105 protein-coding genes, 2 tRNA genes, 1 pseudogene and 1 riboswitch (2 of these 109 only partly in view) are annotated in these 113496 nt (G+C 71.4%); of the genes and pseudogenes, 71 read left to right on the forward strand and 37 right to left on the reverse strand.

The window, feature by feature from the left end; genetic code table 11:
- From gatA to ORG17_RS04600, 4 genes are all read left to right on the forward strand, one after another.
- On the forward strand, positions 1-1165 hold the 3' portion of the coding sequence (gene gatA / locus ORG17_RS04585; protein ID WP_027464607.1) for an Asp-tRNA(Asn)/Glu-tRNA(Gln) amidotransferase subunit GatA. The gene continues 383 nt to the left of window position 1, outside the view; the window shows 1165 of its 1548 coding nt (coding positions 384-1548); its start codon lies off the left edge, out of view; it ends in the stop codon at positions 1163-1165.
- A complete protein-coding gene (gene gatB, locus ORG17_RS04590) occupies positions 1165-2670 on the forward strand; it encodes an Asp-tRNA(Asn)/Glu-tRNA(Gln) amidotransferase subunit GatB (RefSeq protein WP_035807593.1) in 1506 nt (501 codons plus the stop codon). Before gatA ends, gatB begins: the two co-directional genes overlap by 1 nt.
- A gap of 110 nt (positions 2671-2780) precedes the next feature.
- Complete coding sequence (locus ORG17_RS04595) at positions 2781-3968, forward strand: type III polyketide synthase (protein WP_214528015.1); 1188 nt, start codon at positions 2781-2783, stop codon at positions 3966-3968.
- Positions 3965-4687: a methyltransferase domain-containing protein gene (locus ORG17_RS04600; RefSeq protein WP_214528016.1), complete on the forward strand. Its 723-nt coding sequence runs from the start codon at positions 3965-3967 to the stop codon at positions 4685-4687. Before ORG17_RS04595 ends, ORG17_RS04600 begins: the two co-directional genes overlap by 4 nt.
- A 178-nt stretch (positions 4688-4865) precedes the next feature.
- Here the strand turns inward: ORG17_RS04600 and ORG17_RS04605 are convergent, their stop codons facing one another.
- On the reverse strand, positions 4866-5915 hold the full coding sequence (locus ORG17_RS04605) for a zinc-dependent alcohol dehydrogenase family protein (protein ID WP_214528017.1): 1050 nt from the start codon (positions 5913-5915) through the stop codon (positions 4866-4868).
- Between the two features lie 80 nt (positions 5916-5995).
- Here ORG17_RS04605 and ORG17_RS04610 point away from each other — a divergent pair, with 80 nt between their 5' ends.
- Together ORG17_RS04610 and ORG17_RS04615 are read left to right on the forward strand one after the other, a co-directional pair.
- On the forward strand, positions 5996-6940 hold the full coding sequence (locus tag ORG17_RS04610; RefSeq protein WP_071246568.1) for a DUF3097 domain-containing protein: 945 nt from the start codon (positions 5996-5998) through the stop codon (positions 6938-6940).
- A 70-nt stretch (positions 6941-7010) separates the two neighbouring features.
- Positions 7011-7664: a hypothetical protein gene (locus ORG17_RS04615; RefSeq protein WP_017886998.1), complete on the forward strand. Its 654-nt coding sequence runs from the start codon at positions 7011-7013 to the stop codon at positions 7662-7664.
- A gap of 308 nt (positions 7665-7972) precedes the next feature.
- On the opposite strand, the gene ORG17_RS04620 is transcribed toward ORG17_RS04615, so the two are convergent.
- Together ORG17_RS04620 and ORG17_RS04625 are read right to left on the reverse strand one after the other, a co-directional pair.
- A complete protein-coding gene (locus ORG17_RS04620; RefSeq protein ID WP_027464613.1) occupies positions 7973-8986 on the reverse strand; it encodes a LacI family DNA-binding transcriptional regulator in 1014 nt (337 codons plus the stop codon).
- The gene (locus ORG17_RS04625) at positions 8983-9405 is read right to left on the reverse strand and encodes a DUF3054 domain-containing protein (protein ID WP_214528018.1); all 423 of its coding nucleotides are present in this window, start codon (positions 9403-9405) and stop codon (positions 8983-8985) included. Before ORG17_RS04625 ends, ORG17_RS04620 begins: the two co-directional genes overlap by 4 nt.
- A 263-nt stretch (positions 9406-9668) precedes the next feature.
- On the opposite strand from ORG17_RS04625, the gene ORG17_RS04630 reads away from it, so the two are divergent.
- From ORG17_RS04630 to ORG17_RS04670, 9 genes are all read left to right on the forward strand, one after another.
- Positions 9669-10481, forward strand: coding sequence for a hypothetical protein (locus tag ORG17_RS04630; RefSeq protein WP_146247918.1), 813 nt, complete (start codon positions 9669-9671; stop codon positions 10479-10481).
- A gap of 478 nt (positions 10482-10959) precedes the next feature.
- On the forward strand, positions 10960-12114 hold the full coding sequence (locus ORG17_RS04635; RefSeq protein ID WP_214528066.1) for an extracellular solute-binding protein: 1155 nt from the start codon (positions 10960-10962) through the stop codon (positions 12112-12114).
- Positions 12111-13145: an ABC transporter permease gene (locus ORG17_RS18275; protein ID WP_083404318.1), complete on the forward strand. Its 1035-nt coding sequence runs from the start codon at positions 12111-12113 to the stop codon at positions 13143-13145. The genes ORG17_RS04635 and ORG17_RS18275 overlap by 4 nt, the downstream gene beginning before the upstream one ends.
- A complete protein-coding gene (locus ORG17_RS04645; protein ID WP_017886992.1) occupies positions 13142-13954 on the forward strand; it encodes an ABC transporter permease in 813 nt (270 codons plus the stop codon). The genes ORG17_RS18275 and ORG17_RS04645 overlap by 4 nt, the downstream gene beginning before the upstream one ends.
- Positions 13951-15057: an ABC transporter ATP-binding protein gene (locus ORG17_RS04650; protein WP_214528065.1), complete on the forward strand. Its 1107-nt coding sequence runs from the start codon at positions 13951-13953 to the stop codon at positions 15055-15057. The genes ORG17_RS04645 and ORG17_RS04650 overlap by 4 nt, the downstream gene beginning before the upstream one ends.
- An 89-nt stretch (positions 15058-15146) precedes the next feature.
- On the forward strand, positions 15147-16667 hold the full coding sequence (locus tag ORG17_RS04655; RefSeq protein WP_051596513.1) for an inositol monophosphatase family protein: 1521 nt from the start codon (positions 15147-15149) through the stop codon (positions 16665-16667).
- Between the two features lie 161 nt (positions 16668-16828).
- Positions 16829-17620 carry a hypothetical protein gene (locus ORG17_RS04660; RefSeq protein ID WP_071246581.1) on the forward strand — a complete coding sequence of 264 codons (792 nt, stop codon included), beginning with the start codon at positions 16829-16831 and terminating at the stop codon, positions 17618-17620.
- Between the two features lie 59 nt (positions 17621-17679).
- Positions 17680-18681 (forward strand): ATP-binding cassette domain-containing protein, encoded by a 1002-nt coding sequence (locus tag ORG17_RS04665; RefSeq protein ID WP_214528064.1) that lies wholly within the window; start codon positions 17680-17682, stop codon positions 18679-18681.
- Positions 18678-19526 carry an ABC transporter permease gene (locus ORG17_RS04670; RefSeq protein ID WP_051596514.1) on the forward strand — a complete coding sequence of 283 codons (849 nt, stop codon included), beginning with the start codon at positions 18678-18680 and terminating at the stop codon, positions 19524-19526. Before ORG17_RS04665 ends, ORG17_RS04670 begins: the two co-directional genes overlap by 4 nt.
- Positions 19527-19550: 24 nt before the next feature.
- On the opposite strand, the gene ORG17_RS04675 is transcribed toward ORG17_RS04670, so the two are convergent.
- Together ORG17_RS04675 and ORG17_RS04680 are read right to left on the reverse strand one after the other, a co-directional pair.
- On the reverse strand, positions 19551-20213 hold the full coding sequence (locus ORG17_RS04675) for a LuxR C-terminal-related transcriptional regulator (protein WP_071246586.1): 663 nt from the start codon (positions 20211-20213) through the stop codon (positions 19551-19553).
- Positions 20210-21445 carry an ATP-binding protein gene (locus tag ORG17_RS04680; RefSeq protein WP_214528063.1) on the reverse strand — a complete coding sequence of 412 codons (1236 nt, stop codon included), beginning with the start codon at positions 21443-21445 and terminating at the stop codon, positions 20210-20212. The genes ORG17_RS04675 and ORG17_RS04680 overlap by 4 nt, the downstream gene beginning before the upstream one ends.
- Positions 21446-21559: 114 nt before the next feature.
- On the opposite strand from ORG17_RS04680, the gene ORG17_RS04685 reads away from it, so the two are divergent.
- From ORG17_RS04685 to ORG17_RS04705, 5 genes and pseudogenes are all read left to right on the forward strand, one after another.
- Complete coding sequence (locus tag ORG17_RS04685; RefSeq protein WP_214528062.1) at positions 21560-22954, forward strand: PspC domain-containing protein; 1395 nt, start codon at positions 21560-21562, stop codon at positions 22952-22954.
- A gap of 11 nt (positions 22955-22965) precedes the next feature.
- Positions 22966-23289 carry a hypothetical protein gene (locus ORG17_RS04690; RefSeq protein WP_214528061.1) on the forward strand — a complete coding sequence of 108 codons (324 nt, stop codon included), beginning with the start codon at positions 22966-22968 and terminating at the stop codon, positions 23287-23289.
- 154 nt (positions 23290-23443) lie between these two features.
- Positions 23444-25345, forward strand: a complete 1902-nt coding sequence (locus tag ORG17_RS04695; RefSeq protein ID WP_231495623.1) for an APC family permease — start codon at positions 23444-23446, stop codon at positions 25343-25345.
- A pseudogene (locus ORG17_RS18485) lies at positions 25342-25722 on the forward strand (EamA/RhaT family transporter); the annotation flags it as partial. The gene ORG17_RS04695 and the pseudogene ORG17_RS18485, both read left to right, overlap by 4 nt.
- A 229-nt stretch (positions 25723-25951) precedes the next feature.
- Positions 25952-26350, forward strand: coding sequence for a DMT family transporter (locus ORG17_RS04705; protein WP_214528060.1), 399 nt, complete (start codon positions 25952-25954; stop codon positions 26348-26350).
- Between the two features lie 96 nt (positions 26351-26446).
- On the opposite strand, the gene ORG17_RS04710 is transcribed toward ORG17_RS04705, so the two are convergent.
- Positions 26447-28129, reverse strand: coding sequence for a long-chain-fatty-acid--CoA ligase (locus ORG17_RS04710; protein WP_071246596.1), 1683 nt, complete (start codon positions 28127-28129; stop codon positions 26447-26449).
- 95 nt (positions 28130-28224) lie between these two features.
- On the opposite strand from ORG17_RS04710, the gene ORG17_RS04715 reads away from it, so the two are divergent.
- Entirely contained in the window at positions 28225-29151 is a 927-nt protein-coding gene (locus tag ORG17_RS04715; RefSeq protein ID WP_214528059.1) for an oxygenase MpaB family protein, read from the forward strand.
- A gap of 81 nt (positions 29152-29232) precedes the next feature.
- On the opposite strand, the gene ORG17_RS04720 is transcribed toward ORG17_RS04715, so the two are convergent.
- The 4 genes from ORG17_RS04720 to ORG17_RS04735 form a co-directional block, all read right to left on the reverse strand.
- On the reverse strand, positions 29233-30222 hold the full coding sequence (locus tag ORG17_RS04720) for an aldo/keto reductase (protein WP_214528058.1): 990 nt from the start codon (positions 30220-30222) through the stop codon (positions 29233-29235).
- On the reverse strand, positions 30219-30785 hold the full coding sequence (locus tag ORG17_RS04725; protein ID WP_027464629.1) for a TIGR03086 family metal-binding protein: 567 nt from the start codon (positions 30783-30785) through the stop codon (positions 30219-30221). Before ORG17_RS04725 ends, ORG17_RS04720 begins: the two co-directional genes overlap by 4 nt.
- Positions 30786-31485: 700 nt before the next feature.
- The gene (locus ORG17_RS04730) at positions 31486-32046 is read right to left on the reverse strand and encodes a YceI family protein (RefSeq protein WP_214528057.1); all 561 of its coding nucleotides are present in this window, start codon (positions 32044-32046) and stop codon (positions 31486-31488) included.
- Between the two features lie 109 nt (positions 32047-32155).
- The gene (locus ORG17_RS04735) at positions 32156-33064 is read right to left on the reverse strand and encodes a hypothetical protein (RefSeq protein ID WP_214528056.1); all 909 of its coding nucleotides are present in this window, start codon (positions 33062-33064) and stop codon (positions 32156-32158) included.
- 416 nt (positions 33065-33480) lie between these two features.
- Between ORG17_RS04735 and ORG17_RS04740 the strand changes: the two genes are divergently transcribed.
- From ORG17_RS04740 to ORG17_RS04775, 8 genes are all read left to right on the forward strand, one after another.
- The gene (locus ORG17_RS04740) at positions 33481-34485 is read left to right on the forward strand and encodes an aldo/keto reductase family protein (protein ID WP_027464631.1); all 1005 of its coding nucleotides are present in this window, start codon (positions 33481-33483) and stop codon (positions 34483-34485) included.
- Positions 34486-34701: 216 nt separating this feature from the next.
- Positions 34702-35199 (forward strand): GtrA family protein, encoded by a 498-nt coding sequence (locus tag ORG17_RS04745; protein ID WP_231495612.1) that lies wholly within the window; start codon positions 34702-34704, stop codon positions 35197-35199.
- Complete coding sequence (locus tag ORG17_RS04750) at positions 35196-36701, forward strand: glycosyltransferase (protein ID WP_214522729.1); 1506 nt, start codon at positions 35196-35198, stop codon at positions 36699-36701. Before ORG17_RS04745 ends, ORG17_RS04750 begins: the two co-directional genes overlap by 4 nt.
- The gene (locus tag ORG17_RS04755) at positions 36698-38686 is read left to right on the forward strand and encodes an ArnT family glycosyltransferase (RefSeq protein ID WP_301630787.1); all 1989 of its coding nucleotides are present in this window, start codon (positions 36698-36700) and stop codon (positions 38684-38686) included. The genes ORG17_RS04750 and ORG17_RS04755 overlap by 4 nt, the downstream gene beginning before the upstream one ends.
- A gap of 432 nt (positions 38687-39118) precedes the next feature.
- Positions 39119-39817, forward strand: a complete 699-nt coding sequence (locus tag ORG17_RS04760; RefSeq protein ID WP_284731149.1) for a DUF4397 domain-containing protein — start codon at positions 39119-39121, stop codon at positions 39815-39817.
- A gap of 99 nt (positions 39818-39916) precedes the next feature.
- On the forward strand, positions 39917-41071 hold the full coding sequence (locus tag ORG17_RS04765; RefSeq protein ID WP_173035692.1) for a glycosyl hydrolase family 8: 1155 nt from the start codon (positions 39917-39919) through the stop codon (positions 41069-41071).
- Positions 41068-41778, forward strand: a complete 711-nt coding sequence (locus ORG17_RS04770) for a class F sortase (RefSeq protein WP_214528068.1) — start codon at positions 41068-41070, stop codon at positions 41776-41778. Before ORG17_RS04765 ends, ORG17_RS04770 begins: the two co-directional genes overlap by 4 nt.
- A 45-nt stretch (positions 41779-41823) precedes the next feature.
- Complete coding sequence (locus tag ORG17_RS04775) at positions 41824-42618, forward strand: polyprenol monophosphomannose synthase (RefSeq protein ID WP_035807608.1); 795 nt, start codon at positions 41824-41826, stop codon at positions 42616-42618.
- Between the two features lie 105 nt (positions 42619-42723).
- Here the strand turns inward: ORG17_RS04775 and treZ are convergent, their stop codons facing one another.
- Genes treZ through glgX form a run of 3 tightly spaced genes read right to left on the reverse strand, consistent with a single transcriptional unit; the run spans position 42724 to position 49204 of the window.
- Entirely contained in the window at positions 42724-44478 is a 1755-nt protein-coding gene (gene treZ / locus ORG17_RS04780) for a malto-oligosyltrehalose trehalohydrolase (protein WP_214528069.1), read from the reverse strand.
- Positions 44475-46976: a malto-oligosyltrehalose synthase gene (gene treY, locus ORG17_RS04785; protein WP_214528070.1), complete on the reverse strand. Its 2502-nt coding sequence runs from the start codon at positions 46974-46976 to the stop codon at positions 44475-44477. The genes treZ and treY overlap by 4 nt, the downstream gene beginning before the upstream one ends.
- Entirely contained in the window at positions 46973-49204 is a 2232-nt protein-coding gene (glgX, locus tag ORG17_RS04790; protein ID WP_214528071.1) for a glycogen debranching protein GlgX, read from the reverse strand. The genes treY and glgX overlap by 4 nt, the downstream gene beginning before the upstream one ends.
- 128 nt (positions 49205-49332) lie before the next feature.
- On the opposite strand from glgX, the gene ORG17_RS04795 reads away from it, so the two are divergent.
- The 4 genes from ORG17_RS04795 (at position 49333) to ORG17_RS04815 (ending at position 53747) form a co-directional block, all read left to right on the forward strand.
- Complete coding sequence (locus tag ORG17_RS04795) at positions 49333-49653, forward strand: hypothetical protein (RefSeq protein WP_027464636.1); 321 nt, start codon at positions 49333-49335, stop codon at positions 49651-49653.
- Between the two features lie 82 nt (positions 49654-49735).
- Positions 49736-49847, forward strand: a riboswitch (TPP riboswitch).
- Positions 49842-50480 (forward strand): ECF transporter S component, encoded by a 639-nt coding sequence (locus ORG17_RS04800; RefSeq protein WP_027464637.1) that lies wholly within the window; start codon positions 49842-49844, stop codon positions 50478-50480. Its footprint overlaps the riboswitch before it by 6 nt.
- A gap of 2 nt (positions 50481-50482) precedes the next feature.
- On the forward strand, positions 50483-53170 hold the full coding sequence (locus ORG17_RS18285; protein WP_214528072.1) for an ATP-binding cassette domain-containing protein: 2688 nt from the start codon (positions 50483-50485) through the stop codon (positions 53168-53170).
- Complete coding sequence (locus ORG17_RS04815; protein WP_231495613.1) at positions 53163-53747, forward strand: nucleoside/nucleotide kinase family protein; 585 nt, start codon at positions 53163-53165, stop codon at positions 53745-53747. Before ORG17_RS18285 ends, ORG17_RS04815 begins: the two co-directional genes overlap by 8 nt.
- A 56-nt stretch (positions 53748-53803) precedes the next feature.
- Here the strand turns inward: ORG17_RS04815 and ORG17_RS04820 are convergent, their stop codons facing one another.
- Positions 53804-55189: an MFS transporter gene (locus ORG17_RS04820; protein ID WP_214528073.1), complete on the reverse strand. Its 1386-nt coding sequence runs from the start codon at positions 55187-55189 to the stop codon at positions 53804-53806.
- 102 nt (positions 55190-55291) lie between these two features.
- Here ORG17_RS04820 and ORG17_RS04825 point away from each other — a divergent pair, with 102 nt between their 5' ends.
- Both ORG17_RS04825 and ORG17_RS04830 read left to right on the forward strand, forming a co-directional pair.
- The gene (locus ORG17_RS04825; RefSeq protein WP_214528074.1) at positions 55292-56743 is read left to right on the forward strand and encodes an LLM class flavin-dependent oxidoreductase; all 1452 of its coding nucleotides are present in this window, start codon (positions 55292-55294) and stop codon (positions 56741-56743) included.
- Positions 56740-58005 (forward strand): acyl-CoA dehydrogenase family protein, encoded by a 1266-nt coding sequence (locus ORG17_RS04830; protein WP_301565276.1) that lies wholly within the window; start codon positions 56740-56742, stop codon positions 58003-58005. Before ORG17_RS04825 ends, ORG17_RS04830 begins: the two co-directional genes overlap by 4 nt.
- A 136-nt stretch (positions 58006-58141) precedes the next feature.
- Here ORG17_RS04830 and ORG17_RS04835 read toward each other — a convergent pair whose 3' ends face one another.
- From ORG17_RS04835 to ORG17_RS04855, 5 genes are all read right to left on the reverse strand, one after another.
- Positions 58142-58486, reverse strand: coding sequence for a metallopeptidase family protein (locus ORG17_RS04835; RefSeq protein WP_035807616.1), 345 nt, complete (start codon positions 58484-58486; stop codon positions 58142-58144).
- A gap of 180 nt (positions 58487-58666) precedes the next feature.
- Positions 58667-58742, reverse strand: a tRNA-His gene (locus ORG17_RS04840).
- Between the two features lie 75 nt (positions 58743-58817).
- On the reverse strand, positions 58818-59456 hold the full coding sequence (gene orn, locus ORG17_RS04845; RefSeq protein WP_111091505.1) for an oligoribonuclease: 639 nt from the start codon (positions 59454-59456) through the stop codon (positions 58818-58820).
- Positions 59457-60304: 848 nt separating this feature from the next.
- Entirely contained in the window at positions 60305-61546 is a 1242-nt protein-coding gene (locus ORG17_RS04850; protein ID WP_214527853.1) for an MFS transporter, read from the reverse strand.
- On the reverse strand, positions 61543-61992 hold the full coding sequence (locus ORG17_RS04855; protein WP_027464646.1) for a MarR family winged helix-turn-helix transcriptional regulator: 450 nt from the start codon (positions 61990-61992) through the stop codon (positions 61543-61545). Before ORG17_RS04855 ends, ORG17_RS04850 begins: the two co-directional genes overlap by 4 nt.
- 114 nt (positions 61993-62106) lie before the next feature.
- Between ORG17_RS04855 and ORG17_RS04860 the strand changes: the two genes are divergently transcribed.
- Positions 62107-62397, forward strand: a complete 291-nt coding sequence (locus ORG17_RS04860; RefSeq protein ID WP_027464647.1) for a hypothetical protein — start codon at positions 62107-62109, stop codon at positions 62395-62397.
- 29 nt (positions 62398-62426) lie between these two features.
- Positions 62427-62687: a thioredoxin family protein gene (locus ORG17_RS04865; RefSeq protein ID WP_027464648.1), complete on the forward strand. Its 261-nt coding sequence runs from the start codon at positions 62427-62429 to the stop codon at positions 62685-62687.
- Here the strand turns inward: ORG17_RS04865 and ORG17_RS04870 are convergent.
- The 3 genes from ORG17_RS04870 to ORG17_RS04880 form a co-directional block, all read right to left on the reverse strand.
- Positions 62631-64235 carry a DUF6716 putative glycosyltransferase gene (locus ORG17_RS04870; protein WP_214527852.1) on the reverse strand — a complete coding sequence of 535 codons (1605 nt, stop codon included), beginning with the start codon at positions 64233-64235 and terminating at the stop codon, positions 62631-62633. The genes ORG17_RS04865 and ORG17_RS04870 overlap by 57 nt on opposite strands.
- Positions 64236-64302: 67 nt before the next feature.
- On the reverse strand, positions 64303-65175 hold the full coding sequence (locus ORG17_RS04875; RefSeq protein WP_017886049.1) for an N-acetylneuraminate synthase family protein: 873 nt from the start codon (positions 65173-65175) through the stop codon (positions 64303-64305).
- Positions 65172-65933: an acylneuraminate cytidylyltransferase family protein gene (locus tag ORG17_RS04880; protein WP_214527851.1), complete on the reverse strand. Its 762-nt coding sequence runs from the start codon at positions 65931-65933 to the stop codon at positions 65172-65174. Before ORG17_RS04880 ends, ORG17_RS04875 begins: the two co-directional genes overlap by 4 nt.
- 152 nt (positions 65934-66085) lie before the next feature.
- Between ORG17_RS04880 and ORG17_RS04885 the strand changes: the two genes are divergently transcribed.
- Positions 66086-66158, forward strand: a tRNA-Arg gene (locus ORG17_RS04885).
- 100 nt (positions 66159-66258) lie between these two features.
- Here ORG17_RS04885 and ORG17_RS04890 read toward each other — a convergent pair.
- Together ORG17_RS04890 and ORG17_RS04895 are read right to left on the reverse strand one after the other, a co-directional pair.
- Positions 66259-67524, reverse strand: a complete 1266-nt coding sequence (locus ORG17_RS04890) for a hypothetical protein (protein ID WP_214527850.1) — start codon at positions 67522-67524, stop codon at positions 66259-66261.
- An 89-nt stretch (positions 67525-67613) separates the two neighbouring features.
- Complete coding sequence (locus tag ORG17_RS04895) at positions 67614-67880, reverse strand: hypothetical protein (RefSeq protein ID WP_214527849.1); 267 nt, start codon at positions 67878-67880, stop codon at positions 67614-67616.
- 150 nt (positions 67881-68030) lie between these two features.
- Between ORG17_RS04895 and msrA the strand changes: the two genes are divergently transcribed.
- The 3 genes from msrA (at position 68031) to ORG17_RS04910 (ending at position 69542) form a co-directional block, all read left to right on the forward strand.
- Positions 68031-68558, forward strand: a complete 528-nt coding sequence (gene msrA, locus ORG17_RS04900; RefSeq protein ID WP_214527848.1) for a peptide-methionine (S)-S-oxide reductase MsrA — start codon at positions 68031-68033, stop codon at positions 68556-68558.
- A 37-nt stretch (positions 68559-68595) separates the two neighbouring features.
- Positions 68596-68799 carry a hypothetical protein gene (locus ORG17_RS04905; RefSeq protein ID WP_071246637.1) on the forward strand — a complete coding sequence of 68 codons (204 nt, stop codon included), beginning with the start codon at positions 68596-68598 and terminating at the stop codon, positions 68797-68799.
- A gap of 119 nt (positions 68800-68918) precedes the next feature.
- On the forward strand, positions 68919-69542 hold the full coding sequence (locus ORG17_RS04910; protein ID WP_214527847.1) for a single-stranded DNA-binding protein: 624 nt from the start codon (positions 68919-68921) through the stop codon (positions 69540-69542).
- Between the two features lie 29 nt (positions 69543-69571).
- On the opposite strand, the gene ORG17_RS04915 is transcribed toward ORG17_RS04910, so the two are convergent.
- Positions 69572-70294 carry a hypothetical protein gene (locus tag ORG17_RS04915; RefSeq protein ID WP_071246641.1) on the reverse strand — a complete coding sequence of 241 codons (723 nt, stop codon included), beginning with the start codon at positions 70292-70294 and terminating at the stop codon, positions 69572-69574.
- Between the two features lie 135 nt (positions 70295-70429).
- Here ORG17_RS04915 and ettA point away from each other — a divergent pair, with 135 nt between their 5' ends.
- Together ettA and ORG17_RS04925 are read left to right on the forward strand one after the other, a co-directional pair.
- Positions 70430-72115, forward strand: coding sequence for an energy-dependent translational throttle protein EttA (ettA, locus tag ORG17_RS04920; RefSeq protein ID WP_027464653.1), 1686 nt, complete (start codon positions 70430-70432; stop codon positions 72113-72115).
- 32 nt (positions 72116-72147) lie between these two features.
- Positions 72148-72600, forward strand: a complete 453-nt coding sequence (locus tag ORG17_RS04925) for an acyl-CoA thioesterase (RefSeq protein WP_035807619.1) — start codon at positions 72148-72150, stop codon at positions 72598-72600.
- On the opposite strand, the gene ORG17_RS04930 is transcribed toward ORG17_RS04925, so the two are convergent.
- Positions 72587-73450, reverse strand: coding sequence for an acyl-CoA thioesterase (locus ORG17_RS04930; RefSeq protein ID WP_083404324.1), 864 nt, complete (start codon positions 73448-73450; stop codon positions 72587-72589). The two genes, ORG17_RS04925 and ORG17_RS04930, sit on opposite strands and share 14 nt — an antisense overlap.
- Positions 73451-73541: 91 nt before the next feature.
- On the opposite strand from ORG17_RS04930, the gene ORG17_RS04935 reads away from it, so the two are divergent.
- Both ORG17_RS04935 and ORG17_RS04940 read left to right on the forward strand, forming a co-directional pair.
- Positions 73542-74243 carry a hypothetical protein gene (locus ORG17_RS04935; RefSeq protein ID WP_111057864.1) on the forward strand — a complete coding sequence of 234 codons (702 nt, stop codon included), beginning with the start codon at positions 73542-73544 and terminating at the stop codon, positions 74241-74243.
- A gap of 52 nt (positions 74244-74295) precedes the next feature.
- Positions 74296-75138 (forward strand): NAD-dependent epimerase/dehydratase family protein, encoded by an 843-nt coding sequence (locus tag ORG17_RS04940; protein WP_214527846.1) that lies wholly within the window; start codon positions 74296-74298, stop codon positions 75136-75138.
- Positions 75139-75278: 140 nt separating this feature from the next.
- On the opposite strand, the gene ORG17_RS04945 is transcribed toward ORG17_RS04940, so the two are convergent.
- The 3 genes from ORG17_RS04945 to pepN all read right to left on the reverse strand — a co-directional run bounded on the left by ORG17_RS04945 (position 75279) and on the right by pepN (position 79519).
- Positions 75279-75740: a globin gene (locus tag ORG17_RS04945; protein WP_250892574.1), complete on the reverse strand. Its 462-nt coding sequence runs from the start codon at positions 75738-75740 to the stop codon at positions 75279-75281.
- Positions 75741-75796: 56 nt separating this feature from the next.
- Positions 75797-76864, reverse strand: coding sequence for a mechanosensitive ion channel family protein (locus tag ORG17_RS04950; protein WP_214527845.1), 1068 nt, complete (start codon positions 76862-76864; stop codon positions 75797-75799).
- Positions 76865-76939: 75 nt separating this feature from the next.
- The gene (pepN, locus tag ORG17_RS04955) at positions 76940-79519 is read right to left on the reverse strand and encodes an aminopeptidase N (RefSeq protein WP_138802812.1); all 2580 of its coding nucleotides are present in this window, start codon (positions 79517-79519) and stop codon (positions 76940-76942) included.
- Positions 79520-79639: 120 nt separating this feature from the next.
- On the opposite strand from pepN, the gene ORG17_RS04960 reads away from it, so the two are divergent.
- The 5 genes from ORG17_RS04960 (at position 79640) to ORG17_RS04980 (ending at position 83408) form a co-directional block, all read left to right on the forward strand.
- Positions 79640-80293 (forward strand): mycothiol-dependent nitroreductase Rv2466c family protein, encoded by a 654-nt coding sequence (locus tag ORG17_RS04960; RefSeq protein WP_301565277.1) that lies wholly within the window; start codon positions 79640-79642, stop codon positions 80291-80293.
- A gap of 80 nt (positions 80294-80373) precedes the next feature.
- Positions 80374-80697, forward strand: coding sequence for a hypothetical protein (locus tag ORG17_RS04965; RefSeq protein ID WP_176708385.1), 324 nt, complete (start codon positions 80374-80376; stop codon positions 80695-80697).
- Positions 80694-81911 carry a hypothetical protein gene (locus tag ORG17_RS04970; RefSeq protein WP_214527844.1) on the forward strand — a complete coding sequence of 406 codons (1218 nt, stop codon included), beginning with the start codon at positions 80694-80696 and terminating at the stop codon, positions 81909-81911. The genes ORG17_RS04965 and ORG17_RS04970 overlap by 4 nt, the downstream gene beginning before the upstream one ends.
- Entirely contained in the window at positions 81908-82366 is a 459-nt protein-coding gene (locus tag ORG17_RS04975; RefSeq protein WP_111057871.1) for a hypothetical protein, read from the forward strand. Before ORG17_RS04970 ends, ORG17_RS04975 begins: the two co-directional genes overlap by 4 nt.
- A complete protein-coding gene (locus tag ORG17_RS04980; protein WP_214527843.1) occupies positions 82359-83408 on the forward strand; it encodes a hypothetical protein in 1050 nt (349 codons plus the stop codon). Before ORG17_RS04975 ends, ORG17_RS04980 begins: the two co-directional genes overlap by 8 nt.
- 10 nt (positions 83409-83418) lie before the next feature.
- On the opposite strand, the gene ORG17_RS04985 is transcribed toward ORG17_RS04980, so the two are convergent.
- The gene (locus ORG17_RS04985) at positions 83419-83937 is read right to left on the reverse strand and encodes a GNAT family N-acetyltransferase (RefSeq protein WP_214527842.1); all 519 of its coding nucleotides are present in this window, start codon (positions 83935-83937) and stop codon (positions 83419-83421) included.
- On the opposite strand from ORG17_RS04985, the gene ORG17_RS04990 reads away from it, so the two are divergent.
- Genes ORG17_RS04990 through ORG17_RS05000 form a run of 3 tightly spaced genes read left to right on the forward strand, consistent with a single transcriptional unit; the run spans position 83936 to position 86078 of the window.
- Positions 83936-84577, forward strand: coding sequence for a helix-turn-helix domain-containing protein (locus ORG17_RS04990; RefSeq protein WP_214527841.1), 642 nt, complete (start codon positions 83936-83938; stop codon positions 84575-84577). The two genes, ORG17_RS04985 and ORG17_RS04990, sit on opposite strands and share 2 nt — an antisense overlap.
- A gap of 46 nt (positions 84578-84623) precedes the next feature.
- On the forward strand, positions 84624-85112 hold the full coding sequence (locus ORG17_RS04995) for a ribose-5-phosphate isomerase (RefSeq protein ID WP_027464669.1): 489 nt from the start codon (positions 84624-84626) through the stop codon (positions 85110-85112).
- Between the two features lie 36 nt (positions 85113-85148).
- The gene (locus ORG17_RS05000; RefSeq protein WP_214527840.1) at positions 85149-86078 is read left to right on the forward strand and encodes an Fpg/Nei family DNA glycosylase; all 930 of its coding nucleotides are present in this window, start codon (positions 85149-85151) and stop codon (positions 86076-86078) included.
- Between the two features lie 36 nt (positions 86079-86114).
- Here the strand turns inward: ORG17_RS05000 and ORG17_RS05005 are convergent, their stop codons facing one another.
- Positions 86115-87584, reverse strand: coding sequence for an amidohydrolase (locus ORG17_RS05005; RefSeq protein WP_214527839.1), 1470 nt, complete (start codon positions 87582-87584; stop codon positions 86115-86117).
- Positions 87581-88240, reverse strand: coding sequence for an FMN-binding negative transcriptional regulator (locus ORG17_RS05010; protein WP_214527838.1), 660 nt, complete (start codon positions 88238-88240; stop codon positions 87581-87583). Before ORG17_RS05010 ends, ORG17_RS05005 begins: the two co-directional genes overlap by 4 nt.
- Before the next feature lie 179 nt (positions 88241-88419).
- On the opposite strand from ORG17_RS05010, the gene ORG17_RS05015 reads away from it, so the two are divergent.
- From ORG17_RS05015 to ORG17_RS05045, 7 genes are all read left to right on the forward strand, one after another.
- Positions 88420-90006 carry a peptide ABC transporter substrate-binding protein gene (locus tag ORG17_RS05015; RefSeq protein WP_250892567.1) on the forward strand — a complete coding sequence of 529 codons (1587 nt, stop codon included), beginning with the start codon at positions 88420-88422 and terminating at the stop codon, positions 90004-90006.
- A gap of 8 nt (positions 90007-90014) precedes the next feature.
- Entirely contained in the window at positions 90015-91409 is a 1395-nt protein-coding gene (locus ORG17_RS05020; RefSeq protein WP_214527837.1) for a M14 family zinc carboxypeptidase, read from the forward strand.
- Positions 91409-92350 (forward strand): ABC transporter permease, encoded by a 942-nt coding sequence (locus ORG17_RS05025; RefSeq protein ID WP_027464675.1) that lies wholly within the window; start codon positions 91409-91411, stop codon positions 92348-92350. Before ORG17_RS05020 ends, ORG17_RS05025 begins: the two co-directional genes overlap by 1 nt.
- A complete protein-coding gene (locus ORG17_RS05030) occupies positions 92347-93231 on the forward strand; it encodes an ABC transporter permease (protein ID WP_214527836.1) in 885 nt (294 codons plus the stop codon). The genes ORG17_RS05025 and ORG17_RS05030 overlap by 4 nt, the downstream gene beginning before the upstream one ends.
- Before the next feature lie 81 nt (positions 93232-93312).
- Positions 93313-94722 carry a beta-lactamase family protein gene (locus ORG17_RS05035; protein WP_301565278.1) on the forward strand — a complete coding sequence of 470 codons (1410 nt, stop codon included), beginning with the start codon at positions 93313-93315 and terminating at the stop codon, positions 94720-94722.
- Complete coding sequence (locus ORG17_RS05040; RefSeq protein WP_231495614.1) at positions 94719-95252, forward strand: GbsR/MarR family transcriptional regulator; 534 nt, start codon at positions 94719-94721, stop codon at positions 95250-95252. The genes ORG17_RS05035 and ORG17_RS05040 overlap by 4 nt, the downstream gene beginning before the upstream one ends.
- Positions 95249-96910, forward strand: a complete 1662-nt coding sequence (locus tag ORG17_RS05045; RefSeq protein ID WP_214527835.1) for a dipeptide ABC transporter ATP-binding protein — start codon at positions 95249-95251, stop codon at positions 96908-96910. The genes ORG17_RS05040 and ORG17_RS05045 overlap by 4 nt, the downstream gene beginning before the upstream one ends.
- A gap of 18 nt (positions 96911-96928) precedes the next feature.
- Here the strand turns inward: ORG17_RS05045 and ORG17_RS05050 are convergent, their stop codons facing one another.
- The gene (locus tag ORG17_RS05050; RefSeq protein ID WP_214527834.1) at positions 96929-97510 is read right to left on the reverse strand and encodes a hypothetical protein; all 582 of its coding nucleotides are present in this window, start codon (positions 97508-97510) and stop codon (positions 96929-96931) included.
- A gap of 146 nt (positions 97511-97656) precedes the next feature.
- Here ORG17_RS05050 and ORG17_RS05055 point away from each other — a divergent pair, with 146 nt between their 5' ends.
- Positions 97657-97986: a hypothetical protein gene (locus tag ORG17_RS05055; protein ID WP_035807629.1), complete on the forward strand. Its 330-nt coding sequence runs from the start codon at positions 97657-97659 to the stop codon at positions 97984-97986.
- Positions 97987-98087: 101 nt separating this feature from the next.
- Positions 98088-98240, forward strand: coding sequence for a hypothetical protein (locus ORG17_RS05060; RefSeq protein ID WP_163343414.1), 153 nt, complete (start codon positions 98088-98090; stop codon positions 98238-98240).
- 68 nt (positions 98241-98308) lie between these two features.
- Here the strand turns inward: ORG17_RS05060 and ORG17_RS05065 are convergent, their stop codons facing one another.
- From ORG17_RS05065 to ORG17_RS05075, 3 genes are read right to left on the reverse strand one after another with little or no spacing between them, the layout of a single operon-like run.
- Complete coding sequence (locus tag ORG17_RS05065) at positions 98309-99166, reverse strand: EamA family transporter (protein ID WP_214527833.1); 858 nt, start codon at positions 99164-99166, stop codon at positions 98309-98311.
- A 30-nt stretch (positions 99167-99196) separates the two neighbouring features.
- A complete protein-coding gene (locus tag ORG17_RS05070; protein WP_027464682.1) occupies positions 99197-99859 on the reverse strand; it encodes a response regulator transcription factor in 663 nt (220 codons plus the stop codon).
- A gap of 39 nt (positions 99860-99898) precedes the next feature.
- Positions 99899-101467, reverse strand: a complete 1569-nt coding sequence (locus ORG17_RS05075; RefSeq protein WP_214527832.1) for a sensor histidine kinase — start codon at positions 101465-101467, stop codon at positions 99899-99901.
- A gap of 132 nt (positions 101468-101599) precedes the next feature.
- Between ORG17_RS05075 and ORG17_RS05080 the strand changes: the two genes are divergently transcribed.
- Entirely contained in the window at positions 101600-102430 is an 831-nt protein-coding gene (locus ORG17_RS05080) for a helix-turn-helix domain-containing protein (protein WP_214527831.1), read from the forward strand.
- Between the two features lie 240 nt (positions 102431-102670).
- On the opposite strand, the gene ORG17_RS05085 is transcribed toward ORG17_RS05080, so the two are convergent.
- Complete coding sequence (locus ORG17_RS05085) at positions 102671-103702, reverse strand: LacI family DNA-binding transcriptional regulator (protein ID WP_138802824.1); 1032 nt, start codon at positions 103700-103702, stop codon at positions 102671-102673.
- A 118-nt stretch (positions 103703-103820) separates the two neighbouring features.
- Between ORG17_RS05085 and ORG17_RS05090 the strand changes: the two genes are divergently transcribed.
- The 8 genes from ORG17_RS05090 to ORG17_RS05125 all read left to right on the forward strand — a co-directional run.
- On the forward strand, positions 103821-105095 hold the full coding sequence (locus ORG17_RS05090) for an ABC transporter substrate-binding protein (RefSeq protein ID WP_214527830.1): 1275 nt from the start codon (positions 103821-103823) through the stop codon (positions 105093-105095).
- 33 nt (positions 105096-105128) lie between these two features.
- Positions 105129-106007: a carbohydrate ABC transporter permease gene (locus ORG17_RS05095; protein WP_017886011.1), complete on the forward strand. Its 879-nt coding sequence runs from the start codon at positions 105129-105131 to the stop codon at positions 106005-106007.
- The gene (locus ORG17_RS05100) at positions 106004-106981 is read left to right on the forward strand and encodes a carbohydrate ABC transporter permease (RefSeq protein WP_214527829.1); all 978 of its coding nucleotides are present in this window, start codon (positions 106004-106006) and stop codon (positions 106979-106981) included. Before ORG17_RS05095 ends, ORG17_RS05100 begins: the two co-directional genes overlap by 4 nt.
- A complete protein-coding gene (locus ORG17_RS05105; protein WP_214586029.1) occupies positions 106981-108378 on the forward strand; it encodes a glycoside hydrolase 5 family protein in 1398 nt (465 codons plus the stop codon). The genes ORG17_RS05100 and ORG17_RS05105 overlap by 1 nt, the downstream gene beginning before the upstream one ends.
- Positions 108379-108392: 14 nt before the next feature.
- Positions 108393-111419, forward strand: coding sequence for an alpha-mannosidase (locus tag ORG17_RS05110; protein ID WP_214527905.1), 3027 nt, complete (start codon positions 108393-108395; stop codon positions 111417-111419).
- 40 nt (positions 111420-111459) lie between these two features.
- Positions 111460-112425, forward strand: coding sequence for an endo-beta-N-acetylglucosaminidase H (locus ORG17_RS05115; RefSeq protein ID WP_214527904.1), 966 nt, complete (start codon positions 111460-111462; stop codon positions 112423-112425).
- 171 nt (positions 112426-112596) lie between these two features.
- Entirely contained in the window at positions 112597-112887 is a 291-nt protein-coding gene (locus ORG17_RS05120; protein WP_214527903.1) for a DUF1905 domain-containing protein, read from the forward strand.
- Between the two features lie 349 nt (positions 112888-113236).
- Positions 113237-113496, forward strand: partial view of a hypothetical protein gene (locus ORG17_RS05125; protein WP_214527902.1) — the 5' portion only. It continues 73 nt past the right edge of the window; 260 of the gene's 333 nt are visible here — the first part of the coding sequence; it begins with the start codon at positions 113237-113239; its stop codon lies beyond the right edge, outside the window.

The raw sequence follows: 113496 nt of genomic DNA on the forward strand, positions 1-113496 counted from the left end.
CGCGATGGGCTCGACCACCGAGTTCTCGGCGTACGGTCCGACCCGCAACCCGTGGGACCTCGACCGGATCCCCGGCGGGTCCGGCGGTGGCTCGGCCGCCGCGGTCGCCGCGCACGAAGCACCCTTCGCCCTCGGTTCGGACACGGGTGGCTCCATCCGCCAGCCCGGTGCCGTGACGGGCACGGTCGGCGTGAAGCCGACCTACGGCGGGGTGAGCCGCTACGGCGCGATCGCGCTGGCGTCCAGCCTCGACCAGATCGGCCCGGTGTCCCGCACCGTCCTCGACGCCGCGCTCCTGCACGACGTCATCGGTGGGCACGACCCGAAGGACTCCACGTCCATCCCGGACGCTTGGCCCTCAATGGCCGCCGCCGCACGCGAAGGGCTGCAGGCGGACACGCTCCGCGGCCTGCGCGTCGGCGTGGTGAAGGAACTCGCCGGGGGCGACGGGTTCCAGGCCGGTGTCACCCAGCGCTTCCAGGAGACGGTCGCGCTGCTCGAGTCGGCCGGTGCGGTCGTCGTCGAGATCGACGCCCCGTCGTTCGCGTACGCGATCAGTGCGTACTACCTGATCCTCCCGGCCGAGGCGTCGTCGAACCTCGCCAAGTTCGACTCGGTGCGCTTCGGCCTCCGGGTCACGCCCGAGAACGGCGCCACCGTCGAGGACGTCATGGCCGCCACGCGTGAAGCCGGCTTCGGACCCGAGGTCAAGCGGCGCATCATCCTCGGCACCTACGCCCTGAGCGCCGGCTACTACGACGCCTACTACGGCTCGGCGCAGAAGGTCCGCACGCTCGTGCAGCGGGACTTCCAGGCCGCGTTCGAGCAGGTCGACCTGCTCGTCAGCCCGTCGGCGCCGACGACCGCGTTCCCGATCGGTGAGCGCATCGACGACCCGCTGGCGATGTACCTCAACGACCTCACCACGATCCCGGCGAACCTCGCCGGTGTCCCCGGGATGAGCATCCCGAACGGCCTCGCGCCCGAGGACGGCCTGCCCGTCGGCGTGCAGCTGATGGCGCCCCAGCGTGAGGACGCCCGGCTGTACCGCTACGGTGCCGCCCTCGAACGTCTGCTCGAACAGCAGTGGGGCGCGCCGCTCATCGCGTCCGTCCCGGACCTCGACCAGAGTCAGCAGTCCGCTGCGCAGGAAGGTGTGATCTGATGGCGCAGAAGGACGCGCTGATGGACTTCGACGAGGCGCTCGAGCGCTACGAGCCGGTGCTCGGCTTCGAGGTCCACGTCGAACTCGCGACGAAGACCAAGATGTTCTCGGACGCCCCGAACTTCTTCGGCGGCGAGCCCAACACGAACGTCACCCCGGTCGACCTCGGGCTGCCCGGGTCGCTGCCGGTCGTGAACGCACAGGCCGTGCGGTACTCGATCCAGCTCGGGCTCGCGCTCGGCTGCTCGATCGCCGAGTCCTCGCGGTTCGCCCGGAAGAACTACTTCTACCCGGACAACCCGAAGAACTACCAGGTCTCGCAGTACGACGAGCCCATCGCCTACGAGGGCGAGGTCGAGGTCGAGCTCGCCGACGGCACGATCTACAACATCCCGATCGAGCGCGCCCACATGGAAGAGGACGCTGGCAAGCTGACGCACGTCGGTGGTGCCACCGGCCGCATCCAGGGCGCCGAGTACTCGCTCGTCGACTACAACCGTGCCGGCGTGCCCCTGGTCGAGATCGTCACGAAGCCGATCTTCGGCGCCGAGCACCGTGCCCCCGAGCTCGGAGCAGCCTACGTGCAGGTCATCCGCGACCTCGTCCGGGCGCTCGGTGTCTCCGAGGCCCGCATGGAGCGCGGCAACCTGCGGTGCGACGCGAACATCTCGCTGCGCCCCCGCGGGCAGGAGAAGCTCGGCACCCGCACCGAGACCAAGAACGTCAACTCGTTCCGCGCCGTCGAGCGTGCGATCCGCTACGAGATCCAGCGTCAGGCCGCGATCCTCGCCGCCGGTGGCACGATCACGCAGGAGACCCGCCACTGGCACGAGGACACCGGCCGCACGTCGGCAGGTCGCCCCAAGTCGGACGCCGACGACTACCGGTACTTCCCGGAGCCCGACCTGCTGCCCGTCGTGCCGGATCCCGCCGTCATCGCGGAGCTCCGTGCCTCGCTGCCCGAGGCCCCCGTCGCACGCCGCCGTCGCCTGAAGGGTGACTGGGGCTTCGCCGACCTGGAGTTCCAGGACGTCGTCAACGGTGGCCTGCTCGACGAGGTCGAGGGCACCGTCGCCGCCGGCGCCGCACCCCAGGCCGCCCGCAAGTGGTGGACCGGTGAGATCAGCCGCGTCGCCAACGCGCAGGACGCAGCCCCCGGTGACCTGGTGTCGCCGAAGCACGTCGCCGAGGTCATCGCGCTCGTCGAGTCCGGCGACCTGACCGACCGTCTGGCGCGCCAGGTGCTCGAGGGCGTCATCGCGGGCGAGGGCTCGCCGGCGCAGGTCGTCGAGGCCCGCGGGCTCAAGGTCGTCTCGGACGACTCCGCCCTGACGGCCGCGGTCGACGAAGCACTCGCGGCGCAGCCCGACGTGCTGGCGAAGATCCAGGACGGCAAGGTCCAGGCAGCCGGCGCGATCATCGGTGCGGTCATGAAGGCCATGAAGGGCCAGGCCGACGCCGCCCGCGTGCGGGAACTCGTGCTGGAGCGCGCACAGCAGTCGTAGGCAGTCCCACCACGCAAGGGCACGGCACCGGTCGGTGCCGTGCCCTTCGTGCGTCCCGGTCGCCGTGCGCATCCTGGGGACGCGTCAGCGATCCGGTGACAGGATGAGTCGTGTCCGCAACGATCCGCGCCATCGGAACCGCCGTCCCCGAGACGACCCTCGACCAGCCCCGGGTGCGTGACCTGTTCTCCGCCCAACCCGACCTCGGGCGGCTCGGCAAACGGCTCGTCCCCGCCGCGTTCGACGGGTCGGCGGTCGACCAGCGGCACACCGTCCTCGAGGAACTCGACTCCGCACGTGCCGGTGGTGCGTTCCGTGACGACGACGGCACCCTGCGCTCGCCGTCCACCGGCGCACGCAACGACCGGTACCGCGAACTCGCACCGCCGCTGTTCGTCGCCGCCGCCCGCGACGCCGTGGAACGTGCCGGCATCGCGCCGGCGTCCGTCACGCACCTGGTGACCGTGTCGTGCACCGGGTTCACGCAGCCCGGACCCGACATCGACGTCGTCGAGCAGCTCGGGCTCCCCGGGGGCGTCTTCCGGCACCACATCGGTTTCATGGGGTGCTGCGCCGCGTTCCCCGCGCTCCGGATCGCCGCGGCGTTCGTCGACCAGGACCCGGACGCCGTCGTGCTCGTGGTCTGCGGCGAACTCTGCACCCTGCACGTCCGCGCCTCGAACGACCCCGACCAGATCGTCGCCAACAGCGTCTTCGGCGACGGTGCGGCCGCCGCGGTGGTCGCCCGCGATGGAGCCGGTCTGCGCTTCGACGACTTCACGACGGCCGTGGTGCCGGAAGGGGCGTCCGAGATGGCGTGGAACATCGGGGACGAGGGCTTCGAGATGGTCCTGTCCACCGCTGTGCCGAAGCTCGTCGGTCTGCACGTCCCGAGCGCCGTGCAACCGCTGCTCGCCGGCGGGCCCGCCTCGGACGTGCCGGTGTGGGCGGTCCACCCGGGCGGCCGGGCCATCCTCGACCGCACCCAGGAGTCGCTCGGTCTGCCGGGCAGTGCGATGGAGTCGAGTCGGCGGGTGCTGCGCGAACACGGGAACATGTCGAGCGCCACCGTGCTCTTCGTGCTGCGGGACGCCGCCGATGCCGGCCTCGAGGACGGCAGCGCCGTCGTCGCGCTCGCGTTCGGCCCCGGCCTCACCGTCGAGAGCGCACGGCTCACCGCGGTGCGGACCGAGGCGTCGCCCGCGGCAGAACCCGCGAAGTCGCCCGCGGCGGAACCCGCGGCAGCACCCACTGTCGCACCGGCCCGCGTGCCCGTCGCGACTACGGGCGCGGCGTGAGCCGTCAGGGCGGCGGCACCACGGGCCTCCCGGCCGTCGACCTGCGCACCCGCGCGCTCAGCCTGACCGAACTGATGGACGACCCGAACTGTGACCCCCGTGCGCTCGCACGCACCTTCCGGCGCTTCGCCGTCGTGAACGCGCTCGTGAGCGGTTGGCGTGCGGCCTGGCGCTCGCACGTCGTGCCGGCCCTGCCCGCCAGCGGCCGTGGCCGGGTGCTCGACCTGGGGTGCGGCGGCGGCGACCTGGCCCGCTCGCTGGTGCGCTGGGCGGCGAGCGACGGCTTCGACCTCGAGGTCGTCGGGGTCGACCCGGATGAACGCGCCATCGCCGCGGCACGGCGGTCGTCCCCGACCGGTGTGACGTTCCGGCAGCAGTCGAGCGGTGACCTCGTCGCGGCTGGTGAGCGGTTCGACGTCGTCGTGTCGAACCACGTGCTGCACCACCTGGGTGACGAGGAGCGGCGGGGGTTCCTGGCCGACTCCGAACTGCTCGCGAGCGGTCGCAGCCTGCACTCGGACATCCGGCGGTCGCCGGCGGCCTACCGGGCCTACGCGCTGGCGTCACCGCTCGTGGCGGCGGGGACGTTCATCCGGGTCGACGGCCTGCGGTCGATCCGCCGGAGCTTCACCGTGCCCGAACTCCGCGACGTGCTGCCCGGCGGGTGGCGGGCCGAGGCGGCTGCGCCGCACCGGGTGCTGGCGATCCGCGACGCGTGAGCGGGCGGGGCCGCGGGGCGCGGGCCGCGGGCCGCGGGCCGCGGGGCGCGGGCCACGGGCCGCGGGCCGCGGGGCCACGTTTCGGGCTCAGCGACAGTTCACGGGCGTGCCCGCGCGTGAACTGTCGCTGAGCCCGAACGACCGGCCGGCGGCCCCGCGCGACGCGCGACGCGCGCCGCTACGGGCGCAGCAGCACCTTGATGGCCCGGCGCTCGTCCATCGCGCGGTAGGCCTCGGCGGCCTCGTCGAGCGGCAGCTCCAGGTCGAAGACGCGACCGGGTTCGATCGCACCGGACAGCACGTCGGGCAGCAGCTCGGGGATGTACTTCCGGGCCGGGGCCATGCCGCCCGCGATGGCGATGTTCGTGTCGAACAGGTAGCGCGTGCCGATCGTCGGCACCCCGTGCGGGACCCCGACGAAGCCGACGTTGCCACCGGGGCGCACCGAGTGCAGCGCCTGGTCCATGCTCTCCTCGGTGCCGACGGCCTCGACGGCGCAGTCGGCCAGGTCGCCGCCCAGGAGCTCCCGGACGGCGTCGACGCCCTCGGCGCCACGGGCGGCCACGATGTCGGTCGCGCCGAACTCGCGGGCGAGCGCCTGGCGGTCCGCGTGCCGGCTCATCGCGATGATGCGGTCCGCGCCGAGCCGCTTCGAGGCGAGGACGGCGGACAGGCCGACCGCGCCGTCGCCGACCACGACGACGGTCTTGCCGGGGCCGACCGCTGCCGACACGGCGGCGTGGTGCCCCGTCGAGAAGACGTCGGACAGGGTGAGCAGCGACGGCACCAGGGCCGGGTCGACCGGGCCGGGGACGACGACGAGCGTGGCGTCGGCGTCCGGGATCCGCACGTACTCGGCCTGTGCGCCACCGACGGGGTCGCCGTAGGCGTCCGTGCTGCCGAAGCCGGACAGGTGGTCGCAGCCGGTGGTCATGCCGTTGCGGCAGGCCTGGCAGGTGCCGTCGTTCATGGTGAAGGGGGAGATGACGAAGTCGCCCTCGTGCAGGCCGGTGACGTCGTCACCGACGGCGACGACCTCGCCGACGAGCTCGTGGCCGATCGGCCGCGGCTGCTTCGTCTCGGTGACGCCGCGGTAGGGCCAGAGGTCCGAGCCGCAGACACAGGCCGCGAGGACCTTGACGACGACGTCCTTGCCGGACAGGAGCCCGGGTCGGTCGCGCTCCTCGACGCGGATGTCGTTCGGGGCGTGGATGATCGCTGCGCGCACGGGCGGGCCTTCCGTCGAGATGATGGGGAACCGGCGCGGTCGACGTCGTCCGGGCCGTCGTCGACAGTACCCTCGTGCGGGTGGACGACGACCGGTACGGCGGCGATGTGCTCTCGGGGGACTGGCGCTCGCGCGGGGTGAAGAAGGTGCGGCAGGTGCCGCTCGAACGGGACATGGTGCTCGAGGACCCGGACTCCGGGTGGGCCGGTGCCGTGGTGGGGCTCGAGGCGGGCAACATCGCGCTCGAGGACTGGAAGGGCCGCACGCGCTCCTTCCCCTTCACCGGGCAGTTCCTGCTCGAGGGTGAGCTGGTGACGCTGGGGCGGCCGTCGGCGCCGGTCGGCCGGTCTGCCGCAGCCGCTGCCGGCTCGCCGGGTTCGCTGGGTTCCGTTCATTCGGACTGGAGGCCCGGGGGCGCGCCCGCCGTGCGGCAGGCGTCCGACGGTGGTCGGCTCCGCACCGCGTCCGGATCGTTCGCCGTGGAGTCGCAGCGTGCTCGGGTGGCGCTCCCCAGCCGCATCATGGTCGAGGGCAAGCACGACGCGGAACTCGTCGAGAAGGTCTGGGGCGCCGACCTGCGCGTCGAGGGCGTCGTGGTCGAGGAACTCTCCGGCGTCGACAACCTGGCCGCCGTGCTCGACGAGTTCCAGCCGACGCGGGAGCGCCGGGTCGGGGTTCTGGTCGACCACCTGGTGCCCGGGTCGAAGGAGTCCCGCTTCGCCGACGCCGTGATGCGTGGCAGGTGGGGAGCGCACGTGCTCGTCGTCGGGCACCCGTTCGTCGACGTCTGGCAGTCGGTCAAGCCGGCGCGGGTCGGGCTGCGGGCGTGGCCGACGATCCCGCGCTCGATCGAGTGGAAGGCGGGCATCTGCCAGGCGCTCGGCTGGCCGCACGCCGAGCAGGCCGACATCGCTCGGGCATGGCAGCGGATCCTCGGGCAGGTGCGCACCTTCGCCGACCTCGAGCCGGAGCTGCTCGGCCGTGTCGAGGAGCTGATCGACTTCGTGACGGAACCACAGGCCTGAGAACCGGTGGATTGCCCGACCGGCGCGGTGCGCCGGGGGTGATCCGTGCCTCCAGGCCTACTGTTGAGGGATGGACGGCATCGACGGTCGCGTGCGGGGCGCGGTCGACCTGTGGCTGCGCTGGCTGCCGCGTTGGCAGATCGGTACCGCCCGCCCGCGCACGCGCATCTGCCGGAAGTGCACCGGGTCCCCGATCGCCGCGGCCGCGGGGTTCGGACCCGACGTGCCGCACGCCGTCCAGCACGCCCTGATCGGGCGGATCTCGACGATCGTCGAGGACGCCGTCGACGACTACACGGCGAAGAACCTGCCGCTGCTGCAGCGTGAACTCGAGCGGGCGGCGGCTCGGAAGCGGCACGCGGGGTACCAGCCGGCCGAGGGGTTGTCGCCGGAGTTCCAGGGCCTGGACGTGGACCCCGAGCCGTCGCCGGGGTCGCCGTTCCTGTTCACGCTCGGCGAGCTCGCCGGCACCGGTGCGGGGGAGCAGACGCCGCGCGAGCCGTTGTCCGACGAGGCGAAGGCTGCGCTCCGGCACGAGATCGCGCTGTCCGACGAGTGTGCACGGTCGACCGGTACCGCGGTGTGCCTGGCGCTCATCGACCACCGGCCGCGGATCGCCGAGGCCGTCGAACGGCTCGTGGAGCCGCAGATCGAGGCGCTGGTGTCGGACATGTTCCGCGGGTTCGACGGGCCGGAGGACGGCCCGCGCAGCGGGTTGTTCTAGGCGCGGGCGTGGGCGCGCGGGTGCGGTGCGCGGGTGCGCGGCTGCCGTGGGTCGAAGCCGCACGGTGCTGTTTGTGTCGGCCGGTGCGAGGTTGTCCGCTCGGTGCACGCTTGTAGAGCCGCACCGAGCCATCGCGGTGGTAGCGCTTGACGAACCTCGCACCGTGCGTGTTTCCCGAGCCTCGCCCCGCATCACGAATCGTGCACGGTCTGAGCGACCTCGCACCGTGCGCGAGGCCCGGAGCCTGCACGGGTTGAGTCGACGCGCACCGTGCGAGGTCGGCGAGTCGGCGAGTCGGCGGGTCGGCGTCAGCGGGGGAGCAGGGTGCGGCCGGGGATCACGGTGCCGCGCAGTGAGCGGTGCTCGACCGGGCGCGTGGGGTCGTCGATGCGGCCGATGACCAGGTCGATGGCCTCGCGGCCGATGCGCTCGATCGGTTGTTCGAGTGTCGTGAAGCCGATCCAGTCGCTCGCCAGCGGGTAGACGCCGTCGAACCCGGTGACGGAGAGATCGCGCGGGACCTCGACACCGCGGCGGGCCAGCGCCTCGCACACGTCGAGCATGAGCCGGTCGGTCGGGCACATCACCGCGGTCACGCCCGACTCCTGCACGGCGTCCACCAGGTCGGCGGCGAGGTCGTCGGGTGGCCGCACGAAGCTCGCGTCGATGTCGATCACCCGGACGCCACGTGCTCGGAGCCGCTCGAGCATCGCCGAGGATCGCGCGTGCTGCGTGATCGCGTTGTCGAGCGGGACGGTGAACACCACGGCCGTGGTGTGGCCGGCATCGGCGACGGCATCCGCGATGGAAGCCCCACCGTCGACCTCGTCGCAGTAGACGCTCGAGAGCGCCGGGTGCAGCTCGGGCCGACCCGCGACGACGGTGGCGATGCGGGGCGCGAACTCGGCGATGTCGGCGGACGGCATCAGGCCACTGCACACGACGAGGCCGTCGACGCGCATCGACACCAGTGCGGCGAGGGCGGACTTCTCGTCCTCGACCCGACCGACGCCCGTCGTGGTGACGACGCGGTAGCCGAGCTCCGATGCGCGGCGCTCCATCACGGCGTGCAGTGCGGTGTAGACCATGGACGAGGCGTCCCGGACGAGCATCCCGATCGTGTTCGTGCGCCCGCTGACCAGTCCGCGAGCCATCGCGTTCGCGACGTACCCGAGCTCGGCTGCCGCTCGTTCGACGCGTTCGCGGGTCTCGTCCGAGAACCGGCCTGTGCCGGAGAGCACGCGGCTCACCGCCGACTTCGAGACCCCCGCACGTGCGGCGACGTCGAGGATCGTCGGCTGGGAACCGCGGCTGCCGTTCACGCTTCGGACGCTGCGGCGTCCCGTCGCGACCGCGACGCGGTGAACCGGAGCACGCCGCGGGCGATCGCGCGCCAGCCGAGCAGGAACACCCCGAGCACGATCGTCGCGACGATGACGAACGAGATCGGCAGCGGGTTGCCGTCGACGTCACCCTGGCCGGTGGCGACGCGGATGGCCAGACCGACGAAGACCGTGAGGATCCAGACCACGATGCCGGTCGGCCAGAAGCGCAGCGGTCGAGCCCAGGCCCCGCTCGTCACGTACCCGATCGCCCAACCGGTCAGGAACGGGTACGCGGTGGTCCAGAGCGCCAGCGCCGTGTTGGCCTCACCGTGCGACGAGCGCCCGATGAGTGCGAAGACGACGATGAGGACGACGTCGATGACGGCTGCGAGCCAACCCCAGGTGCGTGCGTTCACCCGCTCATTCTCGCAGGCCCCCGACTGCTCGCTCATTCCTCCACAAGGTGTTCGGCGGGGCTGGCCCTCCACAGCACGCCCACGCGGTGCTGCTCCGTAGGCGGAGGATCCGGAGCATCACCAGTATGTCGATGAACCTCAAGCTCGCACCGGTCCCCGAAGTCCTCACGTTCCGAACGTCCGCTCAGCGCCCCGACGAGTCCGATGTCATCAGACGTCGGGCGGCTGCGGGGGAGCTCACACGGGTAGCACGCGGACTGTACGTGGAGTCTGCGGGATGGGCCGCACTCCGCCCCAGCGAGCAGCACCACGTCCGGCTGCGCTCGTTCGCTGACCGGATCCGCCCCGGAGACCTGATCTCACACGTCTCCGCTGCCGTCGTCTTCGGTGTGCCCCTGCTCACCCCACCACCGACACGGATCCACGTGACCTCACGCGGTGCCGACCGGCGCACCACGAACGCGACCTTCGTGGTGCACGCCGACCTCGATGCTGAACGGAACGAGCGTCCGGTCGCCACGCCCGACGGGTTGCTGTTGTGCGGACTCGATCGGCTGGCGACCGACCTCGCACTCACACTGCCGTTCACCGACGCGGTCGTGTCCCTCGATGCGCTCCTCCGTCGCGAGGTCGAGCGCGAAGACGTCCGGTCGGCGATCGAGCGGCGTGGGCAGAAAGGACGACGTCGCGCTCTCCGGGCGATCGGGTTCGCCGATGCCGCATCGGACTCACCGGGGGAGTCGTACGCACGAGCGCGGTTCGACCAGTTCGGGACACGACCGCCGGTCCTCCAGCACCGCTTCCGAGCGCTCGGCGAGCCGGACATCGTCGTGGACTTCTGGTTCCCGGATGCCGGGGTCGTGGTCGAGTTCGACGGAGCCGTGAAGTACCGGAGCAGTGCGTACCTGCGGGGACGGACGCCGGAGGAAGCGCTGTTCGACGAGAAGGTCCGGGAAGACCGGCTCCGCGCGTTCCCCGAGGTGCGAACCGTGGTGCGGCTCACCTGGTCGGACCTGCGCAACGAGTGGGTCCTCCGCGCGAAGCTCCGCCAGGCCGGAGTCCGTATGTCGCGCTGAGGGGTGTAAGTAGCGCACCGTGCGAGATTGTTCGGCCTCTTGCCGGTGCGCACGGTGCGCGGTTCGTCGCCCATCGCGGACCTGGCTGCTCGGTGCGGGGTCGTCGACAGCGAACCGGGCCGCGCACCGTGCATCGTTCGCCGGTCGGGGGCGAGCAGCCCGCTCGGTGCAGGGTTGTAGCCGGGCACGAAGCCGTCAACCTCGCACGGGTCGGCGGAACTCGCACCGTGCGCCGTCACCGCATCCGACGCGCAGCACCGCGCCCGCGCCCGCGCCCCGCACGCCTGCACCCGGAGTTCACCCGGCGGCGACGCCGGAGGCACCCGGAGTTCACCCGGCAGCACCACACTCGACCCCGGCGCGGGAACGTTCCCACACGACCCGCCCGGACGACCCCGCACACCCGCACGACCCCGCACGACCCCGCACACCCCCACCCCGCACGACCCCACCGCACCACGGAACAGGGAGAACCCACGTGAAGACCCGAGTCCTCGCCGGCCTCGCCATCGCGGCAGCCGCGACCGTCGCACTCTCCGGCTGCGTCCAGAGCGCCAACGCCTCGGACGCCTCCGACACCGACGGCACCACCGACCTCACCGTGTTCATCAGCGGCGACACCAACGTCCAGGACCTCTGGGACAAGTCGCTCATCCCCGCCTTCGAGAAGGCGAACTCGAAGATCCACGTCAGCACGAGCATCGACCTGCACGGCGAGCACGACGCCCAGACCCAGGCGAACCTCGCCACCGCGGTCAAGGCCGGCAAGTCCGTCGCGTACGACCTCGTCGACGCCGGCTTCGTCACCACCGCCGGCAAGGCCGGGCTGATGGCGAAGGTCGGCGACAGCACGATTCCGAACCTCAAGGACGTCCCGGACGCCACGAAGCAGCAGGGCGGCGACAGCGCCATCCCGTACCGCGCTTCGAGCGTGCTGCTGGCGTACGACGCGAAGAAGGTCACGGACCCGCCGAAGACCCTCGACGACCTGCTCGCCTGGATCAAGGCCAACCCGGGCGAGTTCGCCTACAACTCCCCGTCGTCCGGCGGTTCGGGTGGCTCGTTCGTGGCCACGGTGCTCGCGAAGTACCTGACGCCCGCCGAGCAGGAGACGATGCAGACGAAGTACGACAAGTCGCTCGAGTCGAAGTGGGTCAAGGGCTTCGCGGCCCTGAAGGACCTCGGCCCGTCGACGTACCAGAAGGGCGTCTACCCGAACGGCAACGACCAGGTCGTGCAGCTGCTCGGCAGTGGCCAGATCGCGATGGCCCCGGTCTGGAGCGACCAGTTCATCACCTCGCAGAAGACCGGCATCATCCCGAAGACCGTCAAGGCCGTGCAGATCGACGACCCGTCGTTCACCGGCAGCGCGAGCTTCCTCGGCATCCCCAAGACCGAGCCGAAGGCCAAGAAGGCGGCGGCCGAGAAGCTCGCCGACTTCGTGCTCAGCGCGAAGGGGCAGCAGCTCGTCGCGAGCGCCGTCTCCGGCTACCCGGTGATCCCGCTCGACAGCCTGCCGGCGTCGGTCGCCGAGCAGTTCGCCGACGCGAACCCCTCGCAGCTCCGCCTCGGGTTCCAGAGCGACTTCGCCGCGGACATGAACGCGGCGTGGGACGCGAAGGTCCCGCAGTGACCCAGACCGTCCAGGACGGCCCGGCAACCGGCCGGGAGGCCCGTGGCGACTCCGCCACGGGCCTCCCGCCCGTCCCGCCCCACGCCCAGGGCCCGGCGCACCCCGCCATCGGGCGCACGGCGCAGGAGCGGCTGGCCCGCCGCCGGCGGTGGCAGGGCCTCGCCCTCGTCGCCGCCCCGGTGCTGGTCGTCGTCCTGTTCGTCGGCGTCCCGGTGGTGAACGCCGCCCTGTTCAGCCTCGGGTTCACCGGTGGCCTGAACCAGGCGCTCGCCGACATCGGCGGCGACACCGTGCGCGGTTTCTCGTTCGCGGTCTACGCCACCCTGCTCGGCAACGCCACGTTCCTGCGTGACCTGGTCGCGACGCTCGGCGTCACCGCACTGTCGACCGGCCTGACCGTGGGGCTCGCCGTCGTCGTCGCGGTGATCCTGCGACTCCGCGGAGGCTTCCTCGGCAAGACCCTCAGTGTCCTGGCCGTGGTACCGATCTTCGTGCCGGTGGTCATCGCGAGCTGGTCCATCCTGACGTTCACCGACGCGCAGGGGTTCCTCCGGAGCCTCGGTGCCCAGTTCGGCCTCGACGTCCCGGTGTGGGGCTACACCCTCGTCGCCGTGGTGTTCGGCAGCGTCTGGACCAGCCTGCCGTTCGCGGTGCTCATGATCGCCGGGGCGCTGCAGGGCACACCGGACGCCCTGGTCGAGGCCGCGAAGGACGCCGGGGCGAGCACCTGGCGCGTCGTCTGGCAGGTGCTCCTGCCGATGGCCGCGACCCCGCTCGTCATCGCGACGACGTTCACCGTGATCGGGGTCCTCGGTTCGTTCACCGTGCCGTACTTCACCGGTCCGAACGCCCCGACGATGCTCGGCGTCGACATCTCGAAGTACTTCCAGGCCTACAACCGTCCACAGCAGTCGACGGCGATGGCGTTCATCGTGTTCGCGTTCGCCGCGGCCGCGAGCATCTTCTACCTCCGCTCGACGGTCCGCTCGAACGCGGGCGAGCTCGACAAGAAGCAGCAGGAGCAGCAGTGATCAAGCGTCTGACCGGCAACGCCCTCGTCTGGGCGACCGCGATCGTGCTGGCCGTGTTCATCCTCGGGCCGCTCGTCTGGCTGGCCGCCCGTGCCTTCGCCACGACGTGGACCTACCCGAACCTGCTGCCCGACGGCTGGACCCTGCAATGGTGGGGCACCGTGTTCGAGGACCGCAGCCTGGCCGTCGCGGTGCAGAACTCGCTCGTCCTCGCCCCGCTCACGGTCCTCATCGCCGCGGTGGTCTGCCTGCCCGCCGCGTGGGCGATCAGCCGCATCGAGTTCCCGGGGCGGCGGCTCGTGCTCGTCGGACTGTTCGCCACGAACGCGTTCCCGAAGATGGGCCTCTTCGTCACGATGTCGGCGATGTTCACCGCGCTGAACCTCATGAACACGGTCACCGGCATCCTGATCGTCCACGTCCTGGGCTGCGTCGTGTTCATGACGTGGTTGCCCGCCGCAGCCTTCTCGGCAGTGCCGCGGTCCCTCGAGGAAGCCGCCCGCGATGCCGGGGCGAGCCGCTGGCGCACCTTCTGGAAGGTGACGTTCCCGATCGCCTGGCCCGGGATCCTCGTCGCGATGGTGATGTCGTTCCTGGCGTCCTTCGACGAGGCGCAGGGCACGTACCTGGTCGGCGCCCCGACGTACATGACGATGCCGACGGCGATGTACTCGCTCGTCCTGAACTCCCCGCGCCAGGTCTCGGCGGTGTTCGCGATCGCGTTGAGCATCCCGTCCGTGGTCCTGCTGCTGCTCGCCCGGAAGCACATCATGGGCGGCCGCCTGGCGGACGGCTTCCAGATCCGATGACCCACACCAGCACGAAAGGCGACCAGATGACGGACAAGGCGCTCGTCGCAGAACGCGCACCGGGCCTCCAGGCCGACGGCAGCACGGCGGACCGGACCCGCTCCGGCGGACTCACCATCCGCGGACTGCGCAAGACGCTCGGCGGACGCGACGTCGTCGCCGGCATCGACCTCGACGTCGCGAAGGGCGAGCTCGTCTCGCTCCTCGGCCCGTCCGGCTGCGGCAAGACCACGACGCTCCGCATGGTGGCGGGGTTCCTGCCCGCCGACGGCGGCGTCGTGACCATGGGGGACCGCGACGTCACGTCGCTCGGCCCGGAGCGCCGGCCGAGCGCGATGGTGTTCCAGAACTACGCGCTCTGGCCGCACATGACGGTGACGCAGAACGTCGCGTTCCCGCTGCGGACCCGACGGGTGCCGAAGCAGCGGGTCGCCGAGCGGGTGCGCGACGCGCTCGAGCTCGTCGGCCTGAGCCACCACGCCGGCTCGAAGCCGACCGCGATCTCGGGCGGCGAGCAGCAGCGCGTCGCCCTGGCCCGCGCCATCGTGCAGGAGCCGGACGTCCTGCTCCTCGACGAGCCGCTGTCGAACCTCGACGCGAAGCTCCGCGTGAGCGTCCGCGACGAGATCCGCCGCATCCAGCAGCGACTCGGCATCACGACCGTGATCGTCACGCACGACCAGGACGAAGCGCTCAGTATCTCCGACCGGATCGCCGTCATGCACGACGGCCGCATCGAGCAGATCGCGACACCGACCGAGCTCTACGCCCGCCCCGCCACGAGCTTCGTCGCGTCGTTCATCGGGTCGACGAGCGTCGTCACCGGCCGGTTCCTCGCCGGCACCTCGGTCGGCCCGACGGCGGCCGACACGGTGCTGGTCCGCCCCGAGCAGGTCGTGCTCACCGACGACTCGCCGATCCGTGCGACGGTCGCGCGGGTGCTCATGCGCGGGCACTTCGCCGAGGTCGTGCTCAGCACCGACGGCGCGGAGCTCCGCGCCTACGTCACCGGGCCGCCGCCGGCGGTCGGCACCGAGACCGGGGTGCGCCTGGGCGAGGTGCTCGTCCACCGCGACGGCGTGCTGCTCGAGGTCGCCCGATGAGCGCGGGGGCTTCGACGTCCACGGCTTCGGCTGCGGCTGCGCCTGCGGTCGATCGTGTGGTCTCGACCAGCGCGGACGCCAGGCCCGGCGTGCGTCCGCCACGCCTCGTCGCCCACCGCGGTGCGCCGCGCGTCCGGCGCGAGAACACGCTGCCCGCCATCGCGGTCGCCGAGGCGCTCGGCGCCGAGGTGATCGAGGTCGACGTCCGTCGCACCGCCGACGGCGTCGCCGTCCTGCTGCACGACGAGACCCTCGGCCGGATGTGGGGCGATGCCCGCCGGGTGTCCGACGTCGACTGGTGCGACGTCGCCCGGCTCGGCAACGGCCTCGACCGGATCCCGCGGCTCGACGGTGCGCTCGAACGGCTCGACGGCTGCCGGTCGACCCTGCTCGTCGACCTGACCGACGCCGAGGACGCCCTGGTCGCCGCCCGCACCGTCGCGGGCTTCACCGGCTCCACCGCGGTGGCCTGGTGCGGGGCACCGGCGGCGATGGCGGCCGTCCGCTCCGTGCTGCCCGACGCCGACGTCTGGCTGGCGTGGGAGTCGCTCGATCCGCCCGTCGCCGCGGACCTCGAGGCGCTCGAGCCGTCGACGCTCAACCTCGACGTCGCGTTCCTCACCCCGCGCACCGTCGAGGTCGCACACGCCCTGGGCCTGCGCGTCGCCGTCTGGACCATCGACGACGTCGAGCCCGCCATCTGGGCAGCCCGGCTCGGTGTCGACTCGATCACCACGAACGACGTCGGGTCCATCGGGGCAGCCCTGTCGGCGGCCGAGCGCGACGGCTGGCCCGAGCGCGACCGCGAGCCCACCGAGACCGAGGTCGCCTCGCGCGCCCAGGCCCTGGCCCACCGCATCGCCCACGAGGTCATCGCGTACACGCGCGAACACCCGGTCAGCGAGGTCCACACCAAGGCGAACCCCGCCGACCTGGTCACCGACGTCGACCGCCTGGTGGAGCAGCACGTCCGCTCCCGCGTGCGGATGGTGTTCCCGACGCACGGGTTCACCGGCGAGGAGTACGGCGAGGCCCCCGGCGATCGGCACCGCTGGTTCCTGGACCCCGTCGACGGCACCACCAACCTGGCGAACGGCGTGCCCTGGACGTCGATGTCGCTCTGCCTGACCCGTGGCGGCCGCCCGCTCGTCGGCGTCGTCGCGGACCCCTGGCGCGGCGAGGTGCTCGAGGCCCGACGCGGCCGCGGCGCCACCCTGCGCGACCGCCAGCTCCGACTCGACGACACACCCCGGCCGCTCGCCGGCGCCGTCGTCGGCACCGAGCTCGACGGACACCGCCCGTGGCCGGGGTTCGGGGCGTTCCTCGACGCCCTGGCCGACCGGTCGTGCACGCTCCGGGTCCAGGGATCGGGCACGTTGACGATCGCCCAGGTCGCGGCGGGGCGCGGGATCGGCGGCTGCGTCTCGGCGTTCAACCCGGTCGACCACGGCGCCGCGGTGCTGCTCGTGCACGAGGCCGGGGGCGTCGTGCTGACGCCGTCCGGCCCCGTGGAGGGCTTCCCGCCCGTGGGGGAGCCGTTCCTCGTGGCGCACCCGGGGGCCGCGGACGAGCTGCACGCGGTGTGGACGGCGGCGCTCGCCGCGGGGTGAGCTGCGGCGCACGGTGCGGACTGGAGGCACGGTGCCAGCCCGGCACGCGCCTCCCGGCCGACTCTGAGCGGGCGCTCAGTCATCGGACGCCGGGGGTTCGTAGTGTTGCAGTCCACGACGGGTCCGACCGGACCCGCCGTGCACCCGAAGGAGCATCGACCATGGGATTCCTCGACCGCCTGCTCGGACGTCCGGAGCGTGACCGATCCGCGGACGCACAGCAGAACCAGTGGGGGCAGCCGCCGCAGCAGCAGGGCTACCGGTACGGCCAGCAGTCCTACCAGCAGCCGGCACCGTCCGCACCGCAGGGCGGCCAGTACGGCGTCCCGCAGTGGGGCGGTGCACCGACGCAGCAGCAGGGCGCGACGACCGACGACGAACGTGCGGTCGAGCGCTACCGCTACTTGCTCCGCACGGCCCCGCCGGAGCGCATCGAGGAGGTCCACGCCGAGGCCTTCGCAAAGCTGACCGACGAGCAGCGCCGCATGGTCTACGACGAGTTCACCCGGACCGCGCCTCCCGGTGAGGCGCCCCGTGGCGACGACCCGCGCTCGCTCGCCCAGTCGGCGACCCGCTCCGAGATCCGCCAGCCGGGCTTCATGGAGCGCTCGCTCGGCGGCGTCGGCGGTGGCGGCGGACGCTTCGGCGGCCAGCGCGGGGGCCCGTCGTTCGGCAGCATGATCGGCGCCTCGATCCTCGGGACGGTGGCCGGCTACGTCATCGGTTCGGCGATCATGAGCGCGTTCCTGCCCGACCCCGGTTCGTTCGATGGCGGTACCGACGCTGCGGGTGACGGTGGTTCGGAGGACACTGGTGCTGAATCCGGCGATGCCGGGGCGTCCGACGGCGGCGCATCCGACGGCGGCGGCTTCGACAATGCGGGCTGGGGCGACAGCGGATCCGACTTCGGCGGTGGCTTCAGCGACTTCGGTGGTGGTGACTTCGACGTCTGAGTGACGTCCGTCGCTCCACCGGACCCCCGGGTACCCACCGTGTCCGACGAAGGAGCGACATGGCCATCATCGAAGCCTCCGGGCTGACCAAGACCTACAGGTCGAAGTCCGGGCCGGTGCACGCGCTGGCCGGACTCGACCTGTCGGTGCCGCAGGGCACCGTGAAGGCGCTGCTCGGGCCGAACGGCGCGGGCAAGACCACGGTGGTGAAGGTGCTCACCACCCTCATCACGCCCGACTCGGGGACCGCGACGATCGACGGCATCGACGTGATCGCCGACCCGCAGGCCACCCGGCGGTCCATCGGGGTGTCCGGGCAGTACGCGGCGGTCGACGAGAACCTGACCGGGTTCGAGAACCTCGAGATGATCGGGCGGCTCTACCACCTGGGCCGCAGGACAGCGCGCGATCGTGCCCGGGAGCTCATCGACGTCTTCGACCTGTCCGAGGCTGGCGACCGTCCGGTGAAGGGCTTCTCCGGCGGCATGCGGCGACGCATCGACCTCGCCGGGGCGCTGGTGATGAACCCGCGCGTGCTGTTCCTCGACGAGCCGACGACGGGACTCGACCCCCGCAGCCGCCTGGCGCTCTGGGGCATCATCGAGGACCTCGTGGCCGAGGGGGCGACGGTGCTCCTCACCACCCAGTACCTGGAGGAAGCCGACCGGCTCGCCGACGACATCGCGGTCATCGACGACGGGGCGGTCATCGCCGAGGGCACCGCGGACCAGCTCAAGGCGCAGGTCGGCGGCCACCGGGTGGTCGTCACCCTGGTCGACGAGACCGACGGCGACGCGGCGACCACGGTGCTCCGCCGCTACGGGGTCGGCGAGGTCGAGACCTCGGGCGACGGCCGCACCCGTGCGATCGCGGTGGAGGCCGGTCCGGCAGCCCTGCAGCGCGTGCTCGCCGACCTGGGCGCGGCCGGCATCGAACTCCACGACGCCGGCATGCGACGCCCGACCCTCGACGACGTCTTCCTCCGCCTGACCGGGCACGCCGCGACGGACGACGACGCCGACGAACCCGCGGCCAGCAAGCAGAAGGAGACGGCACGATGACCACCACGTCCCTCGCGCCGGGCCGGCAGCTGCCCGTCGTCGTCACCTCGCCGCTCGCCGTCTGGGTCGAGGACGGCTGGACCGTCACCAAACGGAACCTCATCAAGCTCAAGCGGTCCCCGGACATGCTCGTGTTCGCCGTGCTGCAGCCGATCATGTTCGTGCTGCTGTTCAGCCAGGTGTACGGCGGCGCCATCCAGGTCCAGGGGACCGACTACACGCAGTTCCTGATGGCGGGGATCTTCGCGCAGACCGTGGTGTTCGGTGCGACGTTCTCCGGATCGGCGATGGCGCAGGACCTGAAGGAAGGGCTGATCGACCGGTTCCGGACGCTGCCGATGTCGGCGTCCGCGGTACTGGTCGGGCGCACCAACTCCGACCTCGTCCTCAACTCGATCTCGATGGCGATCATGATGCTCACCGGCCTGGCGGTCGGGTGGCGGGTGAACTCGTCGCCGCTCGAGTTCCTGGCAGGCATCGCCCTGCTGCTGCTGTTCAGCTACGCATTCAGCTGGGTCATGGCGCTGCTCGGCATGAGCGTCAAGACGCCCGAGGTCATCAACAACGCCTCGTTCATGATCCTGTTCCCGCTGACGTTCATCTCGAACGCGTTCGTGCCGAGCGACACCCTGCCGCTGGTGCTGCGCGTGTTCGCGGAGTGGAACCCGGTGTCGTCGCTCGTGCAGGCCGCGCGGGAGCTGTTCGGCAACGTCGGGTCCGCGCCGGTGCCGGACATCTGGACGATGCAGCACCCCGTGCTGACGGTGCTGATCGGCATCGCCGTGATGCTCGTGGTCTTCGTCCCGTGGGCGGTGAACAAGTACACCCGCATCAGCGCGAAGTGAGGCCGGTCCGGCCGGCGTGGACGCTCAGAGCAGCTTGCGCTGCAGCGCCCACGCGGTCAGCTCGTGCCGGTTCGACAGCTGGAGCTTCCGCAGGACCTTCGACACGTGTGTCTCGACGGTCTTCACCGAGATGAACAGCTCCGTCGCGACCTCCTTGTAGGCGTACCCGCGCGCGATGAGCCGCATGACCTCCTGCTCGCGGGCGGACAGGCGGTCCAGCTCGGCGTCGTGCTGCGCCGTCTCGCCGCTGACCGCTCCGAAGGCGTCGAGCACGAAGCCGGCCAGGCGCGGCGAGAAGACCGCGTCACCGTCCGCCACGCGGGCCACGGCCTCGGCGACCTCGGCACTCGACGAGCTCTTCGTGATGTACCCGCGGGCGCCGGCCCGGATGACCCGCACCACGTCGTCGGCGGCGTCCGACACGCTCAACGCGAGGAACCGGGTGTCCGGGTTCCCCGGTGCGGACCGCGTGATGACCTCGGCACCGCCGCCGCCGGCGCCGCCCGGCAGGTGCACGTCGAGCAGGACGACGCGCGGGCGCGTGGCCGCGACGAGCGTCACGGCTTCGTCGACGGTCGCCGCCTCACCCACGACCTGGAGGCCCGGTGGCAGCCCGGCGCGCACGCCGGCTCGGAAGATGGAGTGGTCGTCGACGATCGCGACCGTCAACGGGGCGGGCTCGGTCATGCGTGCTCCTCGTCCTGGGCCGCGGGTGCGAGCGGCAGGGTCAGCCGGACCTCGGTGCCGGTGCGGCCCGGCCCCGGCGCGATGGTCGCGTGGCCGCCGAGGCGCTGCATCCGGCCGATGATCGACTCGCGGACGCCGTACCGGCCCTCGGGCACCGCGTCGACGTCGAAGCCCGGGCCGCGGTCGCGGATGCTGAGCTCGACCCGCTCACCGGCGGTCTCGGCGTACACGCTCACGGTCCCACCGGCGTGCCGGGCGGCGTTGAGCATCGCCTCGCGGGCGGCGGCGACGAGCCCGTCCGGCAGGTCGCTGCGGGCGGGTCCGACCGCGATGACCTCGATGCGGGCGGGGTACTCGGCCTCGATGTCCACGGCAGCGTCCCGCAGCTGCGTGCCGAGGTCGCGCGCCGGTTCCGCCTGCTCGGTGAAGAGCCAGGACCGCAGCTCGCGCTCCTGCGCCCGCGCCAACCGCGCCGCGTCCGAACCCGGCTCGGCCTTCTGCTGGATGAGGGCGAGGGTCTGCAGCACCGAGTCGTGCAGGTGCGCCGCGAACTCGGCCCGCTCGAGGTCGCGGACGCGGGCAGCGCGTTCCTCGGCGAGGTCGCGGACGAGCCGCACCACCCACGGGGCGACCACGACGGCGACCCCGACCAGGACGGCGACCGCGGCGGTGAGCACGGTCCAGACGTTGGGGCGGCTGCTCGTCGTGAAGAACAGCAGGATGCCGAGCACGACGAGCACCAGGGCTCCGAGCGCGCGGACGACCAGGGCGGAGGACCCGGCGGTGCGGACGTTGCGGAGCGCGTCGAACTGCCGCCAGGCGAGTGCGGTGCCGGTGACGACCACGACGCCGGGCACGACGACCTCGAGGGGGACCGCCGCGCCCATCCGTGCCGCGACGACGGCGCCGGCGGCCGCGAGCAGGGCCACGCCGAGCAGGATCTCGACGACCGGGGCATGCCGGGCAGACGCGGTGGGCTCGTCCTGGTCGACGTCGGTGGCAGGGGTCAGCACGGACTTGAGCGGCGCGCTTCCGGCGGCTGCCCCGGCGGCTGCGCTCGGCACGGTCGCCCAGAGCCAGGCGTAGAGCAGCAGCCCGGCGCCGCCGCAGACCACCAGGACCGCGGTGGCGAGCCGGACGGCCCCGACCGGCAGCCCGGTGTGCGCCGCGAACCCGCTGCAGACCCCGCCGACGACCCTGGGGGTCGGGCGCGTCATCGTCGCGGTGGCCATGGGGCAATCCTGGCACCCGGACGGCGGTCCCTGCAGGGTCCGGGGCCGGGATCAGGGACCGGTCAGGGGGAACCCCGATGGTGTCGGCGCAGCACTGCCGGGATGCTGGTGGCCATGACCGATCACCAGCACGACTCCGCTCCCGGCACCGCCGCCGGCAGCGCCGACTCGACGACCCGGTTCTTCGACTCGGTCCGCGGCCTCGGCATCGCGCGCACCGACGACCGCTGGCTCGCCGGCGTGTGCGGTGCCGTCGCCCGCCGCACCGGGCTCGACCCGCTCGTGGTCCGCGGCGTGACGATCGTCGTCGCGCTGCTGGGCGGACCGGTCTTCCTTGCCTACGCCGTCGGTTGGGCGCTGCTGCCCGACACCGCCGGACGCATCCACGTCGAACGGATGATCCGCGGGGTCCTCGACCCGGCGCTCATCGCGATCGGCGCGCTCGTGGCACTGACGTTCGTGCCCGCGGCCCGGGGTCTCTGGTGGCAGGGGGTCCCGGACGCCTGGGGGATGCCCGGCTGGCTCGAGGCGACCCTGGCCACCGCGTGGAGCATCGTGCTCGTCGGCGGGATCGTGTGGCTCATCGTGGTCCTGGCCCGACGCGGGGTGGACGGTGATCGGACAGCGGGCACCGGCACCGGCACCGACCCGGCCGCCGCACCGCGGGGCGACTTCTGGACCAGCCCCGAGGAGCCGCGCCCGGCCCGGAACGCGTGGACCGCGGAGGCGACCGGAGCGTCGGACGCGGGTCGGGCCTCCTGGCAGTGGGGTGCACCGGTGAGCCCCGAGGACCGGCGACGGCAGCACGAGGAGCGGCTGCGCGCCGAACGCGAGCGGACGGCCGAACGGCGGGCGGAGCGGGCCGAGCGACGCCCCGGGGCGGCGTACGTCGCCGTGTCCCTCGGACTCGCACTCGTCGTCGGAGCCGGGGTCGCGTTCTGGGCGCAGCAGGCCGGGTGGTCCGTCCCGGTCCTCGGGATCGCCGCGGCGCTCGCGGTGCTGGCGATCGCCACGATCGTCGCGGGGATCCGCGGCCGTGACGACGACGTGCTCGGACTGTTCTCGACGGTCGCCGCGGTGGCCCTCGTGGTCACCGGGGTCCTGCCCGCCGGCACCCGGGTCTCGCTGATCGGCGGCACCACGTGGCAGGTCGAACGCGCCGCCTCCGGGACCGAACGGGACTTCGCGATGCTGGCGGGCGGTCCGACGCTGGACCTCCGCGGACTCGAGGCGTCGGCGGTCGGGGGTGACGTGAGCCTCTGGCTGGGCGCCGGCGGAGCCGAGGTGCTGCTGCCGACCGACCTGCCGGTGCGGGTCGAGGTGAGCGGTGTCGGCTACGGGATCGACACCGGCGGGGGCGACGACGACGGCACCGGTGGGGTGCTCCGGACCACCACGCTCGAGAACCGTGCGGCACGCACGGCCGACGCGGACGAGACGACGACGGTGCACCTGTGGATCCTCGGCGGTGGCGTCGAGGTGCCGCGGGCGATCACGGTCGGCGAGTGAGGAACGGGACGATGACGACGGACAGCACGACCAACGACAACCCGACGAACGACAACACGACGAACGACGGTGCCACGAACGACGCGGCGGCTGCACCGGTGGCCTCCCCGGTGGCCCCGGACGGGCCCGCCTGCCGGCCCCGACGCGGTGGTGCACGCTTCGGCACGATCCTCTGGGGCGTGCTGCTCCTGGTGTTCGCCGGAGCGATGGCCGTGAGTGCGCTGCCGATGTTCTCAGTGGACACCACGACCCTGCTGTTGGCCGCCTGCATCGCCGCCGGTGTGCTGCTGGTCGTGGCGGGGATCGTGGCGGCCCTGTCCCGCACACGGCGCTAGTCGGACCGCCCCGTGCACCGGGCTGTCCAGGTGTGCACGGGGGTCACCCGGACGGCTTAGCATCAACCACGTGACCGCGACAGACGCCGAGCGGGCCGCCCAGCGCGACGCCACCGAGCAGCCCCTCGACCGCAGCACCCGCCTGCGCCGGTGGATGCTGCACGGGGCCGACCAGGGCGCCTCGCACCAGGGCCCGCACCAGGTCGAGGTCGAGAAGACCCACCCGTGGTGGCGGGTCATGTGCCTGACCGGCGTCGACTACTTCTCCACCCTCGGGTACCAGCCCGCCATCGCCGCGCTCGCCGCGGGGCTGCTGTCGCCGATCGCGACGATCGTCCTCGTGCTCGTCACGCTGTTCGGGGCGCTGCCGGTCTACCGCCGGATCGCCCACGACAGCTTCCGGGGCGCCGGGTCGATCATGATGCTCGAGAAGCTCCTGCCGTGGTGGGCGGGCAAGCTCCTCGTGCTGGTGTTGCTCGGGTTCGCCGTGACCGACTTCATGATCACGATGACCCTGTCGGCGGCCGACGCCACGGCGCACATCGCCGAGAACCCGTACACGCCGCACTGGTTCACCGAGATCCCGGTGCCGCTCACCCTGGCGCTGCTGCTCCTGCTCGGCATCGTGTTCCTGCGCGGGTTCAAGGAGGCCATCGGCATCGCGGTCGGGCTCGTCGCGGTGTTCCTCGCCCTGAACGCCGTCGTCATCATCGTCGCCCTCTGGCACGTGTTCGAGAACCCGATGGTGGCGAGCGACTGGTGGTCCGGGCTGACGGCACAGCACAGCAACCCGCTCGTGATGGTCGGCATCGCCCTGATCGTGTTCCCGAAGCTCGCGCTCGGGCTCTCCGGCTTCGAGACCGGCGTCGCGGTGATGCCGCAGGTCCGCGGTGACGCCAGCGACGACACCAGCGATCGACCCGAGGGCCGGATCCGCGGCACCAAGCGACTGCTGACCGTCGCGGCGCTCATCATGAGCTCGTTCCTCATCACGTCGTCGATCGTGACGACGTTCCTCATCCCGCAGCGCGAGTTCCAGCCGGGCGGCGGTGCGAACGGACGCGCCCTGGCGTACCTGGCGCACGAGTACATGGGCGGGGTGTTCGGGTCGATCTACGACTTCTCGACCGTCGCCATCCTGTGGTTCGCCGGTGCGAGCGCGATGGCGGGGCTCCTCAACCTGGTGCCGCGGTTCCTGCCCCGCTACGGCATGGCACCGCAGTGGGCGCGTGCGGTGCGTCCCCTCGTGATCATCTTCACGCTCATCGCGTTCGTCATCACGATCATCTTCCAGGCCGACGTCGACGCCCAGGGTGGCGCCTACGCCACCGGCGTGCTGGTGCTCATCACGAGCGCAGCGGTCGCGGTGACGCTGTCCGCGCGCCGCAAGCAGCAGCGCAAGCGCACCATCGCGTTCGGCGTGATCTCGGTCGTGTTCGTCTACACCACGGTCGCCAACGTCATCGAGCGGCCCGACGGCGTGCGGATCGCGGCGATCTTCATCATCGCGATCGTCGTGGTGTCGCTCATCTCGCGCGTGCGGCGATCGTTCGAGCTCCGGGCGTCGTCGATCGAGCTCGACGCGACCGCCCGGCAGTTCGTCGAGGCCGACGCCGACCAGTTCAGTTCGGTCTGCATCATCGCGAACGAGCCCGGTGCCGGCACGGCCGAGGCGTACCGGGCGAAGGGGCGCGAGGAACGCCGCGACTCGGGCATCCCGGCCCGCGTGCCGACGATGTTCCTCGAGGTCCTGCCCGCCGACTCGTCCGACTTCGAAGAGGACCTGGTGGTCGAAGGCCACGTCATCCACGGGTTCCGCGTGCTCAAGGTCCGCTCCGGCAACGTCCCGAACACCATCGCGTCGACGCTCCTCGCCATCCGGGACCTCGCCGGGGTGGTGCCGAGCATCTACTTCGAGTGGAACGAGGGCAGCCCGATCCGCAACGCCCTGCGCTTCGTGTTCACCGGCGCCGGTGACGTCGCCCCCGTCACGCGCGAGGTCCTGCGCGAAGCGGAACCCGAGGTCAACCGACGGCCCAGCGTCCACGTCTCGTGAGTCACGGACCGGGCGCGGGGCGTGCCTCCAGGCCCGTCGGCGGCCTGGCGGCGATCGCGGTCGCCGCGGCGGTCTGGGGCACCACCGGGACCGCGACGCACTTCGCGCCCGGTGTGCCGGCGTTCGTGTTCGGTGCGGTCACCTTCGGGCTCGGCGGCCTCGTGCTCGCCGCGACCGCGGGCCGGGGCACGCTGCGTGCCGTCACGCAGGGCCGGACCCGCGGCTGGGCACTGCTCGGGGCCGCATCGCTCGTGGTCTACGCGGTCGCGTTCTACGCGGCCCTCGCCGACGCCGGGGTCGCGCTCGGCACGACCCTGGCCATCGGGTCGTCGCCCGTCTTCGCCGGCCTGGTCGAGTGGGTCGCCGACCGCAGACGCGTCACCCGCCGGTGGGTCCTCGCCACCCTGGTGAGCGTGGTCGGCATGGTCGTCGTCACCCTCGCGCGCTCCGAGCACGACGGCGGCGGGCGGTCACTCGCGGTCGGCGTCGGCAGCGCCCTGGTCGCCGGTCTGACGTACGCGCTGTACTCGTGGGCGGTGGCGCGGGGGATGCACGCCGCGACGAGCCGGATGCCGATCGCCGTCGTCCCGAGCGGAGTCCGACAGCATGCGTGTCGGCGGGGACGTCGGGGTGGCGGCCGCACGGGCCGCCCGCGGACCGAACGAACGCGGGCTCGTCGGCGCGGTGTTCGGGGTGGCCGCGGTGCCGCTCGTCGTGCTCGCCGTGGTGGCGGGCGGGCCGTTCCTGACCGACGCCGGCAACTGGCCGGTGTTCCTGTACCTGGCGCTGGTGCCGACGGTCATCGGACACTCGCTGTACGCGCTCGGGCTCCGCACGGTGACCGCGTCGGTCGCGACGCTGCTGTCCCTGCTCGAGCCCGTCGTGGCCGCGGTGCTGGCGGTGCTCGTGGTGGGGGAGCGCCTGGGGACCGGCGGATGGGCCGGGATCGTGCTGGTGGTGGCCGGGCTGTCCGTGCTGACGCTGCCCGGGCGGCGGGCCCGCTGACCAGCGGCGGCGGGCCCGTTGACCAGCGGCGGCGCGCCCGTTGACCAGCAGCGGCGCCCCCGCGTCAGTCGGACCGGCCCGACCCGGGGCCGCCGGTCAGCCGTCCAGGATCTGGTCCCGAACCTTCCGCCGCAGCACCTTGCCGATCATCGAGCGCGGCAGGTCCTCGACCACGACGACCCGGCGCGGCACCTTGTACGCCGCCAGGTGCTCGCGCGACCAGGCCCGGAGCGCGGCCCCGTCGAACGTCGCGGGGTCCTTCGGCACGACCGCGGCGACGACCTGCTCGTTGCCGCCCTGCGTGATGCCGACGACCGCGACCTCCTTGACGCTGGGGTGCTTCAGCAGAGTGTCCTCGACCTCGGACGGCGACACGTTGAAGCCGCCGGTGATGATGAGTTCCTTGAGGCGGTCGACGATCCGGACGTACCCGTCGGCGTCGATGGCCACGATGTCGCCGGTGCGGAACCAGCCGTCGGGCGTGAAGACCTCGTCGGTGGCCTCGGCCTTGCCCCAGTAGCCGCGGAACACCTGCGGGCCACGGACCTGCAGTTCGCCGGGCTCGTCGATGCCGAGCACCTTCGTGTCGTCGTCGGGGTCGACCACGCGCGCCTCGGTGGAGGACAGCGGCAGGCCGATCGATCCGAGTCGACGCTCGGGGGAGACCGGGTTGGCCATCAGGACCGGGGAGCACTCGGACAGGCCGTAGCCCTCGACCAGGTAGCCGTCGGTCCGGGCCTCCCACGGTTCGACGATGTCCTGCGACAGCGGCATGGCGCCCGAGATGCCGATCTCGATGCCCTTCAGCGACACCTTCGCCGAGTCAGCCGCGTGCTGCAGCCGGGCGTAGATCGGCGGCACGGCCGGCAGGAACGTCGGCGGGTGGCGCTTGATCGCCGTCAGGACCAGGGCGGGGTCGAACGCGGGGAAGAGCACGAGCCGCGAGGCCATGCTCATCGCGAAGGTCAGGCAGAGCGTCAGGCCGTAGGCGTGGAACATCGGCAGCACCGCGTACACGACGTTGTCGCCGCGGCGGATCTGCGGCACCCACGCCCGGGCCTGCGCGGCGTTCGCCAGCAGGTTCCGGTGGCTCAGCACTGCGCCCTTCGGCGTCCCGGTGGTGCCGGACGTGTACTGGATCAGCGCGACGTCGTCGGTCGCCGGTCGCGGGTGCCGCTTCGACAGCTTCCGGGTGTCGGCGAGGTCGTCCCACTTGACCGTGCCGCGCACCTTCGCCGTCAGCTTCGCGCGGGACTCGCGGGCCTTCGCGACCGGCAGCGCCAGGGCGAGCCGGGTGCTCCGGGGCATGGCCCGGGTGATGTCGACCGAGACGATCGCGTCGAGGTGCACGTCGGCCGGGAAGTCCTGCAGCGTCGCGACGGACTTGTCCCACGCGATGGCGACCTTGGCGCCGTGGTCCTCGAACTGGTGGCGGAGTTCCCGCGGCGTGTACAGCGGGTTGTGCTCGACCACGATCGCGCCGAGCCGGAGCACCGCGTAGAACGCCACGATGTGCTGCGGGCAGTTCGGCAGGACGATGGCGACGCGGTCACCCGCGCCCACGCCGAGCTTCCGCAGGCCGTTCGCCGCGCGGAGGATCTGCTCCTCGAGGTCGGCGTAGCTCGTGGTGCGCTTGAAGAACTCGAGGGCGACCTGCCTCGGGAACTTCCGGGCCGACTGCTCGACCAGGTCGTACAGGGAACCACTCTGTTCCTCGATGTCGTGCGGGACCCCCGGGGCGTACGAGGCAAGCCAGGGACGAGGCGTGTCGATGCTCACCCGACCCAACCTAGTGGGCCACCCCCGTGCACGCTGGGAGGGCCACTTTGCGCGATGGCACCCCCACGCCCAGGTGACGGACGGAACATGACGACATGTCCACTGTCTCCGACGTCTTCCGGTCCCGCCTCAACCAGACGTTCACGGGTGGTTCGACCGGCACGGAAGCCTGGATGGACGACCTGGAACACGGCACCGACGCGGGCTTCTTCGGTCCGGGCTCCGCCACGTGGGCGGTGCACGGCGGGAGCCACGGCATCGTCGCCGGCGTGCGGGCACTGCTCGTCCAGGCGCTGCACCCCGGCGCGCTCGCCGGCGTCGCCGACCACTCCCGGTACCGCGAGGACCCGTTCGGTCGCCTGGCGGGCACCAGCCGGTGGATCGCCACCGTCACGTACGGCGACCGGCAGACCGCCCGCAGCGGCAGCGACTGGGTGCTCCGGCTGCACGAGCGGGTCCGTGGGCAGTACGTCGACGCGCACGGCACCACCCGTCCCTACGCGGCCAACGACCCGGACCTGGCACGCTGGGTGCACCTCGCCTTCACCGACGCGTTCCTCCGCGCCGCCCAGCGCTGGGGCGGCCCGATCCCCGGAGGCGCGGACGCCTACGTGCGCGAGTGGGCCGAGGCCGGACGGCTCATGCGCATCGTCGACCCGCCCGATTCCGAGGCGGAGCTCCGTGCCCAGATGAACGGGTACCTCGACCGTGGCGAACTCCTGGTCGACTCGCGCACCCGAGACGTCGTCCGGTTCATCAAGGACCCGCCGCTGTCCCGCCTGCTGCGACCCGGCTACCGCGCCGTCTTCCAGGGAGCGGTGTCCACACTCGACCCGCGGCACCGCTCACTCCTCGGCCTCCGTGCGCCGATCGTCGGCCCGGTGGAGCTGCCGGTGGTCCGCACCACGAAGCTCGTGCTCGACGGGATCGGTGCGGTGCTCGACGACCAGACCGGGTCCGAACGAGCCGCGCGGCGGCGCATCGCGCGCCTGCAGCGCGCTGACGGCAGCGCGGTCGCCTGACCACGGCCGTCACCGCGACCACCTGACGGACGGGAGGCACGGTGCCAGCTGGCACCGTGCCTCCCGTCCGCTCGTGGGGCGTCAGAAACCCGACGGCACCCGGGGCGTGTACGCGGACTCGAGTCGCGTGACCTCGTCGTCGGTGAGCGTCAGCGACGCTGCGGCTACCGCGTCGTCGATGTGGTGCTCCTTCGTCGCGCCGACGATGGGCGCGGAGACCGCGGGCTTGCCGGCGACCCAGGCCAGGGCGACCTGCGCCATCGGGACGCCCCGCTCCGTGGCGATGGCCTCGACCGCGTCGACGATCGCGCGGTTGGCGTCCTCGTCCTGCTTGTAGAGGGTCTTGCCGAACTCGTCGGTCTGCGCGCGCGAGCCCGAACCGGAGGCGTCCCAGGGGCGGGTGACGCGGCCGCGGGCGAGGGGGCTCCACGGGATCACGCCGACGCCGGTGTGCTCGCAGAAGGGGAGCATCTCGCGCTCCTCCTCGCGTTCGAGCAGGTTGTACTGGTCCTGCATGCTCACGAACTTCGTCCAGCCGTGGCGCTCGGCGGTGTGCTGCATCTCGGCGAACTGCCACGTCCACATGCTGCTCGCGCCGATGTAGCGCGCCTTGCCGGCCTTCACGACGTCGTGGAGGGCCTCCATGGTCTCCTCGATCGGCGTCACCGGGTCGAAGCGGTGGATCTGGTACAGGTCGACGTAGTCCGTGCCGAGCCGGGTCAGGGAGGCGTCGATCTCGTGCATGATCGCCGCGCGGGACAGCCCGGCGCCGTTCCGGCCGGGACGCATCCGGTTGAAGACCTTCGTGAAGACCTGGACGTCCTCGCGCGGAGCCAGCTCGGCGAGGAGCGTGCCGGTGATCTCCTCGCTGCTGCCGTCCGAGTAGACGTTCGCGGTGTCGAAGGTCGTGATGCCGGCCTCGAACGCGCGGCGGACGAACGGGCGAGCCTCGTCGATGCCGACGCTCCAGGCGTGCGAGCCCCGGTCCGGGTCGCCGTACGACATCATGCCGAGGACGACGCTGCTGATCTCGAGCCCCGAGTTGCCGAGGCGTTTCGTGTCGGTGGTCATGCCGTCACTCTGGCATCGCGGCCTGTGACCGCGAGCAGGCGGACCTGGAGCGGGGAGTCCTCGGTGACGTCGACCGGGGGTGCGTACAGACCGGTCGCGGCCAGGTCCTCGATCTGCGGCTCGAAGTACTCCCACACGGCGCGGACGAGCTCGTCGGGCAGGGACTCCTCGGTGCCGGTCGCCCGGGCGAGGTCCCACGTGTGGATCGTGATGTCGCTCGTCTGCTCGGTGAGGTACTGCGCGGCGGGCACGACGTCGGTGCTGAGGTGCACGGGGGTGTCCTGCGGGGCGTTCCGCCAGGCGTCGGTGGCCGCGGTGGCGAACCGGTGCCACTCGGCCACCAGGTCGTCGCCGATCGGCTCGAGGTCGGCCTGGGCCTGGGCGTAGTCGCACCCGGTCAGGAGCTTCGGGATCCAGCGCTGCTCGTCGACGACGTGGGCGACGAGGTCGCGGGTGGTCCACTCGGAGTCGGGGGTCGGGGCGTCCCAGTCGGTGACGGCGGCGACGCGGCGGCCGAACTCGGCTGCCGCGAGGGCCTGCATCGCGATCCAGTCGGTGGCCATGGTGGTGCTCCTGTTCGTCGTGCGGGCGTGTGCGCTTGGTGCAACTCGGGGTCCGGAGTGTGGATTCCCCTCGCTGTTGTCGTACGTGCCAACGTTACGCGGGGGCGGCGCTCGGCCGTCGCTCGTCCGCTCGTCCCCGCTGGCGCCCTTGCTCTGCCTCTGCGTCTGCGTCTGCCTCGCGCTTGGTGCCCCTCCGCGAGCCCCTGCGCTCGAGCCCCTGCGCGCGAGCCCCTGTGCGCGAGCGGGCGAAATGCCGCACTTCGTCCCCGCCGTGTCCCGGGTATTCCGCCCGTTCGGCCGCGCTTCCGATCTCCGCCGGGGTCGCTCGCACCCGGCGCTCGGGTCCTTGCGCGAGCGGGCGAATGTCAGGCGCGCCACGGGGGGCCGGCATGGTGTTTCGCCCGCTCGTGGGCGTGGGCGTGGGCGTGGGCGTGGGCGTGGACGTGGACGTGGGCGTTGGCGTGGGCGTGGATGTGGGCGTGATTGCTGGGATCGGCCTCGACTTCGGTGCCCGGCATCGGCGAGCGGGTGGAATGCCCGACGAGCCAGGACGAAGCTCCGGGGTATTTCGCCCGCTCGTGGTCGGGGGACCCGAGCGGGCAACGAAGAACGCCCCGACTCCGTGCGGAGTCGGGGCGTTCTTCTCGGGTTCGGGGAGTGACGCTCGGTGCCCTCAGTTGGGCATTGCGTCAGAGGTGGCTCAGGCCGCCTGGAGGACGAACTGGACGTCGAGGTTGATCGTGACGTCGTTGCCCAGGGTGAAGCCGCCGGCCTCGAGCGCCGCGTTCCAGTTCACACCGAACTCGGTGCGGTCGATCTTCGTGGTCGCCTCGGCGCCGAACTTGACCTGGCCGTAGCCGTCCGTGGTGAAGCCGCCGAGCTCGGCCTTCAGGACGACCGGCTTGGTGACGCCGCGCAGGGTCAGGTCACCCGCGATGTGCAGGTCGTCGCCCTTCACCTCGATGCTCGTGGAACGGAAGGTCAGCTGCGGGTGCTCTTCGGTGAGGAAGAAGTCGCTCGTCTTGAGGTGCTGGTCGCGCTGCTCCTGGCCGGTGTTGATCGACGCGACGTCGATGTTGGCCTCGACGGTCGACTCGAGCGGGTTCTCGGCGGTGACGACGGTGGCGTCGAACGTCTCGAACTTGCCCTTGACCTTGCTGATGGCGAGGTGGCGGACCGAGAAGGTGACCTCGGAGTGGGTGGGGTCGATCTTCCAGATGCCGGTCTTGTAGCCGGGAACGGTGTCAGCGGTGAGCGTCATGGTGGTCCTTCTTCCGAACGAGAGTCTGCGGTGCGACGCGTTCCATGCGCCTGCATCGAGTTGATACTACGACAGTGTGCACCGTTTTGGTTGAAGCGTCAACCATTGTTCACCCAAGTGTCGCAAACCGCGTGTCGTGAGCTCCTCTGGCACCGACCTCGAGCAGCCGCCTGACGCGTTGCACGAAACGCTCGACCCCGTGATCGAGGTCGTCTGCTGTTGCTCTGACGAGCCACCAGTCGACGTCCTTCAGATGCTCGCCGCGCGTGAGGTCCTTTCGGAAGCTGGCTGGATCGGTGCGGTGCAGATCGCTCTCGTACTCGATCGCGACCCTGGCATCGGGGTAGGCGAGGTCCACACATGCGATCCACTGCCCGTCGACGACGACATCGTGGTTGAGCGCCGGTTCCGGGAGTCCGCGGCGGATGAGTGCCAGCCGTGTCCGGGTCTCTCCGGGGGACCGAGATCCCCTCCGGATCTCATCGAGCGCGAGGCGGAGCTTCACGATCCCGCGGATGCCACGTCGTCGTCGGACGGCCTGCGCGAGTTCATCGAGCGTCGTCCAGCCGAGCCACCCCACGAGTGCATCGCCCGCGACGATGAGTTCGTCGAGCGTCAGCATCGAGCCCAGCGCGACGAACGTGTCGGCCGGAGTGGTCAGTGGCACTCCTCGTGCGATCGTCGCGCGGACTGATCCGTACCGAGCCCGGTGGCCGACCGTGCCGCGAACCCGGAGCGCTTGATCGGTCCCGATCGTCGTGACGTGCAACCGCTGGTCGCGTTCGAGACGTCTGGGCAGCGGGACGCCGATGATCGCTGCGGCGGTGACGTGGCTGAACACCTGATCGGGGCGGAGCCGAGGAGCGAGCGCTCTCGCACGTTCATCCACGGACACCGGTGGGAACGCTGATCGGATGCCGTGGAACGGTCGGATGAGATCGCGAGCGTCGAGTCGGCCACGCGAAACGCCTCGGTGCAGCGCATCGCGTACTCGGAACGAAGCGTCGCGGAGTGCCATCGGGAGTCGCCGTCTTGCGGTCATCTCCACAGCGTGACGGCGAGCCGGTCTTGCGGACGTGAGTCGGGCCTCCTTTGTGGATGGCTGGCCCGCTTTCACCGCTGTGGAGGGATGGTTGCTTCCGCCAGCGGGCGAAACACCGTGCCGGCTGCCTGACTGCACGGCGGTGTTTCGCCCGTTCGCGCGGCCCGCTCGCCGACAGCTCTGGACCCGCTGTTCCGGACCCGCTGCACGGAAGCCGATGCCGGGGTCGCCCGAGGCGAGCAGGCGAGCGGGCGACATGTCCGGGTGTGCCGTCGGCGGCACTCTGGCATTTCGCCCGCTCGCGCGCCCCGCCCCGCGCCCCCGCCCACCCGGCCCCGACAGGCACTCGCGGGACCCCTCACGTGCGCGCTCACTCCAGTAGCGTCGGGACCATGGAATTCAGGTACCTGGGCAACTCCGGACTCAAGATCTCCGAGATCACCTACGGCAACTGGCTGACGCACGGCTCGCAGGTCGAGAACGACGTCGCCACCCAGTGCGTGCGGGCAGCGCTCGACGCCGGCATCACCACGTTCGACACCGCGGACACGTACGCCAACACCGCCGCCGAGACCGTCCTCGGCGAGGCGCTCAAGGGCGAGCGGCGCCAGTCCCTCGAGGTCTTCACGAAGGTCTACTGGCCGACCGGCCCGAAGGGGCACAACGACGTCGGCCTCAGCCGCAAGCACATCATGGAGTCGATCAACGGCTCGCTCGAGCGACTGCAGACCGACTACGTCGACCTCTACCAGGCACACCGCTACGACTACGAGACCCCCCTCGAAGAGACGATGCAGGCCTTCGCCGACGTCGTCCGCCAGGGCAAGGCGCTCTACATCGGCGTCAGCGAGTGGTCCGCCGAGCAGATCCGCGCCGGTGCCGCACTCGCCAAGGAGCTCGGCTTCCAGCTCATCTCGAACCAGCCGCAGTACTCGATGCTCTGGCGTGTCATCGAGGGCGAGGTCGTCCCCGCCTCGAAGCAGCTCGGCCTGTCGCAGATCGTCTGGTCACCCATCGCGCAGGGCGTCCTGACCGGCAAGTACAAGCCGGGTCAGCCCCTGCCCGAGGGCTCGCGTGCCACGGACGAGAAGGGCGGCGCGGACATGATCAAGCGGTTCATGCGCGACGAGGTCCTCGAAGCCGTGCAGCGCCTGCAGCCCGTCGCCGACCAGGCCGGCCTCACGCTGGCGCAGCTCGCGATCGCGTGGACCCTGCAGAACGAGAACGTCGCGAGCGCCATCGTCGGCGCCTCGCGTCCGCAGCAGGTCACCGACAACGTCAAGGCCGCCGGCGTCAAGCTCGACGCGGACGCCCTCGCGGCGATCGACGAGGCACTCGGCGACATCCCGGAACGGGACGCGTCCAAGAACGTGTCCCCGTCGTCGCGCCCCGCGTAGACGCAACCGACCGACGGACGGGAGGCCCGGTGCCAGCTGGCACCGGGCCTCCCGTCCGTCGTGCCCGCCCCATGACCACCGCAGCTGACGGATCGTCAAGATGAACGGCATGTGTCGCGCATCTGGCAGGGGCCTGGCAAATCGCGTACCCCGCCCAACCCACCCGTCCGCGTCCCCCGAATCGGGGGCATGACCCGAACTCATACCCCCGTTCTGGTGTCACCCGACACCGGTGCGGTGCGGACCGTGCGCCCTGGCACGGTCCCGCGCCTGCTCGCCACCGCGAGGCAACTCGCGTCGTTCGGCACCATCGGTGCCGTCTGCTTCGTCATCGACCTGGGCGTCTACAACCTGCTCCGCGCCACCGTCATGTCGGACGGTCCCATCGCCGCGAAGATCGTGTCGGCCATCGTGGCGACCTCGATCGCGTGGATCGGCAACCGCTTCATCACCTTCCGCGCCCAGCGCCAGACCGGCCGCCGCGAGACCGTCCGCGAGGGGTTGCTCTTCGCTGCCACGAACCTCGTCGGCCTCGGCATCGCCGCTGCCTGCCTGTTCGTCTCGCACTACGTCCTCGGCTTCACGTCCACCCTCGCCGACAACGTCGCCGGCAACGGCGTCGGCCTCGTCCTCGGCACCGCGTTCCGGTTCGCCGCGTACAAGGCCCTCGTCTTCCGGTCCACCGACACACGTCCGAAGGGGTTCCCCGAATGACCATCTCAGCCGTGTTGCTGACGGCCGCAGGGCCGCTGCTCCAGCCCGACAACGACACCGGGACGACGGGGGACGTCCCGAACCGAGGAACCACGGACGTGCCGACGGGAGGCTCGGGGCAGCTCCCACAGGCCGCCTGGTCGCTGGGCGAGTGGCTCGGCTACTCGACCCTCATCGCCCTCTCCGTGCTGCTCACGATCATCGCGTTGACCACCCTCTGGTGGATGCTGCACGCCTGGCGCTCCCGGGACGCGCTGAAGTCCACCAGCTTCAGCCAGACCCCGCGTCCGGCGACGCACCGGTTCACGCTCCTGGTGCCCGGTCGGCACGAGCAGGACGTGATGGGGCAGACGCTCGACATGCTCGCGACCCAGGACCACCCCGACTTCGAGATCATCGCGATCGTCGGGGAGGACGACCCGGAGACCGACGCCGTCGTGCGTGCTGCGGCGGCTCGGCACCCCTCCCTGATCAAGGTCGTGGTGGACGACACCCTGCCGAAGAACAAGCCGAAGGCGATGAACCTGGCGCTCCAGCACGCGACGGGTGACATCGTCGGGGTGTTCGACGCCGAGGACGAGGTCTACCCGCGGCTGCTCTCCCTCGTCGACTCGCGGTTCCAGGAGACCGACGCCGACGTGGTGCAGGGCGGCGTTCAGCTGATGAACTTCACGTCGAGCTGGTGGTCGCTCCGGAACGTCCTGGAGTACTACTTCTGGTTCCGCTCGCGCCTGCACTTCCACGCCGGGTCCAAGTTCATCCCCCTCGGGGGCAACACCGTCTTCGTGACCCGCTCCCGCCTGGAGTGGTCGAACGGCTGGGATGCCCACTGCCTCGCCGAGGACTGCGAACTCGGCGTGCGGCTCTCCGCCGACGGCGCGAAGGTCGTCGTCGCCTACAGCCCCGAGGCCGTCACCCGCGAGGAGACCCCGCCGACCTTCGCCTCGCTGCTCAAACAGCGCACGCGGTGGAACCAGGGCTTCCTGCAGGTGCTGGGCAAGGGGGAGTGGAAGAAGCTGCCGTCCTTCCGGCAGCGGTTCTTCGCCCGCTACATGCTCACGATGCCGTTCATCCAGGCGGCCACCGGGCTGCTCATCCCGCTGAGCGTCCTGATGATCCTGTTCGTCAAGGTGCCGACGGCGATCGCCCTCGTGTCGTTCGTGCCGGTGGCGCCGACGCTCATGCTGCTCGCCGTCGAGATCGTCGGGCTGAACGAGTTCGGTCGTCTGTACGGCGAGAAGGTCCGGTTCCGCGACTACGTGCGGCTCGTGCTCGGCCTGGTGCCGTACCAGGTGTTCCTCGCCGCCGCGGCGGTCCGGGCAGTCGTCCGGCACGCCAAGGGCCAGAACGGGTGGGAGAAGACCGAGCACACCGGCCAGCACCGCACCGGACAGGTGGTCGGCTTCGCCTCGGACCTGGACGGATCGGGCGCAGCGTCGTCCGCGGGCGCAGCGTCGTCCGATCGTGCGTTCGCCGGCACCACCACGGGAGGCACCCGATGACCGCCAGCATCACCGACACCACGGGCATCCCGATCCGTGGTGGCACCACCGCGCACCGGGCCGGCATCGGGGCGTGGTTCCGCCGGCACGCGGCCAGCCTGACGTGGTTGCTGCCCGTCGTCGCGGTGACCGTGCTCGTCCAGGCCTGGAACATGTCGGGCACACCGCAGCGCATCGACGACGAGGGGACCTACACCGCACAGGCGTGGGCGATCACGAACCTCGGCGAGCTCACCCACTACACGTACTGGTACGACCACCCGCCGCTCGGATGGATCCAGATCGCCGGGTACACCGGGTTGACCGGGGCGTTCGCGCGGTACCCCTTCGCGGTGGAGGCCGGGCGCGAGGCCATGGTGTTCTTCTCCGCCGTCTCGAGCATCCTGCTGTTCGTCCTGGCCCGACGTCTCGGTGCCGGACGGATCACGGCGGCCGCGGCCGGACTCGTCTTCGCGCTGTCACCGCTCGCGCTGCAGTACCACCGCACCGTGTACATCGACAACGTCGCGACGCCCTGGCTGCTCGCCGCGTTCGTCCTCGTGCTGAGCCGTCGCCAGCAGCTCGCCGGGTTCGCCGGTGCCGCTGCCTGCCTCGGCATCGCCGTGCTGTCCAAGGAGACCTACCTGCTCGCACTGCCGTTCCTGATCTGGATGGCCGTGCGTCGCGCCGACAAGAGCACCCGCCGGTACACGCTCAGCGTCGCCGGGGCCGTGCTCGTGCTGATCGGCGGCGGGTACCTGCTGCTCGCCGCGGTGAAGGGCGAACTCGTGCCGGGCAACGGGCGAGTCAGCCTGTGGGAGGGCGTCACTTACCAGCTCGGGTCGCGGACCGCTTCCGGATCCGTGTTCGACGGGGGCAGCCTGGCGAACGAGGCGGCCGCGCAGTGGTGGGCACTCGACCCGGTGTTCATCGTGCTCGGCTCGGTCGCGGCCGTCGTCGGGCTGTTCCTGCGACGGGTCCGACCGATCGCCGCGATGCTCGTGTTCCTGCTCGCGGTGATGTTCCGGCCGAACGGGTACCTGCCGGTGCCCTACGTCATCATGCTCATCCCGTTCGCAGCGCTCCTCGTCGCGTACACCGTCGAGCGTGCCGTCCTGACGATCGCCGGTCGGGTCCACACCCGGGGCCGGTTCGGCCCGAGGGCACGGCGCGGCCTCGGCATCACCTGGGCCGTCGTCGCGGCTGCGGCCCTCGTCGTCGCGGTGCCGCTGTGGGGGACACAGCTGCGGGGCTTCCTGCTGGGCAACCTCGACCTGCCCATGCAGCAGGCCGAGCAGTGGGTGGGCGACAACGTGCCGAAGTCCTCGCGTCTGCTGGTCGACGACGCCATGTGGGTCGACCTCGTGGACGACGGCTTCGCCCGGAACAACGTCGTCTGGTACTACAAGCTCGACACCGACGGAGCAGTGGAACGGCAGTCCCCGAACGGCTGGAAGGACTCGGACTCCGTCATCACGACGGACTCCATGCGCACCGGCGGCAACTCGTCCACCGACGTCCGACAGGCGATCGAGAACTCCACGGCCGTCGCGACCTTCGGCACCGGTGACCAGCAGGTCGAGGTCCGCCGGATCCATGCCGAGGGAGCCAGCGCCGCCGAGACGGCGATCACCCGGGCCACCGACGTCCGGAAGACCCTGGGAACCGAGCTCGCATCGAACCCGGCCCTGCGTGCGGACGACGGCACGAAGTCGCAGTTCCGTGCCGGACAGGTCGACTCGCGGGCGATGATCGCGCTCGGACAGGTGCTCGCCGACCAGGACGTGCGGGTCGACCGGTTCACCCCGCGCACCGGGGAGACCGGCCAGCCGTTCCGCACCGTCGTCCTGCACACGAGCGACGACGCGTCGGCAGCACGGGTCGCTCGGACCTTCGACGCCATGTCCCAGGCGTTCCGGCCGGACTCGGTCGAGCGTGAGGGAGCACGGCTCACGGTGACGTACACCCCGGCCGACCCGACGACGACCGCGACGAGCGCCTCGTGACCCCCGATCGCTCGGCCGCGCCGGGGCTGGAGCTGGAGCTGGTGCTGGGCGAGCGGGCGAAATGCCCGGAGGGCTCCGGCGCTCACCCGGGTATTCCGCCCGCTCGCCGGATCGGCCGCGGAACCGCTCCCCGCGAACACGTCGGGGCGGAACGCCCGCTGGACGAGCGGGCGAAATGCCCGGAGGGCTCCGGCGCTCACCCCGGCATTCCGCCCGCTCGCCCGGCGGCCCGGACGACAACGCCACGAGCCACACCTCGACACGACGACCGCACGCCAACCGCACCTCGACCCGAAGGAGCACCATCATGACCGCACACACCACGAACCGCCGCCGCACCGTCGTCATCGGAGCGCTCGCCGCCACACTCGTCGCCGCGACCGTCGGGCTCGCCGCCCCCCAGACCGCTTCCGCCGCGACCGCCGACCAGGGCTGGCTCCGCGTCGGACACCTGTCGCCGGACACGAAGGGCGTCGACGTCGAACTGTCCAGCCTCGCCGGGGGAAGACCGTCTTCGAACTCGACGACGTCACCTACGGCCAGGTCAGCCCGTACGAGAAGCTGCCGGTCGGCACCTACGTCCTGTCGATGCGCGCCGCTGACGCGCCGGGTTCCACCCCGGTCATCTCCACCGACGTCACCGTGCAGAAGGGCGACGCCAGCACCGTCGTCGCCTACGGCAAGAACGACGGGCTGAAGACGACCGCGTTCACCGACGACCTGCAGCAGCCCGGCGACGGCAAGGCGAAGCTCCGGCTCGTGCAGGCCGCCACCACCGCGAAGCGCGTCGACGTGCAGACCTCCGACGGCACCCCGATCGCCGAGGACGCCACCTTCGGCACCGCCACCAAGTACGCGACGGTCGACGCCGGCAAGTGGTCGCTCGACGTCTCCGGCAGCGGCCAGCGGGGCACCGCGAAGGTCGACCTCGCCGGCAACACCGTCTCGACCCTGTTCGTCCTCGACGACAGCAAGGGCAACCTGACGGTCGTGCCCGTGACGGACGCCGCCGCGACCGCCGCCACCCCGTCCGGCGGGGTGCAGACCGGCGGTGGCGGCACAGCCGCGGACCGTCCGGTGACCGAGGCGTTCCACGCGGCCGTCGCGATGCTCCGCTCGCTGTTCCGCTGACGCCCCGGACTGGAGGCGCGGATCACGTGCGCTGCACGGCCCAGGTGATCCGCGCCTCCTCTTCGACCCCCCCCACCATCCCCGGAGAGGCAGGCCAGCATGACCCGCAGGACCTGGATACCGGTCGCCGCCGCGGCGGCCGTCATCGTCGCCATCGTGGTCGCGATCGTCGCGGTCCGCCCCTGGTCGTCGAGCACCACGACCGCCGCTCGTGGCACGGCCACCCCGACCTCGACCACCGCGCCCGACGCGGCGCGCTCGCCGCAGCAGCTCCGGTCGGCGTTCCTGGACCGCTACGTCGAGGACGGTCGTGTCGTCCGCACCGATCAGGGTGGTGACACCGTCAGCGAGGGGCAGGCGTACGGCCTGCTCATCGCCTACGCGAACGACGACCGTGCGCGCTTCGACGCGATCTGGGAGTGGACGAGGGACCACCTGCTCACCGACGACGACCTGCTGGCGTGGCGGTGGACGTCCGACGGGGGCGTCGCCGACGAGCAGTCCGCGAGCGACGCCGACCTCGACGCCGCTCGGGCCCTCGTGCTCGCGGGGAAGGCCTGGGACGACGACCGGTACACCGCCGCGGGGAAGCGCATCGCGGCGGGGATCCTCCAGCACGAGACGGCCCGGACGGACCTCGGCACGATCCTGCTGCCCGGACCGTGGGCGGATCAGGAGCCCTACCGGTACAACGCCTCGTACGCGTCACCCGTGGCCTTCTCGGTGCTGGCGGACGCCACCGGGGACGACCGCTGGAACGCGCTGAACCGGGGTTCGCGCGCCGTGACGGCCGCCGTGCTGGACGCCTCCGACCTGCCCAGCGACTGGTCCCAGGTCCACGCCGACGGATCGGTGGACCCGATGCCGCCCGTCGGTGGGGACGGGCGCGTGCTCTACGGGTACGACGCGATGCGGACGCCGCTCCGGTACGCCGAGGCGTGTTCGGCGCCCGACCGGGAGCTCGCGGCGGCCCTCGCGCCCACGCTCGGACGGACGACGCGGCTCGCCTCGCAGCTCGACCTCGGTGGCACCCCGGTGACGCAGGACACGAACGCGCTGGCCTACACCGCGCGGGCCGCTGCCGAGCAGGCCGCGGGTTCCTCCCGTGCGGCTGCCGACGACCTCGAGCGGGCCGCCCGGACGGCGGCGACCACACCGACCTACTACGGAGACGCCTGGCTGGCCATCGGTTCGACCATGCTGACCTCCGACGTGCTCGGGGGCTGTGCCAGCGACGTCGGAGCCGGCTCGTGAGCGGCCGTCGGAGCGCCGGGCGCGTCTCGGCCGTCCGGCGCCGAGGCGTGGTCATCGGTGCCGTGGTCGCCGCCGTCGTGGTGGTCGGGGGCGTGGCCGGGGTGGCGGTCGCGTCGACGGTGGGCGGCGGCGCGGGGGAGCGTGCCGCGTCGTCGGCGTCAGCGTCCCCGTCGCAGTCGTCCACGTCGCAGTCGTCTTCTTCGTCCTCGGGTTCCGGCACCGACGGGTTCCAGGATCCGGCCGCACCCGAGGCTCGCTCGACGGCCACACCGGTCAGCGTGTCGATCCCGGCCATCGGCGTGCGGTCCTCGCTCGAGGACCTGCACCGCGGCGCTGCCGGAGAACTCGACCCGCCCGTCGGCTGGGACAGCGCGGGCTGGTTCAGCGACGGGATCGTCCCCGGCGAGGTCGGCCCCGCCGTCATCGCCGGTCACGTCGACAGTCCCACGAGCGCCGCGGTGTTCTTCCGACTCGACGAACTGGTCGCCGGCGACGAGGTCCACGTCCGGATGTCCGACGGCAGCACCCGCACCTTCACCGTGGACCGTTCCGAACGCGCCGCCAAGTCGGCGTTCCCGACGAGCGACGTCTACGGCCCCACCCCTACTCCGCAACTCCGACTCATCACCTGCGACGGCACGTTCGACACCGCCACCGGGCACTACACGGACAATCTGATCGTGTTCGCAGACCTCTCGTCGGATTGACCCACCAAGCCAGCGATACATTCGACTGCGAGCACGAGGAGCACCATGAGCGAGACCCTGGTCATCATCCCGACCTACGACGAAGCCGAGAACGTCCGGCCGATCGTCGAGCGCACGTTGGCCGCGACCGACGACTCCGTGCACGTGCTCGTCGTCGACGACAACTCACCCGACGGCACCGGCGACATCGCGGACGCCATCGCCCGCGAGACCGATCGGGTGCACGTCATGCACCGCACCGTCAAGGACGGCCTGGGCGGGGCGTACCTGTCCGGTTTCGCGTGGGGTCTGGAACACGGCTACGCCAAGCTCGTCGAGATGGACGCCGACGGCTCCCACCACCCCGAGTACCTGCCTTGGATGCTCGAGCTCGCGGACTCGAACGACCTGGTGCTCGGCTCCCGGTGGATCAAGGGCGGCAAGGTCGAGAACTGGCCCTGGTACCGCCTCCTGCTCTCGCGCGGTGGCAACCTGTACACGCGTCTCGCCCTGGGCATCGCGGTGCGCGACGCCACCGGCGGGTTCCGGGTCTTCACGTCGCGGGCGTTCGAGCGGATCGACCTCGCCGGTGTGGCGTCGAAGGGGTACTGCTTCCAGGTGGACCTGTGCTGGCGTGCACTCGAGGCGGGTCTGCGGGTCGTGGAGACGCCGATCACCTTCACCGAGCGGGAGTTCGGCGTCTCGAAGATGAGCGGCAACATCGTGCGCGAGAGCCTGGCGCTCGTGACGAAGTGGGGCATCGACCGCCGGATCCGCGAGACCCGGTCCCTGCTCAAGGACCACCGCAAGCTGCCCTCGGTGCGGAAGAACGCGCACGCGGTCTCCGACCACGCCGGCTGAGGCTGCGGACACACGAACGCACGAACGGCGACGGACCCAGGGGTTCGTCGCCGTTCGTGCGTGCGGAGCTGCGGCTCGCGGTTGGCTCGCGCAGCACGCGGTCGGCTAGCGCAGCACGACCACGCCGCGGCCGCGGAACCGGACGACGCCGGCGTCCACCTCGGTCGCGCCGAAGCCGTAGAGCTCCTCGCCCACGGCGTCGGGCACCGGGACCTCGGCTGCGTCGTCGGCGAAGTTCACCACGACGTGCACCGGCGCCACATCGGGGCCGAGCAGCCCGCGGGTGAGCACCAGCCAACGCCGGTCCTCGCTGAAGCGGACGGCGTTCGCCTCGTAGCGGTGGTCGACGAACGCCTGGTCGGTGCGCCGCAGGGCGATGAGCACCCGGTAGGCACGCAGGATCGCCGCACCGCGCTCCGAGCTGACGTCGGCCCAGTCGAGCTTGGAGTTGGTGAACGTCGTCGGGTCCTGGGGGTCCGGCACCGCTGACTCGTCCCACCCGTGCTCGGCGAACTCGGCGATGCGCCCCTCGGCGGTGGCCTTGCCGAGCTCGGGCTCCGGGTGCGAGGTGAAGAACTGCCACGGTGTCGAGGCCGCGAACTCCTCGCCCATGAACAGCATCGGCGTGAACGGCCCGAGCAGCGTCAGGGCCGCGGCGATCACGAGCCCCTCGTCGTCGAGCGTCGCGGCGAGCCGGTCGCCGGCGGCGCGGTTGCCGATCTGGTCGTGGTTCTGGTTCGCGACGACCAGGGCCGTCGCGGGGGAGGTCCCGCGGTCGATCGGCCGGCCGTGCCGCTTGCCGCGGAACGACGACCAGGTGCCGTCGTGGAAGAAGCCGTCCTCGAGCACCTTCGCCAACGCCGACAGCGGAGCGAAGTCGGCGTAGTAGCCGTTCGTCTCGCCGGTGAGCGCCACGTGCACGGCGTGGTGGAAGTCGTCCGACCACTGCCCGGCGAGGCCGTACCCGGCGGCCTCGCGCGGCCGGAACATCACCGGGTCGTTGAGGTCGGACTCCGCGATGAGCGACAGCGGACGCCCGACGAACGACGAGTAGGCGTCGGTCTCGTCGGCCATCGAGGCCAGCACGTGCGGGCGGGTGGTGTCGCGGATCGCGTGCACGGCGTCGAGCCGGAGCCCGTCGACGTGGTGGTCGCGGAACCACATGCGCACGTTGTCGAGCACGTACCGGCGGACCTCGGGGTGCTCGACGTTCACCGAGTCACCCCAGGTGTTGCCGAGCCCGGCCAGCAGGTACGGGCCGTACAGCGGCAGGTAGTTGCCGCTCGGACCGAGGTGGTTGTAGACGACGTCCTGGATGACCCCGAGCCCCAGCGCGTGCGCGGTGTCGACGAATCGGTCGTAGGCGTCCGGGCCGCCGTACGGGGCGTGCACGGAGAACCAGCCGACCCCGTCGTAGCCCCAGTTCCACTCGCCGTTGACGGCGTTGACGGGGAGCAGCTCGACGAACTCGACCCCGAGCTCGACCAGGTGGTCCAGCTTCTGGGCGGCAGCGTCGAGCGTGCCCTCGGGCGTGTAGGTGCCGACGTGCATCTCGTAGATCACGGCGCCGCGGGCCGGGCGTCCGGTCCACGACTCGTCGGTCCACGCGAACCGTGCGGGGTCGACGACCTCGGACGGGCCGTGCACGCCCTCGGGCTGGTAGCGGCTGCGCGGGTCCGGTCGGACCGCGTCGTCGTCGCCGATGCGGAACCCGTACCGTGCGCCGACGACCGGCATCACGGCGTCGGTGGACCACCAGTCGTCGTCGCCCTTGGTGAGCGGGTACTCGACGTCGTCGACGACGAGCCGGACCCGGTCCGGCTCGGGCGCCCAGACGGCGTAACGGTCAGGTGCGGTCATGCGTGACCCTCCAGGATGTCGATCTCGGCCTGCGCGTCGGTCTCGGTGGCGTCCGGCGTGCGGCCGGCGGCGGGCCGGGAGGCACCGCTCGCGTCGGACACGGCGGTCACCGCGTCGGCGTGGCCGGCTGCACCGACCGCGTCGGCGGGCACGAGGAGCGCGACCGGGTAGGTGGTGAGCAGGTCGGCCAGCGCGATCCCGCGGTCGGCGGGGACGCGTCGGCCGGTGAGCAGGTCGATGCGCTCGACGGGGACGGCGTGCACCAGCGTGTCGCCCCAACCGCCGACGCGGCCGAGGCCGATCGGCAGACGCGTCGCGATCGTCACGGCACCGCCGCGGTCGAACGCGATGACGTGGTCGGCCGCGCTGCCGGTGGCCTCGAGCTCCAGGTACCGGGTGAACAGCTCCGGGCGGTCCCGACGGATGCGCAGTGCGCGGGTCGTGACCAGGAGCTTCGCGGCACCGTCGATGCCGATGGTCGGCAGGTCCTCGGGGCCGTCGTCGTCCGGGCCGTCGAGCTCGGCGAGCACGTGACGCCGCTCGGCGTAGTCGACCGGACGACGGTTGTCGGGGTCGACGAGCGAGCGGTCCCAAAACTCGGTGCCCTGGTAGACGTCGGGGACGCCCGGGGCGGTGAGCTGGACGAGCTTCTGGGCGAGACCGTTCGACCACCCGGCGGCGTCGATCTGCTCGTCGAGGGCGTCGAGCACGGCGACCACGTCCGGGTCGTCGAACGCGGCGTCGACGATCGCGTGCATCTGCTGCTCGAACGCCTCGTCGGGCTCGGTCCAGGTGGTGCTGTCACCGGCTTCGCGGGAGGCCTTCTCGGCGTACGCGTGCAGACGCTCACGGCTCGCGGGTCGGGCGCCGACGATCGCCTGCCAGAGCAGGTCGGCGAACACGCGGTCCTGCAACGGCACGAGCGACTGCAGACGCTCGAGGGTGGCGGCCCACTCGTCACCGAGCTCGGCCAGCACGGCGATGCGGGCGCGGGTGTCCTCGCTGCGCTTTGTGTCGTGCGTGGTGAGCGTCGTCATGGTGTGCGGCCAGCTGCCGAGCCGTTCGCGCTGGGCCCGGTGGAAGTCCGCGACCGAGACCGCGAAGACGCTCGGGTCGCCGCCGACCTCGCTCAGGGACGACAGGCGCGAGGTGCGGTAGAACGCCGTGTCCTCGACACCCTTCGCCATCACCATGCCGCTGGTCTGCTGCAGTCGGACCGCCGCGGCGTCCGTCGGGTCGACGAGTGCCGGTGCGATCCGGTCGATGACGTCGTCGAGGTCCGGGCGGGCCTCGACGGCGCGCTCGAGCGCGGTGATGAGATGGTGGGCGCCCTCGGGCAGGTACGTGCGGTACACGTCGAACGAGGCCACGATCTCGGCGACCGCGTCGACGATCCGCTCGTGCGTGATCGTCTCCGTCACGGCGCTCGGTGCGAGCAGGCGTGCGAGCCGCTCGACCTCGCTGCCGAGGATGCCGTCCGCGATGCCCCGTCGGGTGTCGTGCGTGAGCTGCTGCCAGTCGGTCGGTTCGGCGCCCGACGCCGCGGTCAGCGCCTGCTCGCCCGCGGGGTCGACGAACACGCGGTCGAGCACCCCGAGGGCGTCGTACCCGGTGGTGCCGTCGACCGGCCACGAACTCGGCAGCTGCTCGCCCGGCTCGAGGATCTTCTCGACGAGGGTGTAGGCCCCGCCGGTCAGCTCCGCCAGGTCCTGCAGGTAGCCCGCCGGGTCGTACAGCCCGTCCGGGTGGTCGATGCGCAGGCCGTCGACGAGTCCGTCGCGGAACCAGCCGCCGATGACCCCGTGCGAGGCCGCGAAGACCTCGGGCTCCTCGACGCGGATCGCCGCGAGGGTGTTCACCGCGAAGAACCGGCGGTAGTTCAGGTCGTGGTCGGCGCGCTTCCAGTGCACGAACGCGTAGTGCTGGCGGTCGTGCACGGTCTCGACGGTGTCGCCGTCGTAAACCGTTCCGGGGGCGGTCGGGTAGGCGGTCTCGCCGACGCGGAGCACCGGGCGCTCGGCGTCGGACGTGTCGAGCGTGACCGCCTCGAGCAGCCGGTCGTCGAGCACGGGGACGCGGAGCTTGCCGTCGCCGGCTTCCCAGTCCACGTCGAAGGCCCAGGCCACGGGGGAGCCCTGCCCGAGTTCGAGCAGGGACCACCACCACGGGTTCGACTCGGGGGTCGCGACGCCGACGTGGTTCGGCACCACGTCGACGATGACCCCGAGGCCGACGGCGTGCGCGGCCTCGGCCAACGCCCGCATCGCCTGGTCGCCGCCACGGTCGGTGTCGACCCGCGTGTGGTCGACCACGTCGTAGCCGTGGTTCGACCCGGACTCGGCCTGCAGCACCGGCGACAGGTACAGCCAGTCGGCGCCGAGGTCGTGCACGTAGTCGACCAGGTCGCGTGCGGCATCGAGGTCGAAGTCGGCCGAGACCTGCAGCCGGTAGGTCGATGCGGGGACGCGGTTCGCGGCGCCGGGCGTTCCGGCGGTCATCGGGCGGTTCCGCTCGGTGCGGTGGAACCGGCCGGGTTCACCGGTGTGACGGCGTCCTGCGGGGCGTCCGGTTCTGGGGCGCCGTCCTGCTCGGCGTCGACCGGGGTGCTGGTGACCTCGTGGTCGGGCTCGGCACGCAGCACGATCATCGACCGGGCGGGGACGTCGAGCGGGGTACCCGCGTCGAGCACCTCGTCGCGGGCGCCGGGGTCGGCGGTGTCGATCCGGACGGTCCAGCCGGGGGAGTACTCCTCGGGTGGGAGCGTGAAGGTCACGACGTCGTCGTGGGCGTTGAAGTACGTGATGAAGCCGACGTCTGTGACGCGCTCACCACGGGCGTCGCGTCCGCGGATGCCCTCGCCGTTCAGGTACATGCCGACGCTCTTGCCGAAGCCGGAGTCCCAGTCCTCTGGGTCCATGGCGTCGCCCGAGGGGGTCAGCCACACCACGTCGGGCAGCGGCTCGCCCTCGCCACGTCGGACCGGACGGCCGTTGAAGTACCGGGTCCGGCGGAACGTTGGGTGGTCGTGCCGCAGCTTCACCACGTCGGCGGTGAACTGGATGAGGTCCTCGTCCGCGCTGTCCCAGTCGATCCAGCTGAGCTCGGAGTCCTGCGCGTAGACGTTGTTGTTGCCGGACTGCGACCGGCCGAGCTCGTCTCCGTGCGCGATCATCGGCACACCCTGGCTCAGGAGCAGGGTCGCCAGGAAGTTCCGGCGACGCTGGAGCCGCAGGGCGTTCACGGCCTCGTCGTCGGTCGGGCCCTCGGCTCCGGAGTTCCACGACCGGTTGTGGCTCTCGCCGTCGTTGTTGTCCTCGCCGTTGGCCTCGTTGTGCTTCTCGTTGTAGGCCACCAGGTCGTACAGCGTGAAGCCGTCGTGCGCGGTGATGAAGTTGATGCTCGCCTTGGGCGTGCGGCCGTCGTGCTCGTACAGGTCGGCCGAGCCGGAGATCCGCGAGGCGAACTCACCGAGCGTCGACGACTCACCGCGCCAGAAGTCACGGACGGTGTCGCGGTACTTGCCGTTCCACTCGGACCACTGGGGCGGGAAGTTGCCGACCTGGTAGCCACCGGGGCCGACGTCCCACGGCTCGGCGATGAGCTTGACCTGCGACACGATCGGGTCCTGCTGCACCAGCTCGAAGAAGGCCGACAGCCGGTCGACCTCGTAGAACTCGCGGGCCAGCGCCGAGGCGAGGTCGAAGCGGAACCCGTCGACGTGCATCTCGGTCACCCAGTAGCGGAGCGAGTCGAGGATGAGCTGCAGCGAGTGCGGGTGCCCGACGTTGAGCGAGTTCCCCGTGCCCGTGTAGTCCATGTAGAACTTCTTGTCGTCGTCGACCAGGCGGTAGTAGGCCGCGTTGTCGATGCCGCGGAACGACAGCGTCGGGCCGAGGTGGTTGCCCTCGGCGGTGTGGTTGTAGACGACGTCGAGGACGACCTCGATGCCGGCGCGGTGCAGCTCGCGCACCATCGTCTTGAACTCCTGGACCTGCTGGCCCTGGTCGCCCGACGACGAGTACGCCGAGTGCGGCGCGAAGAAGCCGATGGTGTTGTAGCCCCAGTAGTTCGACAGCCCCTTGTCCTGCAGGGTCGAGTCGTTCACGAACTGGTGCACCGGCATGAGCTCGAGCGTGGTGACGCCGAGGCGCTGCAGGTGTTCGATGACCGCGGGGTGGGCGACGCCGGCGTAGGTGCCGCGCTGCTCTTCCGGCACGTCGGGGTGGGTCTCGGTGAGCCCCTTGACGTGTGCTTCGTAGATGACGGTCTCGCCGTACGGCGTGCGCGGCGGACGGTCCCCCTGCCAGTCGAAGAAGGGGTTGATCACGACGCCCTTCATCATGTGCGACGCGGAGTCCTCGTCGTTGGTCGAGTCCGGGTCGCCGAACGCGTACGAGAAGAGCGACTGGTCCCAGTCGATCTCGCCGCTGGTCGCCTTGGCGTACGGGTCCAGCAGGAGCTTCGACGGGTTGCAGCGCGCGCCGGAGTCCGGGTCGTACGGGCCGTGCACGCGGAAGCCGTACTGCTGCCCGGGGCCGATGTTGGGGAGGTACGCGTGCCAGACGTAGGCGTCCACCTCGAGCAGGCGGACGCATTCTTCGTTGCCGTCGGAATCGAACAGACAGAGTTCGACGCGCTCGGCGACCTCGGAGAACAGCGCGAAGTTCGTGCCGCTCCCGTCGTAGGTCGCCCCGAGCGGGTACGGGTTTCCGGGCCAGGTGTGCAAACGGTCCTCCAGGTGTGGGTGCGGCCAACATATCGGCGGCGCTCGTCCGCGTCCGCAGACAAGGCCCAGCTGTGGATGCGTGATGCGCCCCGCGGCCTGTGGAGGAACGGACGAGTAGCGTCGCGCGCATGGCCAACATCGTCTCGAAGATCGCAGACCAGGTCCGCCCGCTCGGGGTCTCCACGAACTACGGAGAACCCGTCGAGGTCGGCGACCAGACCCTCATCCCCGTGTCCGTCAGCTGGTTCGGCTTCGGAGGCGGCGGGGACGACGAGAACGGTGGCGGCGGTGGCGGCGGCCTGTCGGCCCCCGTCGGCGCCTACGTCCGCCGCCCGGGCAAGGACCTCGTGTTTGAGCCGAACCCGATCTCGCTGATCGTCGTCGGCATCCCCTTCGTGTGGGTGGCCGGGCGTGTCCTCCGCAAGCTGGTGCGTGCGCTCAAGAAATGAGCACCTGACGCAACGGGAGGCCCGTGGCGACGCCGCCACGGGCCTCCCGTCCGTCACGCGGTCGCGACCGCGTCTAGACTGCTGGCACACACACGGGAGTCCGGGACCGCCGGGCTGAGAGGGAGCGATCGGCGCTCCGACCGTCGAACCTGATCCGGATCATGCCGGCGCAGGGAGGAGTCAGCAGCATGCCTTCAGGCACGTCCACAACCGTCACCACCGCTCCGCGGCGATCGCTGCGTTGGCGGGTCGTCGACATCGTCGTCGCGAGTGTCCTCGCGGTGGCCCTCGGAGTCGTCTTCCGGCTCTGGGAGTTCGGCTACGAGCCCATCAGCGCCGTCATGGACCTCGTGCTCCCCGGCACGAAGGCCCTGTTCGGCGGGGTCTGGCTGCTCGCCGGACCGATCGTCGCGATCGTCGTCCGCAAGCCCGGCGCCGCGCTCTACGGCGAGATGGTCGCCGCCTCGGTCGAGGCGTTGTTCGGCACCCAGTGGGGATGGCTCACGCTCGAGGCCGGGCTCGTCCAGGGCCTCGGCGCCGAGATCGTCCTCGCGCTGTTCCTGTACCGCGTCTACCGCCTGCCGGTCGTCGTGCTCGCCGGTGCCGCGGCCGGACTCGCGCTCGGCATCAACGACACCGTCCTCTGGTACCCGGGGCTCGACGTCGCCTTCAAGGTCGTCTACGTGATCTGTGCGGTCATCTCCGGTGCCGTGATCGCGGGGGCGGGCTCGTGGCTGATCGTCCGGGCTCTCGCCCGCACCGGGGTGCTGTCGTCCTTCGCGGCCGGCCGTGAGCACAGCCGCCGCGAGCCCCGCGCCCTGGTGTGACCGTGCGCGCTCCGTCGGCGACGTCCCCTTCCACCGGCGGCGACGCCGGCGCAGGTGGCGGCGTCCGCGGGGCGCGGATCGTGTTCCGTGGCTGGGGCTGGCGGTACCCGGAGCGAGACGCCTGGGCCGTCCGTGACGTCGACCTGACCGTCGAGCCGGGGGAGCGGGTCGCCGTCGTCGGGCCGTCCGGTGCCGGCAAGTCGACGCTCCTGCGAGCGGTCGCCGGCGTGCTGCCCGACGAGCCCGACGCCACCGACGACACCGCTGCTTCGGTGCAGGGGACACTCCTGGTCGACGAGGCCGACCCCCGCGCGGTCCGCGGGCGTGTCGGTCTCGTCATGCAGGACCCCGAGGCACACACCGTGATGTCCCGCGTCGGCGACGACGTGGCCTTCGGCTGCGAGAACGCCGGCGTCCCGCGCGACGAGACCTGGGACCGGGTGCGGACGGCGCTCGACGTCGTCGGCCTCGACCTGCCGCTCGACCGTTCCACCGCGCAGCTGTCCGGTGGGCAGCGGCAGCGGTTGGCGCTCGCGGGCGTGCTCGCGATGCGGCCGGGTGCGCTCGTGCTCGACGAACCCTGCGCGAACCTCGACCCGGACGGCGTGGCGCAGGTGCACGACGCCGTCCGGGCACTGCTCGACGAGACCGGAGCGACGCTGCTCGTGGTGGAGCACCGGATCGGCACCTGGCTGGACCTGGTCGATCGGCTCGTGCTGCTCGAACCAGGCGGCGGCGTGGTCGCGGACGGCCCGCCGGCCCGGGTGCTGGCGGACCACGGCGAGGCGCTCACGGCGGCCGGGGTCTGGGTGCCCGGTGCCGAGCCGGCGCGTGGTTCGGCTCGGCGGCTGCGGCGTGCGCTCGGACGAGCGGGCGAAATGCCCGGAGCGTCCGGCGGGGCGACCGCGGCATTCCGCCCGCTCGGCGAGGGAGAGCGCGGCGAGGGGGCGCTCGACGAGGGAGCGCGTGAGATGACGTCGCGCGGACGAGCGGGCGAAATGCCCGGGACGTCCGGCGGGGCGACCGCGGCATTCCGCCCGCTCGGCGAGGGGGAGCGCAGCGAGGGAGAGCCCAGCGAGGGAGAGCTCGGCGAGGAGGCGGCGGTGCTGCTCGAAGCCCGGGGGCTCGGCACGGCCCGGGGGAAGCAGTCGGTCGGGAACGGCATCGACCTCGGGCTCCGGGCAGGGCAGGTCCTCGCGGTCACCGGCCCGAACGGCGTCGGCAAGTCGACGCTCGGGCTCACCCTCGCGGGCCTGCTGGCACCGGCCGCCGGCGAGCTCGACGCCACCGACACCCTCGCCGACGGTCTCGGCGCAGCGCCGCACACCTGGACGAGCCGCCAACTCGCCGCCCGGGTCGGCACGGTGTTCCAGGACCCCGAGCACCAGTTCGTCGCCCGCTCCGTCCGCGAGGAGATCGAGGCCGGCCCCCGAGCACTCGATGCGCCTGACGCCGCCGAACGAGCCACCGCGCTGCTCGACGAGTTCGGGCTGGCACACCTGGCCGACGCCAACCCGTTCACCCTGTCCGGGGGCGAACAACGACGACTCGCGATCGCCTCGGTCATCGCCGCCCGGCCGCCGGTCGTCGTGCTCGACGAACCGACCTCCGGGCAGGACCGAGCCACGTGGCAGGCCGTCGTCGGGCGGCTCGGGGCCCTGGCTGACGCCGGCTCCGCGGTGGTGGCGGTCACCCACGACCGCGATCTCATCCGGGCACTCGACGCCGACGAGGTCGTGCTCGGGCCGGACGGCGCCCGGACCGTTGGGCGCGACCAGGGGCCGTCGGTCGCGACCGCCCTGGAGACGGGACCGACAGCCGGACGCCGCCCCGGGCCTCCAGACCGGACCGACACGGACGACCGGACGGACGCGGCGGACGCGGCGGATGCGGCGGACGGAACCGACCGAACGGACCCGGCGCGACGACCGCTGCCGGCCCGCGCGACCGGCATCCCCGGCGTCCAGCCGGTCGCGTCACTGATCGGTGTGCTCGCCCTCGGCGTCTGCCTGGTGCTCAGTCTCGACGTCGTCTCCGCCGCCGTCGCCCTGGCGCTCGAACTCGCTCTGCTGCCGCTCCTGCGCCTGCCGGTCCGGACCCTGCTGCTCCGACTCGCACCGGTGCTCGTCGCGGTGCCGCTGACGGCGGTGAGCATCGCGCTGTACGGCAGGCCCTCGGGTCGGGAGTGGTTCGACCTCGGGTTCGCGCACGTCACCGACGGGTCGCTCACACTCGCGTTGGCGACGGCACTCCGGGTCCTCGCGGTGGGCGTGCCGGCCATCGCGCTCTTCGTACGGGTCGACCCGACCGACCTGGCCGACGGGCTCGCGCAGGTGCTCCGGCTGCCCGCGCGGTTCGTGCTCGGAGCGCTCGCCGCCGTCCGGATGATGACCTTGCTCGTCGACGACTGGCGACAGCTCGCGATGGCCCGGCGCGCCCGAGGACTCGCCGACTCCGGACGGCTCCGCCGCGGAGCGACCATGGCGTTCGCGCTGCTCGTGCTCGCGCTGCGCCGGGCGACGACGTTGGCGGTGGCGATGGAGTCACGGGGGTTCGGTGCTCCCGGACGGCGGACCTGGGCGCGGGTCGCGCGGTTCGCCGGGCCGGAGTGGGCGATGGTGGCTGTGCTGGTCGGCATCGGCGTGGTGTCGATCGCCGTCGCGGTGAGCGTGGGGACGTGGCGTGCCTGACGCGACGCCGGCAGCCGGCACGACGGACGGCGAGCGCGCGACGGGTACGACCGCCGGTGACCTCGCCCCCGGCCTGGCCGCTGCTGCTGCCGGTGTCGCCGCTGCCACGGGCCGGCGCGCCGTCGTGCTCATCGACGGCCGGTCCGGCACGGGCAAGACCACCCTCGGAGCGCAGGTCGCAGAGCAGCTCGGTGCGCAGCTCGTGCACCTGGACGACCTGTACCCGGGGTGGGACGGCCTGCGTGCGGCTGCCGATGCCGTGGTGACGGACGTCCTCGGAGCGCCGAGCGGGTTCCGACGCTGGGACTGGGCGGCCGACGCGCCCACGGACTGGGCGTCGGTGGACCCCGACCTGCCGATCGTGGTCGAGGGGTGCGGGGCGTTGTCCCGGGCGTCGGCACCGCTGGCGTCCCTGCGGGTGTGGCTCGAGGCCGACGACGCCGTGCGGTGGGACCGGGCGATCGGACGCGACGGCGAGGTCTTCGCGCGCGAGTGGGACCGCTGGGCCGCGCAGGAACAGGCCTTCATCGCCGCCGAGGACCCGGCCGCCCTGGCCGACGTGGTCCTGCGGACGTAGGGCGCCGGCCCGCGCCGCCCCGCGGCGAGCATCGAGGTTTCGCGCTCAGCGACACCTCACGGCCTCCGGAAGGCGAGAACTGTCGCCCAGCGCGAAACGTCAGCCCGCCGCTCCCGCCGCGCCACCGCCCGCGGATCCACCGCGAACACCGCCGCCACGATCGTCAGCACCGCGTACACCCCGAGGTACCCACACAGGATCCACGGCGACCCGCCCCCGAGCTGCACGAACACCGCGGCCAGCAGCGGCGTCAGCCCCACCGAGAAGATCGACCCGATCTGGTACCCGAGCGACATCCCCGAGTACCGCCGCCCGGTCGGGAACTGCTCCGCGAACCACGCCGCCTGCGGCCCGTAGATGCTGTCGTGGAACACGCACATCCCGATCAGCGCCACGAGCGGCAGCAGCACGAGCGGACCGGCGTCGAGGAACGCGAAGAACGGCCAGATGAGCACCGCGATGCCCACCGCCGACCAGATCGTCAGCACCCGCCGCCCGACCCGGTCCGACAGCCACCCCCAGAACGGCGTGGACACGAGCGACACGGCCGAGATCACGAGCACGGCCTGCAGCCCCGCGTCCGAGCCCGATGGCCCGCGCACGTTGCCGAGGTAGGTCAGCGAGTACGTCGTCAGGATCGAGTACAGCGCCGGCTGCACGAGGCGCAGACCCGCCGTCACCAGGATCGACCGCGGGTGTTGCCGGATCGCCTGCCACACCGGGAACCGTTCGACCCCGCCCGAGGCGCGCAGCTCCTGGAACACCGGGGCGTCCTGCACGCCGAGCCGGATGACGAGCCCGACCGCCACGATCACCGCCGAGAACAGGAACGGCAGCCGCCAGCCCCAGGCCAGGAACGCCTCGGTGCCGAGCAGCGACCGCACGAGCGTGAAGACCCCGGTCGCCAGGAGCATCCCACCGGCCGACCCCATCTGCGTGAACGCCCCGAACAGCCCCCGGTGCCGTTCCGGCGCGTGCTCGACGGACAGCAGCGCCGAGCCGCCCCACTCCGCACCGGCCGCGACGCCCTGCAGCAGCCGCAGGAACACGAGCGCCACGACGGCGCCGACCCCGATGGTCGCGGCGGACGGGATCACCCCGATCAACGTGGACGCGATGCCCATCAGCACCAGCGACGCGACGAGCAGCTTCTTCCGCCCGATCCGGTCACCCAGGTGGCCGGCGATCACGCCGCCGAGCGGCCGCGCCACGAACCCGACGCCGTAGGTCGCGAACGACGCGATGACCCCGACGGCCGGCGTCACGGACGGGAAGAACGTCGGTGCGAACACCAGCGCCGAGGCCGTCGCGTAGAGGTAGAAGTCGTAGTACTCGACGGTCGTCCCGACGAACGACGCGAGGGCGACCCGACGACGGGTCGCGGTGGTCGACGGTGCGGCGGGACGGCCTGGAGGCGCGGTGACGGTGGTCTGGCTCGGCATGCCTCAGGAGCATGGTCGGGTCGAGGGCCGCGGGGAACACCGCGCGTAACGGGAGGTCACGTCGCTGTCGTCGGGCGGTGCCCGCCGACCACGATGGGACGCATGAGCGATGCACCGAACCGCCCGCTGCGCTTCGCGGCCTTCGTCATGAACACGACCTCGCACATCCAGCACGGCCTGTGGCGGCACCCCGACGCCCGGCAGGCGGACTTCGACGACGTGACGCTGTGGACCGACCTGGCGAGGACCCTCGAGCGCGGCAAGTTCGACGCGATGTTCTTCGCCGACGTCGTCGGGACCTACGGCCCCGGTCGCGGCGACTACTCGACCAACCTGCGCGAGGGGCTGCAGATCCCCTCGAACGACCCCTCCGTGCTGCTCTCCGCGCTCGCCGTGTCGACCGAGCACCTCGGCCTCGCGTTCACCTCGAGCGTCATCCAGGCGCACCCGTTCGACTTCGCCCGCAAGGTCTCCACGCTCGACCACATCAGCCGGGGCCGCATCGGCTGGAACGTCGTCACGAGCGCCCTCGACAGCGCCGCCCGGAACTTCGGGGCCGACCGGCTCGAGGAGCACGACGAGCGCTACGTCTGGGCCGAGGAGTACCTCGAGGTCTGCGCGAAGCTCTGGGAGGGATCGTGGGAGGACGGCGCCGTGCTGAAGGACCCCGTCCGTGGCTACGCCGACCCCGACAGGGTGCACCGCATCGACCACCACGGCAAGCGCTACGACGTGCAGGGCCCGCACCTGTCGGCACCGTCACCACAGCGGACCCCGGTGCTGTTCCAGGCGGGGTCGTCGCCCGCCGGCCGGGCCTTCGCCGCGCGGAACGCCGAGGCGCAGTTCATCCTGACCTCGAACCGGGACGCCACCGAACAGCTCATCCGCGAGACCCGCGACCTGGCCGAGGCCGCCGGCCGGCAGCGGGACGACATCGCGTTCTTCCTCGGCCTGACCTTCGTCACCGGCTCCACCGAGGCCGAGGCGAAGGCCAAGGAAGCGGAGATCGACGAGTACCTGGCCGCCGACGGGTTCCTGGTGCACTCGAACCTCGGCTTCGACCCGGACACCGGCGAGCCCCTCGACCCGGACACCCCGCTGTCCGAGGTCCGCACCCACGCCGGGCAGTCGCACCTGCAGTGGCTCCGCGAGGCCGCCGGGGACCGCGAACCGACCATCGCCGACCTCGCCCGGCTGTCCGCCAAGCTCCGCGCCCGGGTCGTCGGGACGCCGGAGCAGATCGCCGACGAGCTCGCCGACTGGCAGCGCGTGGGCGTCGACGGCGTCAACGTCATCAACTGGACGCTGCCCGGCTCGTACGAGGAGTTTGTCGACCACATCGCGCCGACCCTGCAGGAGCGCGGGCTGATGCAGTCCGAGTACCGCGAGGGGACCCTGCGCGAGAAGCTCTTCGGCCACGCGCAGCTGCCGGACTCGCACCCCGCCAGGCGGTGGCGCGGAGCGTTCACGGGCGGTGCCGGCGCGACCGCGACCCACCCCGACGACGCGACCCACCCGGACGACGCGACCCGTGCGGTGGAGGTGCCCGCATGACGGCCGCGACGACGACCGACGGAGCCGTGACGGGCCTCCCGGCCGACCGTCTGGCGACCCTGCGCGACCGCTTCGCGCCCGTGTTCGCGACCATCCGCGACGGCGCGGTCGAGCGTGAGCTCGCGTCCGGCACTCCCGGCGACCGGCCGCTGCCGCACGCCGAGGTCCGGGCGCTCGCCGACGCGGGGTTCGGGCGGCTCCGCGTGCCGGAGGACCGCGGCGGCTTCGGCGTGACGCTGGTCGAACTCGCGCACCTGGTGGCGGACCTGGCGGCGGCGGACTCGAACATCGCGCACCTGTGGCGGGGACACTTCGGGTACACCGAACTGGTGCTGCTGCGGCCGCACTCGGCGTCGCGCGACGAGTGGCTCGACCGGATCGTCGGCGGCGCGATCGTCGGGAACGCGACCTCGGAGCGGACCGGGACGACCCTGGCCGACATCTCGACGACGGTGACGCCGTCTGGTGGTTCCCTCCGCCTCGACGGGCGGAAGTTCTACTCGACCGGCACGCTCTACGCGGACTGGATCTACCTGGCGGCAGACCGTGACGGCGAGCGCGTGACGTTCGCCGTCGACGCCTCCGCGCCGGGCGTCAGGAGCATCGACGACTGGGACGGGTTCGGGCAGCGGTTGACCGCGTCCGGCACCACCGTGTTCGACGGGGTGTCGGTCGACCCCTCGGTGGTGTCGGCGTACCGGGACGCCCCGCTGTCGCACATCCAGGCCTTCTACCAGCTGTACCTGCTGGCGGTCCTCGCCGGGATCGGGCAGGCCGTTTCCGACGACGCCGTGGCCTTCGTGCGACCACGGACCCGCACGTACATCCACGCCAACGCGGCCGTGCCGGGGGAGGACCCGCAGGTGCTCGCGGTGCTCGGGCGGCTGTCGGCCGGGGCGTTCACCGCCCGGTCACTCGTCGTCGCCGCCGCGGGGCTGCTCGACGCGGTCGTCGCCACGAACGAACCCGGGGTCGGCGTCGACCGCGTGGTGCTCGACGCGGCCGAGAACGCCGTGTACCAGGCGCAGGTCGAGATCGGGCCGCGGGTGCTGCGGTCGGCGACCGAGCTCTTCGAGGTCGGCGGGGCGTCCGCTGCCGACCGGACGCGTGCGCTGGACCGGCACTGGCGGAACGCCCGGGTGGTGGCGTCGCACAACCCGGCGGTCTACAAGGAGCGGATGGTGGGGGAGTACGCGCTGCACGGGCGGGGGCCGGTGGGGGCGTGGGAGAAGTACCACGAGGTGGGGCCGACGCGGTTCTGAGGGCGCGGGCGGCCGCGGGGCGGGGCCAGGGTGGCGTGAGTTTTCGCGGTGAGCGACAGTTCTCGCGCCCGTAGGCCCGAGGAATGTCGCTGAGCCCGAAACCCGGGCGCCGGGCGCCGCGGCGCGCCCGATGACGCTACGCCCAGCCGAGCTCGTGCAGCCGCTCGTCGTCGATCCCGTAGAAGTGGCCGATCTCGTGCACGAGGGTGGTGTGTACCTCGTCCTTGAGCTCCTCGACCGTGTCGCACTCGGCCAGGTGCTGCTTCCGGAACACGACGATGCGGTCGGGCAGTTCACCGAAGCCGTACTGGCCGCGCTCGGTGGCCGCGATGCCGTCGTACACGCCGAACAGCTCTTCGCCGTTCTCCGGCTCGTCCTCGACGACGAACACCACGTTGTCGAGCCCGTCGACCATCTCGTCGGGCAGCAGGTCGAGTTCGTCGGTCACGAGTTGCTCGAACGCGTCGGCGGACATCTCCATCACGCAGGGATCGTCCCACACCGCGCTGACCCCTCGCGGCTGAGCACCTGCGGTTGAGCCCTCGCGGCTGAGCACCTGCGGCTGACCACCCGCGGCGAAGCCGCACGGCGCCGCAGGTGCCCAGACAAACACTGAGGGAGAGCCCCGGTTGCGTCACACGCAACAGGACTCTCCCTCGACTGGGGTGAATAACGGGTCTCGAACCCGCGACCTCCTAGACCACAACCAGGCGCTCTACCAACTGAGCTATATCCACCATGTTCGAACCGGCGGACCGGCGCGACCACTCAATAGTAGTACATGCGGGACGGGGTGCGGACCACCCGTGTCGCTACTCGGCTGCGGGCTGCGCCAGCCGTGACTCCCACTTCGCCACGACGTCGGCCTGCACGGCGCGCACGTCGTCGGTGCTCGGGCCGGGCTCGGCGACGAAGCCGGCGCGGCGGTAGTACTCGAGCTCGCGGATCGACTCGAGGATGTCCGCGAGGGCCCGGTGCCCACCGTGCTTCTCCGGTGCGTTGAAGTACACGCGGGGAAACCAGCGGCGGCAGAGCTCCTTGATGCTCGACACGTCGACGCTGCGGTAGTGCAGGTGCCCGTCGACCCGCGGCATGTACTTCGACAGGAATGCGCGGTCGGTGCCGATCGTGTTGCCGGCCAGGGGTGCGGAGCCCTCGGCGGGGACGTGCTGGAGGATGTACTCGAGCACCTGGTACTCGGCGTCCGCCAGGCTCACGCCGTTCGGGATCTCCTCGATGAGCCCCGAGGTGACGTGCATGTTCGTCACGAACTCGTTCATGTTGTCGAGCGCGGACTGGTCCGGCTTGATGACGATGTCGAAGCCGGGGTGCACGGGCTCGAGGTCGAAGTCGGTGATGACCACGGCCACCTCGACGAGTTCGTCGACCTCGAGGTCGAGGCCGGTCATCTCGCAGTCGATCCAGACGAGGCGGTCATTCGCGGTTGCCATGTCCTCGATCCTATTCCCGCCCTAGGTGCCTGCCGTACGTGCCGCTGTGCCCGCCCTGCCCGTGCCTGCGCGTGCTCGGGCTCGGTGGCCGGTGCTCGGCCACCCGTCCCGCGCGTCCGATCCGCGAGCGGGCGAAATGCCGCGGTCGTCTTGCGGACGCACCCGGATGTTCCGCCCGCTCGTCGATCACGTGAGCCGCATGCGGTGCAGGCGGCCGCCTGGAGGCCCGGTGGGACCCCGGCGGGGCACCCCGCGCCTCCAGACGGTCCCTTCCACCCCGCCTGCCGCACCGATCCCGCCTGGCCGCGCGTCGTGACCGCGAGCGGGCGAAATGCCGCGGCCGCCCGCGGACGGGCCGCGGTATTCCGCCCGCTCGCCCACGGCGGCGCCGCGGTCGCGCCTTGGCACGCCCGCGCCCAGCCGAGCGGGCGAAATGCCGCGGTCGCTTTCGGGACGCACCCGGATGTTTCGCCCGCTCGTCCGGCGGGGTGAGCCGCGGGCACTGCAGGCGACCGCCTGGAGGCCCGTGGCTGCCCCGTCAGGCCGCCCCGCGCCTCCAGGCAGTCACGTCCGCCCCGCCTGCCGCAGCGCTCCGGCCGACCGTGAGTCGACCGCGCGAGCGGGCGAAATGCCCGGCTTCGTCCGCAGGGCGACTCGGGCATTTCGCCCGCTCACGCGGATGAGGGCGGAGGGGGGAGGGGGGAGAAGCCGCGCGAGCGCGCGGACGCGCGAACGAGCGAAATGCCGGCGTGCCCGAGGGGGACACTCCGGCATTTCGCCCGTTCGTGGGGAAGAGGGGAAGTGGGGAAGTGGGGCGTGCGTGAGATGAGAGCGCGGGCCCCGGGCGGCTAAGCCATGTCGCCGGCGGTGATGGCCTCGGCCTCGACACGCTCCGGCTCGGCACCGTCGTCGACGCGACGCAGGATCCTCGTGGTGCAGAGGATCACGACGAAGGCGACCGCGACGGACGCACCCGCGAAGACGTACGCCGCCGAGGGCGAGTACGCGTCGGCGAGCAGGGTCGCGACGGGCGGGGCGATGGCGCCGCCGATGAACCGGACGGCGGAGTAGGCGCTCGAGGCGACCGAGCGGGGGAGGTCGGTGGCCTCCATGACGCACTCGGTGAGCACGGTGTTCAGGACGCCGAGCACGAGGCCACCGATGACGACGCAGATGATCAGGCCGACCTGGGAGCGCACGACGACGGCCGCGGCGAACAGGTCGAGCGAGAGCAGGGGCAGGGCGATCTTCAACACCGTCGTCCTCCGGAAACGGGCGGTGAGCATCGGGGCGACCCACACCGACGTGATAGCGAGACCGACACCCCAGCCGAAGAACGTGAACCCGATGCCGAGCGCGCCGAAGCCGAGCGGGAACGGGGTGTACGCCAGCAGGACGAAGAAGCCGATGTTGTAGAACAGCGCGGTCGCGGCGAGGGCTGCGAGCGCCGGACGGGTCAGGGCACGGAAGGGGGCGGAGAGCTTCGTCGGCGTGGGCTTCTCGAGGCTGCCGGTCTTCAGCAGGGCGACGATGGCGATGAACGCGACGGCCATCAGGGTCGTGACGCCGAAGAACGGGCCGCGCCAGCTCACCGAGCCGAGCAGACCTCCGACGAGGGGACCGACGGCGATGCCGAGACCGAGCGCTGCCTCGTACAGGATGATCGCCGAGGCGGTGCCGCCCGACGCTGCCCCGACGATGGTCGCGAGTGCGGTGGAGATGAAGAGCGCGTTGCCGAGACCCCAGCCGGCGCGGAAGTCGATGATGCTCCACACGTTGTTCGACGTCGCCGCCAGGACCGAGAAGACCACGATCAGGGCGAGTCCGATGAGCAGGGTGCGCTTCGCGCCGATGCGGCTGGAGACCCAGCTGGTGAAGAACATCGCGACACCGGTGACGGCGAGGTAGCTCGTGAAGAGCAGTTCGGTCTGCGCGGGGGTCGCCTTGAGGGACGCCGCGATCGCCGGGAGGATCGGGTCGACGAGGCCGATGCCCATGAACGCGACGACGCAGGCGAAGGCGATCGCCCAGACCGCGGACGACTGCTTGAGGATGGAGCCGGACTGGCCGGCGGGTGCGTGGGCGTTCACGCGGGGATCTCCGTTCCGTTGGGGGTTGTCCGGGTCCGCTGGGCGATCAGGTTCGCCGCGTGGTGCAGGACGTCCCAGTCGTCGTCGGTCAGGTCGGCGAACAACGGACCGACCGTGCTGGTGAGGGTGGAGCGCCAGGAGGCGAGTCGTTCGCGTCCGGCCTCGGTGAGTTCGATGAGCTGCCCGCGGGAGTCGTCCGGGTCGACGCTGCGGCTGACCAGGCCGTCGGCGAGCATGCCGGCGACGAGTCGGGTCATCGTGGGCTGCGCCACACGGGAGGCGGTGGCCAGTTCACCGAGTCGCAGGGGCTCGTCGGTCTCGAGGATGCCGAGCGTGCGCCAGACCGCGGCGGACGTGGTGTTGCCCGTCGACTGGACGGCGCTGCGGATCAGGCGGTTGACGGAGACGAGGAGGGTCTCGATCGTCTGCTCACGCGGTGTTTCCATAGCTGAACTATATAGCCATGCTATGCAAAGCGCAACGGAAGCGCGACGGCGGTGCAGCCGAGCAGCGACGGGCCCGAACAGACTGCACCAGCCGCCGCCTGGTAGAAGGGAGGCATGAGCGACATCACCATCCACGAAGGCGACGAGTACACCGCGATCTTCCACGGCGGCCCCTTCGACGGCACGACCGACACCCGCACCGCCACGAGCGACGCGCTGGACGACGAGGTCACGGTGTTCGCCGACGTCGAGGGCCTGCAGACGGCCTTCACCTACCGCGCCACCAAGTCCCGCCAGGTCCTCGACCAGATCTCGGTCGAGTTCACCTACGAGCCGGAGGAGTCCGACCCGGTGGACGACCTGCAGGACCGCGGCGACCGCAGCGGCGAGTTCGACCGGGAGTAGAACCCCCACCCGCCGCGTTGCAGGACCACATGCAGCTCGACCTCTGGACGTCCGCCTTCTGTGCGCCGTGCGCCGCCGCCCGCCGGGTGTCGGCCGAGGCCTCGGCGCTCGTCCCCGGGCTCACCGTGACCGAACGCGACGTGGCGGCGCACCCCGACGACGCGGAAGACCTCGGTATCCGGTCCACGCCCACGATCATCGTGCGGCAGGACGACGGCACCGAGGTCTTCCGTTCACCCGGCGTCCCGACCCGTGACCAGCTCCTGCTCGCGGTGGCCAAGGCGCTCTGAACGAGCCGCAGCCGCGGCCGCGGCCGCCGAAGCCGCCGCCGCCGCAGGCGCCGCAGCCGTCGCAGCCGCAGGCGCCGCGGCCGTGCCAGCGGCGGCCCCCGGCGCAGGCACAGTGGCGCGGGCCCCCGCGCGCTGCGACGTCGGCGCCGCCACCACCACGGGTGCCGGCGGATCGACCATCGCCCGCACGCGTCGCACCAGACGCTTCGCGCCCCGGATCGGCGCCCCGATGCCCAGCGCCACCAGCCCGAGCGGGCTGCGATCTGCCCCGCCGAGGGCGTTCTTCCGCTCCCACGCGCGGCGCAGTACCCCACCGCGACTCCGACGCGCCGGCGCCCGGTCCACCAGGGCCCCGGCGTCCCGTCGGGCCATGAGCTCCACGAGCCGGTGCTGCCAGTCGTCCTCTGAGGCCGGGTGGAAGTAGTTGTCCCGCATCCACTCCGGCCGGACGACCCCGAACCGTCCATCGACCAGGTCGACGGCGTCACCCTCGAGGCCGCTCCCCACGAACACCTCGTTGATCAGGTGCCGCCCGATGCCGAAGTCGGTCAGCGTGAGCGCGGGGACACCCCGTGCCGCCGCCTCGAGCACCGCGGTCGAGCTGATGGTCACGAGTGCCACCGCCCGGTCGAGGTGTTCGGCCATCGGCCCGCTCTCCACCACGAGGTTGGGCGGCGCGTCCGTGGGCACCAGGTCCGGGTAGGGGTGCTCCTCGCGGTGCGTCTGGTGCTCGCCGGCCGCAGCGCGCGTCTTGATGACGACGCGCCACTCCGGGTGCGCCCGCGCCGTCTCGACCAACCACCGCACGACGAGCGCCCGGTCGGCCCGTTCGGACGGCACACTCGGCTGCGCCGCGAAGACGACGGAGTCGCGAACCGTCCCACCGACACCGCCGACAGGATCGGTCGCGCCGGCACTGCCGGTCGATCCGGCACGCCGCGCGAACGGCAGCGTTGCGAGCGCGAAGTGCGGCTCGACGCCGCCCTCGCGCGCCATCTCCTCGTACGCGCGGACCTCACGGTGGCTGTGGAGCACGAACAGGTCGGCTCGGGCGCGGGAGAAGATGCCCTTCCACTTCGACGGGAACGAGATCCCCGGCAGCCCCGACACCAGCACCGGCCGGTGCGGGATCCGCCGGTGCACCTCGTCGATCACGAGTTCAGCCACCGGTCCCATCAACGACACCAGGACGGCGTCCGGCGGGTCCTGTCGGAGCTCCTCGACGACGGCGTCGACGTCCTTGGGCGCGGGTGGTTCGCGGTGCAGGTGGGCGAGTCGCCGGTCGAGCCCGCGGAACGCCGACCGCAGCTGCTTCGGACTCGCCGACCGCGGGGTCGCCACGGTGCGCAGCTCGAGGTCCCAGTCCGCCGGGGCGCTCGCCAGCAGGTGGGCGCCCCACTTCGCGAACGAGTCGGTGTCGACCAGGCCGACCACGCGTCGGATGCGTGGTGACGCGTCGGACGGGAGGCGCGCCTCCAGTCCGTCTGTCGGCGCACCACCGTCACCCGGCCCGTCCAGGGCGCGTGTCCCGTCGACCGGGCCGGTCACGCGCCGACGCGACGCAGCTTCGCGAGCGGTGCCTGCTCGCCGGCGGTCGGATGGGGACTGCATCCGCTCACGCGCCGACGCGCCGCAGCTTCGCGAGCGGTGCCTGCTCGCCGGGGAAGATCCTCTTCACGCCGTCGCCGAGAGCGGTCTCGATGATGCGGATGTCGCGGGCGAGCGTCTTCAGGCCGTGCGGCTCGAGCGACGCGGCGTGGTCGGAGCCCCACATCGTGCGGTCGAGCGTGATGTGGCGCTCGACGGCCGTGGCGCCGAGGGCGACCGCGGCGATGGAGATCTGCAGGCCGGGCTCGTGGCCGGAGTACCCGACGGGGACGCCCGCGTACCGGTGGGCGAGGGTGTCGATCATGCGGAGGTTCGCCTCCTCGGCCGGCAACGGGTAGGTCGACGTCGCGTGCATGAGGACGAGACGGTCGGTGCCGAGGGTCTCGACGGCGGCGTCGATCTGCTCGAGCGTGGACATGCCGGTCGACAGGATGACGGGCTTGCCGGTCGCGGCGACGGCGGCGAGCATGCCGAGGTCGGTGACGGACGCCGAGGCGATCTTGTAGGCGACGACGTTGAGGTCCTCGAGGAAGTCGACCGACGGCTCGTCCCACGGCGACGCGAACCAGTCGAGGCCCCGGAGGGTCGCGTGGTCGCCGATCTCGATGTACTGGTCGCGGTCGAACTCGACGCGGTAGCGGTACTCCAGGTAGGTCATGTCGCCCCACGGGGTGCTGCGCGGGGTGTTCTTCATGTGCTCCGGCGTGGAGATCGCGGGGGTGCGCTTCTGGAACTTCACGGCCTGCAGGCCCGCGTCGGCGGCGACGTCGATGAGCTGCTTCGCGATGTCGACGTCGCCGTTGTGGTTGAGGCCGATCTCGCCGATGAGGTACGCGGGGTGGCCCGCGCCGATCGTGGACGTACCGATGGTGACGGTCATGGTGCTCCGTTCGGTGCGGGGGTGGCCCGCGTCGGGGATGGGTCTCGGGTCGTGGTGGCTGTCGGGGCCGGGGCCGGGGCCGGGGCTTCGGCGAGGGCTTCGGCGAGGGCCAGGTCGGCCTCGTCGTCGATGTCGATCGCGCCGGCACCGTCGACGACGGCCAGCTCGACGCGGCCGTGGAACCGGTGCCGGTTCTCGAGGAACCCCGCCGTCCGCATCACGTAGAAGGCGCCGGTCTCGCGGTACTCGGGCTCGCGGTCCTGCCGACGGGGCCTCGTCGCAGCGTCGTGGTTCACCGCCACCGCGGTACCGTCCGGGGCGGTCCGCCACAGGAACGCGTGTGACGGAGCGGCGGCGAACACCGCGTCGGCGTGCCCGTCGACCACGCGCGCGACGGCCGCGTCGAGGTCGGCCGGGTCGATGAACGGCGAGGTCGCCTGCAGGAAGACGAGGACGTCGGGCAGCGGCGTGCTGATCGCGTCGAGGACGTGCAGCAGCGCGGACTCCGAGGACGCCTCGTCGCCGGCGAGCTCGGGTGGACGGCGGACCACGGCGGCACCGGCGGCGACGGACTCGGCAGCGATGGCGTCGCCGTCGGTCGTGACGACCACCTCGTCGATGCGCGCGGAACGTCGTGCCGATTCGACCGCTCGACGGACCAGCGAACGACCCGCGACCGTACGGAGGTTCTTGCCGGGGAGCCCCTTCGACCCAGCACGGGCGGGCACGACGGCGAGGACGGAACCGGTGGTGCGCATGCTCCGGACGCTACGAAGCGCGGGTGTCGTGGAGGGGAACGGGGAGCAGACGGTGGCCGACCGTTGGGCGACCGCCGAGCCCTGTCGCGGCGACGCGGCGGGGCGTGCATCGAGCGTCTGAGGGCCGCTCGCCGCTACAATCGACGCTGCTCGCCTCCGTAGCTCAGTGGATAGAGCAGGTGGTTTCTACCCACCGTGCCGCGGGTTCGATTCCTGCCGGGGGCGCCGAAGACGAACAGGGCCGCCATCCTCTCCGGATGGCGGCCCTGTTCTCGTCGTGCTGGCTACTACTCGTCGTGCTGGCTGTTACTCGTCGTGCTGGCTGTCACTCGTCGTCGTCCGCGGCACGGCGCCGGAGTTCGGCGGCACTGATCGGCTGCGTGTACGGCGCTTCGGACGTCTCGTTCGCGTCGGCCGGCTCTGCGGGGGCCTGGTTCAGCCGCGTCGGGACGGACGTGGTGTTCGTCGCGCCGGGGGTGTCGACCCGGGGTGCCGAGGCGGGCGGGACGTCGTTCGCGGGTGCCCGGTTGACGTGAGCGTCGGCTGCGGTGGGCGTCGCGACGGGGCGGTCGGACGAGGACGGACGGTCGTTCCGCGGTGCGCGGTCGGTGTCGTCGAAGGCGCGGGTTGCGCTGTCGTCGTCCACGACCTCGGTGTCGTCCGTGCCGCGTCCCTGGGGGGAGCGGGAGGGCGAGGTCGGGGTACCCAGCGTCGGACGGACCGGGGGTGCAGCCTCGTCGTCGCCGTACACGCGGGTGGTGTTGTCACCGAAGGAACGCGTGGCGTTCGGGTCGGTGGTGCCGCGGTTCGGGTTCGTGCCCGCACCGCGGTTCACCGAGAACGACGGGGTCGTCCCGCCGGCAGCACCTGGTGCAGCAGCACCGGGCGCAGCAGCACCGGGGGCGGCAGCGGCCGGTGCCGGAGGAGTCGAGGGTGCGGACGCGGGGCGCTGCGCCGGACGCAGCGAGGTCGTCGTCGGGGTGGGACGCTCGGCGGGAGCGGCCGGGGCCGTTGCCGGCGCCTGCGTGCGCGGGGGGTCGGCCTGGTCGGCGTTCCAGTCCTGCTGTCGCTTGATGAGGTCGGCGTCGGGGTCCGGGGACTCGAACTTCCAGCGCTCGAGGTCTGCCTTGAAGAGCTTGCGCGCACGGCTCGGTCGCGCCTGCCAGTCGAGCAGGCGGTCTCGGAACTCGGCGAGGGACTGGTCGGCCTGGAAGCTGAACGTCGACGAGTTCTTCTTGATGTCGGCGATCTCGTGCTGTGCCCAGTTGGCGGCCAGGGGCGCACCCTGCACGGGGAGCAGGCGCAGCCGGATGTCGGCGTCCTCGGCGAGGTGGTCGGCGTAGGCCCGCTCGTCGTGTCCGAGCGATCCCCACGCAGCTGCCTTGCGCGCAGCCGTCAGGATCGCGGCCACGGCCGCGTTCTTCGATTCCCGCTCCTGCAGCGCCACGACCCGCTTCGTCGCGCTGCGCCCGATGAGCGCCGCGATGACGCCCGCCACGACGATGGCGACGAAGGGGATCACAGCGCCCGAGAGCACCCGCCAACCCGTGTCGGACGAAGTCCAGTCGGTCAGGTCGTTCCACCAGTCCATGCGCGCACCATACCCACGGAACGTTCAGGCGTCGGGGAGGCCGGACGGCGTTCCGCGCATCCCACCGCAGATGATTCCAATCTGGAACATCATGACCAGCGCAGGGTGTCCACGGCGTCGTCGGCCGACCACACGCTCGGCAGCTCGACGAACCGGCGCTCGGTCGCGACGTACCGGCGGGCACGGTACGCGGTGTCGCCGGCGACGTCGATGCGGTCGACGTACCCGACGATCTCGCCGTTGGCCCGGGTGACCCGGCTCAGGTCGTCGCGGACCTCGAGGATCCGGTAGTCGCCCCGGGCGCGGGCCAGCGGGACGGTGCGGATCCGCAGTGCGGGTTCGGTGATGGTCTGCATCGCTGGCCTCCTGGTCGGTGTGAACCCGACGCTACGGCGGACCACCGACACGCCGAGGGGTGCCATCAGATCTGGGGAACAGGGTCTCCGCGCACACTGTTGTGGAGGAACGAGGCGGCTGCATCTGCGGCCCGGAGAGAGGGAGTGGCCATGACCACGTTCGTGCTCGCAGGTGGATGTTTCTGGTGTCTCGACGCCGTGTACCGCACGCTGCATGGTGTGCAGGACGTGGTGTCCGGCTACGTCGGCGGACACGTCGAGGAGCCCTCCTACGAACTGGTGTGCACCGGCACGACGGGGCACGCCGAGGCGGTCGCCGTGACGTTCGACGAGTCGGTGATCCCCGCCGACGTGATCCTCGACGTCTTCTTCACGCTGCACGACCCCCGTCAGCTGAACCGTCAGGGCGCCGACGTCGGCACGCAGTACCGCTCGGCGATGTTCCCGGCCGACGACGCGCAGCGCGAGCTGTTCGAGCGCGCGATCGAGCGGGCTTCCGACATCTGGGACGGCGGCATCGTCACCACCATCGAGCCGCTCTCGACGTTCCACCGCGCCGAGGAGTACCACCAGGACTTCTTCGCGAAGAACCCGGGCCAGGGTTACTGCCTCGCAGTGGCGCTGCCCAAGGTGAACAAGGTCCGGAAGGCCTACAGTCAGTACATCCTGGCGTCCTGACCCCGGGACGGCAGGGCCACAAGGAGGTGGTTCGAACATGACGGACAACACGGGAACCTGGGTCGCCATCGGTCCGGCCGGCGCGGTGGGCAGCATCCACCGGGCGGCGGACGGCTTCCAGGTCGAGCTCTACGGACGCCGACGGGCGGGCGGGCCCTACCCGTCCCTCGACTCCGCGAAGGGTGCGGTCCACGCCGCGCTCGGACCGTTGGCCGCCCGGCCCGAGTTCCGAGCTCACTGAGCGGGTCCGGACAGGAGGCCCGGGGGACTCGTCCTCCACAGGTCGCCTGATCGGGTCCACACGTCACAGATCGAGCCCGGGGCCGCTGACGCAGCCCCGGGCTCCGTGACGATCGACGCATGAACGACATCATCACCGTCTGCGGAATCGTCGCCACCGAGCCCCGGCACCTCGTCACCGAGACCGGCATCGCCATCACGAGTCTCCGACTCGCGTCGCCCTCACGCCGTTGGGACCGGGCAACCGCCGCCTGGGTCAACGGCGCGACCAACTGGTACACCGTCACCGCGTTCCGGTCGCTCGCATCGAACGTGTTCAAGTCCCTGAAGAAGGGCGACCGGATCGTCGTCGCCGGCCGGGTCCGCATCCGCACGTGGGAACGCGACGGTCGCGGTGGGACCTCGGTCGAGATCGACGCCGACGGCATCGGGCACGACCTGGCGTGGGGCATCAGCAACTGGGTCAAGGTGCCTCGACACACCTCGGACTCGGCGGTGACGCCGGGTGTCACCCCGGACGTCGACCCCCGGACCGGCGAGGTGCGCGGCCCGACCCCGGACGAGCCCGGGTCGGCTCCTGGGCACGACCAGGCCCGGGCGGACGGCGAGGAGTCGGTCGATCACGTCGAGCCCGACCACGTCGATCGGGACGAAGAACACGACCACGATCTCGACGAGGCCGGTCAGGTCGACGGCCTGCGCGCCCTGGACGCACCCGAGGAGCACGAACGCACGGCCGCGTGATGCCCGTCGCGCGGATCAGTGTCCGACGATCACCAGCGCTGGGTGATCATGCCGATGCCCGCCACTTCGGTCGTGTCCCAGTTGCCGCCCTTCGGCAGGCCACTCACACGGCCGTCCACCCAGAACGTCGCTCCCTGGACCGCCGGCGAGTTGACCTGGCGTGCCTTCAGGCCGTGGAACGAGAAGTTCGTGTTCCACGTGCCCTGCAGGCCGCTCACGCCGGGCTTGTTGCGCACCGTGATCTTCACGTTGCGCATCGACGAGTGGACGACGTCGCCGTTCAGGCGGCCGTTCCCCTCGACGTTGAAGAACAGGCGCCCCTTCAGGTTCAGGCCGACCGCCGCGATCGTGTGGCCGTTCGCGAAGAAGGTCCCGACGTTGTTCGGGTAGAAGCGGAGTCCGACCGGGGTCACGTTGTGGGTCGCCGGGCCGAGGTAGCCGTACGTGAACTTGCCGTTCTGCACGCGCTCCCAGATGAACCGCGGCGCACCCTTGCTTACGGTGGACCCCTTGTCGGACTGGATCCCCACGGAGAACGCGTTGTTGTAGGCGTCGTGCACGTTGATGTACGAGGAGTACCCGGTGCCGGCCCCGCCCTGGGTGATGTTGGCGGTGTACTCGACCAGCGGAGTGCCGTGCGGGGCGACGGTGGCTGCCGATGCCGTCGCGCCGGTGGGTGCGACGAGACCGACCGCGAGTGCGACCGCTCCGACGAGGGGGAGTGCGAGCCGGCGGATTCGTGTTGTGGGCATGTCCCTGATCCTGATCTCCGTGTGGACGACGAGGCCTCTGGTGGAAGGCGAGGCAACCGTACGTCGAAGTGTGCCGATGCAACACCCCTTGTGCGCGTTCCGGCAGCGGGCCGGGTTCAGTAGACTCATCGAGATATGGCTGAGTACATCTACCAGATGGTCCGCGCCCGCAAGGCGGTCGGCGACAAGCTGATCCTCGACGACGTCACGATGTCGTTCCTCCCCGGCGCCAAGATCGGCGTCGTCGGACCGAACGGTGCTGGCAAGTCGACGATCCTGAAGATCATGGCGGGTCTCGACCAGCCGTCCAACGGCGAGGCGAAGCTCACGCCGGGCTTCAGCGTCGGCATCCTCATGCAGGAGCCGGAGCTCGACGAGAGCAAGACCGTGCTCGAGAACGTGCAGGAAGGCGTGGGGGAGATCCACGGCAAGCTCGCGCGCTTCAACGAGATCTCGGCGCTCATGGCCGAGCCGGACGCCGACTTCGACGCGCTCCTGGCCGAGATGGGCACGCTGCAGGAAGACATCGACGCCGCTGACGCGTGGGACCTCGACTCCCAGCTCGAGCAGGCCATGGCCGCGCTGCAGTGCCCCCCGGGGGACGAACTCGTCACGCACCTGTCCGGTGGTGAGAAGCGCCGCGTCGCGCTCTGCAAGCTGCTGCTCCAGAAGCCCGACCTGCTCCTCCTCGACGAGCCCACCAACCACCTCGACGCCGAGAGCGTGCTCTGGCTCGAGCAGCACCTGCAGCAGTACCACGGTGCCGTCCTCGCCGTGACCCACGACCGGTACTTCCTCGACCACGTCGCCGAGTGGATCGCCGAGGTCGACCGCGGCCGCCTGTACCCGTACGAGGGCAACTACTCGACCTACCTCGAGAAGAAGCGCGCTCGCCTCGAGGTCCAGGGCAAGAAGGACGCCAAGCTCGCGAAGCGCCTGTCCTCGGAGCTCGACTGGGTCCGGAGCAACACCAAGGGCCGTCAGGCGAAGTCGAAGGCCCGTCTCGCCCGCTACGAGGAGATGGTCACCGAGGCCGAGCGCACCCGCAAGCTCGACTTCGAGGAGATCGTGATCCCGGTCGGCCCGCGTCTGGGTTCGCAGGTCATCGACGCCGAGCACCTGCGCAAGCAGTTCGGTGAGCGCGTCATCATCGGCGACCTGTCGTTCACGCTGCCCCGCAACGGCATCGTCGGCGTCATCGGCCCGAACGGCGTCGGCAAGACCACGCTCTTCAAGACGATCGTCGGGCTCGAGCCCCTCGACGGCGGCACGCTGAAGATCGGTGACACCGTCCAGATCTCCTACGTCGACCAGACCCGTGGCGGCATCGACCCGAACAAGAACCTGTGGGAGGTCGTGTCCGACGGACTCGACTACATCCAGGTCGGCAAGACGGAGATCCCGTCCCGCGCCTACGTGTCGCAGTTCGGGTTCAAGGGCCCGGACCAGCAGAAGCGCGCCGGCATCCTGTCCGGTGGTGAGCGCAACCGTCTGAACCTGGCACTGACGCTCAAGCAGGGCGGCAACCTGCTGCTCCTCGACGAGCCGACCAACGACCTGGACGTCGAGACGCTCGGCAGCCTCGAGAACGCCCTGCTCGAGTACCCCGGTTGTGCCGTGGTCATCACCCACGACCGGTGGTTCCTCGACCGCATCGCCACGCACATCCTGGCGTGGGAGGGCCTCAACGAGGACGGCACGCCGAACTGGTACTGGTTCGAGGGCAACTTCGAGGCCTACGAGGAGAACAAGATCGAGCGCCTCGGCGCCGATGCCGCGAAGCCCGGGCGCGCGACGTACCGCAAGCTCACCCGCGACTGACCCTCGTGGCGAGACTGCACGCTCCCATCCGCATGCGGTGGAGCGACATCGACGCCTACGGTCACGTCAACAACTCCGCGATGCTGCGCCTGCTCGAAGAAGCGCGCATCGTGGGGTTCTGGGGTGCGGACCCGGGTGAGGACCCGGACGGCGACCTGCCCGAGCCGATCATCGACGGTCGGCCCGGTTCGGGCACCATGACGGTGATCGCCGGTCAGCGCCTCGAGTACCTGGAGTCGATCCCGTACCTCCGTCAGCCGCTCGACATCCAGATGTGGATCGGGCGGCTCGGAGGTGCGAGCATCGACGTCTCGTACGAGGTCTGGTCGCCGGCGGGACAGCACCCCGCCGTCCTGTACACCCGGGCGACGACGGCGCTCGTGATGGTCGACGCGGCGACGAACCGTCCGCGTCGGCTGACCGACACCGAGCGGGCCGCGTGCGAGCGCTACCTCGAGGAACCGGTGCAGTTCAGCCGGCCGTAGGCACCCGCATCATGCCCTCCTGGGCGACGGTGGCCAGCAGCTTGCCGTCACGGGAGAACATCCGGCCGAACGCGAGTCCCCGGCCGCCCTGTGCGCTCGGGGACTCCTGCGTGTACAGGATCCACTCGTCGGCGCGACCGTCGCGGTGCCACCACATGGCGTGGTCGAGGCTCGCGCTCTTGACCCCCGGGGTGCCCCAGGCGACGCCGTGCCGCCGCATGATCGGCTCGAGGATCGACAGGTCGCTCGCGTACCCGAGCACCGCACGGTGGAGCGCCGGGTCCTCCGGCAGGTCGCCCTGCACCCGGAACCAGACCGCCTGGTGCGGCACGTGCTCGCCCTGCACGTCGACGAACACCGGTCCCTCGACGTGTCGCAGGTCGATGGACCGCGCGGCCCAGGCGCGTGCGACCGGGTGGTCGATCGCGGACAGGATCGACGCGGCCGACGGCAGGGACTCCGGGTCCGGGGTGTCCACCGGGTACGGGTCCTGGTGCTCGATGCCGGTGTCCGGCACCTGGAACGACGCGATCATCGAGAAGATCGGGACACCCCGCTGGTAGGCCTGCACACGACGGGCCGCGAACGACCGGCCGTCGTGGATGCGCTCGACGCCGAAGGTGATCGGCACGTCGATGTCGCCGGGCCGCAGGAAGTAGCCGTGCATCGAGTGGACGTCGCGTCCCTCGATCGTCCGCTGCGCGGCGACGATGCACTGCGCCAGGACCTGGCCGCCGAACACCCGTCCGCCCGGGGACCAGTGGCTGGCACCGGTCAGGATCGTCTCGCCCGTGCTCGCGCCGGTGTCCTCGAGTCGCAGGGTCCGCAGGAAGTCGGGTTCGCCGTTCACGCTGTGCAGTCTACGAACGGCTGCCCGCCGCCGTCGCAGGTCGTCGCGCCCAGGCTGCGCGGCGCCGATGGCCGGTAGGATCGGGGACGACATGGGCAACTCGTTCACGCTTCCCGACGCCGCCTCACTCGGTGACCTCCGCACGTACCTCGGACGTGCCGCTCGGATCGAGGACGGCTCGGTCCGGCTCATCGCCGACTCCGGCGTCCTGGCCGTCTACACGGCGATCCTCTACCCGCTCGGGCTGCTCGACGAACTGCCGACGGTGCTCGGGCTCCGCACGTTCTCGCTCACCGAGCCCGCGTCGATCGACACCGTGGTCCCGCTGCAGTCGCTCCTCGAGCGCCTCCGCCTGCTGGCCGAGGCGCAGGACGCCGAACACGCCGAGGGTGCCGACCCGACGCGGGCCACCCCGATCGAGGTCGAGCTGCCGCACGAGGTGCACACCGTGACGTGGGCGGCCATCTCCCCGCCCCGTGGTGGCTGGGTCCCGCTGCCGGACGTCTCCCCGGAACTCCTCCGCCGGGCCACCCGCGACGGCATCGCCGAGGTCGCCGACGCGGTGCCGTCCAACTCGGGCGAGGCCATCGTCCGGCGGATCCGTGCCGAGGTCTGGGGCCGACCGGTCCCGGGCGTCGAACACCTGCCCGCCGGTGCGGGCTTCGCGGGCGAGAGCCTCGGGTTCCTCGGGCACGACCCGGTCCGCCTGTTCGAGACGGGGCCGTGGAGCCGACTCACGACCTCGCGCGGCCACGTGCTCGTGAAGCGCCGCGCCTGGACCCTGAGCTCCTAGCGACGACGCCGACGTCGGCGACGCCGCCCGGCCGCCGTGGTTGGCTGGCCGCATGCACGTCTTCCTCACCGGCGCGTCCGGCTACATCGGCTCCTCCGTCCTCCGCTCCCTCGTGGCCCACGGCGACGAGGTGACCGCGCTCGTCCGGTCCGACGAGAAGGCCCAGCACGTCCGTGACGCCGGTGGTCGGGCACTGGTCGGCGACGTCACCGACACCGACGTCGTCGAACGGCTGCTGCACGAGAGCGACGGTGTGGTCCACACGGCATCGGCGCCCGGCGTCGACCCGGACTTCATCGGCACCGCGATCGGTGCCCTGGCCGGCACACCGAAGCCGTTCGTGCACACCGGTGGGATCTTCACCTTCGGCGACTCGACGGACATCTCCGAGCAGTCGCCGCTCGACCCGCCGGCGTTGACCGCCTGGCGCGGACCGAACGAGGCCCTGCTGCGGGCGAGCGACGTGCGGAGCACCATCGTCGCCCCCGGCATCGTGTACGGGCGCGGCACCGGCATCCCGGCGATGTTCGTCAGCGACGGCGAGCAGCCGGTGCGGCTGGTGGGCGACGGCTCCCAGCGGTGGACGACGGTGCACGTCGACGACCTCGGCGAGCTCTACGTCCTCGCGCTGCACCGCGGCGAGCCCGACGGGTACATCGTCGCCGCGACCGGGGACAACCCGACCGTCCGTCAGGTCGCCGAGGCCGGGGCCCACGGTGCACCGGTCGTCGCCGAGAGCGCCGACGCGAGCCGGGATCGGCTCGGACGGGACTACGCCGACGCCCTGCTGCTGCACCAGGAGGCGTCCGGCGCACACGCCCGGTCGGCCTTCGGCTGGCGTCCGTCGCGGCCGTCCCTGGTCGAGGACCTCACCTCCGGCTCGTACGTGCGCTGAGACGCGCTGTCCGAAGACGCCGGCGTCCCGCGGGCACGAGAACGCGGGGACCGGCGGACGGGAGGCCCGTGGCGGCGCCGCCACGGGCCTCCCGTCCGCCACGGGCGGTGTCCACCGCGCCGGCGTCGCGCCGGCGCGCGTCAGTCGAAGGTGTTCGTCATCGCGTGGGCGGCGCGGTCGAGGTAGCCCCAGAGCTCGGCTTCGTCGAGGGGTGCGAGCTCGAGCGACTCGACCGCGTCGTGCATGTGGTGGAGCCAGCGTTCCCGGGCCTCGGAGGTGATCCGGAACGGGTTGTGCCGCATCCGCAGGCGGGGGTGCCCGCGCTGTTCGCTGTAGGTGCCCGGGCCGCCCCAGTACTGCTGCAGGAAGGCGGAGAGGCGCCAGATCGCACCCTCGAGGTCGTCGGCCGGGTACATCGGCCAGATGACCTCGTCCTGCTGCACGCCCTCGTAGAAGCGCCGGACGAGCCGGTCGAAGGTGGGGGCACCGCCGATCCGCTCGTACAGCGAACCCGTGGCCGAAGCGCCGTGCTCGCCGACGCGCAGGGTGATCGGCTGCGCCGGGACACCGACCGAGCCTGTCATGCCGGGGGAGCCGGGCATGCCGAGCGAGCCGCGCGCTCCGGGCCCGCCCGTGCCGCTCGGGGGTGTGGGGTCGGTCATCGGGGGTCCTTCCCGCTGTCGGGGTCGTCCGTGCGGATCGGCTGCCCGAGGATGTTGCGCTTGGTCCGCCGGGGCTTCGTGGGCGCCGGGGTCGGCTGGGTCCGGACGGTGCGCAGGCCGTTGATCGAGGTGGCGTTCTCCCAGCCCTCGGGCATGATCATCGCCATCGCGGGCAGGGTGATGCCGAGTTCGTCGACGGCGTGCTTCAGGCGGGTGCGGAGCTCCCGGCCGACGACGTCGAGCTCGGACGCGCGGGTCTTCACGACCAGGCGGAAGACCATGCCGGCGTCGGTGATCGACTGCAGCCCCCAGATCTCGGGCTTCTCGACGATCCGCTGTCGCCAGCGGGACTCCTGCGACATCGTGACGGCGGCCTTGAGCAGGGCGTCCTGCACGGCGTCGATGTCGGTGTCGTAGGGCACGGTGATGTCGACGAGCACGCGCGACCAGCCCTGCGACAGGTTGCCGACGCGCAGGATCTGGCCGTTCGGCACGAACCACAGGATCCCGTTCACGTCGCGGATCTGCATGACGCGCAGCCCGACGTTCTCGACGACGCCCGTGGCCTGACCGGTGTCGACGACGTCACCGACGCCGGCCTGGTCCTCGAGGATCATGAAGACGCCGGACAGCAGGTCCTTGACGATCGACTGGGCGCCGACGGCGAGACCCGCTGCGACGAGCGATGCCCCGCCGACGATGCCGACTGCGGCATTCGGGATCGCGACCGGGATGATGATCGCCAGCGCGATGACGACGACGATGACCGTCGCCAGGTTCTCGAGCACACTGCCCAGCGTCCGGGTCCGCTGCACGACCCGGGCGGTCTGCACGGGTGAGGCGATGAGCGCCTGGGTGTCCTCAGCGCCCTGGCGCTTTTTGACACCGTTCACGACCCGGTCGACGACCTGCTTGATCATGCGCCGCAGGAACACGCGCACGAGGATCGCCGCGAGGATCGTGATGACGATCGTGATCGGGATGTGCCACGCGTCGACGAACTGGGTGAAGGTGTTGGACGCCCACTTCGGGACGTCGGTGGTGTCTGCTGCAGCCAGGTTCATATCCGGTCGATGCTAAGCGGCGGGGCCTCGGCGTCCCTGGAGGAACACCAAGACCCCGCCGGATCAGAGCAGGGGTCAGGCGTCGGCGGCCTGGACCCGGAGCGCGCGTTCGGTGCCCGCGAGGCTCTCGGAGACGATGCGGCGCAGCGCCGGCGTCTCCGGGTGCTCCTCGAGCCACGCGGCGGCGGCGTCACGGAGCTCGGCCGAGGCGAGCGGCGCCGGGTAGAGGCCCGAGACGATGGTGTCCGCCATGTGGTAGCTGCGCTCGGCCCAGATGCGCGTGAGCACCTCGAAGTACTTCGGTACGAGGCCCTCGAGCAGCACCGGGCTGTTCACGTGCTGGAACCCGACCGTCGTCTGGCGCACGATGGCGTTCGGCAGCTCGGACGAGTCGACCAGCGACGAGAACGCCGCCAGCTTGCCCTCGGCCGTGGGGATCGTGGCCCGGGCGCGGGCCGCGGCCTGCTCGCCCGACGCGGTCTTGTCCGCGGCGAGCTCGGCGTCGATCTCGGCGTTGTCCGCAGCACCCGCGAGCACGAGGCCCTCGAGCAGCTCCCAGCGCAGGTCCGTGTCGATCTCGAGGCCCTGGAGCGTGACCGATCCGTCGCGGAGACCCTGCAGGGTCGCGACGTGCTCGGGCGTGGACGGGATCTGCGCGAAGAACTTCACGAACTGGAACTGCGCGTCCGAGCCGGCCTCGGCCGAGGACGCGAGCTGCCAGAGCGTGTCGCCGACGGTGCGGACCGTGGCCTCGACCGAACCCGGTGCCACGTAGTTGCGTGCGGTGAGCAGCAGCTGCGAGAGCGTCGTGCGGATGGTCGTCGACTCGGTCTCGGTCGCGATGTTGCCCAGCACGAGGCGGACGTAGTCGCTGGCCGGGGATTCGGCGTCGCGCGTGGCGTCCCACACGGAACCCCAGACGATCGAGCGGGCGAGCGGGTTCGCGATCGATGCGAGGTGCTCGATCGCGGTGCGCCGGGAGTGCTCGTCGAGACGGATCTTGGCGTAGGCCAGGTCGTCGTCGTTCAGCAGCACGAGGTCGCCGCGCTGGACGCCGACGAGCTCGGGCACCTCGGTGCGGGCCCCGTCGACGTCGATCTCGACGCGGTGGACCCGCTCGAGCTTGCCGCCGGCCGAGGCCGTGTCGGCACCGAACGGCGCGGACTCGTCGTTCCGGAAGGCGTACACGCCGATCGCCAGACGGTGCGGGCGCAGCGTCGGGTAGTCGGCGGGGGCTTCCTGCAGGACGGTGAACGACGTGATGACACCGGACTCGTCGGTCTCGATCTCGGGACGCAGGGTGTTGACGCCCGCGGTCTCGAGCCAGAGCTTCGACCACTCGGTCAGCTCACGGCCACTCGTCGCCTCGAGCTCGACGAGCAGGTCGCGGAGCTCGGTGTTCGAGTGGTGGTGCTTCTTGAAGTAGGCGGAGACACCCGCGAAGAACGCGTCGATGCCGACCCAGGCGACGAGCTGCTTGAGGACCGAGCCGCCCTTCGCGTAGGTGATGCCGTCGAAGTTGACCTGGACGTCTTCGAGGTCGTTGATCGTCGCGACGATCGGGTGCGTCGAGGGGAGCTGGTCCTGGCGGTAGGCCCAGGACTTCTCCATCGCCTGGAACGTGGTCCAGGCCTCGGTCCACTCGGTGGCTTCAGCCGTGGCGATCGTGGAGGCCCACTCGGCGAAGGACTCGTTGAGCCACAGGTCGTTCCACCACTTCATGGTGACCAGGTCGCCGAACCACATGTGGGCGAGCTCGTGCAGGATCGTGACGACCCGGCGCTCCTTGATCGCGTCGGTGACCTTCGACCGGAACACGTAGGTCTCGGTGAAGGTGACCGCGCCGGCGTTCTCCATCGCACCGGCGTTGAACTCCGGCACGAACAGCTGGTCGTACTTGTCGAAGGGGTAGGCGACGTCGAACTTCTCCTCGAAGTACGCGAAGCCCTTCTTCGTGATGTCGAACACGTACTCGGGGTCGAGGTACGAGGCGAGCGACTTGCGCGCGAACACACCGAGCGGGATCGTCCGGCCGTCGCGGCTGGTCAGCTCGTCGCGCACGACCTCGTACGGGCCGGCGACGAGCGCGGTGATGTAGCTCGAGATGCGCGCGGTGGGCGGGAAGGCCCAGGTCGCGACGTCGCCGTCGACGTGCGGCTCCGGCGTGGGGGAGTTCGATACGACCTGCCACCGCGACGGCGCCGTCACGGTGAAGGAGAACTCGGCCTTCAGGTCGGGCTGCTCGAACACCGCGAACATGCGGCGCGAGTCGGGGACCTCGAACTGGGAGTACAGGTACACCTCGTCGTCCACCGGGTCGACGAAGCGGTGCAGGCCTTCACCGGTGTTCGTGTACAGCGCGTCGCTGACGACCACGAGCTCGTTCTGCTCCTGCAGGTCGTCGAGCCGGATGCGCACGCCGTCGTTCACCGCGGCGACGTCGAGCGCCGTGCCGTTCAGCGTGATCGAGTGCACGGTCTTCGTGATGGCGTCGATGAAGGTCGATGCGCCGGCGGTGGCGGTGAAGCGGACCCGCGTGGTGCTGCCGAAGCTGTCGGCGCCGCGGGTCAGGTCGAGCTCGACGTCGTACGTCTGCACGGCGACGACGGCCGCGCGCTCCTGGGCTTCGATTCGGGTGAGGTTCTCTCCGGGCACGCAACGCTCCATCTTCGCTGGGGACGCGGACGATCGGTGTCCGCGTACGGGGCCCCGGACGGCGTCGTGCGCCGGCGGGACGATGGGTTCCAGCCTAGCGACGCCGCGTACGCTCGGATCGTGACCGAGACGACTGTGGACAACCCGACCGACCCCACCACCGAGCGCACCGCCGTGGAGTTCTGGTTCGACCCGAACTGCCCGTGGGCCTGGATGACGAGCCGCTGGGTGGGTGAGGTCGCCGAGCACCGCGACCTCGACGTGACGTGGAAGGTGATGAGCCTGTTCGTCCTCAACGAGGACCAGGACGTGCCGGACAGCTACAAGGAGCGCCTGCACGCCGGCCAGGTCTACCCGCGCATCGTCACGGCGGCGAAGCTCCGGCTCGGCCAGGACGTCGTGAAGCCGCTGTACGACGCCCTCGGCGAGCACATCCACCACCGCCAGGAGTCCGACCCGGAGCAGGTCGTCCCCGCCGTGCTCGCCGAGCTCGGCCTGGACGCCGACCTGCTCGAGTACGCCTGGACGGACGAGGTCGACGCCGCCGTGCGCGCCAGCCACCAGGACGGCATCGACCGCGTCGGGCAGGACGTCGGCACGCCGGTCATCGCCGTCGAGGGCACCGCGTTCTTCGGACCGGTCATCTCCCCGGTGCCCAAGGGCCAGGAGGCGCTCGACCTGTGGGACGGCGTCGTCGCCGTCGCGAAGGTCCCCGCCTTCTTCGAGCTGAAGCGGTCCCGCACCGTCGGTCCGATCTTCGACACCACGGACTGACGGACTGGAGGCGCGGCGCGGGCTGGCACCGCGCCTCCAGTCCCTGCTACGGTCGCTTCCGGCCGGTGAAGTATCAGGGGATGGGGATCCACATGGGGGAGTCGTACCGCGTCGACCGCGCGGCGTCCGCGAGGACCGTGGCGAACGTGCGCACGGCGGCATCCGGCGTGAGCCGACGTGCGGACGAGGTCACGCGAGCGCTCGACGCGCTCGCCGAAGCGGCGAGCGGATCGCCGGAGATCGCAGCGGCGCTGCGGTCGTTCGCGTCGGGGCGCACCGAGACAGCGTCGAGGATCGGCAAGCACCTCCAGGCGGTCAGCGCGGTCGGGACGATCGCGCTCGCCGCCGTCGACGAAGCGGACGGTCAGATGGCGAGCACCGCCGATCACGCGGTGCAGGGATGAGCGGCGTGGTCTCGGCGGCGTCGCTCGACGAGATACGTTTCGACATGGGTGCCGTACTGGCCGCCGCCGATGACCTCCGACATGCCTCCGGCGATGTGCGGAGCGCCGCATCGGACGGAGAGCACTCCTGGTCCACCATGCCGGCGGTGTTCGAGATGGCCGGCGTCAGCGCAGCGATGCCCGCCATGACCCACCGGTCGACCGCCGTCGCGACCGAGCTCGCTGAGAGCGCCGAGCGCCTGCACGAAGTCGTCGATCGGGCGTCCTTCGACTTCGCCGAGCTCCAGATGCGACGGGCCGCACTGGTCGAGCGGATCGCGTCGTTCGCCGGCGGGCTCCACGCCGCGGTCGAACGTCACGACGCCGCGTTGCCCGAGCCGCCGGACTCGAGCACGTCGTGGGACAAGATCCCCGGCCTCGCTGCCGAGGACGCGACGCTCCGGGCAGCGGTCTCGGACTGGAACGAACAGTGGCGAGACTGGCAGCGGCGACTCGCTTCGCAGATCCGGGCCATCACCGGCGGTGACTCGACCGCCGGCCTCGCCGGGGATGAGACCGACGTGCGCACCGCGAGCCTCGTGGCGCCGATGCCGCTTCCGGGCTTCCCGTCCACGCCCTTCCAGTTCCCGTGGCCGTGGCTCGGCGCTGCTGGTGGGGCCGCTGCCGGTACCGGCAGCGCCGTCGGCGGACTGTCGGCGCTCGGGCTGCTGGGCATCCTGTTCGGCCTCAGTGGGGACACGAAGCGGCAGACCCCGGCCGATGCCATGCGGCAGCGTATGGCGCAGGCCGACCGGGACGCGTGGGCCTGGACGCACGATCCGCTCACGGGTAAGCCCCGCGAGGTCGCGGGTGGCGCCGGGATCATGACGGACGTGGTCGGGCCGATGACCGGAGCGCAGGCGGAAAAGGAGATCCGGACCCGCGGGCGGCTCGGTGACAGCCCTCCTCATCGAGAGGTCGACACACCTGAAGAGGTCGTGCAGGCCTGGCGGGATCTCAGCCGTGGGGGAAAGGTCGCTGCGGATTCCACTCCTGAACGCATCGCAGTGGTGCTTCCGGACGGAACTCGCGTCCAGTACCGACGAGACAGCAAATCCGGTGGTCCGGTCGTCGAAGTGCAGAGCAACGGTGCGAAGCCGGTCAAGCTACACATGCCCAAGGGAGCCGACGCCCACGATCTGCCCGATGACGCAAAACCAGAGGGATTCGAATGAACGAACTGACCTACTACGTCCTTGCGACGACCTACAACGGAACGGGCGAGAACCTCTGGGGCTGGGCATCGACGTTCGAGATCGAACGACATCGTCCCCGCGAGGAGACGCGCGAATGGGTACTCGACAACCTTCGACGTCTCCTCGCCGAGGGACTCGTGTCCGTCGGCACGTACGAGCCGGACGGGCCCGGACGTGCCGGCTGGGACGAGTGGCAGGGCACGCCTGACGAGATCGTCGAACGAGTAGCTGCTGTCTACACGCTCGAGCCGGGCGACGTCGAGGTCCCGTTCTGGGATTGCTACATCATGGACACGCCGAAGGGAGATGCCCTGTTCGAAGCCGAGCGTGCCCGACGGATCGCCGCCGGTCTGGACCCCTTCGCACGGGATGACGGCATCTGGGATGAGGACGGCAACGTCATCGAAGAACACGGAGACGAGATCGTTGTCTGACGCCGGCCTCGAGTACGTCCCCTTCCCCGCAGAGGAAGTCCGCTCCATGCCGGACGGCTCCGTCGCCGCGATGCGTGAACCCCTCCCCGGGCACGAGGCCTACATCGACGTCATCCCGCCCGCTGACGCCGAGGACCCCCGGGTCCAGCGACGCAGTGTCCGGCACGACGATGGCCTGACACCGAGCGCCGAGCCGGCACCCCGGACGCCCGAGGAACAGCTGCTCCTCGAGCTGACGGAGTTCAACCGGAACGGTTGTGCGACCGACCTCCGCGCGCTGCACCGCATGGTGCGGACCGATCACGAACCCGACGCCATCCGAGCCCGGGCGATGGCGCTGCGGTCCGTCGAGATCGGCCTCCGTCGGGGGCTCCTGACGAGCGGGATGTTCGTCCGCGTCGCTTCGGAGCTCGCGTTCGTCGAACCCGAGCGGAGCGCCGCTGACCGGATTGCGACCGTCCGGGAACGCTACGTCAGCGCACCCCAGGCCGGCGAGTCCGACGGTGACCTCGCGAACTCGGTCTGGCTGATGAACACGACGGACGGCGAGCGGTACGCGCGGACCCACAGCGCCGACCAGGCCAGGGACGACCGGGCGAGCGATGCCGGGCCGGCGACGACCCCGAGCGTGCCCGCGGTCGTCGTGCGGTCCTCGAGCGACGAGTGGGGCGACAAGAACCACGAGCTGCTCGCGGACAACGTCTTCGAGGAACTCCGCAACGGCTGGCTCTCGTGGGACAAGGACATCGGCGACGATGCACTCAAGAACCTCGCGTGGGGGATCGCCGCTGAGATCGTGTACGCCTTCGACGTGAAGTGGTCGCCGGACTGGGTCGCGAAGGGCCATCCACACCGTTGGCACGACGTGGACGGGTGGCACACACGGTGCAACGACTGCCTCGACGAGAGTCCGGCCGAGGCCGACGAGGCGGTCGCGTACTCCTGGTTCGCTGACCACCGTCCGGTCGCGCACGGTGACACCGCGCCGCCGTTCCGACCGTCGCCACCGCCCCTGGACGTCCCGATGCCGGGCACGGACTGACCGGCGACGGTCAGACGAGCGGCAGCCGCATCATCGTCAGGTCGAGCCAGCGGTCGAACTTGCGTCCGACCTCGGGGACGACCGCGACCGTGGTGAACCGCAGGCGTTCGTGCAGGGCGATCGACCCGGTGTTGGTGCTGCAGATCCCGGCCATCATGACGTGCCGCCCCTCGGCGGTGGCGCGCGCGACCAACTCGGCCATCAGGGTCGTCGCGATGCCCCGGCCGCGGAACGCCTCGACCACGTAGACGCTGTGCTCGACGGTCAGCCGGTACCCCTGGTGCGGCCGCCACTGCGAGTACGTGGCGTAGCCGGCCACGACCCCGTCGACCTCGGCGACGACCACCGGGTACCCGCCGCCCTGCCGTTCGGCGAGCCACCCGTCGAAGTACGCACGCGGGTGTGGGGTCTCCTGCCAGATGGCGGTGGAGTGCAGGACGGCATCGACGTGCAGGGCGTGCACGACGTCGAGGTCGGCCGGGGTGCAGTCGCGGATCACGACCCCGTTCGTCGCATATGCTGTCGTCATGTCTCACATCGTAGACGACGAGCACCCCGATCCCGCAACCGGCGCCGACGACACCTCGGTCGCCGAGCAGCGGGCGCTCGGTGAACGCCTCCAGCGGCTCCGCACCGAGCGGAAGTGGAGCCTCACCGAGCTCGCCGAGGAGTCCGGCGTCTCCCGCGCGATGATCAACCGCGTCGAGCGCGGGGTCTCCAGCCCCACCGCGACGATCCTCGGTCGTCTGTCCGGTGCCTTCGGCCTGACGATCTCGCAGCTCCTCGACGATGCCCTGGAGCACGAGGTGCCCAGGGTGACGGACCCCGACGAGGCGCGCGGGGTGCAACGAGGCGCGACCGCCGATTCCTGGACCGATCCCGACACCGGGTACCGCCGTCGTCCGGTCTCGAGCGCGGCGTTCCCCGCTGACGTCACCGAGGTGCGCCTCCCGGCCGGCCGCGAGGTGGCCTACCCGGCGTCCGCCTACGCGTTCCTGCGGCACTGCATCTGGGTGGTCGACGGCGTGCTCGAGGTCGTCGTCGGCGGCGAGCCGACGCGCCTGGCGGCGGGGGACCGGATCGAGCTCGGCGACCCCGCCGACGTCGTCTACCGCAACTCGGGTGAGGACCCCACCCGGTACCTCGTCGTGGTGGTCCGTGCGCCGTAGTCCGTGGTGGTCCGGGCCCCGGAGCCGCAGGAATATGATCGGTTCCATGCGCATCCACCTCGGAACGGACCACGCCGGCCTCGAGTTCAACAAGACCCTCGCAACCCACCTGACCGAAGCCGGGCACGAGGTGGTGGACCACGGTCCGACCGAGTACGACGCGCTCGACGACTACCCCTCGTTCTGCATCAACGCCGCGCACGCCGTGGTGCAGGACCAGCGCGCCGGCGTCCAGGCGCTCGGTGTCGTCTTCGGTGGTTCCGGCAACGGTGAGCAGATCGCCGCCAACAAGGTCGAGGGCATCCGTGCCGCGCTCGTGTGGAACGAGTCGACCGCGCTGCTCGCCCGTCAGCACAACGACGCCAACGTCATCTCCATCGGCGCACGCCAGCACACCGAGGACGAGGCGATCCGGTTCGTCGACCTGTTCATCGCCGAGCCGTTCTCCGGCGAGGAGCGCCACGCCCGCCGCATCGCCCAGCTCGCCGAGTACGAGACCACCGGGCTGATCGCCGGCCGCCAGATCGACGCGTAGTCCGGCCCGTCAGGGGTACCGGGTAGAACGGTAGTCATGCCCGAGGGTCACTCCGTCCACCGCATCGCCAACCAGTTCACCCGGCACTTCGTCGGCAAGCGCTGCGAGGTGTCGAGCCCCCAGGGTCGCTTCGCCGCCGGGGCCGCGCAGCTCGACGGCAAGCGCATGATCGCCGCGCGTGCGGTGGCGAAGCAGATGTTCCTGGAGTTCGAGGGCGACCTGTTCCTCCGCGTCCACCTCGGGCTGTACGGGGCGTGGGACTTCGCGGGCGTGATCTCCACCGCCGAGGCGCTGTCCGACGACGACGACCGCGAAGAGTCGCTCAGCTCGATCGGCGCACCGCGGCTCGCCCGCTACCGGATGGCCGAGCAGGAGAAGGCGGAGGACCCGATCGAGTCCTTCCCGCCGGACCCGGTGGGCCAGGTCCGGGTGCGGATCCTCACCGAGGACACCGTCGCCGACCTGCGCGGCCCGACCGCGTGCGTCGTGGAGACCCCGGCCGAGGTGCAGCGCGCGCTCGACAAGCTCGGCCCCGACCCGATGAACGACGACGGGCCCAAGGCCGAGAAGACCTTCGTCGACAACGTCCGCCGTCGGAACGTCGCGATCGGGCAGCTGCTCATGGACCAGTCCGTCGTGGCCGGCATCGGCAACATCTACCGCGCCGAGCTGCTGTTCCGGCAGCGCATCGACCCGTACAAGCCGGGCAAGAAGATCACCGTCAAGCAGGCCAAGGCGCTCTGGGCCGACTGGTCGAAGCTGCTCCACGACGGCGTCCGCGACGGCCTGATGATGACGATGGACGACCTGTCCGAGGCCGACCACAAGAAGGCCCTGCGCTCCCGCAAGGACCGTCACTGGGTCTACCACCGGCAGGGCGAGCCGTGCCGGGTGTGCGGCACCGAGATCCGGATGGCCGACATGGCCGGCCGGAAGCTCTACTGGTGCCCGAAGGACCAGAAGTAGCCCACGGGGCACAGACGCAGCCGCCCGCCCTCTTGGTCACAGCTCCCGGTACGTGAACCGCCCGGCCACGGCCGTCCCGAGCACCCGCATGCCGCGCAGTGCGGCGGACGGCGCCGCCAGCGGATCGGACTCGACGAGCACCAGGTCCGCCACGTCGCCGACGGACACCCCGACCCGCCCGTCGGTCGACCCCTGCCAGGCGACGAGCGCCGAGAGCCGTTCGGCCGGGTGCCACGGGTCCCGCCCATCGCGGTCCCGCCCGACGGCCGCCGCCATCGACACCCACGGGTCGAGCGGCGCCACCGGAGCGTCCGACCCGAGCAGCAGGCGCGCTCCGGCCCGAGCGAGCGACGCGAAGGCGAAGGCCCGGTCGGTGTGCCCGGCCCAGTGCCGGTCGGCGATGTCCCGGTCGTCCATGGCGTGTTCGGGCTGCACGGACGCGGCGACCCCGAGCCGGGCGAACCGGTCGACGTCGGTGTCGACGAGCAACTGCGCGTGCTCGATCGTGCCGCGGGCCCCGACGGTCTCGAAGACGTCGAGCGCCAGGGTGTTCGCACGGTCGCCGATCGCGTGGATCGCGGGGACGAGTCCGGCGTCGACGGCACGGCGGGTGATCGCGACGAGCTCCTCGAACGGCCAGGCGAGCACGCCGGAGCCGTCGGTCATGGCGGCGGTCCGGGTGCCGAGCGACCCGTCGGTGACCACCTTGAACGGCCCCATCGTGAGCAGGCCCCGCGTGCCGTCGACCACGTCGCCGGTGCGCAGCCCCCGGGCGACGGCCTCGTCGAGCTCGGCCGGGTACACCCCGGACGCGACCCGGATCGCGTCGGTGCCGGCGTGGATCCGGCGGCGCCAGCGGTCGAGCCCGAAGCGCATCTCGAGGTCGACCACGCCCGTCACCCCGCGGGCCGCCGCGGCCTCGGCAGCGTCCGCCACGTAGGCGTCGAGCAGGTCGTCCGGCACCTGCGACAGCGCACCGGTCACGTCGAACGCGTCCTGCTCGCGCAGGACCCCGTCCTCGCCCGCCTCGAGCGGGCGGCCGACAGCAGCCGAGAAGTGCGCGAGCGCGAGGGCGTTGCACCACACCGCGTGCAGGTCCGCGCTGATCACGACGACCGGGAGGCCCGGTGCGGCACGGTCGAGCAGCTCGCGTCGTGCCGGGCGCGGCCACATCCCGTCGCGGTAGCCGTGTCCGACCAGGACGCGGTCCGCCACGCCCGCCCGCGCGACGGCGGCGAGCAGGTCGGCGGTCGCCTCGGCGGAGTCGCAGCCGGTGACGTCGACACGGCGGCGGACGAGAGCCCACTGGTCGAAGTGCGTGTGGTGGTCGCGGAGCCCCGGGCCGAGCCAGGCGCCGGCGGCCTCGACCACGTCGGTGTCGACGCTCGTGGGGTCGAGCGTGCCGGTCGGCGCGATCTCGGTGACCAGCCCGTCGACGACGCGGACGTCGGCAGGGGCCCCGGAGGTGCCCACCCGCCGGACGGTGCGGAGCAGGATGTCCGTCACCGTCCCTCCAGGCCGCTCATCGGGGACGGGACCGGCCGGACCCGCTCGACCTCGTCGGCGAGCGCCGGCGACGCGTAGGGGCCGTCGCCCCGCAGCCCGGCGACGATGCGGTCGATCACCTCGGGAGCCTTGTTCTGCGACAGCTTGGCGCGGGCGTCGAACCGGGTGACGCGGATCCGGATGCCGACGGTGCCCTTGGCCATCCGGCGGGCGGTCTCCTCGTCGATCTGCAACGACACGGGCGACGGCATGACCCGCTCGAAGTGGTCGACGAGTTCGCCGAGCACCCGGAAGTTCTCGTCGTCGGACAGGATCTCGGGGGTGCCCCAGACGTGGGCGGTGACGTGGTTCCAGGTGGGCACGAACTGCTCCGGCGGGTACCAGGCGGGGGAGACGTAGCCGTGCGGGCCCTGGAACACGACGAGGACCTCGTGCCGTCCGAGTTCGTGCGCGACCTCGTCGGGACGGCCGACGTGGGACACCAGGACGAGGGCGTCCGGGTCGTCGTCGGGGCCGGGGGCCTCGAGCAGCACCGGGTAGTGCGAGGCGACCAGCCCGGCCTCGGTGTGGGACACGATCGTCGCCCACGGGTTCCCGGTGATGAGGCGTCGGACCTCGTCGACGTCGGTCATCAGGAAGTGCGGTGTGTGGCGCATGTTCCGAGCGTGGCACAACGGGCCCGGTCGCGCGACGGGTGTCGTTTCGTCAGTGTTTCTGCGCGGTAAAACTCTCAGAGCGCATTGAAAGAAGTCTTGTGATCGGGATTCGAACCGTCATAGCTTTCCCACCACGACGACCGGGCAGGGATCCGGCCGCACCCGATCGAGGAGAGATCATGCGACGCAGGACGATCGCCGCGCTGGCCGCGGCGGCAACCTTGGCACTGGTGGCGACCGGCTGTTCGGCGGGCGGCGCGGCCGACGACGACGCTCCCTCGAGCCTGGTCTACGCGACCGGCGAGCCCGACCACCTGACCCCGGGCCGGCAGACCGTGGCCTTCGATCAGGTGATGAGCGTCTTCGCGCCGCTGACCCAGACCGACGCCGACGGTGACCTGCACGACGTCGCGGCGAAGAGCGTCGAGAGCGACGACGCCACCACCTGGACGATCACGCTGCGGGACGGCTGGACGTTCCAGAACGGCGAGGCCGTCACGCCGGAGAGCTACGTGAAGGCGTGGAACCACGTCGCCTACGGCCCGAACGCGTGGGAGAACAGCGGTCAGCTCGCCGGGATCGTCGGGTACACCGACCTCAACCCGGCGAAGGGCACCCCGAAGACCAAGGAGATGTCGGGACTCAAGGTCACCGGCAAGGACACCTTCACGGTCACGCTCACCCACGCGGACAGCCAGTTCCCCCTGCAGCTCAGCCAGGCCCAGACGGCGTTCTACCCGATGCCCGAGGCCGCGTACGACGACCTGAAGGCGTACGACAAGAAGCCGATCGGCAACGGCCCGTACGAGATGACGAAGGCGTGGAAGGCGGACCAGGAGTTCACCGTCACGGCCTGGAAGGACTACGAGGGCACGAAGCCCGCCACCGACGAGGTGACCTTCCGCAGCTACTCCGACATGAACACCGCGTACACCGACGTCCTGGCCGGCAACGCCGACGTGCTGTTCCTGCCGACCGACAAGATGACGAGCGCGAAGGCCGACTTCGGCGACCGCCTGCACTCCTTCGACGCCCCCGGCATCGACTACCTCGGGTTCCCGCTGTGGGACGACCGGTACTCCGACCCCGACGTGCGCCGCGCGATCTCGATGTCGATCGACCGTGACGAGGTCAACGACGCGATCTACGGCGGCCTGTACGACCCCGCCACCGCGCTGACCCCACCGTCGATGTCCGGCACCGAGGAGGGCATCTGCGGCGACGCCTGCGAGTTCGACCCGGCAGCGGCGAAGAAGCTCCTCGCCAGCGCCGGCGGGTTCGACGGCACCATGACGCTCGTCTACCCGGGCGGCACCGGCCTCGACTCCCTGTACGAGGCGTACGCCAACCAGATCCGGCAGAACCTGGGCGTCGACGCCGAGGCGAAGGCCACCACCGACTGGGCGTCCTACTACTCGGAGCTCACGGACAAGACCGTCGCCGGCCCGCACTTCGGCCACTGGGGCGCGCTGTACATCAGCCAGCAGAACACGCTCCGCGCGCTGTTCACCACGGCCGGCGGCTGCTCCCCGTGCACCGGCTACTACCAGTCCGACGACGTCGACTCGCTGCTCGCGAAGGCCGACTCCGCCGGGTCCCAGGACGAGGCGAACGGGTACTACACGAAGACGCAGGAGGCGGTCCTGCAGGACTTCCCGATCGTCCCGACCTTCTTCGACAAGTACTCGTACGTCACGAGCGACAAGATCGCGAAGCTGCCGGCGGTGGCGGGCAGCCCCGTGATCGCCCAGATCGCCGTGAAGTAGGGCGGGGCATGGAGCAGCACACCGTCCTCGACCTGGTCCGCGACGTCCCCGACCGCGACGGCTTCCCGCTCGTCGACGACCTGCACACCCGGTTCGCCGCGCTCGCCGCGGCGCACCCGGACCGGGTCACGGTCACCCGGATCGGCACGAGCCGCCTCGGCGAACCCCTGCACAGCTACCGCATCGGCACCGGGTCGCACGCGGCCGTCGTGGTCGGCGGGGTGCACCCGAACGAGCCGATCGGTTCGTGGACGGCGCTGCACCTCGCCGAGACGGCCCTCGGTGACGAGCGGGTGGCCGGGCTCGACGTCACCTGGCACATCGTCCCGACGATCGACCCGGACGGCATGCGGCTCAACGAGGCGTGGTTCCACGACCCGCACGACCGGGTCTTCTACTCGCGGCACTTCTACCGGCCCGCTCCGGACAGCCAGGTCGAGTGGACGTTCCCGAACAGCTACAAGTCGGTGTACTTCGACCAGGTGCTGCCCGAGACGCTCGCGTTCATGCGGCTCATCGACGACACCGAGCCGGACCTGCTCGTGAGCCTGCACAACGGCGAGATGGGCGGCGTCTACTACTACCTGTCCGAGGACCTGCCCGACGTCGTCGACACCCTGCACGCGGTGCCGGCCGCACTCGGGCTGCCGCTCGACACCGGGGAGCCGGAGTCCCCGTACCTGCGGGAGCTCGCCCCTGCGGTGTTCGCGATGGACGGCATCGAGACGGCGTACGCCTACCTCGAGGAGCTCGGCGTCGACCCCGGCGAGCACATCCACGGCGGGTCGAGCGCGGCGTGGGCGATGCGCCACGGCGCCCTCTGCATGGTGGCCGAGCTGCCGTACTGGAGCCACCCCGACGCCGACGACCCGACCCCGACCGACGAGTCGTACGCCGACCTGCTCCGCCGGTGCGCGGACGAGCTCGGTGCCTCGGGTGCGGAACTGCAGGCGTTCCTCGACGAGGCGTCCCCGATGCTCTCGATCCCGTCCCCGTTCGTCGAGGCCTCCCGGGCGTTCGTCCCGATGCTCGTCGGCATGGCGGACACCGACCGCCGCCGGGCCGAGCGGGAACCGGCCGACCGCACGGCCACCGTCGCGGAGCGCTTCGGCTGCGAGGACCTCGTCCGCTGCTTCCGCCTGCGCTACGGCGGCATGCTCCTGCGTGCCGTCGAGGCGGAGACGGCCGCCGGCACGGCGTCCGCGCCGCTCCGGCGGCTCCGCGACCGCCTGGCCGAGCGGTACGCGCACTGGCAGGCGGACGCGTCGACGGGTGCGCAGCCGATCCCGGTGGGGAAGCTCGTGGGCGTGCAGTACGGGGCGATCCTCGCCTGCGCGGCGCACGTGGCGGACCCGACCCGCGCCTCCCGTCCGGTGTCGGCGGCCGTGTCGGGAGACGCGTGATGCGTCCGACGCTCGCCGTCGGTCGCCGACTCGGCGGCCTGGTCATCGTGTTCCTCGGGGTGACCTTCCTGATCTACGCGATGACGTTCGCGCTGCCCGGCGACCCGATCAAGGCGCTCGGCGGCGAGCGCCCCCTCACCGACTCGGTCGTGCGGGCACTGCGGGCCGAGTACCACCTGGACCAGCCGCTGTGGCTGCAGTACGTGCAGTACCTCGGCGGCCTGTTCCGGGGTGACTTCGGCACCGACTTCAACGGGCAGTCCGTGGGCGAGCAGATGGCCTCGCGGTGGCCCGTGACGATCACGCTGGCGCTGAGCGCCTGGGCGCTCGAGATCGTCCTCGGCATCGGGCTCGGCGTCGTCTCGGCGCTCAGGCGCGGCACCGTGCTGGACAAGACGGTGCTCGTCGGCACCATCGTCGTCGGCGCGGTCCCCGTGTTCGTGCTCGGTGTGGCCCTGCAGCTGGTGTTCTCGGTGCGGCTGCACTGGTTCCCGGTCGCGGGCGTCACCGCCGGGTGGCCGACCGCGTACGTCCTGCCGGCGTTCGTGATCGCCCTGTTCGGCCTGGCCGCGGTGTCCCGGCTCACCCGGACGTCGATGATCGAGACGCTCGACGCCGACTACGTGCGGACGGCCCGCGCCAAGGGGCTCGCCCCGGGCCGGATCGTGGGTGTGCACGTGCTGCGGAACTCGCTCATCCCCACCGCCACCTACCTGGCGACCGACCTCGGGTACCTGATGGGCGGCACCGTCATCATCGAGGGCATCTTCAACCTGCCGGGCGTCGGGAACCTGCTGTTCCAGGGCATCCGCTCGCACGAGGGTGCCGTCGTCGTCGGCATCTCGACCGCCCTCATCCTGGTGTTCCTCGTCACGAGCGTGCTCGTCGACCTGCTGCACGCCGCCCTCGACCCGCGCGTCCGGACAGGAGCCTCCCGATGACCACCGAAGCCCTCGGCGCCACCGTCGAACCCGTCGTCGGGGTCCGGCGCCGGCCACTGCTCGCCGCCGCACGGACGCCGGGGTTCTGGGTGCCCGCGTCGGTGCTCGTGGTGGTCCTGCTCATCGCGGCGTTCCCGCAGCTGTTCGCCGGCCTGTTCGGCCACGGCGACCCGCGGGTGTGCGACCTCGGCCGGAGCGGGGCGTCACCGACCGCCGGGCACCCGTTCGGCTTCGACCTGCAGGGCTGCGACGTGTACGCGAACGTCGTCTGGGGCACCCGGTCGTCGATCGCCGTCGCGGTGCTCACGACCCTGCTCGCCGGCATGGTCGCGGTCGTCGTCGGGACCGTCGCGGGCATGGTCGGCGGGTGGGTGGACGCCGTCCTCGCCCGGCTCACCGACGTGTTCCTCGGGTTCCTGCTCGGCGCCGTCGTCGTGCTGAACAGCGTGGGGGAGCGGTCGGTGCTCACCGTGTCGCTCGTGCTCGCCCTGTTCGGGTGGCCGACGATGGCCCGGCTCGTGCGGTCGAGCGTCCGCAGCGTCCGGGGCGCCGAGTTCGTGCTCGCCGCCCGGACGATGGGGTTGTCGACGTGGCGGATCACCACCCGGTACGTGCTGCCGTCGTCGATCTCGCCGCTGCTCGTGCTCGCCACCATCACCGTCGGCGGGGTCATCGTGTCCGAGTCGTCGCTGACCTACCTCGGCATCGGGCTGGAGCGTCCGGCGATCTCGTGGGGGCTGCAGCTGTCCGCGGCGACGTCGCAGTTCCTCCGGGCCCCGCACATGCTCATCGCCCCGGCGGCGTTCCTCGCCGTGACCGTGCTCGCCGTCATCGCGCTCGGCGACACGCTGCGCGCCGCACTCGACCCGCGTCGGCGCTGACGGCCGTCGACCGCGTCGCGGCGGACATCGCCGCGACCGACACGCCAGACTCGCTGCAGAACCGTTCTCGAAAGGACCACCGTGACCGACACCCTCTCCGCGTACCGGAAGACCCTGCCCTACATCCGTGAGTGGGTGTCGTACAAGGTGTGGCAGCTGCGGGTGCCCGGCGTACAGGTCGCCGTCGGGTACGGCGGCGAGGTCCTGTTCGACGAGGCCTGGGGCTACGCCGACGTCGAGGCCGGGCGCCGCCTGACCACCACCGACCTGTTCCGCATCGCCTCGCACTCGAAGACCTTCACCGCGACGGCCCTGCTGCAGCTCGCCGAGCGCGGGTCGCTCCGGCTCGACGACACCGTCGGCACGTACGTCCCGGCACTGGTCGACGGCGGCTCCCCACTCGCCGACGCCACCCTGCGCGAGCTCATGGAGATGGGTGCCGGCGTCATCCGCGACGGGCACGACGGCGACTACTGGTCCCTGCTCCGCCCGTTCCCCGACGAGCAGGAACTCCTGGCGCTCGTGCTCGACCGGGGCCAGAAGGTGCCGACCGGCTCGTCGTTCAACTACTCGAACCTCGGCTACTCCCTGCTCGGCCTGGTCATCGCCGCGGTGTCCGGGCAGTCGTACAACGACTTCGTGCGGGAGTCGATCACCGGACCCCTGGGCTTGCGGAACACCGGCCCCGACTGGGACCCCGCACGCGCCGACGACTTCGTGGTCGGGTACACCGGCTTCCACACCGCCAGGCACCGGCAGCGCATCGACCACGTCGACACCCGCGCGATGGCCGCCGCCACCGGGTTCCACGGCACCGCGTCCGACCTGGTCCGCTACTTCTCGCAGCACGTGATCGGGCAGGGCACCCTGCTCGACGACCACTCCAAGCGCCTCGCGCAGCGGAAGGCCTGGAGCGCCACCGACGACCCCGCCGCCCGCGGCTACGGCGCCGGGTTCATCGTCGACCGGATCGGCGGACGGGAGATCCGCGGCCACTCGGGCGGGTTCCCCGGCCACATCACCCAGTCGATGTTCGACCCGGCGTCCGGGCTCGTCGTGTCCGTGCTCACGAGTGCCGCCGCCGGACCCGCCACGCTCATCGCCACCGCGGTCATCGCCATGCTCGACGCAGCGGCCGACGCCGACGCCCCGGGGACCCCGGTGCCCGACAACGTCGACACCGCCACGTTCACCGGCCGCTTCGCCAACCCGTGGGGCGTCACCGACGTCGCCCGGATCGGTGACCGGCTCGTCGAGGTCGACCCGTCCGGCCCCGAACCGATGGACACCCCCACGCGGCTCGAGGTCGTCGACGCCCACACCCTGCGGATGACCCACGGCAACCGCTTCGGCTCGGTCGACGAGGACATCACCTACATGCGCGACGAGGACGGCACCGCGCGAGCGATCCGCGGCGGTGGCGGCATGTCGCAGGAGCCGTGGTCGATCCCGGACGAGCGACCCGAGGTGGCCGCCGGGCTGGCCTCGTGACCGACGACCGGCTGCTCGGACCGGAGCGCCAGGCGTTCGTCGAGGAGTTCGCCCTGATGCTCAACGACGGCGCGGGCATGCCCCTCACCGACGCCCGGGTGCTCGGCTACCTGATGATGACCCGCGCACCACACTCGTCGTCGTCCGACCTGCAGGCAGCGCTCGGTGCCAGCTCGGGGTCGGTGTCGATGGCCACCCGGCGGCTCGTCGACTCCGGGTTCGTGAAGCGCCACATCGTCCCCGGCGAGCGCAGTCACTACTTCCGTGCCGAGGCCGACGTCTGGGGCTCCTGGCTCGCCAGTGAACGGAAGTACCTCGACCGGCAGCGCGACATCATCGGCCGCGGGCTCGCCGTCGTCGAGGGTGCCGGCCGCACCGGCACGGGCGACGTGGACGCCGAGGTCCGCGAGCGCCTGCTCAACGGCCGCGACTACATGCAGTGGCTGCAGGGCTACCACCGCAAGATGCTCGAGGAGTGGGAAGCCTTCAAGGCCGCCCGCGACGACACCGACCCCCCGGAGACCCCATGAGCGGCACCACCGACGTCCTGACCGTCGAGCACCTCACCGTCACCTTCGACGTCGACGGCGAGGTCGTCCGCGCCGTCGACGACGCCTCGTTCACCGTCGCCCGGGGCGAGGTCGTCGCGGTCGTGGGGGAGTCCGGCTCCGGCAAGAGCATGACCGCGATGACCGCGATGGGCATCGCCCCCGACGGTGCGCGCGCCTCGGGGAGCATCCGGCTCGGCGACCTCGAGGTCATCGGCACCGACGAGCGCACCCTCCGGTCGGTCCGGGGCCGCAGCGTGTCGATGATCTTCCAGGACCCGTCCGCGGCGCTGAACCCGGTGTTCACCATCGGGTTCCAGCTCGCCGAGGCCGTCCGACGCACCGACGGCCCGCACGACCGCGCCGCCGTCCGGGAGCGCTCGCTCGAGCTGCTCCGCGCCGTGGAGGTCCCCGAACCCGAACGCCGCCTGGGCCAGTACCCGCACGAACTCTCCGGCGGACAGGCCCAGCGCGTGATGATCGCGATGGCGCTCGCCGCCGACCCGGACCTGCTCATCGCGGACGAGCCGACGACCGCCCTCGACGTCACCGTGCAGGCCGAGGTGCTCGACGTCCTCCGCGCGCTGCGCGAGCGCACCGGCACCGCGATCCTGCTCATCACCCACGACATGGGCGTCGTCGCGGACCTCGCCGACCGCGTGGTCGTGATGCGCCGCGGACGCGTCGTCGAGACCGGCACCGCAGCGGCGGTCTTCGCCGCACCGTCCGCCGACTACACGCGGGAACTCCTCGCTGCGGTCCCGCGGATGGGCACCGGGTCCGGCCAGGAGGCCCGGCTCGGCTCCGCCACGGAGCCCCCGGCCGCCGTGCTGGACGTCCGGCACCTCGTGGTCGAGTACGGCGGCGCCCTGCGCGGGCGCTTCCGTGCCGTCGACGACGTGTCGTTCACCGTCGGCCGTGGCGAGATCGTCGGCCTGGTGGGAGAGTCCGGCAGCGGCAAGACCACCATCGGCCGGGCCGCGGTCGGCCTCGCGCCGATCACCTCGGGCTCGGTGGTCGTCGACGGCACCGACGTCGCCGGCGCACGACGAGCCGCGCGCCGGCAGATGCGCCAGCACGTCGGCGTGGTGTTCCAGAACCCGCTCCGGTCGCTCAACCCCCGGTACACGGTCGGGCAGACCGTCGCCGAGCCGCTCCGCCAGATCCTCCGGCTGCCGGCGGTGCAGGTCGAGGAGCGGGTCGAGCGGCTCCTCGCCGACGTCGGTCTCGACGGCGGCTACGCCGAGCGCTACCCGCACGAACTCTCCGGTGGCCAACGGCAACGCGTCGCGATCGCCCGAGCGGTGGCCCTCGACCCCGCGCTCCTGATCGCCGACGAGCCGACGAGTGCGCTCGACGTGTCGGTGCAGGCCCGCGTGCTCGACGTGTTCCGCGAGCTGCAGGAGCGCCTCGGGTTCGCGTGCCTGTTCGTCACGCACGACCTCGCCGTGGTCGACACCCTGTGCGACCGGGTCGTCGTGCTGCACGGCGGCCGGGTCGCCGAACACGGGACGTGCGATGCCATCCTGCGCTCGCCCCAGGACCCGTACACACGACGGCTCATCCAGGCCGCCCCGGTGCCGGACCCCGGGGAGCAGGCACGCCGACGCTCCGAGCGCCTGGCGGCCCGCGCAGGCTGAGGCGGGCGGGAGTCCGGTTCAGCGCACCTCGGCCGAGGCCCACAGCACGCCGACACCGCGGCCCACCGGGTGCAGCAGCGGCACCGCGACGAGCACCGCCGCGGCCAGGTAGGCGACGGTCTGCAGCAGCCCCGGGACCGCGATGGCCACGCCGAGCGACGCCTGCGGGAGCGCCGTGAGGAGCACGGTCTCCGACAGCAGTGCGGTGACGAACCACGCCGCGGCCGCCACCGTGACGATCCAGCCGAAGGCCCGCTGCACACCCGGTTCACTCCGGACGGTGACGACACCGAAGGCCACGAGCGCCGCCTGCGCGACGACGAGGAACACGTCGATCAACAGTCCGGGAACCAGCGACACGAGCGCGAACGCGAGCACGGACACCGCGAACGTGAGCGCTCGGCGGTCCCGGGCGCGCACCGCGGCGACGAGCACGACGACTGCGGCGATGCCGGCGACGACCGTGGCGCCGAGGAGCAACCCGCGGGGCAGGTCCCACGGCGCCAGCCAGACCGTCCCGACCAGTCCGGCCGCCCCGAACACCAGCGCCGCCACCACCGCGGCCGCCGACACCACCCGTACCCCCGTGCTGCTCTGCATGCCCGCACCCTATGCCCCGGGACCCCGCCAGCGGAACACGCTCCCCGCCGTTCGGTGCCCCGACGACACGCCCGTGCGGCCCCGGGTGCTCGTCCACACGACGCGGTCGACTTGACTGTCGTTCGAACACACGTTCGAATACCGTCGTGGGACGGCGTCGCGAGAACCGGTGGCAGCCCCCGGAACACCCGGAGGTCGAGCGTCCGCGCGCGTACTCCCTGTCCGAGGATGCCCGCGGCGGTGACGTCTGCCACGCCGTCACCCCGAAGCCGGTCTGGGCGTGGATCCAGTTCCCGACCTTCCACGTCCGGGTGAAGGCCTTCGCGAAGAGCTGGACCCGCGACGCCGTGCTGGTGGAGTGGGCGCAGTTCGGGCAGCAGGCCGAGGCGTGGGTGTGGCGCTCCGCGGTGAAGCACCGCACGCTCCGTGCCGACCGGGACAGCGCGAACCGGAGTCCGCAGAACGCACTGCGTTGACTTCCGCCCGCACCCCGAGGATGGTTTAGCGAACACGGGGTCAGCAAGTAACTCACTGATCGAGGCATTCGGTCCGGACCCCTGTCCCAGAAGGAGGCACCATGAAGAACGCAGCGGTGCCGTCCTGGGTCGCCCACGTGCTCACCCCGCCCGAGGTCATCAGCGCCTACGTCGAGCGTCGGATCAACGATCCGTCCCTCCTGTCGGGCGAGCAGTCGGAACCCACGTACGCAGACTTCCTGCGCGACGAGTAGACGGTCTTCTCCAGGAGGACCGGATCACGCACCGCCGTCGGCGGACGTGATCCGGGCCTCCTCTTCGTTCACCCCACCGGTCCGCCGCGTCGGCGACGCGCCGACAGCGTCACGCCGACGCTCGCGGCGGTGACGCACGCCAGGGCGACCGTCTCGAGCACCGACAGCCCCTCGGCCAGCACCACCAGGCCGGCCAGGGCGGCGATCGCCGGGCCGAGGCTCTGCAGCACGCCGAACACCCGCGTCGGCATCCGGCGGAGCGCGAGCATCTCGAGGGCGTACGGCAGCACGCTGGACAGCACGGCGACGGCACCGAAGACGATCAGGAGCGTCGGTTCGCGCAGGACGCCGTCGACCGCGGACCGGAGTCCGAACGGCAACGACACGAGCATCGCGACCACCATCGACACGACGAGCCCGTCGACGCCGGGGATCGCGGCGCCGACGTGCCGGTTCATCACGATGTAGCCCGCCCAGCACCCGGCGGCCAGGACCGCCCAGACGACCCCACCCACCTCGGTCACCGCGGTCGGGCCGACGCCGAGCAGCACGACCCCGGCGAGCGCCAGCACCGCCCAGAGTGCATCGCGCCAGCGCCGGGTGTGCACGAGCGACAGGGCGAGCGGCCCGAGGAACTCGATCGTCACGGCGACCCCGATCGGGATGCTCGCGAACGACAGGTAGATGAAGACGTTCATGCCGCCGAGCGCCAGGCCGAGCCCGACCGCACCGAGCCACTGCGCCCGCGTCCAGTGCCGGGCGCGGGGACGGACCACCAGGGCGAGCACGACGGCGCCGATGACGAGCCGCAGCGTGGCGGCCCCGACCGCGCCGACGTCGTCGAAGTGGGTCTTCGCGATCGCGGCGCCGAGCTGGACGGACACCATCGCGGTGAGGGCCAGCAGGGGCGCGGGGATCCGGCTCATCCTCGGGCTCGGCTCATCCTCGGGCTCGGCTCATCCGAGGTAGGCGAGGACGGCGAGGACACGGCGGTGGTCCTCTCCGGTGTCCTCGAGTGCGAGCTTGCCGAAGATGCTCGACACGTGCTTCTCGACGGCACCGGTGCCGATCACCAGGGCACGGGCGATCGCGGCGTTCGTGCGGCCCTCGGCCATCAGCCCGAGCACGTCACGCTCGCGCGGGGTCAGGGCTGCGAGCGGGTCGCGGCGGCGGCTCATCAGCTGCGTGACGACCTCGGGGTCGAGCACGGTGCCCCCGGCGGCGATGCGGCGGACGGCGTCGTCGATCTCCTCGAGCCGGGTGACGCGGTCCTTGAGCAGGTAGCCGATGCCGGTCGCGCCGGCGGCGAGGACGTCCTCGGCGTAGGTGGCCTCGACGTACTGGGAGAGCAGGAGCACGCCCGTCCGTGGGGCGATCCGGCGGGTCTCGACGGCGGCGCGGACGCCCTCGTCGGTGAAGGTCGGCGGCATCCGCACGTCCATCACCACGACGTCGGGTGCGCCCTCGGGCAGGGTCGCCAGGAAGGCCCGGGCGTCGGAGTACTGCCCGATGACGTCGATGCCGGCCTCGTCGAGCACGCGGGCCAGGCCCTCGCGCAGCAGGACGGCGTCGTCGACGACGACGGCCCGGATGCGTGCTGCATCCGGGCCGTCTGTCATGCCGACCAGCCTAGTGGGAGCGCGGACGCTCCCGTGGGGTCACGACCGCTGGTTCGCCGCCGTCGGGACGCCGTTCAGGGCACCGAGGGGGATCCGGGCGGTGGCCTCGGTCGGGCCGCCCTCGGGGCTCGAGACGACCAGGTCGCCGTCGAGGGCCCGCATGCGGCCGATCAGGCCCTCGATCCCGTGGCCCTGCTGCGGTCGGGCACCACCCCGACCGTCGTCGGTGACGCTGACGGTCAGGTACCAGAGGCCCGAGGCGTCGACGACCAGGCCGAGGTACACCCCGGCGGTGGTGGCGCCGGCGTGCTTCATGGTGTTCGTCAGGAGCTCGCTCACCGTGAAGTACACGTTGCGCTGGATCTCCGTGGCGAGCTCCAAGCCCTCGGGCAGCCGGACGTCCAGGCCCACCGGGATCGGGGTCCGGGCGACCAGTGCCTCGAGCGCCGCGACGAGTCCGCGGTCGAGCAGGATCGGCGGAGCGAAGCCGCGTGACAGTGCGCGCAGTTCGTCGAGGGCGTCCTGGGCGTGCTCGGATGCCTCACCGATGAGCTGCTTGGCCTTCTCGGGGTCCTTCTCGAAGGCGCGCTCGGCGGCGGACAGGTCCATGCGGAGTCGCACCAGCCGCTGTTGCGGGCCGTCGTGCAGGTCGCGCTCGATCTGGCGGAGTGCCTGCCCCTCGGCGGTGACGGCACCGGCGCGGGAGGCCTGCAGACCGGCGACCCGCTGCTCGAGTTGCTCGGCCCGGAAGCCGCCCAGCAGGCCGAAGTCGACCCAGTAGTGCGCCAGGACGGACCCGCGGGCCCAGAGCGGGAAGAGCACGACCGAGGCGGCCATCGACAGCAGCCCGAGGGCGCCGACGCCGGTCACGAACCCGACGCTGTCCGGGAAGTAGCCGACCCGGACGTTGTTCGCGAAGTACAGTCCGCCCACGACGATCGGCCAGGCGAGGCCGACGAGCAGCAGTGCACCGGTCCCGACGGTCACGACCGCGACGAGCGGGTACACGACCGCGGCGTGCAGCAGGTAGAGCCAGTAGTGCGGGTTGGCGACGGCCGACCCCGTGCGGGTCCACCAGTTCTGCTGCCAGCGGGGCGTCCAGTCCACCGGGCGGATCGGCCTCGGGTCGGCCCAGCTCATGCGGAGCTTCTCGAACTGTCCGAGCCACCGCGCCACGAACAGCGCGATGAAGAACATGAGCAGGACGAAGGGGTTGAACAGGTCTCGGAACCCGCCACCGAAGATCGCCGTCGGGAACGCGAAGTACAGCGTGCAGAGCAGCACGGCGGTGAGCGCCATGTAGCCGAAGTCACGCGGCAGGCGCTTCCACGCGTCGCGGTAGAACTGCCCGGCGGTCATACCGGACCCGCGACCGGAACCACCGACCGGGCCGGACCCGACCCGCGGGGTGGCGCTCCACGACGCCGGCGGGGACTGCGGGGCGTCCTGGGGGTCCTGGTGGTGCTGGCGCGGGTACTGGGGCATCGGCTTGGTGGCTCCAGGGGGCACGGAGTCGCCCAGCGGGACGGTCTGGGCCTGGTCGGGCGAAGGCGTGACGTCGTCCAGCGGGACGGTTCGCGCCTGGTCGAGGCGGTCGGTGTCGGTCATGCATCCAGCCTCGCGATCGCGGAGCCGTTCCCCCATCCTGCCCTCTCCCCACCCCGGGTGGGGTTATCCCCCCTCTTCCACAGGTCGCCCGATCCACGCCCGCTCATCGTGCCCGTGGATCACGCTCGTCGGATGGGTGACGCGCTCCGAGCACTGATCGACGCCGTCGGGCTCCAGGTGGGGCCGGGCACCGAGGTCCGGTCCGACGACCAGGCGTGGACGCTCGACGTCGAACCGACGGGCACCCACGCCTGGGTGGCGACGCGGTCCCGCTCCGTGTGGATCCGGCGCGGAGACGACATCGCGATCGTCGACGCCGGCACCGCCGCCCTCGTCGAAGGGCACACGACGATCACGATCAGCACGGCCCCGGAGCGCTCCGGCCCACCCCAGGCCGCGGAGACGTACGCGTTCCCGCACGAGGCACTCTTCGCGCTCACCGGTGTCCTCGTGGGCACCGCAACGCTCGGCCCCCTCGCTGACGAGGTCCTCGCACTCCCACCCCTCGCGAGCACCGGCCCACCCGGTGCGCCCTCGCCCGACGTCGGCCTCGCGCTGCGCCACGTCGGGCACCTCGACGGCGGGAGGTGGCACGGCGCGCAGCAGCAGGCCCTCGCCCGACTCGTCGTCACGACGGTGCTCCGCGACAACCCGCCCCCGATGCTCGGAGACAACAGTCTCGCGCGGGTCCTCGACCGCCTGTTCGATCCCGCCGGTCGACCATCCGTGCGGGAGCTCCTCGTCGGCATCGACATGTCGGAGCGCACCCTCGAGCGCCGGTGCGTCGCAGCGACGGGATGCTCGCCCGCGCAGCTCGGCCGCTGGTACCGCAGTCTCGCCGTCCGGAGCGCGCTCAGCCGTGGAGGCCGCCCGTCCGACGTCGCGACCCGCTTCGGCTTCAGCACGACGTCGTCCATGCGCCGAACCCTCGAGCGGGTCCGACCCCCGACGAACCGCCGGTGACCGTCGAGGGCGGGGGAAGGAGGTTCCGCTCCGCGTCGATGACGGTTCTGGTTCACGATCCTCGGGTTTCGTGAACCAGAACCGTCACGGCGCGGAGAAGACCACGTCGTCCCGTCGCCGACCGGTGTGTGCGCGCCAGATGCAGGCAGCCGCGCCGCGCTTCGGAAGCGGCAGCGGGAGCGGCGTCGGGAGCGACGGCGAGAGCGGGAGCGAGTCGTCGGGGCCGACCTCCGGAGCGGGTCAGGCGGGGGCGCGGCCGGTGGACTCGCGGACGCTCAGGGTGAGCGAGGGGCCCGGGCGGGACGGGAGCGGGGCGCTGGCGTCGATCTGCGCGCGCAACAGGGTCGCCGCACGCTGTCCGAGCTCGACCGTGTCGCGGGTGAGCGAGGTGATCGCCGGCCGGACGAGCCGGATCATCGCCGAGTCGTCGAAGGACACGATCGAGACGTCGCCGGGCACCGCGACGCCCATCTCGCTCGCCACGCCCAGCCCGGCGACGGCGAGCACGTCGTTGTCGTAGACGATCGCGGTCGGCCGGACGCTCCGGGACAGCAGGGTGCGGGTGGCGCTCGCGCCGGCCTCGGCCGAGTAGTCCGTCGGTACCGAGACCGCGTCGTCGAGTCCCTCGTCGGCAGCGAACGCCCGGAGCCGGTCCATGCGCATGGCGGTGTGCTCGAACTCGGGCCGCCCGGCGACGTGCGCGATGCGTCGGTGCCCGAGGGCGTGCAGGTACCGCAGAACGGTGTCGGTGGCGTCCGAGTCGTCGATCCAGACCGTGGGGGCGGCGCCTTCGGGGGAGGGGTGCGAGCCGACGACGACGGTCGGCATGCCGAGGTCGGCGAGCAGGGCGAGCCGGGCGTCGTCGCGACGGGGGTCGATCACGATCACGCCGTCGACACGGTGTCCGCGCCACCAGTCCCGGTAGGTCTCGAGTTCTTCCTCGGCATCACGCGCGACGAGCAGGTTCATGCCGACGTGGGTGCCGGCGAGCCCGAGCTGGATGCCGGAGATCAGGTCGCCGAAGAACGACTCCGTGCCCAGGGTCCGGGCCGGGCGGTTCAGCACGAACCCGATGGAACCGGCCTTCGCGCCGCCGAGTGCCCGGGCCGCGGTGTGCGGCTGCCAGTCGAGCTCGCGGGCGATCTCGCGCACGCGGCGACGGGTCTCATCGGAGACACCGGGGCGGTCGTTCAACGCGAAGGACACCGCGCTGATGGACACACCGGCCCGCGCGGCGATGTCGGCGATCGTCGTTCGACGCTTGGTGGCCACGGGGTTGACTATAGCGCTTTAGTCATCCACAGTGGCTGCCACACACGGGTTCGGTGACTGCTGCTGAACCGGTTCAGCTATGACGAGGGAGTCAGACGCCATGAGGACCACCACACGCATGACGAGGGGCCGCGCCACCGCGCTGCTCGCGACGGCCGCCGCCACGGCGCTCGTCCTGACCGGCTGCTCGAGCGGCGGGAACGCGGCCGACAACGGCGGCGGCGAGATCAGCGGCACCATCACCTTGCAGACCTGGGCGCTCACGCCGACCTACACGGGGTACCTCAACGGGGTCATCAAGGACTTCGAGCAGGCCCACCCGGACGCGAAGGTCAAGCTGCAGGACCAGCCCGGGGACGGGTACGCCGACAAGGTGCTCAGCCAGGCCTCGTCGAACAGCCTGCCCGACGTGATCAACCTGCCGCCGGACATCGCCCTGCCGCTCGCGAAGCGCGGGTTCCTGCAGGACGTCGCGAAGGACGACTCGAAGCTCGCCAGCACGTACGTCGCCGGCGCGTTGGACTCGTACAAGTACAAGGGAGTGGACGGCACGTTCGGGTACCCCTGGTACCTCAACACGGACGTGAACTACTGGAACTCGACGATGTTCGCCAAGTGCGGCCTCGACGCGAAGAACCCGCCGAAGACCACCGACGAGCTGTTCACGCAGGCGAAGACCATGCACGACAACTGCCCGACCGACTACCTGATGAGCCGGAAGCCCGGCCTCGGTGACTTCACGCTCGCCGGCGTCAAGGTGCTCAACGCCGACGGCACGAAGTTCACCTTCGCCGACTCGTCGAGGGCCGCCGACCTGATCGACCGCTACAAGGACGCGTACCAGGACGGCTACATGCCCTCCAACGTGCTGAACAGCGACTACCTCGGCAACTCCACCCTGTTCACGCAGGCCAAGGTCGCCTGGACCACCGGTGGGGCCACCTCGCTCGCCGACTTCGAGAAGAACAACCCGTCGCTCAAGGGCAAGGTCACCGTCAGCCCCGCACTCGACACCCCGCCGCTCTACGTGCAGGGCCTGTCGGTCTCGAGCAAGTCGAAGCACCTCGCCACCGCCGAGGCCTTCGCGGAGTTCATGACGAACGCGAAGAACCAGGAGGCGTTCGCCCACGAGGTCAACATCTTCCCGTCCACCACGTCGTCGCAGTCCGACCCGTACTTCTCGAAGGACGACGGCACGGTGAACGGCGAGGCCCGGGTCCTGGCGAACGAAGCCCTGAAGACGGCGAAGGTCATCAACCCGGTCGAGGCGAACTCCGCGATGACGGACTTCCTCGACCAGCAGATCGCCCTCGCGATGAAGGGCCAGGTGGCGCCCGAGAAGGCGCTGCAGACCGCCCAGACCAAGATGAACAGCCTGCTGGCCAACGGCTGATCCGGCCCCGGAGAAGGAAGAGGGAGGATCGTCATGCGTGCGAACCGCTGGTACACGCCCTGGTTGCTCGTCCTGCCGGCACTGATCTGGCTCGTCGCGTTCAGCCTGTGGCCCTCGATCAACACGGTCCGGTTGTCGTTCACGAACGCCAGCCCGCTCGGCGGCGTCAGCCAGTGGGTCGGGGTCAAGAACTTCGAGACCCTGCTCGCTGACCCGCAGGTGTGGGAGGCGCTGCTCAACAGCGTCATCTACATGGCGGTGTGCCTGCCGCTGCTGACGGTCCTCCCGCTCCTCATCGCGGTGCTCGTGCAGCAGAAGCTGCCCGGGATCGCGTTCTTCCGCACCGCGTTCTACACGCCGGTCATCGCGTCCGCGGTGGTCGTCGGGCTCATCTGGACGTGGATCCTCGATGACCGCGGCGTCATCAACGAGATGGCGCAGGCCCTCGGCGTCGTGCAGGGCAGCGTCCCGTTCCTGACCGACCGCTGGCTGCTGCTCCTCAGCGCCATCAGCCTGACGGTGTGGAAGGGGCTCGGCTACTACATGATCATCTTCCTGGCCGCCCTCGGGAACGTCGGCAAGGACCTGCACGAGGCCGCCGCGCTCGACGGCGCCGGCGCGGTCCGTCGCTTCTGGTCGGTCACGATGCCCGGGGTCCGCGGCACCATGACGCTCGTCGGGATCCTGGTGTGCGTCTCCGCGCTCCGGGTGTTCAGCGAGCTCTACATCCTCACCAACGGCACCGGCGGGCCCGGCGGGCAGGACAACTCCCTCGTCATGCTCATCCAGCAGTACGCCCGCGGCTTCACCGGCAACCTCGGTTACGCGTCCGCCCTGAGCCTCCTGCTCTTCGTCGTGACGCTCGTGCCGATGCTCGCCCTCGCCCGGATGAACAGCAAGGCGGACAAGTGACGAACACGACCAGCACGACCGAACCCGTCATCGGCGGCGCGCAGGGGGCAGCCAGCCCGACACCGGACGTGACCGGCGCGACGGGCGCGGGACGGGCCTCCAGGCAGAACGGACGCGACGGACGCAAGCGGCGCCGCGCGGTCTGGGGCGTCATGTCCACCCGCGAGAAGGTCGTCCGCTACGTCCTGCTCCTCGTGGTGCTCTTCATCACGATCGGCCCGTTCCTGTGGCAGCTGTCCACGTCGCTCAAGGGCGCCGGTGAGGACATCTACACGGCGAACCCGTCGTTCATCCCGTCCGAACCGACCATCGAGAACTACCTGAAGGTCGCCGCCGCGATCCCGGTGTGGCGGTACATCGGCAACTCACTGCTCGTCGCCGCGATCGACGTGCTCGGCAACATCGTGTTCGCGACCCTGGCCGGGTTCGCCCTCGCCCGTCTGCAGTGGCGGCACCGGAAGCTCGTGCTCGGCCTGTTCCTCGGCACCCTCGTGCTGCCCGGCGAGGCGACGATCATCTCGCAGTTCGTCACCGTGAAGGACCTCGGCCTCGCCGACAACCTGGTCGGCGTCGCCCTGCCCGGCATGATCGCGGCGCTCAACGTCCTGCTGATGTTCAACGCGTTCCGGCAGATCCCCGAGGAGATCGACCAGGCAGCGGTGATGGACGGTGCGAACGCGCTGCAACGCCTGCGCTACATCTCGCTGCCCGCCGTGCAGGGGACCATCGCGGTCATCGCGATCTTCTCGTTCATCGGTGCGTGGGACGACTTCCTCTGGCCGCTCATCGTGCTGCAGTCGCCCGAGAACCTCACCCTGACCGTCGGGTTGCAGTACCTGCAGGGCACGTTCGCCACCGACCAGCGGATGATCGCGGCCGGCACCATGATCGCCTTCATCCCGATCGCCGTGATCTTCGCCGTCCTGCAGCGCTTCTTCTTCAAGGGCGTCGAAGAGGGCGGTGTGAAGGGCTGATGCGCTTCGGGGTCAACTACACGCCCTCGGTCGGCTGGTTCCACTCGTGGCTCGACTTCTCGCGGTCGGACACCGCCAGGGACCTCGAGGCCATCGCGTCGATCGGCGCCGACCACGTGCGGATCTTCCCGCTCTGGCCGGTCGTCCAGCCGAACCGGACGCTCATCCGGCAGCAGGCCCTCGACGACGTCGCGACGGTCGTCGACCTCGCCGGCTCGTTCGGACTCGACGTCAACGTGGACGCCCTGCAGGGGCACCTGTCGAGCTTCGACTTCGTGCCGTCCTGGCTGGACAGCTGGCACCGCCGCAACATGTTCACCGACCCGGACGTGGTCGCGTCGACCGCCGCGTACGTCCGGGCGCTCGCCGGAGCGGTCGCCGACAAGCCCAACCTGCTCGGCATCACCATCGGCAACGAGGTCAACCAGTTCGCACACGCGCCGCACCCCGCACCGCACGCGATCACGGCGGAGCAGGGCCACGCGTGGGCGGCGGCGATGGTCGCGGCGGCGCGGGCGGGGCTGTCGGACGGGTCGTCGGCGTCGGCCGCGTCGTCCGTGTCGGTCGGCCGGGAGGCGCGGCTCGACCCCGCCTCGTCGGTCCCGCCCGCCACCGGGTCGCGCCCCGGGCCACTGGTCACCGTCGCGCAGTACGACGCGGCCTGGTACGACGACGCCCAGCCCTTCGGCCCCGAGCACGCGGCGGACCACGGTGACGCCACGGTCACGCACTCGTGGGTGTTCAACGGCTCGGCGGCCCTGCACGGCGCCCTCGGAGCCGGGTCGGTGCGGCACGGGGAGTACCTGCTCCAGCTCGCCGCGGCCTGGAACCGCGACCCCGCCCGGCCGAACTGGCTGCAGGAGGTCGGCGCACCCACCAACGTCGTCGACCCCGCCGACGCCGCCGCCTTCACCGAGCAGACCATCCGGCACGTCCTCGACGCGCAGCAGGTGCTCGGGGTGACGTGGTGGTGCTCGCACGACGTCGCCCGGTCGCTCGCGGACTTCCCGGAGCTCGAGTACGACCTCGGGCTGTTCACGAACGACGGACGACTGAAGCCCGCCGGCGAGGCGTTCGCCGCCCTCGCCCGCGCCGAGCACACCCGCGACGCCCGCGCCGCACCGTCGGCCACCGCGCTGGTCCTCGACGACGTGCTGTCCGACGGCACCGACCGGCACGGCACCCGCGCCGACTGCGCCCCCGGCGGTCGGTTCGCCGCCGCCTGGCTCGCCCTGGCCGAGGCCGCACCGGACGGCCGCGGCCCGCAGGTCGTCCTGCGCTCCCGGCTGTCGGACACCGCGCTGCTGGCCGCCCGCGGCATCGACCGCTGCGTCGACGTGCCCTCCGACCTCGACACCACCACCGTCCGCGTCGCCCACCCGGCGACCACGCCCTGACCCCGGAAGGCCCCATGCACGACGACATCCCCCTCACCACCGGACGCGCCCGACGGGTGCTCGACGAGCGGATCACCCCCGCGGTGCACGCGACCACGACGGCCCTCCAGGCCGCCTGGCACGAGCTGCCGGGGGAGCCGGTCCCGCCGACCGAGGGGCTCGCGCTCACGTTCGAGCCCTACGAGGTCGGCACGCCGTGGGGTGCGGCCTGGGGCACGACGTGGTTCCGGTTGACCGGGACCGTGCCGACCGAGTGGACCGGACGCCGGGTGGAGGCCGTGATCGACCTCGGCTTCGACAAGAACATGCCCGGGTTCCAGTGCGAGGGACTCGTCTACCTGGCCGACGGCACCCCCGTGAAGTCGATCAACCCGCGCAACCAGTGGGTCCTGGTCACCGAACGGGCCGAAGGCGGCGAGACCGTCGAACTGTTCGTCGAGGCCGCGTCGAACCCCGTCCTGCTCGACTACCACCCCTTCCTGCCGACGCAGGAGGGCGACGTGCAGACCTCGTCCTCGAAGCGCCTCTACGCCACCCGCCGGATGGAGCTCGCCGTCTTCGAGTCCGAGGTGCACGAACTCGCCCTCGACATCGACGTCCTGCTCGAACTGCAGGCCGAACTGCCCGCCGGACCCCGGCGCATGCGGATCCTGCAGGCCCTCGACGACGCCCTCGACGCACTCGACCTGCAGCACATTCCGGAGACCGCCGGAGACGCCCGTGCGGCGCTCGCGGAGGTGCTGGCCGCTCCTGCCGAGGCCTCGGCGCACACGATCTCGGCCGTCGGGCACGCCCACATCGACTCCGCCTGGCTCTGGCCCGTGCGCGAGACCATCCGCAAGGTCGCCCGCACCACATCGACCATGACCGAGCTCATCGACCAGACCGACGACTTCCTGTACGGCATGTCGAGCGCGCAGCAGTACGCGTGGATCAAGGAGCACCGCCCCGAGGTCTACGCCCGGGTCAAGGCCGCCGTCGAGGCCGGCCGGTTCCTGCCGATCGGCGGCATGTGGGTCGAGTCCGACACCGTGATGCCGACCGGCGAGAGCATCGTCCGGCAGTTCTCGCAGGGCCAGCGGTTCTTCGAGCGCGAGTTCGGCATCCGACCCAAGGGCGTCTGGCTGCCGGACAGCTTCGGGTACTCGCCGGCGCTGCCGCAGCTCATGCGCCGTGCGGGCTTCGAGTGGTTCTTCACGCAGAAGATCTCGTGGAACCAGGTCAACAAGTTCCCGCACCACACGTTCCTGTGGGAGGGCATCGACGGCTCGCGGGTGTTCTCGCACTTCCCGTCGATGGACACCTACAACTCGAGGTTGTCCGGCAGCGAGGTCGCGAAGGCCTCCCGCCAGTTCCGCGAGAACCGACTCGCGACCGGCTCGATCGCCCCGGTCGGCTGGGGCGACGGCGGCGGTGGCACCACCCGCGAGATGACCGGCACCGCCGCACGGTTGGCGGACCTCGAGGGCAGCGCGAAGGTCCGCTGGGAGCACCCGGACACGTTCTTCGACCGGGCGAAGTCCGAACTGACCGATCCGCCCGTGTGGGTGGGGGAGCTGTACCTCGAGCTGCACCGGGCCACACTCACGTCGCAGCACGGCACGAAGCAGGGCAACCGCCGGTGCGAGCAGCTGCTCATCGAAGCCGAGCTCTGGGCCGCGACCGCCGCCGCCCGCACCGACTTCGCCTACCCGTACGACGAGCTCGACGCCCTGTGGCAGCAGGTCCTGCTCCAGCAGTTCCACGACATCCTGCCGGGCACCTCGATCGCGTGGGTGCACCGCGAAGCGGTCGAGCGGTACGCCGAGACGGCCGCAGCGCTGACCACGATCATCGACCAGGCGCTCTCGGCGCTCGCCGGCACCGGGGACGCGGCCGTCGTCGTGAACCCGGCCCCGTTCCTCCAGGCCGGTGCACCCGCGCAGGGCGCCGTCGTGGCGACCGACGTGGCGGCGGTGACCGACGTGTCCCTGACCGAGCGGGACGGCGGGTACGTGCTGGCGAACGACCTGGTGCGGGTCGTCGTCGACGCGCAGGGGCTCGTGACGAGCGCCGTCGACCTGGCGAGCGGACGCGAGGCGATCGCGGCCGGCCAGGCGGCGAACCTGCTGCAGCTGCACCAGGACTTCCCGAACATGTGGGACGCGTGGGACGTCGACCGGTACTACCGCAACCGCGTCGAGGACCTCGTGTCGACCACCGGGCTGACCGCGTCGGTCGACGAGTCCGGGGTCGCACGGGTCGTCGTGTCCCGGGCGTTCGGTGACTCGACGGTGACGCAGGAGATCGTCCTGGCGCCGGGATCCCGCACCCTGGAGTTCGACCAGGTGACCGACTGGCACGAGACCGAGAAGTTCCTCAAGGTGGCGTTCCCGCTCGACGTCCGCGCCGAGCACACCGTCGCCGAGACGCAGTTCGGCGCGCAGAAGCGGGTGACGCACACGAACACCTCGTGGGAGGCCGCGAAGTTCGAGACCTCGATGCACCGCTACGTGCTGGTGGCCGAGCCCGGCTTCGGTGTCGCGCTCGTGAACGACTCGATCCACGGCTTCGACACCACGCGCGACGCCGTCGACGGGCACGTCACCACCACCGTGCGGCTGTCGCTGCTGCGGGCACCGCGGTTCCCGGACCCCGAGACCGACCAGGGCGTGCAGACGCACCGGTACGGCATCGTCATCGGCACCGACCAGCTCGGAGCCACGTCGGCCGGCGTGCGGATGAACGCGAGCGCGCGGACCATCACGGGCGCGCACGGCTTCGAGCCGCTGGTGCGGGTGTCGGGCGACGTCGTGCTGTCGAGTGTCAAGCTCGCCGACGACCGGTCGGGCGACCTGGTCGTGCGCGTCTACGAGCCGTCCGGGCAGCGGGGGAGCGGAGGCATCGCGGTCTCGGCCGACGAGGCGACCTTCGGCGCTGCCGTCGAGGTGACCCTGCTCGAGGAACCGCTCGGTGACGCCGGGGCGTCGTCCGAAGCGGCCGCGTCCTCGTTCGCCGTCGACGCCTACGAGGTCCGCACCTTCCGGTTCCCGCGCAACTGACCGACCGACTGACCGACCGTCCCACCCAAGGAGGAACCACATGAAGCAGTCCACGAAGTTCAGCATCGCGACCGCACTGGTCGCCATGCTCGCGGCACCACTGGTGCCCGCCGCAGCATCCGCGGCGCCCTCCTCGTCCGGGTCCAGCCACGGGCACGGGCACGGTGCGTCCCACGGCGGTGGGCACGGTCACGGTCACCACGCTGTGCCCACCAAGTCGGGGCCGACGAGCATCGCCTACGTCGAGGTGAACAACGACGAGCTCGCCAACGTCGGTCGGTACACGCTGGCGAACGGCGCGAACGCGTTCGACGTGGCGATCATCTTCGCCGCGAACATCAACTACGAGGACGGCAAGGCGGTCCTGTACAACAACGAGAACGTGCAGCGGACCCTCGACCAGGCCGCCACGCAGATCCGCCCGTTGCAGGCCAAGGGCATCAAGGTCACGCTCTCGGTGCTCGGCAACCACCAGGGCGCCGGCCTCGCGAACTTCCCGACGAAGGCCGCGGCGCGGGACTTCGCGGCGCAGGTCTCGGCGACGGTCAAGAAGTACGGACTCGACGGCGTCGACCTGGACGACGAGTACTCCGACTACGGCGTGAACGGCACCCCGCAGCCGAACCAGCAGTCCATCGGCTGGCTCATCAGTGCCCTGCGGGCGGACATGCCGGGCAAGATCATCTCGTTCTACGACATCGGCCCGTCGTCCGACGCCCTGAAGACCGCGAGCCCGTCGATCGGCGGCAAGCTCGACTACGCCTGGAACCCGTACTACGGCACCTACGCGGCGCCGATGATCCCGGGCCTGCCGAAGTCGAAGCTGTCCGCCGCCGCGGTCGACATCCAGAACACCCCGCAGGCCACCGCGGTGTCGCTCGCACAGCGCACGAAGGCCGACGGGTACGGCGTCTTCATGACGTACAACCTGCCCGGAGGCGACGAGTCCGCCTACGTCTCCTCCTTCACGAAGGTGCTGTACGGACTGGCCGCGTCGTACCGCTGACGCGTCGGTCCTCCGGGTCCCGCGGCGTGGTGCGAGCGCGGGGCCCCGGGTTCGCCTGGTACGAGGTTGCGCACTCGGTGCGAGCCCGCGCCCGTCGCACCGAGTGCGGAACCTCGCACGGAGTTCGGCGCCCCTCGCACCGTGCGAGGTCCGCGGCCGTACGATCGCCGCATGGAACTCGAGTTCCGCGGCAAGGTGATCGAGTGGCGCGGCCCGTCACCGTTCTTCTTCGCCGTCGTGCCGCCGGACGCCGCCGAGGTCATCGCTGACCTCGCGCCGGTGCTCACCTACGGGTGGGGTGTGATCCCGGCGCGCGTGACGATCGGCTCGGTGACGTGGACGACGTCGCTGTTCCCGAAGGACGGCGGGTACCTCGTGCCGTTGCGTGCGGCGGAGCGGAAGCGTGCCCGGGTGGATCTCGGCGACTCCCCGGAGATCACCCTGGAGTTCGCCGACCCCTGACGCGCGTGCCACCGACCATCACTCCTCCACAGGTCCGTCGATCGCGATACCTCCCCACAGTCATCGACGGCGGGCCCCGGTGTCGCGGTCCTGCTCCCTACCGTCGAAGGTGTGGAGGGGAGGTGGCGATGGTCGAACGACCACGACATCCCAAGAAGGACATCGAACTGGTCATGCGCGGGGCAGAGGCGCGGGGATGGCGCTTCGCGAAGGGGAGGAAGTACTACAAGGCGTACTGCCCGTGCGGCGAACACCTGCACACGGTCCACTTGACGCCGTCGAACCCCTGGTACGTTGTGCATCTGAAGTATCGGCTCGCGCGAACGGGCTGTGAGGACAGGAGAACGTGATGACGAACTACCTCGTGCGGCTCGATTGCGTGGCGCAACTCGGGGCAGCGGACGATCCGCGCGCAGCCCTCGCAGCGGACTTCGACACCATCGCGGACGCACTCTTCGACCTCGACGACGTCCACGACCAGGACCTGACCGCTGACCTGTCGAGCGGCACGCTCACCTTCTCGATCGGTGTCGACGCGGACGACGAGTCCGGTGCACTCGACCGTGCGCTCGGAGCCGTCCGGACCGCGCTGCACGTCGCTGGACGCGG

Origin of the sequence: Curtobacterium flaccumfaciens pv. betae (assembly GCF_026241855.1) — a bacterium.
Classification (GTDB): domain Bacteria; phylum Actinomycetota; class Actinomycetes; order Actinomycetales; family Microbacteriaceae; genus Curtobacterium; species Curtobacterium flaccumfaciens.

Bases quoted from the DNA above. Each gene is read 5' to 3' on its own strand.
- gatB (WP_035807593.1), top strand. From the start codon at position 1,165: ATGGCGCAGAAGGACGCGCTGATGGACTTCGACGAGGCGCTCGAGCGC.
- ORG17_RS04615 (WP_017886998.1), top strand. From the start codon at position 7,011: ATGGACGGCATCGACGGTCGCGTGCGGGGCGCGGTCGACCTGTGGCTG.
- ORG17_RS04650 (WP_214528065.1), top strand. From the start codon at position 13,951: ATGACCCACACCAGCACGAAAGGCGACCAGATGACGGACAAGGCGCTC.
- ORG17_RS04660 (WP_071246581.1), top strand. From the start codon at position 16,829: ATGGGATTCCTCGACCGCCTGCTCGGACGTCCGGAGCGTGACCGATCC.
- ORG17_RS04665 (WP_214528064.1), top strand. From the start codon at position 17,680: ATGGCCATCATCGAAGCCTCCGGGCTGACCAAGACCTACAGGTCGAAG.
- ORG17_RS04670 (WP_051596514.1), top strand. From the start codon at position 18,678: ATGACCACCACGTCCCTCGCGCCGGGCCGGCAGCTGCCCGTCGTCGTC.
- ORG17_RS04675 (WP_071246586.1), bottom strand. From the start codon at position 20,213: ATGACCGAGCCCGCCCCGTTGACGGTCGCGATCGTCGACGACCACTCC.
- ORG17_RS04680 (WP_214528063.1), bottom strand. From the start codon at position 21,445: ATGGCCACCGCGACGATGACGCGCCCGACCCCCAGGGTCGTCGGCGGG.
- ORG17_RS04685 (WP_214528062.1), top strand. From the start codon at position 21,560: ATGACCGATCACCAGCACGACTCCGCTCCCGGCACCGCCGCCGGCAGC.
- ORG17_RS04690 (WP_214528061.1), top strand. From the start codon at position 22,966: ATGACGACGGACAGCACGACCAACGACAACCCGACGAACGACAACACG.
- ORG17_RS04695 (WP_231495623.1), top strand. From the start codon at position 23,444: ATGCTGCACGGGGCCGACCAGGGCGCCTCGCACCAGGGCCCGCACCAG.
- ORG17_RS04705 (WP_214528060.1), top strand. From the start codon at position 25,952: ATGCGTGTCGGCGGGGACGTCGGGGTGGCGGCCGCACGGGCCGCCCGC.
- ORG17_RS04715 (WP_214528059.1), top strand. From the start codon at position 28,225: ATGTCCACTGTCTCCGACGTCTTCCGGTCCCGCCTCAACCAGACGTTC.
- ORG17_RS04720 (WP_214528058.1), bottom strand. From the start codon at position 30,222: ATGACCACCGACACGAAACGCCTCGGCAACTCGGGGCTCGAGATCAGC.
- ORG17_RS04725 (WP_027464629.1), bottom strand. From the start codon at position 30,785: ATGGCCACCGACTGGATCGCGATGCAGGCCCTCGCGGCAGCCGAGTTC.
- ORG17_RS04730 (WP_214528057.1), bottom strand. From the start codon at position 32,046: ATGACGCTCACCGCTGACACCGTTCCCGGCTACAAGACCGGCATCTGG.
- ORG17_RS04735 (WP_214528056.1), bottom strand. From the start codon at position 33,064: ATGGCACTCCGCGACGCTTCGTTCCGAGTACGCGATGCGCTGCACCGA.
- ORG17_RS04740 (WP_027464631.1), top strand. From the start codon at position 33,481: ATGGAATTCAGGTACCTGGGCAACTCCGGACTCAAGATCTCCGAGATC.
- ORG17_RS04750 (WP_214522729.1), top strand. From the start codon at position 35,196: ATGACCATCTCAGCCGTGTTGCTGACGGCCGCAGGGCCGCTGCTCCAG.
- ORG17_RS04755 (WP_301630787.1), top strand. From the start codon at position 36,698: ATGACCGCCAGCATCACCGACACCACGGGCATCCCGATCCGTGGTGGC.
- ORG17_RS04765 (WP_173035692.1), top strand. From the start codon at position 39,917: ATGACCCGCAGGACCTGGATACCGGTCGCCGCCGCGGCGGCCGTCATC.
- ORG17_RS04775 (WP_035807608.1), top strand. From the start codon at position 41,824: ATGAGCGAGACCCTGGTCATCATCCCGACCTACGACGAAGCCGAGAAC.
- treZ (WP_214528069.1), bottom strand. From the start codon at position 44,478: ATGACCGCACCTGACCGTTACGCCGTCTGGGCGCCCGAGCCGGACCGG.
- treY (WP_214528070.1), bottom strand. From the start codon at position 46,976: ATGACCGCCGGAACGCCCGGCGCCGCGAACCGCGTCCCCGCATCGACC.
- ORG17_RS04795 (WP_027464636.1), top strand. From the start codon at position 49,333: ATGGCCAACATCGTCTCGAAGATCGCAGACCAGGTCCGCCCGCTCGGG.
- ORG17_RS04800 (WP_027464637.1), top strand. From the start codon at position 49,842: ATGCCTTCAGGCACGTCCACAACCGTCACCACCGCTCCGCGGCGATCG.
- ORG17_RS04820 (WP_214528073.1), bottom strand. From the start codon at position 55,189: ATGCCGAGCCAGACCACCGTCACCGCGCCTCCAGGCCGTCCCGCCGCA.
- ORG17_RS04825 (WP_214528074.1), top strand. From the start codon at position 55,292: ATGAGCGATGCACCGAACCGCCCGCTGCGCTTCGCGGCCTTCGTCATG.
- ORG17_RS04830 (WP_301565276.1), top strand. From the start codon at position 56,740: ATGACGGCCGCGACGACGACCGACGGAGCCGTGACGGGCCTCCCGGCC.
- ORG17_RS04835 (WP_035807616.1), bottom strand. From the start codon at position 58,486: ATGGAGATGTCCGCCGACGCGTTCGAGCAACTCGTGACCGACGAACTC.
- orn (WP_111091505.1), bottom strand. From the start codon at position 59,456: ATGGCAACCGCGAATGACCGCCTCGTCTGGATCGACTGCGAGATGACC.
- ORG17_RS04855 (WP_027464646.1), bottom strand. From the start codon at position 61,992: ATGGAAACACCGCGTGAGCAGACGATCGAGACCCTCCTCGTCTCCGTC.
- ORG17_RS04860 (WP_027464647.1), top strand. From the start codon at position 62,107: ATGAGCGACATCACCATCCACGAAGGCGACGAGTACACCGCGATCTTC.
- ORG17_RS04865 (WP_027464648.1), top strand. From the start codon at position 62,427: ATGCAGCTCGACCTCTGGACGTCCGCCTTCTGTGCGCCGTGCGCCGCC.
- ORG17_RS04875 (WP_017886049.1), bottom strand. From the start codon at position 65,175: ATGACCGTCACCATCGGTACGTCCACGATCGGCGCGGGCCACCCCGCG.
- ORG17_RS04880 (WP_214527851.1), bottom strand. From the start codon at position 65,933: ATGCGCACCACCGGTTCCGTCCTCGCCGTCGTGCCCGCCCGTGCTGGG.
- ORG17_RS04890 (WP_214527850.1), bottom strand. From the start codon at position 67,524: ATGGACTGGTGGAACGACCTGACCGACTGGACTTCGTCCGACACGGGT.
- ORG17_RS04895 (WP_214527849.1), bottom strand. From the start codon at position 67,880: ATGCAGACCATCACCGAACCCGCACTGCGGATCCGCACCGTCCCGCTG.
- msrA (WP_214527848.1), top strand. From the start codon at position 68,031: ATGACCACGTTCGTGCTCGCAGGTGGATGTTTCTGGTGTCTCGACGCC.
- ORG17_RS04905 (WP_071246637.1), top strand. From the start codon at position 68,596: ATGACGGACAACACGGGAACCTGGGTCGCCATCGGTCCGGCCGGCGCG.
- ORG17_RS04910 (WP_214527847.1), top strand. From the start codon at position 68,919: ATGAACGACATCATCACCGTCTGCGGAATCGTCGCCACCGAGCCCCGG.
- ORG17_RS04915 (WP_071246641.1), bottom strand. From the start codon at position 70,294: ATGCCCACAACACGAATCCGCCGGCTCGCACTCCCCCTCGTCGGAGCG.
- ettA (WP_027464653.1), top strand. From the start codon at position 70,430: ATGGCTGAGTACATCTACCAGATGGTCCGCGCCCGCAAGGCGGTCGGC.
- ORG17_RS04925 (WP_035807619.1), top strand. From the start codon at position 72,148: ATGCGGTGGAGCGACATCGACGCCTACGGTCACGTCAACAACTCCGCG.
- ORG17_RS04935 (WP_111057864.1), top strand. From the start codon at position 73,542: ATGGGCAACTCGTTCACGCTTCCCGACGCCGCCTCACTCGGTGACCTC.
- ORG17_RS04940 (WP_214527846.1), top strand. From the start codon at position 74,296: ATGCACGTCTTCCTCACCGGCGCGTCCGGCTACATCGGCTCCTCCGTC.
- ORG17_RS04945 (WP_250892574.1), bottom strand. From the start codon at position 75,740: ATGCCCGGCTCCCCCGGCATGACAGGCTCGGTCGGTGTCCCGGCGCAG.
- ORG17_RS04950 (WP_214527845.1), bottom strand. From the start codon at position 76,864: ATGAACCTGGCTGCAGCAGACACCACCGACGTCCCGAAGTGGGCGTCC.
- ORG17_RS04965 (WP_176708385.1), top strand. From the start codon at position 80,374: ATGGGGATCCACATGGGGGAGTCGTACCGCGTCGACCGCGCGGCGTCC.
- ORG17_RS04970 (WP_214527844.1), top strand. From the start codon at position 80,694: ATGAGCGGCGTGGTCTCGGCGGCGTCGCTCGACGAGATACGTTTCGAC.
- ORG17_RS04975 (WP_111057871.1), top strand. From the start codon at position 81,908: ATGAACGAACTGACCTACTACGTCCTTGCGACGACCTACAACGGAACG.
- ORG17_RS04990 (WP_214527841.1), top strand. From the start codon at position 83,936: ATGTCTCACATCGTAGACGACGAGCACCCCGATCCCGCAACCGGCGCC.
- ORG17_RS04985 (WP_214527842.1), bottom strand. From the start codon at position 83,937: ATGACGACAGCATATGCGACGAACGGGGTCGTGATCCGCGACTGCACC.
- ORG17_RS04995 (WP_027464669.1), top strand. From the start codon at position 84,624: ATGCGCATCCACCTCGGAACGGACCACGCCGGCCTCGAGTTCAACAAG.
- ORG17_RS05000 (WP_214527840.1), top strand. From the start codon at position 85,149: ATGCCCGAGGGTCACTCCGTCCACCGCATCGCCAACCAGTTCACCCGG.
- ORG17_RS05010 (WP_214527838.1), bottom strand. From the start codon at position 88,240: ATGCGCCACACACCGCACTTCCTGATGACCGACGTCGACGAGGTCCGA.
- ORG17_RS05015 (WP_250892567.1), top strand. From the start codon at position 88,420: ATGCGACGCAGGACGATCGCCGCGCTGGCCGCGGCGGCAACCTTGGCA.
- ORG17_RS05020 (WP_214527837.1), top strand. From the start codon at position 90,015: ATGGAGCAGCACACCGTCCTCGACCTGGTCCGCGACGTCCCCGACCGC.
- ORG17_RS05025 (WP_027464675.1), top strand. From the start codon at position 91,409: ATGCGTCCGACGCTCGCCGTCGGTCGCCGACTCGGCGGCCTGGTCATC.
- ORG17_RS05030 (WP_214527836.1), top strand. From the start codon at position 92,347: ATGACCACCGAAGCCCTCGGCGCCACCGTCGAACCCGTCGTCGGGGTC.
- ORG17_RS05045 (WP_214527835.1), top strand. From the start codon at position 95,249: ATGAGCGGCACCACCGACGTCCTGACCGTCGAGCACCTCACCGTCACC.
- ORG17_RS05050 (WP_214527834.1), bottom strand. From the start codon at position 97,510: ATGCAGAGCAGCACGGGGGTACGGGTGGTGTCGGCGGCCGCGGTGGTG.
- ORG17_RS05060 (WP_163343414.1), top strand. From the start codon at position 98,088: ATGAAGAACGCAGCGGTGCCGTCCTGGGTCGCCCACGTGCTCACCCCG.
- ORG17_RS05065 (WP_214527833.1), bottom strand. From the start codon at position 99,166: ATGAGCCGGATCCCCGCGCCCCTGCTGGCCCTCACCGCGATGGTGTCC.
- ORG17_RS05070 (WP_027464682.1), bottom strand. From the start codon at position 99,859: ATGACAGACGGCCCGGATGCAGCACGCATCCGGGCCGTCGTCGTCGAC.
- ORG17_RS05075 (WP_214527832.1), bottom strand. From the start codon at position 101,467: ATGACCGACACCGACCGCCTCGACCAGGCGCGAACCGTCCCGCTGGAC.
- ORG17_RS05080 (WP_214527831.1), top strand. From the start codon at position 101,600: ATGGGTGACGCGCTCCGAGCACTGATCGACGCCGTCGGGCTCCAGGTG.
- ORG17_RS05090 (WP_214527830.1), top strand. From the start codon at position 103,821: ATGACGAGGGGCCGCGCCACCGCGCTGCTCGCGACGGCCGCCGCCACG.
- ORG17_RS05095 (WP_017886011.1), top strand. From the start codon at position 105,129: ATGCGTGCGAACCGCTGGTACACGCCCTGGTTGCTCGTCCTGCCGGCA.
- ORG17_RS05105 (WP_214586029.1), top strand. From the start codon at position 106,981: ATGCGCTTCGGGGTCAACTACACGCCCTCGGTCGGCTGGTTCCACTCG.
- ORG17_RS05110 (WP_214527905.1), top strand. From the start codon at position 108,393: ATGCACGACGACATCCCCCTCACCACCGGACGCGCCCGACGGGTGCTC.
- ORG17_RS05115 (WP_214527904.1), top strand. From the start codon at position 111,460: ATGAAGCAGTCCACGAAGTTCAGCATCGCGACCGCACTGGTCGCCATG.
- ORG17_RS05120 (WP_214527903.1), top strand. From the start codon at position 112,597: ATGGAACTCGAGTTCCGCGGCAAGGTGATCGAGTGGCGCGGCCCGTCA.